This is a genomic window from Pedobacter sp. MC2016-24, assembly GCF_015223055.1.
Classification (GTDB): Bacteria; Bacteroidota; Bacteroidia; order Sphingobacteriales; family Sphingobacteriaceae; genus Pedobacter.
On sequence record NZ_JADFBX010000009.1, the window covers coordinates 57,672 to 173,014 of the forward strand.

Here is a 115,343-nt window from a genome sequence, read left to right on the forward strand (position 1 = left end):
TGTTGATGATATTGACTTCGGAAACACCCTGGGAATCTCCGCCCATGATATAAGCGTCACCTGTCCAGCCATAGTTCATCTCATCTCCCAATCGATTGCCATTTCCCCAATTGTAAACGACATTGTTTACAAATTCATTAACGCCTTTAACTTTCGGATTCCTGGTTTTGTTGCTGATGTACAGGTTTTTGAGCAGACTCACGCGACCGCCATCCGGGGTCTGGATCAAACCTCCTGCTGAGTGGTTCTGGCGGTGTAAGCCCTGTCCGATGATGGAATTCTGGATGGTGATGTTGTCTGGCATAGGACCTTTATTGTCCCAGTTGATAGAAAATACCTCATCCATGCCCCAGGTTACCGATAGGTGGTCGAGGATGATATTGGCTCCGCTGGCTATGCCTGAAGCATCCTTACCTGCATTGTCCGTCGCCCCCAATCGAATCCGCAAATAGCGCGCTATGGTATTGGAGGAATTGGAAAAGGATACGGTTTTGTTAAACAATACGATCCCGTCACCTGGTGCAGTTTGTGCTGCGATGGTGGTGTTTTTAGCGACAGCGACTACCGATTTGAGGTTAATGATTCCGCCAACGGCGAAGACTACAAAACGGCCGGGTTGGCTGACTGCATCCCTAAAGGAGCCTGTGCCGCTGTCGTTCAGGTTGGTTACGATATAGACCATTGGATTGCTGACTCCGCGGGCGCCGGTTGCAAAGCGTCCAAAACCACCCGCATCAGGAAAAGCGGGAGTTTGAGCGGAACCAGGTTGACTGCAGAGGGATAAGAGGATGGAAATTGCAATTCCATACAATAGGGTGAAAGATTTTCTCATCTGATGATTGGAGATTAGTTCGTTAGGTTTTAGATTATATTGGTTAACTCTAACTTATCAGTTGAAATTAATTCCGGCAACCTGTGGCAACCTGCTGTTTATATTTTGTAATTGGATTGTTACAGATTGATTTACTGATAAATATTCTTGTTAAAGGCCTTAAAGAAGTCTGTGGGCAAATCCTGACCTTAAGCGCTGCAAATGGCAGGATGCTATAGGTTGCCGATTTGAAAAATCATGCTTAAGATCGCATAGTCATTCATTTTTGACAACCAGATATGAACAGGAGAGTATTTATAAGCCAGATGCCTTTTCTATTTGCCATACCTCAAATTGCAGGGGCAGCATTCGGAGATTTAAGTGCCGATGAATTTGCACATAAGCTAAGTCCGGTAGGGCGGGCACTGGAAATGGAGGGCTGGTATGTTTGGTGCAACAGTCCGATTCAAGCACCTGATGGTAAGATTCATGTGTTTTTTTCGCGCTGGCCTGCTGCGAAAGGAATGGGTGGCTGGATCAATTGTTCGGAAATTGCACATGCAGTGGCTGAAAGTCCGGAGCAACCTTTTGTTTTTCTGGAGACTGTCCTGGCGCCGCGAGGTCCGGGCCATTGGGATGCAACTACCTGTCATAATCCGCACATTAAATTTGTAGATGGTAAATACTGTCTTTTTTATATGGGCAATTCAAATGGTAAAACCGATACCAAACGGATTGGTCTGGCCACGGCCGATTCATTGGATGGCCCCTGGACACGGCCTGAGCATCCTTTACTGGAAGCTGGCCCTGCAGGTGCGTGGGATGACCATTGTACGACCAATCCTGCATTTTTGAAACATCCCAATGGGCAATACTGGTTGTATTATAAGTCCTGGAATAGCAACGATTATTACAATTCTCCGGATCCTTTAATTCGTGGAAACCGAAAATACGGATTGGCGATTGCAGATCGCCTGGAAGGACCTTATAAAAGATATTCAGCGAACCCGGTTATCGATTATTCTACCAAAGGTGGTAACAAGCAATTTGAGGATGCCTTTGTGTGGTATGCAGACCGGGAGTTTAAAATGCTTGCCCGTGATATGGGTGTGTTTAATCATGATGTAGGTTTGTACATCACTTCGAAAGATGGCATTACATGGAGGGAGCCTAAAATTGCTTACCAGAAATTATCTGCTTATGTTACCGAGCCACCTGCTCCGGCCTGGTTAAAACGTTATGGACGGTTGGAACGCCCACAATTGTTATTTATTAAAGATAAGCCTGCGTATTTATTTGGAACCGCACAGGGTGGGAAATACATGACGGCTTCTTCCTTCATTTTTAAGATAGATTAATAACCGATACTTTTTAAATATACACGTATGAAACGAACGATTCAAGCTGCCGGTATGGCGGTAATTTTTGGGATGATGCTATTGAGCAGTTGTGCAATAAAGAAGAAGGGAATGGCCTGGACCTCATCGGCACAGCCGTTGCGGGAAATGGAAATATTGAGGACAAAGATTAAAGCGCCAAAGTTTGCAGACAAAGATTTTCTGATTACAGATTTTGGGGCGGTAGGAGATGGTAAAACTAAAAATACAGCTGCTTTTAAAAAGGCAATTGAGACGTGTAACCAACAAGGCGGCGGCAGGGTTGTTGTACCACTGGGTACTTTTTTAACTGGTGCGATTCATTTGAAAAGCAATGTGAACCTGCATTTGGTAGACAGTGCTAAAATTTTGTTTAGTCAGGATGCAAACGATTATTTGCCGATGGTATTTACCCGTTGGGAAGGAATGGAATGCATGAACTATTCTCCATTTATTTATGCTTACGGGCAGGAGAATATTGCCATTACCGGTAATGGCATTCTGGATGGAAATTCTGATTACGACAATTGGTGGTACTGGTGCGGGGCTAAGAAATTTGGCTGGAAGGAAGGCTTGGGCCGTCAAAATCCTGCAAGAGATTCCCTACATACTTTGAATCATCAGAAAACAGACCCTAAAACCAGGATATTCGGGCCGGGGTACTTCCTCAGACCAAATTTTGTGCAACCTTATAACTGTAAAAATGTGTTGATCTCTGGTATCAAGATGATCAATTCTCCGATGTGGAATATCAATCCTGTACTTTGTGAGAATGTAACGGTTGACCGTGTGAAAGTGATTACCCATGGCCCAAATAATGATGGCTGTGATCCGGAATCCTGTAGAAATGTATTGATTAGCAATTGTTATTTTGATACGGGTGATGATTGCATTGCCATTAAATCTGGTCGTGATGAAGACGGACGCAGAATTGGCCGTCCGGCAGAGAACCACATCATTGAAAACTGTGAAATGCGGGACGGGCATGGTGGTGTTGTGATCGGCAGCGAAATATCTGGTGGTGCAAGGAACATTTACGCCATCAACTGTACGATGGATAGTAAAGACCTGGATCGCGTATTGCGTATTAAAACAAGCTCAAGCAGGGGTGGTACGACAGAAAATGTATTTATGAAAGACATTAAAGTGGGTACCTATGGTGAGGCTTTGGTTAAATGCAATATGTTTTACGAAAAAGCTGGTAATTTCATCCCAACCATACGTAACATCTGGGTAGAGAACGTTACTGTTGAAAAGGGTGGTAAATATGCCTTGATGGTCAATGCTTATAAAGAATCTCCGGTAGCAAACCTAAGGATGATCAATTGTGACATCAAAGGTGTAAAAACAGCCCTGAATGTAGATTATGTCAAGGGGTTGGTGTTCGAAAACGTAAAAGTAAACGGACAGATTTTATCTGTTCCAGATAGCTTAAAATAATTATTCCGGTTGGTGAACCTTCAGCTAAAATTGACATTTAACATATTTTAACATTATATTACGCCCTTGTAGTTGTGAAAAAAAGATGCTTTGTCTAATTTTCGCAACTATTAAAATTTGATTTTAAATGGAAGAAGTAAATCACATGACTGAACAATCATCGTATGGCGTTGATATCCGTGCGTTGAACGAGAAAATACAACAGGAAAGTACATTTATTGATCTCTTGTTTATGGAGATGGATAAGGTGATTGTTGGGCAGCGATACATGGTAGAGCGTTTGATGATCGGCTTATTGGCTGATGGGCACATTTTGCTGGAAGGTGTACCCGGTTTGGCAAAAACACTGGCCATCAATACGCTTTCTAAGACGATTGATGCAGGTTTCAGCAGGATTCAGTTTACACCTGACCTGTTACCTGCCGATTTATTGGGAACCATGATTTATAACCAGAAGAAAGAGGAATTCATCGTTCGGAAAGGACCATTGTTTTCTAACTTTATCCTGGCTGATGAGATTAACCGTGCGCCTGCAAAAGTACAGAGTGCGTTATTGGAAGCGATGCAGGAGCGTCAGGTAACCATTGGCGACAACACCTTTGATCTTCCTAAACCATTTTTGGTTTTGGCAACGCAAAATCCGATAGAACAAGAGGGAACTTACCCGCTTCCGGAAGCCCAGGTAGACCGTTTCATGTTGAAAGTAGTGATCGGTTATCCTAAAAAAGAGGATGAGAAAAAAATTATGCGGGCAAATATAGCGCCGCAGGGTATGCCTAAGCCGAACACCATTTTGCATCCGGATGATATTTTGAGGGCCAGAAAAGTGGTGAAAGAAGTATATATGGATGAGAAGATTGAGCAATACATCATTGACATTGTTTTCGCTACCCGTTTCCCTGATCAATATAAACTGGCTGATTATAAAAACCTGATCAGCTTTGGTGCTTCACCGAGGGCGAGTATCAATCTGGCCTTAGCTTCCAAGGCCTATGCTTTCATTAAGCGGAGGGGTTACGTTATTCCTGAAGACGTGCGTGCCGTTTGCCATGACGTACTGAGACATCGGATTGGCTTGACTTACGAAGCGGAGGCAGAAGATATTACAACTGAAACCATCATCACCGGGATCTTAAACGCGATAGAAGTTCCTTAGTTATGGATACTAAAGATCTCTTAAAAAAAGTAAGAAAGATTGAAATTAAGACCCGTGGGTTGAGCAATCAGATCTTTTCAGGAGAGTACCAATCGGCCTTTAAGGGTCGTGGTATGGCCTTTAGCGAGGTTCGGGAATATCAAATGGGAGATGAAATACGTACCATTGACTGGAACGTAACTGCACGTTTTAACCATCCGTATGTCAAAGTGTTTGACGAGGAGCGTGAAATGACGGTGATGTTGTTGGTTGATGTTAGCGGCTCGAAGAATTTTGGTACGCAGTTGCAGCAAAAGCAGGAACTGGCGACTGAGCTTTGTGCTGTACTTGCTTTTTCGGCGATTCAGAATAACGATAAAGTAGGGGTGTTGTTTTTTAGCGACCAGGTAGAGAAGTTCATCCCACCAAAAAAAGGACGCAGTCACATTCTGATGATTATCCGGGAGCTAATTAATTTTAAACCGGCACATACCGGAACCAATATTGCCGAAGCTTTACGGTATTTTACCAGTGCGATTAAGAAACGCTGCACGGCATTTCTGATCTCAGATTTTATGAGCAGTACTTTTGAAAATGAGCTCAAAATTGCCAACAGAAAGCATGATCTGATCGCATTGCGTTTATTTGACGTTCATGAAGAGGAATTTCCGGATTTAGGAATTGTACCGATGCAGGATCAGGAAACCGGAGAACTGGAATGGGTAAATACAGGTGATCCGCAAGTTCGCCATGCTTTTAAAGTTGCTGCATTGGAGCGTAACGGTAGGTTAACGGACCTTTTTAAAAGATCTGGTGTGGATTTTACCCGGATTGGGACGCATCAATCGTATGTTAAACCCTTGATGACATTGTTTAAAAAAAGAGAAGCCAGAAGATAGCATGATGAAACGTAGTTTTAAGTTTAGCTGGTGTCTGATGATCGGCCTGATTGGTTTGGCAAATCAGGGCATGGCGCAGGATGTTAAAGTGGCGGCCAAATTGGATCACACATCTATTCCTTTGGGCGATCAGACGAACCTCCGGCTGAGTGTTCATTTACCAACAAAAGCGGACGTTGTTTTTCCGGTACTTGGAGATACCATTTCTGCTAAAGTACAAATTGTGCAGGCTGGGAAAACAGATACGTTGGCTGATCCACAAAACCCAGCATTCCGAACCATTAGTCAAAGTTATGTGCTGACATCTTTTGAAGCCGGGTTACACATGGTACCTGCCTTCACTTTTAAAAGTGGGGGACAATCTTTCAGTACGAATGCACTTCCCCTGGAAATTACCGCTGTAAAAATAGATACCACCAAATCCATTTATGACATTAAAGAGCCCCTGGCTGTTTCTTATTCCTGGATGGACTGGTTACGTGACCATTGGCCATGGGTGCTCATTCCCTTAATTGTTGTTGCTGCATTGATCGCTTTATGGTATTACCTGAGCAAAAGACGTCAGCAAAAACCAGTAGTTGAAGCTCCAAAACCGATCATTCCGGCACATGTGCAGGCACTGGATAAGTTGAAAGCTTTGAAAGACCGTAAATTGTGGCAGCAGAATGCAGTTAAAGCTTACCACAGTGAATTGAGTGATATCATTCGAGAGTATCTGGAAAACAGGTATCAGGTGAATGCGATGGAACAGACCTCAGATGAGATTTTATCCGGGCTAAGGCATCTGGAAATTTCAGATCAGAGCCGCAACAGTTTACGTCAAATTCTGATTCTGGCCGATTTGGTAAAATTCGCGAAAGCAGAGCCGCTGCATACTGATAATGAGCAAAGTATGGATCATGCCATCAGCTTTATTACCCAAACGAAAGAAAATAATCCATTACCCGAAAATAAAGTGCAAAAGAACAACAATGAAACTGCTTAGTGGAATCGAATTTGCCAATCCAGGGTTTTTCTGGTTACTGATCATCATCCCCCTGGTTATTGCCTGGTACGTCTGGAAAAATAAGCAGATGCAGGGAAACCTGCGCATGTCTGCCATCAAAGGGTTTTTGCCCAATAAGAAGAGTAAATATACGCGGTTAAGACATTATGGGATTGTGTTAACTGTATTGACATTTATCTTTCTGATCATTGCGCTGGCAAGGCCACAGACTGCCTTTAGTTGGCAAAATTCAACAACCGAGGGGATTGATATTGTGATTGCCACGGATATTTCGGGAAGCATGTTGTCGGAGGATTTAAAGCCAAACCGTTTAGAGGCGGGTAAAAATATCGCTATTGATTTCATTAAAGACCGTCCGGATGACCGGATTGGTTTGGTGGTGTTTAGCGGGGAGAGTTTTACACAATGCCCATTGACTATTGACCATGATGTATTGATTAATTTGTTTAAAGGAATCAGTAACGGGATGATTGAGGATGGTACGGCGATTGGTATGGGTCTGGCTACGGCCGTAAACCGGCTGAAAGATAGTGAGGCGAAAAGCAAAGTGGTGATATTGCTGACCGATGGATCGAATACTACTGGTTCTATTCCCCCAGCTACGGCGGCCGAGATTGCCAAAAAAATGAATGTCAGGGTGTATACAGTTGGGATTGGTACCAAAGGTTTTGCGCCTTATCCGGTAAAAACGCCATTTGGAATTCAATATCAACAAGTACCGGTTACCATCGACGAATCTACCTTAAGCAATATTGCCACCATTACCGGTGGTAAATATTTTAGGGCAACCAATAACGAAAAGTTAAAACAGATTTATCAGCAAATTGATAAAATGGAAAAAGCTAAGATTGCGGTTACGCAGTACCATAAAAAAACAGAAGCCTTTTTACCTTTTGCACTGGTCGCATTGCTGCTGTTGTTGATTCAATTTTTATTAAAGAACACCCTGTTTAAAGGAGCATTAACTTAGATTATGTTACGTTTTGCACATATAGAATTTTTATGGGCCCTGGCAGGCATTCCAATCTTGATTTTTATCTTTTTTAGGGTAAGATACTGGAAGAAAAAGGCACTGCTTCGACTTGGGAATCCGGAAACGGTTAGAAAGATGATGCCAGAGGTTAGTTTTTCAAGACCAGGGATTAAGTTTAGCTGTTTTGTAGTGGCTTATGCCTTTCTGGTTATTGGTATTGCAGATCCGCAGATCGGGACTAAAATTGAAGAAGGTAAAAGAAATGGATCTGATCTGATGATCCTGCTGGATGTTTCCAACAGTATGCTGGCGGGTGACTTATCGCCCAATCGTCTGGAAAATGCCAAACGTGCCCTCTCTCAATTGATTGAAAACTCGCATAACGACAGGATTGGAATTATCATTTTTGCCGGAGAGGCCTATGTACAATTGCCCATTACTACAGATCACTCGGCCGCTAAACTTTTTCTGAACAACATTACTACAGACATTGTACCTACACAAGGTACGGCCATTGGTGCTGCGATTGATATGGGAATGAAATCTTTTAGCCTGGTAGACGGTACCAGTAAGGCCATGATTTTAATGACCGACGGGGAGAACCATGAGGACGATGCGGTAGGTGCTGCAAAAAGCGCCAGAGATAAAGGCGTAACCATTCATGTCATTGGACTGGGCTCTGAAGCAGGTGCACCTGTTCCGATTTATCAGCATGGAAAACCAATAGGTTTTCATACCGATGAAGCTGGTAAAACTGTGGTGAGTAAGTTGAATGAGCAAATGTGTAAAGAAATTGCTGTCGCCGGTAACGGGTCTTATGTGCGGGCGAGCAATGCAAACAGCGGACTGAACATTGTGATGGACCAGATCAATAACATGCAGAAAAAATCTTACGACAGTAAGATGTTTAAGAATTATGAAGACCGTTTTCAGTTTTTCCTGATTGCAGCCCTGATTTTATTACTGGCCGAGTTTTTCATCTCCGGAAAGAAGAATTTGAAATTAAGCGAGGTGAATTTGTTTGAAGTAAAATAACCATGAAGCGATTAATCATTATCATCAGCCTGTTGACCCCTGCCACATTACTTTTCGGGCAAAAGGAGAAAAGGTATATACACCAGGGCAATAAACTTTACGAGCAACAGAAATATGCCGAAGCCGAAGCAAGCTATAAAAAATCAGTGGCGCAGGCAAAAACTTCTGAGCCTGGTAATTTTAACCTGGGTGATGCCCTTTACAAGCAAAAAAAGTTTGATTTAAGCGCCCAGAAATTTACAGAAATAGCAGGATCTGCAAAAGATAAATCGGTAAAAGCACAGGCTTATCATAATCTTGGAAATTCTTTATTTCAGTCTAAAAAGCTGGAGGAAAGCATTGATGCCTATAAAAAAGCATTGCTGAATAATCCTAAGGATGATCAGACCCGATATAACCTGGCCTATGCCCAGGAAAAGCTGAAACAACAGCAGCAACAGGATCAGAAGGACAAGAATAAAGATAAAAACAAGAAAGATCAGGATAAAAAGGATCAGAATAAAGACCAGGACAAAAAAGATCAGGATAAGAAGGACCAGGACAAGAAGGATCAAAACAAAGATCAGAAGAATCAGGATAAGAAAGACCAGGATAAAAATAAGCAGGATCAAAAAGATCAACAGCAGGGGCAGCAGCCGAATCAGTTGTCGAAAGCCGATGCAGAAAGGATGTTGGAAGCTTTGAACCAGCAGGAAAAAAATACTCAGGACAAGTTGAAGAACAAAAAAGCTACTGGGGTAAAGGGACGCATTGTTAAAGATTGGTAAAGGTAAAATGAACATCAAACACTATATACTCTCGATATTGTTGCTATGGACAACCGCACTGTCTGCACAGGATATTAAGTTTACGGCATCGGTTAGCAAGAACCAGGTGGGTACCGGAGAAGCATTTGAGATCAGTTTTTCGGTAAACGGTAACATTGAAAAGTTTAGTCCACCGCAGTTTAATGGCTTCCAGGTTTATTCAGGACCTAATCAATCGTCGAGTATGACCTCTATCAATGGCAATACGACCATGAGTTTGTCGTTGAGCTACGATTTATTGGCCGTTAAGGAAGGTGAGTATACGATCGGTCCGGCCACGGTTGTGGTCAATGGTAAACAGATCCGTTCCAATTCGGTAAAGGTTAAAGTGGTTAAGGGGCAGGCGGTTACTCAACAACACAATCAGGGTGGTGGTAACAACCAGCAGCAGGTTCAGGACAGGCAACCAGAGGGAAAACCTGCTGACATTTCCAAGCGCCTCTTTATACGTGCCGTTCCGAATAAAACCAACCCGTTCCAGGGAGAGCAGGTTACGGTCACTTATAAGCTGTATACCAATATTGAACTGGTAGACAATGCGCTTGATAAATTGCCTGATTTTAACGGTTTCTGGAGTCAGGAGATAAAAAATAACGATCCCAATGTACGTTGGGAAACCGAGAACTATCAGGGTAGCCGATACAATGTGGCGGTATTGAAACAGATTATTCTTTTCCCGACACGTTCCGGGAAACTGGTATTGGATCCGTTGGGCATGACCTTCCTGGTTAGACAGGCCGTGCAATCAAACGATCCTTTTGATATGTTTTTTGGCTCTTATAAAGATGCGAAGTATAAAATTAAGAGTGCAGTAGTACCGATACAGGTAAAGCCATTGCCAGAAGCGGGTAAACCTGCAGATTTTGGTGGTGCTGTTGGAAATTTCACGCTGAAGGCCAGTCTGGATAAACCTGCGGTGAAGGCGAATGAGGCGATCAATTATTCTCTGAAGATTTCGGGTTCTGGAAACCTGAATCTGATGAATGCGCCTGCGGTGAATTTTCCGGCCGATGTGGAAAAGTACGATCCTAAAATCACCGATAAAATTACGGAGAGTTTGAGTGGGCTGTCTGGAAGCCGGCAATATGATTACTTATTGATACCCAGACACGAAGGGAATTTTACGATTAGCGGAGTCAATTTCTCTTATTTTAATCCTGCAACACAGCGTTATGTAACATTAACTGCTGAGCCATTTGCTGTAAAAGTTGCCAAAGGCGATCCAGGTTCAAATGTTACAGCTTTTACTTCAGGTAATCAGCAGGATGTTAAATTGCTTTCTAAAGACATTCAATACATCAGAACCTCAGATTCGGGACTGATCAAATCGGATTCCGAATTTCATGGCTCAATCGGCTATTACTTCTTGCTGTTAATCGGACCGATTGCTTTCGCTGCCGCCATGGTATGGCGTAACCGTAACCGCGAAAATAACAAAGACCAGGTTAAAGTAAGGGAAAGAAATGCCAATAAGATGGCATCCAAGCATTTGGCCAATGCCCGGAATCAATTGTCGGGTGGAAATGAGAAAGCATTTTACGAAGCTATTTATAAAGGACTTTATGGCTATTTGAGCCATAAATTTAACATCGATGCTGCCGATTTAAGTCTGGAGAATATTAAAGAGCGATTGGAGGAGTCGGGTGTTGGCGAAGCCCGGATTGCACAGTTAACGGAAACCTTGAACCTTTGTGAAATGGCGCGTTATGCACCTGTTTCAGGTATATCACAACAAGAAGTATTTGATAAAGCTAAAAACATCATCAATGACATCGAAAATGCTTAACCGTATGAAATACAATCTGTTTACCTTCATCCTGCTTTTTGCATTGCCATTGTTTACGCAGGCGAATAAGCCGCAAGACCTGTTGAAGCAGGGAAATGAATTTTATGCCAAAGGAAAATATAAAGAAGCTGCAGATCAGTACCAAAAAGTACTGGATGCAGGTTACCAGTCTGCCACACTTTATTTTAACCTGGGGAATGCCTGCTACAAGCTTGAAGAGATACCTCAGGCCATATTGAATTATGAAAAAGCTTTAAAAATGTCGCCGGGGGATGTAGATGCCAAGTTGAATCTGCAGCTGGCTAATTTAAAAATTACGGATAAGATAGATCGGGTACCTGAGTTTTTTTTAACGGAGTGGTGGCGCAGTGTTGTGTTTTTATTTTCGAAACAGACGCTGGCAATCAGTACTGTCATTTTGGGTTTGATTGGCTTTGCACTATTGATCGCTTACCTGTTCCTGATTCCGGTATTACCAAAGAAGGGCGCTTTCTTTTCGGGTTTGGTACTGCTATTTGCAGGTCTGGTTACTTTTATACTTGCCGCGGTACAATCTCATTACCTGACTACGCAACAGCAGGCAATTGTCATGAATGCTTCTGTAGATGCCAAGGGAAGTCCGAATGCAGGTTCAAAAACGCTGTTTGTCATTCATTCGGGTTTAAAAGTAAACATCAGACAAAGTGAGGAAGATTGGATCAAGGTGGAATTGCCTAATGGAAACCTGGGTTGGATCAGGCAGTCGGATGTTTCCGGGATTTAGGTCCTAAGGGATAAAATCATTGAATATATAGCCAAATGTGCGTAGTTAACTCTGGGTAATATTTTGTTATTTGGATATTGTAAATCCAGGTCACATATGATTCCAAAGCGTACTACATTTCGTTATATTTTCAGTGTTTTATTTGGTTTGCTAATCGGATCTTTTCAGGTGGGAAATGCACTGAAAGCCCAGCAACCTGGAAGTACCCACCAGGAGTTGTTGAAATCTGAAGATTACATCGGTCGTTATGGCAATTTGAGTAATACTTTGTACCGCATCAAAAAAGAACGAAATATCAATGTCGTTTTTTATGGAGGTTCCATTACACATAATCCGGGTTGGCGTGATCAGGTGATGGACTATCTGCAAAAACAATTTCCTGAAACCAGGTTTAATTTTTTAAATGCGGGTATCCCTTCACTGGGTAGTTTACCACATGCTTTCCGGATTCATCATGATGTGTTGTCGAAGGGGAGGGCTGACCTGGTGTTCCTGGAGTCGGCGGTAAATGATAGTGGAAACGGAACACCGCCGCTTACACAAAGAAGGGCATTGGAGGGGATCATCCGGCAGTTGACTGCCCATAATCCATATACTGATATTGTGATGATGGCATTTGTAGATCCTGATAAGATTAAAGCGTACAACGCAGGGCAGGTACCTGCTGAAGTCGGCCTGCATGAAGCGCTGGCAAAGAAATTTATGTTGCCCTTTATCAATTTGGCCAGGGAGGTCAGGGATCGGATCAATGCCGGAGAATTTACCTGGGAAAGGGATTTTAAAAATTTGCATCCTTCACCATTCGGACAAAACATTTATTTTCGAAGTATACAGCAGTTGTTGAGCCGGGCTTTTGATCAGTCCGTACCTGAAAAACTGCTTGCTCATGACCTGCCGAAAAAAACTGATCCTTTGGTGTATGCGAAGGGAACGTATCTGGACATCAGCAAGGCTGCAAACCTAAAGGGATTTGAATTGATCAGCAATTGGAAACCAACAGACAGTGCGCACGGTCGCGCGGGTTTTGTGAACATTCCTGTTTTGTCGGCCAGGGAGCCAGGAGCTTCCTTTACCCTGGATTTTACCGGTAATGCCATTGGTTTTGCTGTACTGGCCGGGCCTGATGTGGGGATTGTAAGTTATACCATTGATGGAAAGGCGTACCCAGAAATGGATTTGTATACCCCATGGAGCAAAAAATTACATTTGCCCTGGTACCTCTTATTTGCTGATGACCTTAAATTGGGGCCGCATCAATTGAAGTTGACATTAAACGGAACGCAAAATAAATCCTCAGCAGGTACGGCATGCCGGATCGCTTATTTTCTGTTAAACGATCCGGCAAACTGAGTTTAGTTGATTTGCATGCGTTTTACAAAGTCTGGATTTAACTGTTTCCTTAGATCAGCATAAGGAATATAAACCAGGATTTGACCTTGTGCATAACTGGCAACTTCATAAGGGTTATAAAGAAAGGAAAGTCCATGGCTACCCACAATGAAGTTTTTACTTGCTGCCAGATGGTCATCAAAAAGCTGGGTTGAAAGGCCTTCGCCCTCAGGTATCTGATATTGTTTCCTGAAGTTTTTTTCTATGATGCCTTGTAAAGGCAAAGAGTCTATTTTAACGATGTCGTTCAGTTTAAGCAGTTTTTGGTTCTGCACATCAAAGTTATAGATGCTGCTGCCGTAATTGCCATGTGCACCGCCGGAGTAGTCGTCAGACAGCTCATTAATGACTACATAGCCGTTTTCATTGTATTCCAGGGTTACGTTCTGTCCGTGGGAATAGTTTAACGTTGCAGAAAAAGCATCTTCTTTGGGGATTTCTGCCATATCGGCTTTATAGCCTTCGAGGTATTCTTTAGCTAATTTTTGAATGCCTGTAGTCCAGGCAATATCCGGGTTTTTAAATCCCACTATTTTTTTTAATTGCTTATCCAGCCAGACTTCCTGACTGGTTTTGCCCTTGGCACTTAGATACTGAAAGTTAATCGTCGCCATTGGGCTATTCTTTCTTTTCGGATATGCCTGGAGTGAATCCTCGTAGGCGGCCAATTCAAATGGGTAGGTTCCCTGAGGGTAGCGTTCTTCCAGATGGATGCTTTGTTTGTTTTTGCCGTCCATCCTGAATCCTTCAAATGCGCTGCCCGTCCATTTTAAATGTAATTTAGCTCCTTTTGGTGCTTTTTCAGTGTAGGATTGCAGACTTTCTTCTTTTAGCACAAGGCTATCTGTCCCGATAACTGTATCTGTTACCAAATCCAATCGTTTACCGTTAAAATCGTAATTTCCGGAAAAGGAGTTTCCGGTTCTGCTCAATTGGACGATTACATTCTGGTCGCCAATGATTCCCTGAAGTCTTTTGTAAAAAATCGAGGGAAGGTGCTCTTGTACGGTTGCAACATGCGTTGCAGTACTATCTACGCTATTTGTAGCTGTTGTTTTTTGTTTGTCTGTACCATGACAAGCGCTGAGCGCAATGGAAATACAGAAAGGGATGATGTAATTTGACTTCATAAGATTTTGATGTAGGACGAATTTAGCGAAATAAAGAACTTGTTGGCATGATTTTGGCAAAAATAACTACATGAAGAAAGATCCGGTATGACAGCAAAGAATTTTGTAATAGCAGACGATGAGATTGTCATCTATCCTAGTATGTTTACCCGATACATTTTCTATCTGCTGTTCTTTTTCTTTATCGCCTGTCTGACTGGTGGTTCTTATATTCTGGCTGAATCAGCCAATAGCAATAGCTTATCTCCAGGTTCATATTTACTTTTTTTAAATGGATTGTTCTTTCTCGTTCTTTCTTTATTTGCCTACGCAAGAATGAGGAGAAGGATTATCATTGACCGGAGTAAACAGCTCATTTTGAGAAAGTCGGTATTTGGCGTCAGATTACTTGCCCGGTTTTCGGAACTTAGCACGGTCAAGAAGAGTTATCTTGTTGCTCATGGATCTGCTCATGTGAACTACTATTATGCCATTCAGTTCAAGGATCCATCAGCTGCAAAGGAAATTATCTTAACCAATTCTTATACCAAATCTAACCATCCTAAGTTGCATGGTTTTGAAGCACAGGTACTTCCTGTTTTAAATCAATGGTTGTTGGAGCGCTGATTTCTACAGTGTTTTTGGATTATTTTGATTTGGGTTTCTGTGGATAGAGCAATCTGAAGGCATTGAATATAGCGGGATGTGTTACAGTGGCATGATCTTCTTCCGGTAAATAATCAAAATGAACTTTAATGTTTTTAGAAGGCGATTTCTGTATTTTTTCTGCCAGCAGTTTGGCGTCCTCTTCCATGATGTGTTTTTTAGTACCGTCCATAGATCCTTCTTTTCCAACACCTATGTAAATATCGGTGGGGCTAGGATAACTGGCTTGCAGTATGCTCGGGTTTTGGCTAAGCAATTTGCCGTCGTTCCACCATAAGCTTGGACTGACAATAATATATTTATTGAAAAGCTGAGGTTTTGTAAATAAAATTTCAGTTGCGAGCAGGCCAGCTAAGGACTGTCCGATAATGGTTTTTGAATGATTGGTTGAGTATTCTTTTTCAATGAAGGGTTGCAATTCTTTTTGAAGAAAATCGATGAATTTTGCAGAGCCGCCACTATTGGGTACCCATTCTTTATCTTTTTCTACATGGGTAGGACTTGTAAAATCTCTTTTTCTGTTGGTATTGGCAATTCCAACAACAATTGATTTCGGGATTCGGTTGATCCATGAAAATGTATTGTATTGAACCAGTCCTACGATGTGAATAAAATCTTCGTCTGCAGAACCATCCAATAGATAAATGACCGGATACTTATTCTCTTTTTGGTAATCATCGGGAAGATAAATGTTTAAAGTCCGTTCTTCATTGAGTATCTGAGAGTGTAATTTTATGATCTTGCCAAGTACAAAATCTGTGGTTTGTTGTTTTGTTTCGACTTGCGCATGCGCATTGAAAAAGGTAAAGGCACAGATTAAAAAAGGTATGAAATTCATTCTATTCATAGGGGCAATCAATAAGGAGATTGGCCAAAGTTAAATAGAACTGAGCATAGTTTGCAGATTTGTATGTAGAAAAGCTTCTTTAACAAATCTATTGAGCACTGCTACAGGTAGTGCGAGACTACTGGTTCTACTTAGCCTGGCAATGTTGATGCCGTAGAATTTCCCTTCCATATCAAATAAAGGTCCTCCGCAGGCAGCAGGTTTGAGTCGGGCATCATGAACCAATACCTGATTAAAACCATCCCTTCTTTCGCTTCTGCCATCTGTAAATTGATAGGCAATATGGCGTTCATTCAATCTTCGGGCTTTGAGTACCACCTGCTTTTTGTAGGCTACACCTGATCTGTTCAATTGTAGATTTAGCGTATCATTTATTCTATAATGTGCCATTTCTCTGGCGAGGTCTTCTGCTTTGACTAGTTTTTTTCCGTTGAAACTCACAATTTCATCACCTGTTTCTAGGGCAGCTATATTTGCCGGGCTTCTTGGTTGTACCATAGAAATGATGATTTTACCATCTTTTTCATTCGTAGTGATACCTATAAATGCTGGATTTGGTCCTTTTGCAATGGCGACTTGCGTATTACCCAATACACTGATCACACCCGTTTGCTGCGGCTGGGGAGAAATCAGGAATTTTCCCAATTGTGTAAGCTGGGTGGAATCAGTAGCAAAAACTGCTAAGGCTATGCCTCCTTTAAGTTTAACGTCTATTTCAAGCAAGACCAGATCGTTGTTTTCATCTCTGCTGATAACTTTTGCCGGAACCATTTTTCCGGGCTTTAATTGCACCAGTGGCGCTTCGCCAATCATAGAGCTTTTGCTCAGCAAAAAGCTTTTGTTTTTGAGCTGGTTTTCAGTACCGAGACCTTGAAGGTTTACCAAAGTTCCATTGATGGAGGTTTCGACACGTTTAATTTTGCTTTTTATCGTTAAGGTGTTCTGATTAAGCCTGGCTTCCAGTTTTTTCAAAACAGCCGACATGTCTGTCATTTCTGGTACAGGTTTTAATTCCAAAGCCTGGGGATCAGCGGCAAATTGCTCAGGAACCGGAAGTTCGGTATAACTTGAAGCTGTGGTTAAAGCCGTCCAATATTTGCGATATAGATCTACAGGGATTTCAAAATTATCATCCAGGGAGAGGTTAATTTTACTGTGCAATCCAATGACACGTCCTTTCAGGTCAAAAACCGGTCCGCCTGAATCTCCAGGCTCCATCAAACAGGTAGACCGAATAAAGCCTTCATTTGTTTTTACTTCAGCAACGTAACCGAGTCTGATTGTTGGTGTTTTTGCACCTAAACTACCGGGATAGGCAATGCTGACACAAGGCATGTTGACCAGGAGTGAGGAAGACCAACCCATTTCGGCATGAGGCCAGCTACCTGGCTCAATGATTTTTAGCATGGCCGCATCGTTTGAAGGAATCCGTCCTAAGCCTGTTGCTTTACATTTACGGCCATCCGGGAAAGTAATTTCATACAAATTATTTGGTTTCACTGCGTGGGCGGCAGATAGTATATGTCCGGCTGAATCAATCACTACGCCACTAAAAGAACCACCAACAGCTTTCTTTACGATTGAATCAAACGGCGTGATGTACACAGACGCCTGATACGCTTGCTGCACTACCTGTTGTATGTTTTTTTCAAGTGCCTCGGCGGTGAAACCGGAGTTTTGAGCCAACACCTGCAGGCTGACTTGCAAGGAGATCAAGAGAAGGAAAAGCTTTTTCATAGGAACGCTAAAGTTTTTGATGGATACTGAGCTTGGTTGATTAAAAGACCATTGAAAAATTGTTTGGTTTAAAATGCCGTTCGTAATATTTTAATTACGTGTTGCGGACACTCCTATGCTTATTCCAAATTTTGGCTGTCAGTTGTTGAATATCATAAACTTTTTAAAATGATGCGGAAGATTTAAATCCCAGATTATAGAAATTACTGTATAGCTCTGGGAGCATTATCGAGGATCATTGTTGCCAACTTATTGTTCTTAAAATACATTGTAATGAATTGCTTCTTTTCATCTATGAGTAATAAATCCTTTTCAGGGACATTTTGTCTGGTAATTTGTGCGCCTGCAGGATTCCAATAATATTTCTCAAAACCCTCCACTGTTTTTATGCTGTCTGGTTTACCGTACCGCTTAATGGCTTTTGCTTTCAAATCACCTATTTTAAATCCCATGTTTGAAGTGAAGAACTTATCATCTATTTTTTTTGCGCTCACGAAAAACTCCTTAAAATAAAGCAGACGATCTTCTTTGCTGGCTGGATAATTATTGTTGTCACTTAAATCCATATTTGAAAATACTTCACTTGGGGCATTGCCATTGTCAAAACAGGCCGTGACGATTCTTGAATTATCAGAAAACAGAACAAACATCAGGGTTTGCTTTAAACTGTCATTAGTAAACCAGGCCGTGTTTTCGGAACGTAAATGAGCGGTGGTGACAGGTCTGTTCGAAGTTGGTTTTCCAAACATTTTTTCTGTAACGGGATAGTTATCGGCGAAAAATGGTTTTACCAATTCTTCTGGACTCTTTATATCTTCATCGTTTATAGCTACATCATCATCCTTTTTTTGCTGCTGGCAAGAAAAAAATAATATGGGGAGTAATATTAATGTGATCGAAATTTTTCTCATAATGGATGTTATTAATAAGGGCTGAAAAATGATTTATCTTTTATCAGAAGTTATAACACAAATATTATGCAATTCTGCTTAAATCTGTAGATTTGGTTCTGTAAAAATGAAAATCGATAGTAAATATAACGGAATTGTCTTAGCAGTATTTGTGCTTTTGATAATTGTTGTGGTCGTAGTGGTACGAGGTGCAAAGACTAACTATTACACGATTATTATGGACGCGCAGATAAGAGGTAAAAATGACGACCATTTTAAAGATTGTTATTTAAAATGGAATGGAAATAACTACCTCATAACTGATTATTACAGGTATAAGAATGACGACTTAATTGAATACAAATCAGCAACATCGTCTGGGTTTGCAGTTTTTAATCTTACTGACAGCAATTCTTTTTACAACGGAAGCCGCGATCGCTATAAAAAACTTTGGTATAAGCAAAAAAGCGATAACTTCGAATTGGACAACGAAAAATTTAAAATAGATTATATCAACAAGGATACTGTAGTTTCCAACATAGATGGTACTTTTATAAAAGTAGTGATACAAAAGTTTGTTGACTAGAGAACAGAATAGTCGGATTAACCTGGGCGCTTTTCTGCTACTGATTAGCCTAATTCCTTTTACGCTAACTTGATTTTAAACAAGAAAATTGGATTTGTGTTTTTGTTAAACTCCATTTTGGTTATGGCTTTTGCTATACTCCAGGGATTGCGCGCTGCTTCTTCCATCTGATTTATGAAAAAAAAGGGGAATCTTAAGTGATTCCCCTCTGGGTGGAGCCGAAGGGGGTACAGTCAAAAATTTGTTGCCAATTTTAACATATTTTGAAAGTCTAAATTTATAGAGTTAATTATTTGGTTATTAATAGTTTAGTCTTTTTTGGTTTTAACTTTGATAACATTCGTTGATGCTTTTAATTATATAGTGTTTTTAAGTTTTTCAAAAATGAAAGTTTGAGAGTAAACGAAAGTCAGAACTTTTTAAGCTATTGTTTTGAGGATTGTCGAACACCTTATTTATAATTGGAAGTGAAAATCAATTTGTCATCTAAAATTGTATGTTGAGATCTCCTCACGTAAGTAATTATTGCTGAATCAGTAGTCCTCTTAATTATTAGGAATCACCAGTACTTCATCCTGGTTGGCACTTGGAACATTGATGGCTAAAGATAGAGCAAATGGCTATTTATGGATAAGAAGCTTACTGGCTCTGAGGGCAGGACTTTCCGGAGGCTGGAAGGGGGCTATGCAATTGATGCGCACCAGGTTTATTACGGTAAAGAGATGATCACTGGTGCTGTTGCCAGTCATTTTGAAATTGTGAACGAAAAATCGGGCATATCCAGGGATGGAACTTATTATTATAAACGCGCTACTAAACTACCTGTAAAAGATTATCAGACTTTTATCCATCTTAAGGGAGAGTTTTGGAAGGACAGGTATCAGGTTTACTCCGTTTCTAATCCCATTGATCCGGGCCACCTTTTCATCAGGTAAATAGGAAATAATGCTAAAAAGTTAATAGATGTTAAAGTTTCCGGTGATATCACCAACTTTGATAGATTTGGTGATATTCAATTCTAAGAACCTATTTATGCGTTATCAGAAATTAATCCTCGTTTGCTTATTATTCAATTTAATTTCATGCCACCAAAGAAGTTCAAAAGGCTCGCAACCCGTTATACAAGGGATTTGGAAAAAGCATGGATATGGGCAAATTGTTCGTATAAATAAAACAGACATTGAATTTTATGATGTCACAAAAAAAAGCTGCCTTCCAGTAAAGACCATTAGTTTAAAAAACATTAAAGAGTTTGGAGACATTGTTGGTTTAACTGCAGCCACATTACTCATCCATAGCGGAATCAACTTTTATTCATTTACTCGTTTAAAAGAACTTCCAAAGTCTTGTAAGATACAGAGTGATTTAGCACTTAAGGATCCTATATATAATTTTAATGTCTTCTGGCATACTTTCAATGAGAATTATGCATTTTTTCAGAAAAGGAACATAGATTGGGATCAGATTTACAAGGATTACAGACCTAAAATAAACAGGAAAATGAGTGATAGAGATCTGTACCTGCTATTAAATGAAATTATCACTAAATTCAAGGATGGTCACATAACGCTCGACGCACCCGAAGACATTGTAAAAGAAGCCGCATTACCAACACAAAAGATTAGTGACGGAAGTTCTATCACTAAAATTCCAGATGTAAGCCCATTGAAGCTCCGAACAGCGCTATTGAACAGATACTTGAAAAGACCGACCTTTTCGGGTAGAGATTTTTACGGAAACGGACTATTGAACTGGGGAATAACGAAGGAAAATGTGGGTTATATATAGGTAAATTGGATGCTGTTTTTTCATGATTACAAAATAGCGGATTCGGTAAGGGGGATGATTATCCTGCGGAATACTTTCAGAAAGCTGGAAACAATCCAAGACACATGAGCGAGGAAGTTGAACATGCACGGAAAATTATGGATAGGGCAATCACAGACTTAAAAGATGTTGATGGAATCATACTGGACATCAGGTTTAATGGAGGAGGATATGATGGATTCGCTCTCGAAATTTTAAGTCATTTCATCAATAAGAAAACAATGGCTTTTAGCAAAAGAACCTGGCTCGGAAAAACTTTTTCTGCTGCTACACCTACATATATGAGTCCTTCAGGCCAAAGATTTCTTGGCCCAGTTATGTTGCTGACAAGTCGTAGTACTGCCAGCGCCGCGGAGATTCTGGCAATGGCATCTATGGGGCTAAAGAATTTTGATAGAATAGGATCGTCGACCGAGGGGATATTTTCTGACAGGCTTGAAAAAAAACTACCGAACGGGTGGAGATTTAGTTTATCAAACGAAGTTTACATGAAAACTTCGAGAATTATGGCATTCCCCACACATTAAAATGGCTTATCCACCAGAGGCAAATAAATTTCGTTATTTAATTCTACAAAATATGCGTGTGGGTGATCCGGCTATAGACACTGCAATTTCTTTGATAACTATAAAGAAATGAGGTCATCTTAAAGCTTTTCTCTCCTCCTTCACATGTGACCATTGACTTATTTAACACTTCAACCTAGGTAATGGTGTCGAAACTGATATTTATCCACTTAGCTTAATTACGACTGCAGCTTCCCGGCTATCTCTAGATTCCTTGATGTTACTTGCAGGAAAGGTGATAGGGCGATGGTTAGAGAAATTGAAAATGATAAAGCTCCAAAATAGATTATTTGGAGCTTTATATTAAGTTTTTAAGACTTTTTTAACCTTTGTTTTTCTAAGATCTTTGCGGATCAAGTATGCTAATATCTCCAGCAGCTATGGCAGCCGGTATCAGATCAAGTATTCTTGGGCGCTTGTGTTCCACTTTCCAATCTTTCAGGATCGCAACACAGTTTTCAAGCTGTTTTTTGTTACCAAGATAGTAGGGGGCTGTTCGATCTCCAAAATATATGGTGCTATTTGTATGTTCAATTGTTTTTGACGGGTCGGCTGAAGAAACTACGCCCGTCTTGCTTCTAATCCATAATGGGCAGAACTCGCGATTGAAAAGTACTTGACTGCCATCTTCGCAGTCCCACATGCCATAGGGAAGGTAAAGTCTTAGCGGTTTGAAATGGCTAAGATCTATTGGGTCTTTAACCAATGTAACCTCATGTCTGCCGGCTGAAAATGTGCCGCCATCACCATATCCTTCGACGATTTTACTTTGCAAGCTGTGGCTAAATACCATCATCAGTTTTTTGCTACCTTTCATTCTGACGAAAGTCCCTGGAACCAATTTTGTTTTTTTCTGTTTGTAAAGGGGGATTTTGATGCTAGTTGGCCAGTTACATAGAGCTTTGAGTGCCAAGTCAAAGCGTGCCAAGAGCTTATTTATTGGTGAGCAGTGATGATAGCAACGTTCAATAATTGATTTTACTTTCCTGAGTTGCCTTTTCAGTTTTTCCTGTTCACGTCCCGAGGGGACTGGGCTTGTAACGACAAAGCGGCCGCCCATGTAGATCTTATTGAATTGTTGATTGGGCAGTTCCTGTTCATTGTATTCATAACCCAGCCATTCGTCTAATTTTAGGATGATGTCATTAACCGGTCTGTTTGCTCTTTTGTGATATGCTGTGACGCTGAGAATATGTTGTAGCAGCGCACCTATTTCAGTGTGATCTGCTACTGGCATGCTGGCATTGGGCCGCTCACCGATGACTGCTCCTGTAAATAGATCCTGGGATTTTAGTACTGGAATTTTCGGTGCCGAGGGGCGTGTGTTGACGGATTTTGATCGTACATTTTGAGGTGTGTTTGTCAAGTAGTCCTTCCACGATTGATATCCTGCCTGAACTGCTACTTGGTTCAATGCTATGTGGTGTGGTATCCCGAGATCCTTTTTAAGTTTCTTGGCTTGTGTCTTTAGTGTACTGGCAGTTATGCCTGTTGAGTGTTGATTCATCTATCCTCCAAACTCCCGTAAGAAAAAACGTCATTCGCCTGCCGCATTTCGAAACGAGAATAAGAGTTTCGATAATCGTTTAGTTATTTGAGCGGTGCCTTGTGAGCTTTGCTATGACGAATGGAAAGCTCCCGCTTGAAGCATTCATCAAAGCTCAGTAAAAAATGGCGTTTAAACAAATGTCTGGATCGTATATTCTAAAAAGCTTTCACTTACACCGTATGTGTCTTTTGTTTAAGTGAATAAATATGATAAATGAGCTTAAAGCTGGCAATGATGTATAGACAATCAATTTCAAAATTTGTTTATTCTTTATCATTGAAGCTTTTTAACGAATCGGCGAATGACCGAAGTAAGCGATTGTCTATAGTAATGGCCAGCGAATCATTAACATTGAAGGTCACGTTGATTACATCCCCTTCTACATGTGCGCTTGGTCTAAACGGTTCTCCGTAAGGATTATCGATAAAGAATCCGCAGGCTACAGAGTTAGTATTGAAAGAAAATTTGTAGTCTTTTTCTGGAAATGGGGATTTAACATCTAATGGAGGAACGGCATATGCATTGTCGTGACACTCTTCTGCGAAATAAACTATGGAATTTTCATTTGATTCTACTTTCACCTTGTGAATTCGGATACAGCTATAGATCAATATTTCACCATGGTATTTGTAATGGAATACCATACTTGGATAGGGTAAATGTAGTTGACCATCAGTGCCAACTTCTCCTGTGAATATTACATAAGCAAACTCTTCAAATTTGCGCCATGTATTGTTATCAAAGTATATCATCTCGAAACCTCCACCCCAAAAGTTTTTTAGATTGTTTAGGGTTAATACCTGCTCGGTAAAGATTGATGTCAGCATCGTCAGGTTTACACGCAAGGCATCTGTTAGATTTCCAATACTAGGCGAGGTTTGATAGTAATAATTTTTTTGGACAGAAGATATGAATTCACTCGCCCCCGAGCCAGTAGCTCTTATTTCTTGGAAAAGTTCAGAACTGGCTTCTTTCCATGAGTCTGCGGGATAGATAGATGTGCTAACCACAAATTCATCATTGGTTTTGGTAATTAAACAAGCGATGAACTTTGAACCAGAAAATTCATTTTCTTGAATATAAGAATTTAAAAGTGTATTCAGAATTTCAAAAGTGAGCTGGTCATAATATCGAACTTTTATTCTTAGTTCCTTTAGGATTGATTTCATCTCAATTTCGTCCCCCGCCAGACCGATGCATAGATTTGGCGTTAATACATAAATTTTTTGAAAGTAGTCATCAGGCTTAAATGCGAGATTCGTTAAATGTTCATGTATACTATTTAGTGATCCTGGATAAGGTTTCTCTATGCTTCCATTTTTTGAGGAGAAAACAATATCTCCGATTATAATCGGTACATTTCCCCGAATCGTCTGGGCTATCAAAGTCATAAGAGGTTATTTTAAGTGGAAATTCATGTAATGCTTAACAAAAGTGGCATCTTTCCGCAATATCGGTGACATTTCAAGAATTTTAACCTTTACTGTGATTTTACTCTCACCTGTATTGATTCACCACTAAACAGAGTTAAGATTGATTATCTCCATTGTTTCTTTCAAAAGATGATCTTGCTCACCATTATAAGCCTTAAGTAAGGTTCTGGTATCTCTGCCATTACCTATTTGGATTGTTTTAGCCTCGTTATTTAAAAATTCTCTTTGATACCTAGCAACCTGACTTGCTTTTTTGGTTTTTTCAGAAATGGTCATAAAAAGCTGGGTATCCTTTGGTCTGTTTTTAGAAATAAATTCAATTAACAAATCCTCGTTGAATTCGTCTAGATCTTCTTTAAATACGGCGTCCAATATGAATGGTAGTCTATGGATATCTTTAGTTTTACTTATCAATGAGTTAAATGCAAAATGGTAGGCCATGATCGTTTTATGTAATTCAACTCCTTGGAAGGGAAATGCTGAAATTTTATAAAGTGTTGTGTAGCGATCTTCGCTTAATTCCTTTACTTTCAATTGCTTGAGGTTGGCTTCAAATAGATCTTTAAAAAGGTAATTTTTCTTGCTTCTCTCCTCAGCTACTTCCTCGTCAGTTTTATAGACCTCTAACGATTTTCTTAACACAGATAAGTCTAAGGTTAATTGGCCAAGTCGACTTAATATATTTTTGTTCAATCGTAAGTTAGCCTTGTTATCTATCCATCTTTCAAGTGTAATCTCCTGGTCTGAATAACTCTTGAAAACTTCGTATTTTTCACTGATCTGCTTTTTAATTTTTTCGATTTTTGCTTTCAGCGAATTTACCTCGCTTTGTACCGAGGTAATTTTAGTCTTGATTGATTCGTATTGAGATAATGTGTCGTTTAGTTCCTGCTGATGGGTATAGTTGTGTTGCATATTGTATGGTAGGGATTGGCTACACATAGGGCAACTTCCCTGTCCTGGATCCTGTTTAATCTGACTGCTTTTGATTCTTGATACCACGGATTTCCTCTCACTAAGGAAACTCAGTTCGTTTGATTTAAATAAATATTCTTTTTCCTTTTGAGCAACATCATCTTGAAGTGTTTTGTAGTCATCCAAGTATTGCAAAGACTGAGTTGTAAAGCTTTCGTCTGTCATTTTACTCACTTGTAGGGGAATGTGATTATTTTGAATTTCCGTTAAGAAAGTCTGTTCTTTTTCTGCTTTTAATACCTCAGCTTCTAGTTTTTTCTTCTCTTCTCTATCTACAGCTGTTTCGATACCCAAATAATAATCCAAGTAATCGTCTTTGAAATTTCTAAAAAAATCAAGGCTACTAAATGACTTCCTTAAATATACCCAGCCCACGGATTGCGAAATATAATATGGTAGGAACACTGCTTCAATCGGAGCTTCTTTATATTCTTCCTTTGATTCCAGGAATAGATTGAAATTAAATAGTTCATGAAAAAAATGCTTCAATTTCACATGCTCAAATGAGTTGTTTCCATTTATTCCGTTGAACACCTTTAATGGAATATCGCCAATTTTCACATACAGCGTACCACCTTCGCGAATCAATAGGATAGCGACATCGATATTTTCCCTTTTGAAAGTGCAATCCAATCTGAAGAAAAGATCCATTGATAAAAGCTCTTCCAAATGTTCCTTCCCATCATTAATTCCAAACGTATAAATCAAAGATTGCACTAATGTGCTTTTTCCCGAAGTATTGGGGCCATATATTAAATTGATACCTTTTCCAAAATCATCATAAAAGTATTTTTTGTTTTTCTCTGAATAGATAAAAAGAGAATTAAAAGTGAGAGTGCTGTTCATAATGATTCTCTGGTTTCTATATATGCCGCCACTATTGCAGCTTTTAAATGTTTGTTTGATAATGGTGTAGAATATGTTTTTAAGAACATTTTGTAAAGTTCTTCTATACAATCCACTTCATCGATAGCTAAATGAAACAAGTCTTTGTTATCTTGGGTAAATTTAAGTACTTTTCTGTGCTCTGCTTGCTTTAGATCCTTAAAAAAATCAAAGCTATCCTGTATGCTTTGTTGCATTGACTGTTGTTCAAATATCGGAATTGAGAGTTTTTTTGATATTTCTTTACCTTCTACCCTCCAGAAGTTGTAAGCTTTCTGATTATTATTGATTATAGATATCGCATTCTCAATTTCTACACTCGTTACCCTTTTGGACTCGTCCATCAATTTCGATATGTTCCCGTTATTTAGAGTTGTTTCCACTTTTCGGAATAAATCAATTAAGAGATTAACAGCAGCCGATGCATCTGCTATATCTTTATTTACACTGTTTTTAAAAAAACCTACTAGTTGGTTTAATTGAGATGAATGTTTTTTGGGTAGATCTATAAATGCTAATGATATGTGATTAATATGAGCTAGGGGCTTAGTTTCTGGGGCCACTTTATCCTTAATTCTATCGTTTAGCTCGTCTTGAATTTCTTGGGGAAGATGTATGAATTTAACATTGCAGTTTGCTTCATTTATTAAAACGTTAATAGATGGTTTTGGCTTAGCTTGCTTCAGATTTAAATTAATTGCATGGTTTGTAAGGAATTCAAGTGAATGCGAATACGTAGGCGATTTACTAACTGGGTCTTCCTCAAGTTCCAACCCAACCTTTGCCATTTTTGTTAAAATATCAAAAAAAGTGTCGCTCATTCCCCATTTATCAGATGACTTTTTTGCTTGATAGCTTTCTACTAAAGTAAGCTCGTCCATTGGGCCTTGATGGCAGAACATTACATCATCGTGATGTTCTATGCAGATAAAATACTTCTTTCCCGCTAGCTTCCCGTAGTTTTCAAACAATATATATAGCGCACAATGTTTCTGAAATTCGATCCCGGTAGCTGTACTAACTCCGGCATTTACCGCTTTGCTAGCAACTGCCATAAGAAGAATTATAGATGACTGATGTCATTTTGAAAGTTTTAATCGTTAATTTATAAAAGCATGTGATGCACTAATATATAAATTTTCGCTGTATGCGTTAAATTATATAAGGTTCTTTTACGAATATCGGGTCAATGACGGTAATGTAGTTATGATGATTAGGCTTTGCCTGTTTTTATGTTTGTGCTCTTATTTATATCGAAAGCTACTTTTTGATGGGACATGTTAAGATCACGCTTGGCCTAAAACGTGCATAAATGAACATTGTGACATGAATTATTATTGTGTATTTTTAATACCAAGGTTGTTGCTTCCCCGGTGCTTCTGTGAAAAGAATGGAATTACATCACAAAACTCCTGATCACTCCAACAATGTTTACCTACCTGCCGGCACAGGGTCGTATCCTCAAATCACTGCGCGGTACTTGCGATGCACCGCAATTTCAGGATCTCCACCTTGACCTGATTCCTGACTTCATCAAGTTAGCGTGATATAATTAAATGTTTCACCAAATCCATTTCTCATGAGATTTCCATTCGAAAACCTTTCAAACGTTTACAAATTCGTCAAACACAATGCACTGAAAATTTATTTGAATGTAGATGACCGGGGACCGGGTTCCAGTTACCGTTCAAACAGCCCGGCAGTGGTGCAACGATTGCAACAACAATTACAAGGTCTATTCGAAAATCTATTATTGACGCGGGGCACAGAAACAGGGCGGCTTATGATCAATTGATCATCGGTGCCCTTGAACCGGGAAAGCGACTTCCGAAACCGCTTTGGGAGGTCATCCACTGCCTTGCTTTCTGGAACCAGGAGGGGGTAGCCTGCCATCAAATGAATGCTGACCCTAGAGAAAGTTGCCAGGACTCTATCCTGAAGTGCATGGCTTGTGATTGCGGGGTAATTGCTGAGCCTTACAGCGACAAGTTTATTACCCGGAAAGGTTGTAATCACGTCTGGATTGCAGACAAACTCACAGGTGAGCGAATTCTGATTTTTCATCTGTATCAGCGTTAAAGTGACCTGATCCGGTTGGGTTCCATAAGCCCCAACTTTTATGTCATAGTAATAATCATCATAACGAAAGGCTGGTTGCAATTCGATCATCCATGCAACCATGTAGATGGTTCCAGATTGCAGTATTGCACCATAGGTTCAAATTGTACCTATTCAGTTCATTGTTTACTATCATAATTTTTTTTAACATCATGCCGCCTGTAACTTAAATGCTCTGTCCGTTGATCTATTTCCCTTCTTCGGTGCAGAGAAAAGCAACTGCACCACCGATTTCATCTGGTAGCTAACTCTTCCCAGAGCAGTTGATCAATTGGTTTTTAGGAAAACCCAAAATCAGACTATACTAATGGAATCAATTCAGCTTGACGATATTGGGACTAGGCAAATCGTTGCGGGCTTCCTTACTATGGTCTTGTATATATTATAGGTGGAGATCTAATTGATGTCGTTATTGCATATTTTATACAATGTTTGTCTGTATTGCATGAAATATACAATAATTGAGTTAATTGCATGTTTCATGCAACAAATGATTAAATTGCCATTCAAACACAAAATGATGGAAAAGAAACCCAATTTCATTCTTATGGCGGACGTAATAGACAGCCGCAAAAAGAATCAGGAAATGCTGATGAAAGAGTTCAAAGAGATAGTGAACAAGGTAAACAAAATAGCCAAGAACGAAATCATCTCACCAATGACAATCACTTTGGGAGATGAGTTTCAGGGAGTGGTAGATGACCTGAAGTCAGCAATTGTAGTCGTTACACTAATAGAAGAAGAGATAATTCAGCAACAAGCAAATTTCAAATTGAGGTATGTAATTGTAGAAGGTGAAATTGATACACCTATCAACAAAAAAAGTGCCCACGAAATGCTAGGAAGCGGACTAACATCAGCAAGGAATCTCTTAGGCACATCTAAGCAATCAAATAGCCGGTTTTTTATTGAGCTGAACGAAAATAATAAGTCAAAAGTTTTGGCTGATATCTTTTCAATATATCAGCGTATTATTGACGATTGGAAAATTGCAAAAGATTATCAGATCATAAGTGCCTTTATACAACTAAAAGATTATAAATTAGTCGCCGAAAAGTTAGATAAAGACAAATCTCTGATGTGGAGGAGAGAAAAGACAATGAGAATCAAAGATTATATGTCAGTTAAAAATATTATGAAATATATAGGGGAAAACAAAAATGTGTAAATTTATTCTACTTACAATAGGCTTTATCGTCACAGAAGCATTACTTGCACTTATTTTTTCAATCATTGCTCAAGTGTACTATAAAAAAGCTACCGGATTTGATTTCAAATCCATTTTTAAAGGAATAATTGAGAGAATATTTCTTAGCATATCTCTGATTAATGACCTGCCTCATGCGTTAACATTTTTCAGTGCTTTGAAACTCGCGACAAGGTTAAAACATACTGAAGCGAAAGACGAACATAACGACTTCAACGATTACTATCTGTTGGGAAATTTATCTTCCGTTCTTGTTGCAATTAGCTATGCTCACATCTATCGAAATTTTGAAACCATTGAGATATTCAATAAAATCTGCAATTAGGGATTGAAATAAGTGCAATATGGAATTGAATAATAGAGTACATAAGTTTTCATTAAACAGTAAAGAAATTTGTTTATAAAACTCTCATTGTTTAGAGTTAAAAAACGATTTGTTGCTCTGATAGGTCAGCATAATTAGTGTGCGAAATCAGCGCACGATGTTTGATATGATTTCAGACCAAACAGGAGGAGAGATTCGAAGAGCAGCCGCTCTGCAATCCATTAGCAGCGCAATACCTTCAATGTAATTTTCAACGCTACCGAAAGATTTTGAATTAGGTTTCACAAAGTGTTCTGGTACTCCAAAACTTTTAAAAATAGTATCAAGAATTCGTTTATTGAAAGAGAGTTTCATTCCCGGCATCATGTTATCCCAAGACTTTTCTGGTTTGATTTCATTTACCTCTTTCAATAGAGCTGATTTCTTGGTGGATTTGCCAGTTAACTTAACCAGAGAGTCTATGATAAGAGGTGCACTTTGCTTTCCGGAATGCTTAGGGAACAGTGGGAAAACTTCCAGATAGTCTGGAACCAGTGCGTTATTGATCCGCTCAACTTTGTCCCCTATAGCATTTTGACCGTAACTAATAGCAACCTCTTTTCTTCGATACCTGATCAAAAAGCTTAACAAAAGAAGGCGTATTCCGGCCCCTTCTGGCGTGTTACTTGATTTCACTGATTGATTTACCCACGAAATAGCATCACTTAAAATAGGATGTTTGGAGGCAAATTCTTTAAGATGTCTGCTCATCAAAAGCAATATATCTTCAGAATGATACATCCCCGCCTGTAAGATAAATACCTCTCTCCATTTTTTATCGAAACAGTGCTTTGCGATTAGTTTTGGCATCAGCAACGGTGAGCAGTAGTGAAATGCAACCAGGTATTCTTGAATAGTCAAATGCGAAAAAGAATAGACGTCTAAAGTTCGTTGAACAAGGAGGCCCTGTTGGACTTCAATAGCATCCAGGATCGCCGATACATGAGGCAATTTCACACCCAGAGTATTTTCAAGGAACACACTTATTCTAGATTTTAGCTCCTCAGTATGAAACAAAGTTTTATCTTTCTCGTAGAAGTAGGCCGCGATTTCAGCGAGCATTTTGGTTTCTATATCCGTGTTGAGATTTTGATAAATTTCTTCTTGATGTATTCGTTTTTCAGCGGACCAGCGCTCTAGGAGTATCTCCAAAGCGCGACGGTAGAGGCTGCTTCTATTTGCCGGGAATTGTTGACCTGCATCGAAAACAATGCATAAAAACGTTAATAATAAAGGTGTTCTTGCCAATTCCAATGTTGCCTTATGAGCAGTATCAAATAATAGTTCGCATAGACGGTCCGAAGTACTGGAGTGTGCATCTCGTTCTGCATTGAACCAATTTGAAACGAATGCACGAATTTGTCTATCATCAAAACTGGAAACTTCAATATCATTGAACCCTATTAAGTAATTTTTATAATAGGCGGTCCTACAGGAAGTGATGTAACGATTTGTCGGGTACCGATCCACAAAATTTTTAATGGCTGAGATCGCTTCGTCCAGCAGTGCTTTAGGAACCTCATCAAGACCATCCAATAAGATCAGAAGTTTTCCTTCCCCTAAAGCATCTTTCAGAAAGTCTTCACTCTCAGGGAAGCCAGCTATTTCGAATTCGTTTTGTATCGCTTTGGCAATGTCAACTGGATTACCAACTTTAAATTGCTTAAGCTCAATTAACACCGGAATGTGCTGATTGTCTAACTGAAACTCGTTACTTTGATCTTCAGCTAGAAGATAAAGTCCTACTCTCTTTAAAAGGGTTGACTTTCCAGCTCCTGGTCCGCCCAATACATTCAATCTTTGATGTTCATTAATCACCGTTGATACGTCGAGAGAATTGCGGTATCTCTCTTTTCTTTCACGAAAAGCTCTCTCAAGGTCTTCAATGTTTTCGTCAAAATATTCTTTGTGCGTATGAACAAGCCTCACTTTGGTATAGATTTCTTTCAACGGTATCGGGGAAGACATGTTCAGTACTTTAATTTCGCCATGTCTACGGGTATAGTTCTCGGCATATCGCTCAAGAGCAGCAATGGCCTTCGTACGATCAACAGCTTTCTTTCCGTATTTTGTTATCAAAGACCAGGTTAGTTGAAATAGTGATTTGCCCCCTTCTTCGGCAAGTGTCTCTATAAATTTATTTGAATCTTCAGGAAGAATTGATGATGCTTTAGCCATTTTGTATTCTTAGGTGCTTAGACGAAATTTTAAGACAATAAATGCCCAAAATCACGTAAGGTGGCGAATTTGTTGAGATATTTAAAAGTCTGTGGCGGAGTAAAATTCGGTTGAATGGTTTTGATTGCGCTTAACAATATCTCCGCGTTCAAGGCTGAAATCTCCGTCATTTCTATACCTATTGCCTTATTCACTCCGCCATAGTAATTATCGAACGATGCTTTGTCAATACCTAGTTTCGCATTATATTTCTCCCACATTTCTGCTGGAGGACAGGTGATGATGTTTTTTACAAGAGCAACAGCAGTAATTGCTTTTCGTGGTTGAGTAGTATAAATAATCAAGGTGTCCCCAGGATATGCTTTTGGTTTTGCTTTTCGAAGTTCGATAGTCTTCCTTCCAGTAAGCATTTCTGCGACATACTTTTCTTTAACCGAAATCAATATTAGATTGCTCATAGTGTACCCCCAGTTCCAAGTTTATAAATTTCCATAAAAGTAGCGTTTTTAATTCGGAGAGGCGACTGAAAGTTATTGTCTGATTCAGCATGCTTTGATAATATAGACTTCACCTTCCTCAACGAAATTGTATTTGAGAAAGATTCTGAGTCACTAAATCGAAGGGCCTTGATCTTTTGAAAAGCATCACCTTTTACCAGTTTGGCAATGTCCCGGCTCCACTCGTAGATTCCAAACTTTTGATGTTTTCTATAAAGCTCTTTGGCTGGGCCAATATTAATTTCGTTCAAAAAAGATGACGCGACTATAGCTTTTTGCCTAGGTGACTTAGGATCTGCGCTAGCATACCAAAGAATCCGGGCTGGCGCATCTTCAACGTTAGGTGCGACGTGGCGGTAGTAAACATTTTCTTTACTCCATATCAGTTGTGGTGTTACTCCAAATAATTCCGTCTTAGCAGTATTTGTGTCGAACAGCTGTTTTGCGAAATTAGGCTTAATTGGAATGATAAAGCATGGTATATTCGCATCAGCAACCTTCATAGGCCAGAGTACCTTTTCCAATTGTAACGCATACAAGTGTTGTGCTGTTTCGGTATCAGACACTGCATCCACTAATGCACTGATCTCCGAGATGCGACTTGTAATTGATGAAAGCGAGAATTTTAAATCTTTGGTTTGATATATTCCGTCACAAGTTCCTCTTATAAATCCATTTGTAGTATTAAAAAAACCATGACTCAACAAAAATTGCTGTTCGAGATCAGTAAGGTAGGGGTCACTTATAATTATGAAATGTTTTTTATGTGAAATTGCTTCTTTTATTAAATCCGTAACATTCTGAATAAATAGTGTTTTTCTGAGCGGATACTGTTTTGTACGCAACAGCGGCACTCCAAGGGTATCCTCATACAAATCGTAGCCAAATGCCGCAACTATTGAATCGTTTTCCTTTACAATCTTAATGGAGGCTGTCGGGCGTACGATCAATTCCTGTATCAACTCATTAAAGGTGCTTTTCTTCTCACCTTTACCATTATCAAGAAAAAGTTCAGGCAACAAAGATTTCTCCATCGCCGTCAGCTTGGAAACAAAAAAACTATTACCAGACAGCTTACTTGGGTTATAGTCTGCCGCATTTACAGACATATCAATTTCTGTTATTAATGTGGATGGTCTTACTACCTTTAATTGATATTTGTGCCTTATTTTCAAACCCTGTTTTAGGATGCCCTCATCTAATGTTACAAAGTAAGGAAATCCCGATATAATCGTTTCCGCGAGCTGTCGCCGGTCAGAAATGGCGTTATCTGTTAAACCGGGGAGGATTTCGAGTAGTTCTAGTTCAACAGCTTTGACACTGAATTTGTCTACATTTAGCTCTGGGTAATTTTTGATAAATGTTCGGCTTTGGATGCGTCGCTTTGGATCTCCATCGCGATGAATTTCGTTTACTGTTTCCGAGGTATGGTAATATTCGACTTCAGTTACCAGCCAGTCACTTTGCAACTGAGCAATTTCTTCCTTTGCACTGTCTGTAATTTCGATATGCATCATTTTTGCAATGATGTTGAAATCAATAACTGCCTTTGTCTTATCGTTATGTTGTATAGAAAATAAATCTTGACGACCAAAGTTGTACCACCATACGACAAGATGGATAGCTGGGTTCGTGCCACGGCTTGGTAGCTGGCCCTTAGGCTGAAAGCCATACTTTGCCCAAAACTTATTTGCCTCAGCGTAATCACTGCGACAATTAAGCTTGATACCTCTTGATTTGCTATGAAATTTGTTTGTTAAATGATCAATCAGTCTCTCTGCCACTTTCTGCCCCCGGTTAGCCTGATCGACACATAGATGCACGATAGAGAGTGTTTGGGTACGTGCTGTGTGACGAAATTGGAGGTAGCCGATTAAATTGGAATCTTTATGTGCAACCAATATCCATCCCTTCTTGATATGATCAATAAACGCATCTTTAGGCATAAGTCCTAACGTTGATCGGTTTAAACCCCAAAGATGAATTATTAGATCGAGGTCTTTAGGCTTAGCAAAATTTATTTCAAGAGGCATTTGGCAAGTTTCTGCGAATTTTATCGCGTTTAATTTAAATTATGATATGTAGCTAAATATGAGTAATTAATAGATTGTATCAAAATTATATAGGTAAATATCTACACTACTAAAAATATTAGTATTTTTGCGGTAGAACATTCATTAGTTATTAAAACATTCATGTCAAAACAATCCACCTCCGCTAACGAAATTCCGGTAATCTATTGCTTATCTATCAGTAAGAATTATGTAGCTGCCTTAAGTACTAATGCAACTGGCCTTGGATTGAGGAAAGGTATGTCGGTGGATTTAGTGATGTATTTTTGCTGGGACCCAAGACTTGTCTTAGTGGACGATATCAATGATATCCCAAAAGAATTTTTAATCTTAAATGGCTAATTCGCCTCTAAATTAATGGGGCTCATGTTTAGCTAATTTTAATAGTATTAAAAGTTCTAGGTAAAAAACTTTAGCGAAATTAAAAAACCGATATATTTTGCCTTAACCTTAGGAGTATTTGGCATTTCTCCAGCACAAGAATTGATGACCTTCACAAAGGATTCTTTTTTATGTTTCGTTAGACTTTCATTTAATCCTACATAATCCCAAAAAAAAATACGGCCTTAATTAGTTTATGGATACATTTTATTTTAATGTCATAAGCTATTAATAAACAAACACTGTCTGTGAAAGTGATATGCAGGAGGAAAATTTTTTCAAAAAATAATTACGCAGTTAGGTTGCGCACGTTGAAATGTATCTTTGTAGTAAGCAGCATTTGTCATGGATTACAGAAAATTCCTTAAAATAACCAGAAAGAAAAATATAGAAGTATTGGATACTGTAAAGGGGGAAGCGGAGTTCTACTTTAATGATCCCGAAAAGGGAGCGTCTAAGATCGATGATCTGTTACAATTATTCCACAGTTGCTACAGCATAGACAAAACCATATTCCTTACCGAAATATTTTATGAAAACCAGCGTGTATTAAGAAACACCTATGACCATCGCGACCTGATCCTTGAAGATATGGACAAACTTCTCAAGGATTCAGAAGAAGCAAAAGATAAAAGGTGGCAAATAAGGGTGATTAATGTATATCGCAGCATAGTATCGGAACTTTATGATCCGGCCCTTGCCATCATTGTTGGCTGTCTGAAGATGCGCGAAGGTAGCTTTACAAATTTTACCAATGCAAACCTGTCGATGTCAGAGTCTCAAAAATGGAATTTTGCAAAGTCTAAATTAAAGAAACCGTCAATTTTAGAAGGTTATTTACCGCTGATCAGAAATGCGGTATCACATGCCGGTACGCATAGTATAGTTTATGAAGAAGAGCAGGTTGTCTTCCGGAAAATTCAACGAAGTGAAAATCCTGAAATAGTAAAGGTTGTAAAAATCTCCAATGGCGAGCTTTGGGGCAAATTGCGTTCGATGCTCGACTTTATTGTAGCGATGAACGCCGCTATCGAAATATTTGCATTAGACACAAGTGATGATATTTTCAGCGATGAGCGAATTAAAAGTGCGTTCATGCGAATTCTCCAACCGACAAAACTGTATGAGAGATGGAAGAAAGAAGAGGAAGCAAAATACTTGGTGGTATGGGAAAGCACTAAATTGAAGGATCAGGATAAAATTGATTATTTCCTTAAGAAGTTTGTTGATGCAGGCGCAGGTAAGCTAAAGGAAGGGAGCGTTATTTTGAATAATAAAGAGGGTATTTTCATTATCCGTGTGCCGGTAATAACAAAAAATAAGACTACCGAAGACGAGTTGCTGGAGCAGTTGAAAGCTTTGATCATGATATGTGTACTGGCTCATCCCTTCTTTTCTCACAGATACAGATCTTTCCTGCTTGAAGAGGTGACGCAAGAAGGCGGCAACGCTTATCAGGTATGGATCCAGGGTGATGATATCAGAGACTTTCTTGTAGGCAAAGCCAGCATAGAGGATCTTTTACATGATGGGAAAATATATCGAAATAGGCAAGACGCCAACGTTTGGGTTGATTTTAGTGCATTGGAGGAGAGGGAACTGAAATCGTTAGCACCGGTCCTCGCGCGGAAAAAACGCAAACAGATGAGCAACAATTAGCAAGATAGGCGGCTTAGTATCTCATGCATGAAGTGCTGCCGGCAGCAAGGTCGGATCCTAAAGCAAGTATCCCTTTTCTCTGCTCGCAAGGCAATTGCAGGATCATAACCCATACCTTTATCTTGCGCATTCAAGAAAGCAAGAATGTTTCAGTTTTTTGGCAAACGGGAATCGATTTACCTTAGTTTGTCATATTTTAGCAAAGGACGAGTATAATCACATTAGGGTTCGAAGCAAATCAATGTACCCACTGAACTCGTCGAAAAATTCCGAAAGCTCATGCTCGATTTTCTTCACTTGGACTTATTTAGATCCCGATTCGAGTTTTTCCAGCATTGAGCTTCAATTCAGGAATGACTTTATTCGGATAATTAAGCCATTAAGCTAGATGCAGACACAGCTCCTCGACATCCTTGAATCAAAAATATCCTGACTGTGCATTATGGTATGGTTTGCATTACTGTCATCGAAAATAGTTTATTATTTTTTAGGCACCATGCGATTTCGTAGCTATCAGAACCATCTGCACCAGTAGCGGTAATGAACTTTTCCTTTTTTTTGCCTCGATAAACCTTTACCTGCTCAATATGGATATCTCTCAATCCAGCCATCGCTTCCATTGGTAAATTATAAGTCCCAGATGAATTTTTAATGCTAATTAAATATAAGTCAGCATAACCCTCATTCGATTGTTGAGCCGGCCTCACTTCAAACGTAATAGCTGATTGCTCATCTTTAAAAATCAATTTATTAGCGTTTGCGTGAACCGGTGTTACTTCCGGTAGTTCACTCAGATAGCTGATTCGACTCTTGTGTATATAGCCGCTGGCGGTAACCCTTTCCGATTTTAAATAGTGGAGGTGCTTATCTAATGGTTTTTCCTGAAACCAAACATTGCTCCATCCGAGATTGCCATTTTCATCGTCACTTGGACTAATACTGAGAACTTGTCCCTCAATCACTTTTCCAATGATAGTCGATTCGATGGAGGGCTTTTTACGAACATTTGTATAGCCGTCATTATCATAGATAGTGATCAATTGCGCATATGACGTACTGTAAATCCAAGAAAGGGTTAATATCAAAATGTATATTTTCATAAAATAATTTCAATCCGAGTGCAAAATTATTAAGTTTCCATAGCGCATAGCTATATCCATAACCATTTTCACTTCATTTGGTTTGAACATCAGAATAGGAGAGAAGTAGTTATGTTTGAATTTACACAAACCACAGTTTACATGGATCTTTTTATAAGGCTTGCTTTTATAACCAGGATGTAAAAAGGAATCAATCACCAGATATACAAGAAGCCATTGGTTGAGGTGACTATTTCTCTTCGTTTATTTTAGCATTGTTACTACAGCGGACTGTCAGCTTGACGCTCGACTTTTGAATGGACGAACAATCTATATCATATGTATGAGGTTAGCGGAATTTTATTCACAACTTACCTTACCGCTTTCGTCCATAATTTTCAATATCCGGTCATAGCTGAGGCCGAAAGGCCCCTTGCGAACCTGAAGCACCAGAGTTGAACCTGCTGGCGCATCGGGAGAGGTTGAGCAGGTATGTGACTGCACTGGTTGTGTTTTTGCAGCGGAATAGACCCAGAATTGTTCGTTGGATCTGTCCAGCTCGATTGTCCAATAGCGGTGGTAGAAATATTTACCTCGAATACTGCCACTGCCTGTTATCTTAGCTGTTATGGTCTGGTTATCCTTTGCCATCAGGTAACCAGTACACACCAATACCTGGTAGGGCACGTACATAGTTATTAAGGATAAGCCAACAATTCCAATCAGTAGCCATGCTTTGTTCCATCCGCTCAAAGCCTTCCACTCATAGGCGGCATTCCTGGGATTTGGGTTTTTCTTGTTCTTAAAAAGCCAGGTGAAGTTCCGATCGGTTATGTATACAACCCAAAATATCGCCGCCAGGTATATTACCAAGCAGGAGGCGATCAGCAGGTGGTTTTTGTTCCATACCAACTGGGATGCCCAGAGTGCATCGTTTGCAGTGAAGAAGGTGAAAAAATGGATGGCTGGTGCGACAAACAGGCTGAGTTTTTTTTGAAAGAGGATGTCATAAACAATTAGCAGCAAAAAAAGCCACCAGACGCTGAGTACGATTTCGGAGAGCGGCAACCCGGATTCTGAGATTAAACGTAATCTTGCAGGTTCAAAAATATCGCTGTGGAACTTGAAGCTTCCCGCTATGACGAATAGCATGATTATAGCGGATTTGATAAGCGTGTTAAATCTGGCGTTTTTCAAAGCTGAAGTGGTTTTTCAGAACAGTAACAATCCTGGAGCAGGGGAAGTTTTTGGAAAAAATCAGTCATCTGGAAAATCGGATCTGACAATGCTAATCAGATAAGTGCATTTTCGTAAACACAAAAATGTGAAATTATATAGATGACAATATTTTGGAACTTATGGAAGGATATAACAGCATGTTTGGAGGTGCTTTTTTTTCAATATCCAATATGCTATTTATACTCTCAGAGAAGTTTAAATCAATTGATTCAAATGGCTTTAAACCTTTTTAATTATCTGCCAATGTATAAGATCAGCTCTATTGTCATCCTTCTATAGTTTCTGTATTTATTCCGATTTTCATGTCATATAGGTTTTAGGTTTTTATCGGTTAATCCTACGTTTGAATCTGAATGCTGGCTTCATTTACGATTTTGCGAATGGTCTGATCAAGTTCTCCCACAGCAAGCTCAAGTATGTGGACTTCTTCCATTTCCTTCGTATAGGTATGTTCCTTCAATAATTCAGTAATGCCTATGATTGAAGAAACAGGTCTTCGGATTTCATGAGACTGGACCAAGGCAATATGATCCAGAGCGCGATCGCGTTCCTGAGTCAACTGTTGAGACTTTTTTAATGATGTAATATCTGTCGCATTGTAGGAGATTCCTATGATATTTCCACCGTTATCATAAGCAGGGTTATAATTGAACTGCCACCAAATCTGCTGATCGCCATGACTAAGCTCCTGTTCAAGCATGATGCTCTTTCCCTCAAGTGCTGCTGTGAAGTTACTTAAGAAATGCTCCATGTAAGGTTCGCCAATGAAGTCCACTACCGGGCTTCCGATCTGGATCTCCAATCCGTGGTTTGCACGCATGAAATCTGCTAGATATTTGTTGCAGAAAAGGATATTCAGTTCCTTGCTGATTAATAACTGGCAGGATTGGGCACTTTCGAAAAGTGATCTTAGCGTGATCTCGTTCTTCTTTGCCTCCAGGTACTGATTTTTGAGGACGTCCAAGCTGTAATCGAATTCCAGAATGTGGCTACCGGCGTCTGGCAGATTTCAGCGGCGAAACTTGCAATATTTTTTAAGTCATTTTCTTTACTGATTTTAAGTTTTAGAAACCGGTCAACTGCCTGTAATCGTTCTAGTTCCCTGTAATGCATATCTTGATTCCTCCCGATTTAATATAGTCAATTTTTTATCATGTAATGCTATCTACGTAATTTTTTGATAAAATAACTTAAATTTGGTGTTCAAAAGTAGCTGGCAAATTAACTCATTTACGTAGAACTTACCTTTTTCAAGTATAAATCCTCGACTGATAATCTAAGAGGCCTTTTTTTAACACTTAAATGCCGCGATTTTAATTCAATGTTATCCATGCCTACCAAATTTTCGCATTGGAACAAAAATTTTATACCATGCATGAAAAAGAAAATCTTAGAGAGTCATCCGTACGAGGTAACATCTGTTTACTGGAGGATGACAAGGATATTGCCGATATTCTTCAGTACTTTTTAGCTGAAGAGGGTTATCATTTGGATAGTTACAATAGTATCCTAGACTTTAACACTCGTTTGCTTAATTCACAAACCGATCTGTTTTTATTGGATATGCGGCTCCCTGATGGTTACGGTTTAGATGTATGTAAAATGCTGAAAGCCGACTTGGTTACGTACAATGTGCCTGTGCTTATCATGAGTGCTGGGATTTACACTGATGATTTCTTTGAAATTGCAGACGGGTTTATTGCCAAACCTTTTGATCTTGAGGAGTTACTTTTAAAAGTAGAATCACATATACAGCCACATTAGTCTGCTAGAAAGCAATCTTCTTAAAGGTTAATGGATCATCTACCATGCTTTTCGAAGTATAATGTTTTGAAATGATTGGGGATGTTATAAAAATGCCCGTCATTTTCACGTAATAAATAGTCTGTTTTGCCCGTCTCGATGCAGTATGCCTTTAATTTCGTTGAATCTTCAACCGTGTAAATGTAACTATTGCTTTCAAATCTAAATTCGTCTGTGTTAAATCTGGCCACTTTTATAACCCGGTCAGTTAGATCATCAGCCAAATGTGGAATGGACTTCGTGGATGGGCTAAAGGGCAGGTCTACAAATTCGCAGCCATCAAGTTCGCTCAATCGGTGTTTGTATTCGTTATACCAGTTTCCTGCTTTATTTTTGGATATCATGATATGTTTTGAAGGATCGTCAGGAGAATCCAGGCTGACGTCAATTAGATGCCAATTTTCTGTAAATGTCAATTTGTATCTAATTGCCGACTTAACGTTTTTACGGTAAGTAACCAGTCCGCCCATGAACACGCGTGTACTTGTTCTTTCAAAATTGAATGCTTCTAAGGTGTCGAATCCCCTCCACACCGAACATTCGCAACAGAATGCTTTCATATGTATCGTTTACTGCATCTAAAACGTTTGATCTTTAATCTTTGTTTAACAGTTTTGTGATTTCTTTAAACGTTTTGTCTTATCGGGTAAATTTCTTTTCAATGGTATATTGAGGCTTTCTTAGTTTTTTATTTGCTTAAATACTGTAAAATGTAAGTTTATTGAATTAGATCATTCGTGTTGATAGAAAATAAATTCAACTCTTGCTGGGTAACCTTTCTGATACAAAGTCGATTGTGAGACGACTTGAGGCTTTGCGTAAAAAGACTCTACAAGTTTTGGGCACCCCATTCGTCTTCATCGTGTTGTATTATATTGATCTAAGGACTTCCAGAAGATCAAATTTGAGGATTTCTGCTATTTTATAGAGTCGCGCAACGGTCAGGTCCGATTTGCCGAGTTCGATTTTGCTGAAAGCATTCTGTGCAATGCCGAGTTTCTCAGCTATGGTTGCCTGGGAGATTCTGTGTTGCTTTCTGAGTATTTTAATCTTCAAGACTAATGCCTGACTCTTGATACGATGATCCGCTAAGCAAACATGGCCATGCAGCGGACTCAAATAGTTGAGTTCGTTTTGTAACATAATTTAAATATTACATTGGTGATAGCTATTTTGATGCGCTGTATTACACACTTTCGTAGTTCTTTGTAGAGAATAAGGGGTGTATAGTGAAAGCAAAGTTGAAGTCCTCCTGGCTTGTCTTTTAAAATTCAATCAATTGAATGTCTTTGTTCTTGTTGATTTGTTATTTCCTAAAGTTAAACAACTTTAAGAATGTCAGCGTTGCACTAATACTCGAAAAGGTTGTATAATTTTAAAATTTCAACATCCGGCGATGTCGCCTATGCTTGTTAATTTGTTTTAAGAACACGGTTTGATACCAAAGCGGATGAGCGTGAATAACATCGACCATAAATTAATCTCTTAGTTTATTTGTTAACCAACTGGTTAGTTAGTATGTTTGTTGTATGATCACAACCGAAGAAAATATATTGCAACAAGCCGGTACAGTCTTTTACCGAAAAGGCTTGGCGGGTGCAAGGATGCAGGAAATTGCCGATTTAGCTGGTATCAATAAAGCGATGCTTCATTATTACTTCAAGACAAAGGAACAGTTATTCGATCGGGTGTTTTTGCAGGCATTTGAACATTTTGTAGAGAATATAACGACAGTATTGAATGGGAACGCGAGCCTGGAAGATAAGATTGTGAGCTATGTGAACCAGACGGTTGATGCTTTAGCTCAAAATCCGGGTATACCGGTTTTTGTACTCAATGAACTTAGTCACAATCCGCAAAGAATTACTGAAATTTTCGCAGGCGAGGAAAAGATCAATTTGAAACTTTTCAGGGAGCAGGTTGACAAGTATAGCGGGGGAAAGATAGATTATGAAAATTTATTTATAGATATGGTAGCATTGTGTGTTTATCCCTTTGTAGTAGCGCCGGTGTTCAAGCAACTACTGCATAAATCGGATGAGCAATATACCGCGCTCTTACAATCCAGAAAGGACCATGTGGTAAGGGAAATACTGGGTCGGTTATCAGTGTAGCATCAAATATAATTTAAATCATTAAAAATGGAAACTTCAAAACGTATGCAATACGTGAGCATGGCTGCCGCCGCATTGTTTGTGCTATTTGCCTGTAGCCAAGGTTACCGCAACATTGGTTTGCCTCCTGTCATTATCGTCGGGGGATCGGGTATCATCGGATTTGTGATGTGGCATTATACGTACCTGAAGCGACCGGTTGATCCTAAGATTATCCTGCCCTTATTCCTGCTGACGGTAGCTGCTTTGGAAGTTCACATGTGCGAAGAGTACCTGACTGGTTTCGGACCAGCCATGAGCAGGTTATTCGATATAAGCTGGAGTGAAAAAAGTTTTCTGATGATTTTTGCATTCATCGGACCTGTGATCTATACGCTGACGGCGCTCGGGCTGTATTATAGAGTGCCAATTGCTGGATTTATCGCTTGCTTTATTTTTATAGGACCGGGCGTAGCAGAATTTACTCATTTTATTTTTCCTTTGATCAAGCCGTCGATTATGCCGGATTTGGATGGGGCTATATCTCAGGAGATTCATGGAACTTTTGTTTCAGGTATGCACAATTATTGGTGGAAGACAACCGGTAGTTATTATTTCTCCGGCATGTATACAGCTATTCTTCCGATGATTCCGGGTATTTGGGCGATATTGAGGTTGATTCGCAATGTCTCGGTCGCTCAAAAGGACTGATGAAAAGCAAGTGTCCTGATAGATTTTAGTCGTTTCAGACACTTTATTTGTGTTGAATTGTGTATATTAGATCATGCTCCATCGCCGCTCACCATCTGTAACGACAGGCCATCCTATCAAAAAAAGCTTCTGGCAAGAAAACGGACGAAGACAGAAACGTCGTCAACTGTTGAAGAAAAACCGACGCTTTATAGTCTATTCGATCCATCTATTTTTTTTCTTGTCATATTGGTGGTAGTCGTATTGGGCGGTCTGTTGTGTATTTTAAGGATTTTTTAAAAAATAAATCTGCCGTGATAAGTCATCTCGCCGATTATTTAAGTCAATGGAAATTCATTGCAAGCTGTTGATCCATAGTTTAAGGTCAATATGCTTTAGTGATCACAAATATTTACATTTGTGCGTTTAAAAGTTGCATATGGACAAAGAACGCTTGATCACATTTTTTCACCAGACCAATCTGATCACTCCGTCAGTTGCCAGGACAATCGCAGAACAGTTTGACTATAAGTCCATCGCTAAAAATCAGTTTCATTTGGTGGAAGGAACTCTTTGCGACCAGTACCTGTTTTTGGAAAGGGGATACATGCGTGCTTTTGCTCATGATACACTTGGCAACGAAGTCACCACGAGTTTTTATGCTCCTGGTCAGGTGGTCTTTGAGGTTTCCTCTTTCTTCGAGCGGACAAAGTCATTGGAGAATATTCAAGCGTTGAGTGACTGTGAAGGTTGGTTTATCACCTATGCACAATTGAATACCCTTTTCCACAGCTTACCAGAATTCAGGGAATTCGGAAGATCAATGCTGGTTAAGGGGTTCTCTCCAATATGAAAAGTCATATATACTATTTAAGAAGATCAAGCGTGGGAAAAATCCAACTGTCGATGAAGTTCTTAAAGTAAGTAACGGCGAACTTATGGAATATATTTAATCGCTTATGGACTTCACCCAATGTGTCGATGTTGCGATTAATATTTTTGGAATAGATGTCAATGGTTTGATAATAAATACCCCGAAACTTGCACAGGCGTTCTATGAAAAGATGTTCACCGCAGATAGCCACGCGAAATACAGAGAGATTAGGAATTCAGAATATAGGGGAATTTGGTCAGACCAAAAAATGACCGTCAGAGATAAACATGAGTACTTTGCAAAGTTATTTGCACAAGTTTCTAAAAAATATAAGATGCCGGCTAAAACACTTCGATTTATCGAAGATAAGAAGATTGCTGTAATATGCGTTCCCAATAAGGCAGTTGACCTTAATAATATCCACATGGTAATAGATAGGATTAGCGAATTAATTCGCTATTGCTTACTAGCTTACCACTATTTTCATTTTCAATTCGATTCTTTTTTGATTGAAGAGGATGAGGTTGAAAATGAAGATGCATTACAAATCTGGATTAAAAAAGAAGAACTAAAATTGCTCAGTGAAGGACAGTCTAGTTATCTAGACTTAATACACGATGGGAACATCTACAAAAATAAAACTAATCGGCCAATTACTGTCGATTTTGATGCGCTTAATGAATTAGATATTAGGTCTTTAAGTGATGTTATAAAACGAAAGTCTCCATGAGCCTATGGTGAGCTCACAGAAAGTTAGTGCTTTTAGAATAGTTCATAATTCTCTAAAATTCAAATTTATACCCATTTATACTTGCTTGTAGAGAAAACCCGTAAAGCTTTCAATTTCAATCATATTAAGGCTCACTAGGAGTACATTCGATCAAAAGTGATTAATGTTGCTAAAAATGGAATTTTTGATAGTAGTAAATCAATCAGCGAAATTGCTTACAAGTTAGCTTTTAGATATCCTCAACATTTTACAATGATGTTTAAACAAAAAACAAGTATGAGGCAAAATGAATATCGGAGTTTAAATTAGTGTTAGGTGTATATTTCGCAGATATGAGTGGGGAAGAACCAGTTTAAACGAAATGACGTGTCAGTTTAAATGCGGAATCACTGGCCATTTTGCGGTTTTTCCCCACTTTTGTTGAAATACACATATACGTAACAGAATACTTCTTGAAGCAAAAGGATTATTAATTAATGATCAGAAAAACATCGCTGAAATTGCTTATCATCTTGGATTTGCGGACAACTCCTACTTCGGAAAATTTTTTAAAAAACATGAAGGTCTAACTCCGAATGGCTTCAAAAAGCTATATTACAAAACATAAGCTAATAGGATTTACTTTATCTCTATCATGCAGATAATCCACTTGAAGAATTGACTTATCAGTAAAGAATAATGTATAACTATCATTAAGCTCTGAATTACTTAAAATGAAATATCCAATGATAGCTGAATTTATTGACCTTTATTTCCCGCAGTTCGAACCCGCGTTGAAGGAAGTTCTTCTTCAAAATGCAGTAATGAAAACTTTTGATATTGGTGAAATGCTTATGCAGACAGGTCAGAATATGCGTTCCACTGTGCTTATTGTCGAGGGAATGGTCAAGTTATACAGAGAAGGCGACGATGGTGAAGAATTTTTTATGTACTATCTGCAGCCTGGAAACGCTTGCGCACTGTCTATGATCTGTGCAACCAAACAGGAAACAAGCCAGGTCATGGCGAAAGCCATAGAACCGACCACTGTAATGATGATCCCTATTTCATTAATGGATGAGCTTATGCGGGAATATAAAAGCTGGTATTATTTTGTAATAGAAACTTACAGAATGCGATTTGAGGAACTTCTTATTGTAATAGACAACGTAGCCTTCAAAGCAATGGATGATAGACTTGGTTTTTACCTTGAAAAACAGTATTCTGATCTTAAAACCACAGAACTTCATATTACCCATAATGAGATTGCTATTGACCTGAATACATCTAGGGAGGTTATCTCCAGACTGCTAAAAAAAATGGAACAGGCAGGGCAGATTATAATGCATCGGAATTATATTGAATTCATTAAATAAGGTATATCGGTTCTATAACTAAAAAATAAAGGAATCGCAAACCGTGAGAAAAATTATCTAAGAATATTCCACATTCATTTTTCATTTACTATTGTAGCGGTTGATAACATGTACGATGCCTTTGACAAGGTAAGTTTATTTAGTTCTGTGTGACAAAAGTCACCTTATAAGGATTTTTAATCTACGATTTTTGTTTAAAATTAATATAAATGGAAATAATTGCCTACGTAGCCTCTGCCTTAATTGGAATCTCTCTTGGTTTAATTGGAGGTGGTGGGTCTATTCTTACCATGCCTGTTTTAGTCTATTTTTTTGGCGTAAGTCCGTTGCTTGCTACCTCATACTCTTTATTTATAGTAGGCTCTACAAGCCTTGCTGGTACAATCGGGAATTTTAGAAGAGGTTTGGTCAATATCAAGACAGCATTACTTTTTGGAAGCGCATCGATTACGACGGTTTTTTTAACCAGGAAGTTTATCATACCACTTGTTCCCAAAACTATTTTATTAATTGGAAACTTTGAGTTAACCGAAAATATATTGATGATGGTGCTCTTCGCTATTCTTATGGTGGCAGCCTCAGTAGCGATGATACGCGGAGGTAAAGAAGAAGTTTCTCCCCTGATAAAAAAACGGAAATTACATGTAGGTAAATTATTTTATTACGGCATCTCCATAGGTCTTGCTACTGGATTTCTAGGCGCGGGAGGCGGTTTTCTGCTGATTCCTACACTCGTGATCCTTGTGGGACTACCCATGAAGGAGGCAGTTGGTACTTCTCTTTTCATAATTGCGCTCAATTCACTTATTGGTTTTACAGGAGACATTGGGCACTTTGACATTGAGTGGCTGTTTTTATTTAAGATTACGGGGGTGGCCATAGCGGGTATTTTTTTAGGCGGAATGCTAAATAAAAAAATAGAGGGTGACAAGCTTAAAAAAGGTTTCGGATGGTTTGTGTTGGTTATGGGATTTTATATCCTGTTTAAAGAGATCGTCTTAAAATAAAGTGGCTACAGAGACTTGCTATGTGACTCAAGTCACTGTACTCCAAAACCGTAATCTTTAATTTTATAAAATAAAATATTATCATGATCATTGAACAGATTTATACAGGATGCCTCGCACAGGGAGCATACTATCTTGAAAGTAACGCGGAGATTGCAATAATAGATCCTTTACGTGAAGTACAGCCTTACCTGGATTACGCAGAAAAAAATGGTGCTAAAATAAAATATGTACTGGAGACCCATTTTCATGCGGACTTCGTCTCGGGACATCTTGATTTGGCTAAAGAAAGCGGCGCTGTAATTGTTTATGGCCCAAATGCTAAACCGGATTTCCATTATTATGGTGCAAAGGATGGAGAAGTACTCACGCTCGGCGGAGCAAAGATCAAAGTATTACATACCCCTGGGCATACTATGGAAAGCACCTGTTTTTTGGTAAGCGATGAGTCAGGCAACGAAGTTGCACTATTCTCAGGAGATACACTTTTTATAGGAGACGTTGGAAGGCCAGACCTCGCTCAGAAAATAGCTGGTGAGCTGACCAGCGAAATGCTTGCAGGATTTTTATATGATTCCCTCAGGAAGAAGATAATGCCTCTCGCGGATAATATTATAGTCTATCCTGCCCATGGGGCGGGCAGTGCCTGTGGTAAGAACATGAGTAAGGAAACAACAGATCTTCTGGGGAACCAGAAGAAGACAAATTACGCCTTGAGAGCCGATATGACTAAAGATGAGTTTATTAAAGAGGTTACCTTCGGACTGCTTCCACCACCATCTTATTTCCCAGCAAACGTGATGATGAACATTCACGGATATGAGCGTTTTGAAAAGGTACTAAAAAGGGGGATGCATGCGATGAGTCCGGATGAATTTGAGAAAGTCGCTAATGACTTTGGTGCTATTATTCTTGATACAAGATATTCTCAGGCCTTTGCCAGGGGCTTTATCCCGAATTCGATAAACATTGGAATAGACGGGAACTTTGCGCCCTGGGTAGGAACGCTTATTCCGGATATCAAACAGCCCATTTTGCTCGTCACCGAAAACGGGAGGAACGAAGAAGTTCTTGTCAGATTGTCAAGAGTTGGCTTTGACGGCACTATAGGTTTTCTTGAAGGCGGCCTACAGGCATGGAAGGATGCTGGAAAAGAAAGTGATGAAATAGAATCGATCTCGGTAGAGACTTTGTCTGGAATTATTAAATCTGAGCAGATATCAATTGTCGATGTTAGAAAGGTGAACGAATACAAAAGTGAGCACGTTGAGGGTGCTGTTAACTTTCCGCTGGATTATATCAACGAAAACTTCAAAGGTATTGATTGTAATAAAACTCATTATGTTCATTGTGCAGGCGGTTATAGGTCCATGATATTCAATTCAATAATGAGGGCCAGAGGATATAACAACCTAATAGATATCGCAGGAGGATTTAAGGGTATACAGGAAGACGGAACTATTGGTACAACAGCATTTATTTGTCCAAGTACAATCAAATAAATGCATGCAAAAATCATTACTAACCTTTCATTTAAGACATCATGATTAATTTCATCATACAGCCTTGGCCATGGTATTTTTCTGGGACGATGATCGTACTCATCATGCTCATTTTACTTTTCTTCGGAAAATCATTCGGATTCTCGTCCAACCTACGAACAATCTGTAGCATAGCCGGTGCAGGAAAAAGGGTTAAGTTTTTCGACTTCAGATGGAAAGAACAAGTCTGGAACCTTATGTTTCTTCTAGGATCTATCCTGGGTGGCTTCATTGCCAGTTCTTATCTGAGCGATGACAAACCGTTAAACCTTTCGGTAGCCACCATATCCGATCTAAAAAAGTTGGGCATTAACTTCGATGGGGGACTAAACCCCCAATCTCTTTTCTCGGCTCAGGCAATGACAGATCCGGGCAATCTGGCAATACTTCTTATCGGCGGACTTTTAGTTGGTTTCGGCTCGCGTTATGCTGGCGGATGTACCTCAGGACATGCCATTTCAGGGCTTTCAAACCTACAGGTGCCATCCCTTATCGCGGTCGTTGGATTCTTCTTAGGAGGAATGGTAATGACATACTTTATTATTCCTCTAATTTTTTAATATAAAAAATCATTATGAAATTTATAAAATACATTCTGGCCGGAACACTTTTTGGAATAGTAATGACTAAGTCAGAAGCAGTTTCATGGTATAGAATCCAGGAAATGTTCCGTTTCCAGTCGTTCCATATGTATGGAATCATCGGGACAGCTGTTTTACTTGGAATTCTTGCTGTATACCTAATAAAAAAGACCGGCGCCAGAGATATTTCTGGAAGTCCAATAGTTTTTCAGGCCAAGGATAAGTCCTATCCAAGATACCTCATTGGAGGTACAATTTTCGGGCTGGGATGGGCGCTTACAGGTGCATGCCCTGGTCCAATGTTTGTCAATCTGGGGAGTGGATATCCAGCTATGATAATAGTGATATTGGGCGCCTTACTGGGAACCTATCTTTATGGAATTATTAAGGATAGGCTACCCCATTAAAGTTTATAATATCGTCATATGACAGAGTTAGCAGCAATACTGGAACATAGGTGCCCCAGATGCAGAAAGGGAAAAATGTACAAATATTCTATGTTCCACTGGAAATACGACCAGATGTATAGCAATTGCTCCTGCTGTAACCTTAAGTATGAGATTGAACCAGGATTTTTCATTGGTGCAATGTATGTTAGTTATGTATTTATCGTAGCGGAACTTGTTAATGCAGGAATATTTGCTTTCATCTTATTTAATGACAAGGATGAATGGGCTATCATCGGGACAACGATTGCCCCTGTGCTATTGCTTTTTACCTTCAATTACAGATATGCCAGAACGCTTTTATTACACTTACTCTCCCACATCAAGTACAACAAGGAGGCAGGAAATAAATGCTAGCCAAAAAATGATTTGAAGTTGTGTGACAAAAGTCACAAGGAGGAAAATGGTGAATGATTAAATTTGGTTAGATCAATATATAAAGTTATGAAGAAAAATATGGGTAACCTTGATAGAGGTGTAAGGATAGTGATCGCCATAGTTGTTGGAATACTTTACTTTACCGGAGTAATCAGCGGAACGGCAGCGTTTATTTTATTGGTAATTTCGGTCATATTGATTGCCACAAGCTTTATTAGCTTTTGCCACATTTATCTTCCATTCGGTATTACAACTCGTAGAAAAAACACAGAATGACTATGAAAAATCATTATCAAATCCTTATTATAGGCGGAGGCAATGCAGGCATTTCTGTGGCCGCGCAGTTATTAATAAAGAATAGCACTCTTGAAATAGGAATTATTGACCCATCAGAAAACCATTATTACCAACCAGCTTGGACACTGGTTGGAGGAGGTGTTTTCGATATAAAAAAGACAATAAGAAAGGAAGCAGATTGTATTCCAGAAAGGGCACATTGGATACAGGATGAGGTTCTGTCTTTTTCACCTGAACAAAACACTTTAAAATGCAAATTGAGCGGAGGAATCAGCTATGATTACCTCGTAGTTGCGCCCGGTATACAACTGGATTGGCACAAGATTATAGGACTGAAGGAAAATCTTGGGACAAGAGGGATTTGTAGCAATTATACGTTCGAATCTGCACCCTATACCTGGGAAACTTTAAGAAGCCTTGGGTCTGGAAAAGCAATCTTTACCAACCCTAACACTCCGATTAAGTGCGGTGGTGCCCCACAAAAAATCATGTATCTGGCGGCCGATTACATAAAAAAGCAAGGATTACTTCAAAAATCTGAAGTTCATTTCTATAGCGGAGGAGGTGTTATTTTTGGAGTGAAAAAATATGCAGAAGTTTTAAATCAAGTAATTGTTAGATACGGTATTCAAACACATTTTAATTATAACCTGATTGAAATAGATCCAGTTTCAAAAACAGCTGTTTTTGAAACTAAGGGAGATGACAATCAGCTGCTTAGAACTGAGCAACAATTTGATATGATTCATGTTACTCCTCCTCAATCTGCCCCAGACTTTATTAAGAATAGTCCTCTTGCTATTAAGGACAATCCATTAGGTTGGGTTGATTTAAATAGGGACACGATGCAACACAATAGATTTCTAAATATTTTTGGCTGTGGCGATGCAGGTATTACCCCTAATTCAAAAACGGGTGCCGCTATTAGAAAGCAAGCGCCCGTGTTGGTAGATAACTTACTAGAATACATGAAGGGTAAGCCATTGAGTAACTCTTATAATGGTTATAGTTCTTGTCCACTTGTTACCGGTTACGGTAAACTAGTACTTGCGGAATTTGATTACAATAATGAGCCGATGGAAACCTTTCCATTTAATCAGGCTAAAGAACGCTATAGCATGTGGCTGCTTAAGACCAAAGTATTGCCCTGGCTGTATTGGAACAAAATTTTAAAAGGAACAGCATAGATAAGATTTCAATATCATGAAGATAAAACAATTTGAAGACAAATTTCTGTCTCACTATAGTTACGCCATTTTAAGCGAATGTGAAAATAAAGTAGTGTTGATCGATCCTGCCCGCAATCCTCAGCCATATTATAATTATGCCAAAGAAAATCATGCAGAGATTATCGGGGTGATAGAAACGCACCCGCATGCAGACTTTGTCAGCTCACATCTAGAGATCCACCATCACAGCGACGCTCCCATCTATGCAAGTAAGCTCACAGAACCGGGATACCCATTTCTGCCTTTTGATTCAGGAGATGTGCTGGAAATTGGAAAAATAAAATTGAAGGCATTAAACACTCCCGGGCATTCACCAGATAGTATTTGCGTAGTCCTGGAACATGAAGGGAAAGATAAAGCTTTGTTTTCTGGGGATACCCTGTTTATTGGCGACTGCGGCAGGCCTGACCTTCGAGAAAGCGGAGGGGATGCAAATGCCGAGCGGATGCATTTGGCCAGGAAGATGTATTATTCATTGCGCGACCAGCTGATGACCTTAGAGGACGATGTCATTCTTTATCCAGCCCATGGTGCCGGGACGCTTTGCGGTAAAGCGCTTAGTGAGGCCAGCAGCAGTACTATAGGAGCAGAAAAAGCGACCAACTGGTCGCTCAAGGAAATGACTGAATCTGAATTTGTTGAGGAACTTACTTCAAATCAGCCTTTTATCCCGGTCTATTTTTCCTATGATGTGGAATTAAACAAGAAAGGCGCACCAGACTTTCAACAAGCTATAGATCTGGTTGAGATTACCAAAGCCCAGTATCCTATAGATGAAACAGTATGGATCATTGACAGCCGTGACGATCAGCTGTTTAAGGCAAGCCATCAACAACACTCCATTAATATTATGGAAGGCACTAAGTTTGAGACCTGGTTGGGCAGCATTATAAGCCCAGGCGAAGGATTTTATTTGAAGGCTAAGGATGAGTCAACTTTAAAAGAATTAGTTACCAGGACTGCTTCTATTGGTTATGAAGGTCAGATAAGAGGTAGCTTTTTTGGTAATAGTGGAGAGCTTACTATGGAAAATCTGGATTTAGCGGACTTTAAAGCGCATACTGAGCATTATACAATTGTAGATGTAAGAAATGAATCAGAAGTAAAAGAACACAAAATATTTCCCGGCAGCGTTGCTATTCCCCTTGGTGAGTTAAGAGGGAGAATAGAAGAAATCCCGACAGATAAACCCATTGCAGTGCACTGTGCAGGAGGATATCGAAGTGCGGCCGCCAGCTCAATGATCAGTGCTAAATTGCAAGGAAAGGTAATGGTGTTTGATATTGGTAATGCAATCAAACAATTCAGTTAGACCTCAAATGAAGAAGGATCCAGAGGAAATATTTGAAGTGAAAACTGTTGTGACTCTTTTAAGGACGGTATTATATTTAGTTATTGGAGTGGTCGTTCTTGGAGGGATAGCCCTTTTGATAATTAGCAAGAATAGTATTCAAAAAGTAAAGGCCACACACAGTACCGCCGTTTCAAGTGTCGCTCATAAAGGAAAGCCTGATTCAGCTTTGGATCAGAATAGAACACTATGGCAGGCACCCGATACCAGTAGTATGCCTTCTGACGAAAAAGGAAAATTAATTCGTTACGGTAAAAATCTTGTTGCCTATACTTCAGAATATCTTGGTCCGATGGGTAGCGTTGCCAGGCTATCAAACGGGATGAATTGTCAGAATTGTCACCTTGAAGCGGGTACTAAGCCCTTTGCATTAGATTTTTCGGTTTTTATTAGTCAATATCCAAAGTTAAATGGCAGAAGTGGTAAGGTTGAGCCTGCCCACGAGCGCATTAACGAGTGCATGGAGCGGAGTATGAATGGTAAACGCTTAAAACCTGATGGTAAGGAAATGAAAGCAATTTTGGCTTACATGGCTTGGGTCGGTGCTGATCACGCAGATCATAAAGCTGGCGGACAATCGGTGGAAAAGTTACCTTACATGTCTCGGGCAGCTGATCCATTAAAGGGACGAATGGTCTATCGTTCCCAATGCCAAAACTGCCATGGTGAAAACGGTCAGGGTCTGTTAGCTGTAAATAAGAAATCCTATGTTTATCCACCTTTATGGGGGAATAAAAGTTATAATGACGCAGCTGGCATGTACCGTTTAAGTAACTTTGCAGGGTTTGTCAAGAATAATATGCCATTGGGAGTTACTTATAAAAGCCCAAAGCTTAGTGATCAGGAGGCCTGGGATGTAGCAGCATATGTGAACTCGAAACCTCGAGGGCACCGCGATCAGCATAACGATTATAAAGAAAAGGATAAAAAGCCAATAGATTTTCCTTTTGGCCCGTACCAGGATGCTTTCAGCGAGCAGCAACACAAATTTGGTCCGTTCGCAGTTATCAAGTCAGCCAATAAAAGTCATAAAAAAAATTAAAATGAAACATTATAAATTACTATTGATCGCTTTCGCCCTAATGGCTTTAACAAAGCCGGTTGTAGGGCAAACCAATTCTTTGTCTGGTTTTGCCGGAGCAAAGGCAACCAAAAGACATTATAAAGCGTTATATGTACTGAATAGTTCCGAAGAAAAGAAAATATCCGGGACGCTCAGGAATATAAAGAACGCGCTGGATGACCCGCGCCTGAAAGGAAAACTAGAAATTGAGCTTATCGCCTTTGGCGAAGGAGTTGCAGTCTACTATAAAACCGGCAAATACGAGGAATCATTAAAGGCACTTGTGGCTAAAGGGGTGATCCTGGCGCAGTGCGAAAATACAATCAGGGAAAGAAAGATTCAAAAATCAGAATTATTCGACTTTATCCATTACGTGCCTAGTGGAAATGGAGAAATTATCATTCGCTCAGCCCAGGGCTGGGCAATTGTGCATCCCTAAACTAAATCAAATGAAGTTATCAATTGCTTATCTAAATGATGTTCACGGTTACCTGGAGCCGCATAGCGAATTATTTTTTGAGGGTATGGAGAAAAAGGTCAGTAGCGCAGGTGGCTACGCCAGGATCATGACTCTTGTTAAAAAAATCCGAGAAGAAAATCCAAATACGCTTGTCTTTGATGGGGGTGATACTTTTCATGGTACGCTGCCACTGGTTGAAAGCAAGGGAGAAGCAATTTTACCTGTACTCAAGCAGTTTGGATTCAGCGCCATGGTCGGCCACTGGGACTTTGCCTACGGAGCTGATCAGCTACTTAAACTTCAGCAGGCGTTGGGATACCCTGTTCTTGGTATTAATGTTTTTAAGTCTGACGGTAGCTTGCTATTGGATCCTTACCTCCTTTTAGAAGCAGGTAGCATAAAGATCGGCGTAATTGGTATTTGCTCCAATATTATTGATAAGACCATGCCAAAGAACTTTAGCGAGGGCCTGACCGTCACTGACGGCATGAAGGAGCTCTCTGGGGTGATTCGTGCAATCAAAGATAAAGGAGCTGATCTGGTGTTTCTACTCTCGCACAATGGTTACCCTCAGGATATAAAAATGCTGAATGAAATCCCGGGAATTGATGTTTGCCTCAGTGCCCATACCCACAACAGGCTCTTTGAACCAACCGTTATCTATGGATGTATTGTCGTCCAGTGTGGCTGCCATGGTGCTTTTCTTGGAAAGCTTGACTTACTCATAGATCATGCAAAAATACAAGGGTATGAATATGAATTAATTCCAATAACTGATTCAATTGATGAAGACCCGCAAATCAGTGAGATTGTGGAGCAGATCATGGAGCCCTATAAATATTTGCAAACCCAATATATTGGGGAAACAACGGGGCTGCTACACAGGTACAATACAATGGGTTCCTCTATGGATGATCTTTTATTGCGAGCTGTATGCTTAGCTGCAAAGACTGCTCTTGCTTTCTCGAATGGTTGGAGGTATAGTGCGCCGATACCTGCAGGAAAAATTAGTAAGTGGGATCTTTATAATATGATTCCAATGAACCCGCCTGTATCTGTAGTTGAATTGACGGGTGAGGAGATTATTGAAATGCTGGAACAGAATCTGGAAAGGACTTTCTCTGCAGATCCGATGATGCAAATGGGCGGATACGTAAAACGTGCCGTTGGCTTGCATGTATATCTTAGAATTGAGAACCCTAAAGGGAGCCGCATTCAGCAGACGTTTGTTGGTGATAAGCCGCTTGATAAAACTCAAACTTACCAGTTAGCGTTTGTTACCAGCCAGGGAGTTTCTGAAAAACTAGGTACTGGCAGGAAAGACCTGGACATCGATGTCGTGGAAGCCATTACTAATTTCTTACATAAGCACAACCCTTATGATCCCTTAAAGGAGTCCTCTTATATGCTCATTTAAAATAAAAACCTTACTTTTACAAAAAATGAAGAAAACTAATCGGCAACATTTCAACAGTTTCAAACTTAATGGCTATAAGCTGTTGGGGATTTGCATGTTGATTTTTTTGATTACGATTTCCTCATGTGGTGTACGGAAAAGTTTAGCACATTTGTTTTCACAGGAGTCCTCCTTTGTCATTCAGGGGACGATTCCCGGCAAAGTTCGCCTGTTTCCAGATCAAACTATAGCTGTCTGGAATACTAGCTGTACTCAATTTGAAGAGGGTAAAAGCAGTTTAATCTCCGGTATAGATGTGCAGCGCTCAACAGCAGCAACGCTATTGTTGTATTTTACCCTGGTACCTGCTTTTTTAATTTCTGTTCTTCTATTTTACAAAGATCACAACCATCTGCCGGTTCCGTATTCTCTACAAAACTGGCCCCAGCTTCCCCTTTTCCTTCGGAACAGGCTTCTGTTAATATAGAATTTCTGCAACTATCATCCTGGATGTACCTGCTTTTGGCGGGTATCCTTATCTTATTGCACATTTCTATCATTAATACTTAAAAGAGAATGAAGTATATCCTTCAACTGACCTTACTGGTTTTTATAGCATTTTCGAATTCTGTAAAAGCCCAGCAGCTACCTATAATAACCCTTAAAGATGCCTTTGCAGAGGCAGACAGAACCTACCCCGGACTGGCAGAACGTACTGCGGGTGTAGAGGAATTTGAAATCCGTAAAAAGGAAGTTCAAAGTAAATCCCTTCCGCAGGTACAACTACAGGCACAACAGTCTTACGGAACCTATCAGGGTAGCAGCGGAGCTTTCTTCCCCGTTCCTGGCGTTTTTAATGTGACAGGTAACAGCCTGGGCTTAGATGCCGGAGCACAGGCTACCGGAAATGCATTTGGCTCTGTCTTAATGGATTGGAAAGTTTTTGAATTTGGCAGGCAAAGGAAGTCTGTCGCTGCTGCTGAATACCAGGTTCAAGGAGCCAAAAGCAGCTACGACGCTTCAAGATTGTCTTTGCATTCCAAGATCAGCCGCTTATATCTGGATATTTTTTATAGTAAGGCCAACTTGCAATGGGCGGAAAGAAATGTGGAACGTGTGAATCAGGTTCTTGAAATTGCTAAAAGCCTTTCCTCTGCCGGGTTAAAGCCCGGTGCTGACACGGCGATTGTCTCTTCTGCCTACTCCCAGGCGCTGGCCATCCGCTATGAGTGGCTTGGAAGATACCAGGCCAGTCAAGCAAATTTTACCGAAGTGGTACCAAACATCAGCTGGTCGGTTGCTGATCACTCTTCTTCAGAAATGGAAATAGCTAAAGCTGATCAGGATACTATTAATTCTACCCATCCATACTTACAGGTGATTGAGAAACAACTGGCTTACGAAAAAACACTGGAGCAGGTGGTTGCAAGAAAAATACTGCCTTCCTTCTCAATTTTGGGAGGGGTATCTACAAGGGGCAGTGGTATCGGGCAAAACGGTATCATTAACCGGGCATCGGCTCAGGCTATCAAAACCTTGCCAATAACTATTTGGTTGGGGTAGGCCTTACTTGGAACATCGGTAATGCTTATACCAGCTCACTAGAAAGAAAGCGGAGCCAAAAGACCATTAAAGGGGTACAGGAAAAATATAATCTGCAGCAGGTGCAGATGAACAGCGCCTTATCGGCCGTGTCTTTAAGAATTCTTCAGCAGCGGACATTGCTTGGCCAAACTCAAAAGGCATTTGCAAAAGCATCAGAGGCCTACGAACTTTACCTTGCCAGATATCTGGGTGGGCTAATCAACCTGACAGAGCTCTTACAGATCCAGGCTTTGCTGCAGTCTTCGGAACGTGACAACCTGCAATCCGGACAGAACTATTGGAACCTGATCACTACCCAGGCCGAACTATCCAGTGACTTCTCTTTATTACTTAACCATTTTAATTAAGCGCCATGAATATGATCAGGTTTGCACTAAAAAAGCCACTCACCATAATGGTAGCTGTCATTGCTATCGCCTACTTTTCTTTTACAGCTATTCGGAACATTAATGTTGACATTTTTCCCAAGGTGGAGCTGCCGGTAATTTATATTGCCATGCCCTACGGAGGGCTGACCCCAGCCTACATGGATGGCTTTATGGCTAATGAATTCCAAAAGGTACTTATTTTTGTAAGCGGTGTTAAGGATATTGATTTTAAAAGTGTTCAGGGCTTTACGCTGATGAAACTCACCTTTTATCCGGGTACAGATATGGCGCAGGCTTCGGCCGAAGTATCTACCCAGGTTTCCCGGGCTATGGGCTTTCTGCCGCCCGGAGCCGTTCCGCCTCAGGTAGTCAGGTTTGACGGAAGCTCACTTCCCATTGGTCAGCTGGTATTTGAAAGCCCCAAACGCTCTATTACCGAGTTGCAGACACTTGCACTGACCAAGATCAGACCCATGTTTGTATCTATTCCCGGAGTGACAGCTCCAGCACCTTTTGGCGGAAACATCCGTACCATGGTAGTCAAAGTAAACCCTGAACTGATGCAGTCCTATGGCTTATCTGCTCAGGAAGTTACCATGGCCATTGCTAAGAATAATTTCCCTTCTCCGGCCGGTAACATCAGGATCGGGGACCAAAACCTGATGAGTCCTTTAAACTCTATAGCCAAAGACCCTGAGGAGTTTTTGAATATACCCGTGAAATTAACTAAGGGAAATACGATCTTTATTAGAGATATAGCCTCAGTTGAGGATGCAGCAGATGCAACTACCGGTTATGCAATTATTAATGGAAAGCGGTCGGTTTACCTTCCTGTAATCAAGAAGGCTGATGCCTCAACCCTTAAAGTTGTAGAAAATCTAAAGGCTGCAATCCCCATGCTTAAAGCGGCAATGCCCGAGGATGTGGACATCAAATATGTATTTGATCAATCCAGCTATATAGAACGTTCTTTGGAAAACCTGATCCATGAAGGCATCCTTGGTGCGGTGCTGACAGGGATCATGGTTTTTCTTTTTCTTGGAGATGCCAGGGGTTCACTGATTGTGGTATTAACCATACCTATTGCCATACTTTCTGCTGTAATTATGTTGTATTTGTTTGGTCAGACGATCAATGTAATGACTTTGAGCGGGCTAGCCCTGGCCATTGGTATTCTTGTAGACGAGGCTACTGTAACCATTGAAAACATCCATCAGCATTTTGAGATGCAAAAACCCAAACAACGGGCTATTCTGGATGCCTTGATTGAAATCTCTATCCCTAAGATCCTGATCCTATTCTGTATTCTGGCGGTATTGATTCCCTCGTTTATGATGACCGGGATTCCTAAAGATATGTTCATGCCCCTTTCTATGGCTGTTGCATTTGCCATGATCGCCTCTTTCATTGCTTCACAGACATTTGTACCCATACTTGCGAATTGGTTAATGAAGCCCGAGTTGATCATCCATCACAAGCCAAATAACAAGGCTAAAAAATTGACTAGATTTGAAAAATTTAAACGCCGGTACCTCATCTTAACCAGATATGGGCAGACTCGGGTTGCTGGAGTACTAGGTATTTATGTGATTCTCGTTCTTGTACTTATTGCAACAGGGGCGACCTTAATTGGTACAGATATCCTTCCGGCAAGCAACAGCGGAGATATTCAGCTAAGAATTGTGGCCCCAGAAGGAAGCAGGCTTGAAAAGTCAGAAGGCTATCTGAAAAAGGTTACCGAGATCATTCAAAGCCAACTGCCTCCGGATGCCATAAAAATTACTTCAGCCTTTGTCGGCCTACAGCCATCGGCCACAGCTATTAATCCCGTTTTCTTATTTACCAGTGGAACACATGAATCAGTCTTGCAGGTTTCAATTGATCAGCATGTTTTTTCCGGATCTATTGCCTCTCTCAAGGAATCCATTCGTAAAGATATTAAAGCGCAGCTACCCGAACTGGCAGTAAATTTTGAACCCATTGAGCTTGTCGAAAAAATCATGAGCCAGGGCGCAATGACGCCTATTCAAATCAAAGTGGCTGCTGGTCAACTAAAAGGGGCAGAGAAATTAGCTAAAAAGATTGAAGCTGGATTACATGATATTCCTGCACTAAGGGATATCCGTATTGCCGAACCTGTAAACTCACCTGGTGTACAGATCAATGTCAACAGGGAGCTTGCAGCCCAGTTTGGCCTGACCATGGAAGATGTTGCACGCACGCTCACCATTGCCACTTCATCCACCAGATTTACCAATAAAAACCTTTGGGTTGACCCAAAATCAGGAATAGTCTTTCAGGTACAGGTTCAAATTCCAGAGGGAGATATGCATTCTCTTGACAGGCTGAGATCGCTGCCACTGAAATCAGGGGCTTCAAGACCTGTTTTGGAGGATGTTGCCACTTTATCTATCATAAAAATGCCTGCACAGGTAAACAGGCAAGGGCCTAACAGGTATGTAAGCATCCTGGCGAACACCTATCAGTCAGATCTTGGTGCGGCATCAAAGGCCGTCAAACAGGTCATCGAAGATGCGGGAACACCGCCCAGAGGAATCATCGTTTCCACTGAAGGACTTATGCAGTTGCTTGAGGATACCCTTTCTGGTTTACAGATCGGACTGGTGGTGGCAATAGTAGTGATATTTCTAATGCTTACCGCCTATTATCAATCATTTGCGGTTTCAGGGTTGATTTTATCTGTTGTTCCTGCTGTAATAGGCGGAAGTCTGATTATGCTTATTCTTTGTGGCAGTACCTTAAATCTGCAAAGCTATATGGGCATTATTATGTCTGTTGGCGTTTCTGTATCCAATGCAGTACTAATGATCAATCAGGCAGAGCTTAACCGGTTGAAACATGGGCTTGCTGCAAGGCAAGCCGCATTTTTAGCCGCATCCTCCAGGCTAAGACCGATCATCATGACCACACTTGCAATGATTGCCGGTATGATTCCTATGTCTTTGGGCATGGGAGAAGGTGGTGAGCAGGTTGCTCCCCTGGGACAAGCCGTAATCGGAGGATTGCTCCTATCAACCCTTTCCGCACTATTGGTGCTTCCACATCTGTATGCTTTAGTGATGAAAAATAAAAGCAGAAATAGTTCTACGCTTGATCCTGACGATCCTGAAAATTCAAACCTTAAAAATATATTAATCCCAACAACTTAATAAACTAATTATGAAACAAATCAATTTCACACACTATACGAAGGTGTTCTTTTTTTTGCCGTTTATGCTCCTTATTTTTTCATGCGGGCAGGAAAAACCCAATACTAAAGCTGTTGTAGCCAAAAAATCAACTGCCGTAGAGGTTATAAATCCGGTGATGGATCAGCCGGGCTATTCACTTGAACTACCCGGTGAGCTCAAGGCTTTTGAGGAAGTGGTGCTATACCCGAAGGTTAAGGGCTTTGTCAAACAAATTTTGGTAGACAGGGGTAGCCGGGTAAGGCGTGGCCAATTACTCGCGGTGTTAGAGGCTCCGGAGATTAGCCAGCAATATCTTGCTGCTAAGGCGGATGAAAATAAATTCCATGAAGACTACCTCTACAGCCGTCAGGCCTACGACCGCTTAAACAAGGCAGCCGCCAGGTCCGGTGCAGTTGCAGAGATTGAACTGGACAGGGCAAGAAGTAAGTTTATAAGTGACAGCGCCGCATATGCGTCCGTCAAAGCAAAAACCGGAGCTTCAGCACAATTGCAACAGTACTTAAGGATAACCGCCCCTTTTGATGGAATGGTAACTGATAAGAATGTTTCTGTTGGGGCATTAGTTGGCGAAGGCACGCAGACACCACTATTTTCTATCTCTCAAACCAGAAATTTGAGACTGACAGTTGCTATTCCAGAAAAGCATGGGCAATCAATCAATAAACAAACTAAAGTTTCCTTTACAGTTGCGGATCATCCTGGAAAAATCTACCAATCTGTACTTTCAAGAAAAAGTGGTGTGCTGGATCAGCAATCCAGGTCAGTCACCGCTGAGTTTGATGTGAATAACACAAATGGCGAACTTGGAGGAGGCGAGTACGCACAGGTTAAACTTTCCTTAAAAAGACCTGGACCTACCGCCTGGCTGCCTGTGACCAGTGTTGTTAATGCACAATCGGGCATTTTTGTTATTAAAGTAGTTGGAGATGTAGTTTCCAGGATTCCTGTTTCACTGGGGATCAGAAAAGCAGAAATTCAGGAAGTTTTTGGAGAACTATCTTCTAAAGATCAAATTGTAAAATCGGGAACTGAAGAGTTGACCGAAGGAATAAAAATTGTAATTAAATAAATCGAATCATGATACCGACAACAGAAAATTATAATGATACTATCAAACGATATAAAAAATGGTTTACTTTCTCAAACATCAGCACAGCATTATTGGCAATCTTTATGCTGGCAATACTTTTCAGTCCGGATGTTAAAGGACTGGTCATACAGGGGTTAATGAAAGTTGGACTATTTCAACCAGATATTTCTGAAAAAGCTCAGGAGAATTCAGTACCAATTCAGCAAGCTTCTGCAAAGCAAGTCTCTTTTACTGATGTGAAAGGAAAGACCATTAATTTGTCTGATCAGAAAGGCAAAGTTGTATTTATGAATTTTTGGGCGACCTGGTGCCCGCCCTGTATTGCCGAAATGCCCGCAATCAATAGTTTATATTCAAAGTATAAGGATAATAAAAATGTGGTTTTTATTATGGTAGATGTGGATAGTAAAATCGACGCCTCTACCGAATTTATGAAGAAGCGACACTTTAGCCTGCCGGTATATATTCCCGCAAGCGAAATGCCAGAAGATTACTTCTCAGGATCTATGCCAACCACTGTCATCCTGGATAAGGCAGGAAACATTGCCTTCCATCATTTAGGAGGAGCCGATTATGCAAATCCGGAAGTTTCTGCATTTATTGATAAGCTCGCTAAATAATTTAATTGAAACCTGGACTCAGGCTGTATATTTCAACAAAAGTGGTTCTTCCCCAATTTTGGTGGTAATTATGATAATTGAAGGCTAGTGTTCGTTAGAAATTAATGAACGTTATGAATCTAATTTTCTCTTCTGTTGATGTATTTAAAGTTATTTCTGTAGATAATCAGGCTGATTATATAAATATATACGTGCAAAGTCGACAGAGAATCTGTTTATGCCTAAATTGCTGTGAACCCTCCACCAAATTACATAGTTATTACACACGGAAATTTAATGACTTGCCGACCTTTGGAAAAGCTTGCAAGATCTTTCTAAGATCTCGTAAATTTTATTGTCTCACTGATGAGTGTCCGCTTAAAATTTTTACAGAACGCTATGAAGATCATTTCAAACCATGCAGGCGGACAACAAAGCGTCTGGAAGAAAAGCTATTAGATACTGTTTTGGAATTGGGCGGCAAACCAGGGGAAAGAATATGTCGTCATTTTTCAATAACTGTCAGCGACACTACTTTGCTGAGACTTGTCAATAGGGCTCCTTTACCTGAACCTGGCAATTTTACAGCTATAGGGGTTGATGATTGGGCTTACAAAAAGCGGGAAAGGTATGGCAGCATTCTGGTAGATTTAACAACAAGAAGAGTAGTAGATCTGCTGCCCGACAGAGAAGAAAAGAGTTTAATTATTTGGTTACGGAAACAGCCAAAACTTGAAGTAATAACCAGGGATCGTTATGGCAAGTACAGGCGTGCGGCAACTAAGGGAGCTCCACAGGCTATACAAGTGACCGATCGCTGGCATTTGTTAAAGAACCTCGGAGAAGCCCTTACTAAAATGATGACCCGTGAATATACCAGATTAACTAGATCATTAGCCCCCAAGATTGAAGAAAGCCCAGTGGAAATACCTGACGAATTGCCTGTTAGAGAAAAAGAAGTGGCTACTACCGGAATTATAAGGTGACGGTTTGATGAGATGAAGAAATTACAGGCAGAAGGCTTATCGATAAAAGGAATTGCAAGACAATTGGGTATGCACAGGGAAACGGTTAGAAAATACATGTTGACAGAAAACCTGGTCCGTAAATCCTACAAGGACAGGGGCATGATCGAGAACTACTTCAATTATATTAAAAAGCGAATGGAAGAGGATGATAGCCTTTATTTGAAAACATTATGGAGTGAGTTGCGGAATATGGGATATCCGGGAGGATACAGTACGCTTTCTGAAGCCCTGGCTTACTACGGCATTCGTATCGGAAAGAAAGCAAGAAATCCAAAGTCGACTCAACAATCAGGCTCATTTCTTTAAGCCTTCTAATGCTGCAATATTGTTTCTGACACCGGAAAACAAGCTTAATACAACACAGAAAGAGCTAATAAACAATTTATGTAAATCATCATCTGGCTTAGAACGCGCCTTATTACTGGCGAGAGAATTCCGCAATCTTATGGAAAACAAGTTGGGGAAACAACTCCGTGGCTGGATAGAAAATGTGCTGCGCTCAGGGATTAGCGAGATTGCAACTTTTGCAAATGGTTTGTTAAGGGATTACCAGTCCATCGAAAATGCAATCAGCTTGCCTTGGAGCAATGGCCCGGTAGAAGGCAATGTAAATAAGTTAAAGACCATCAAACGGCAAATGTATGGCAGGGCCAGTTTCGAATTACTTAGAAAAAGATTAGTACTCAAACCAACTTAACCACCAAATGTGGGGAAGAACCACTTTCCCTGAAATACCCAAGCTTGGTCTAGGTTATGAAAATGTGTCGTTAAACCTTCAGAAGCAAGCTGTGTCATTTTTAAATGAGCAACTTTTTAATAAGGCTGGTTTGGTTAATAGATCATGCAATGTCTGGCAAGGTAGGTTATGATCCGTCCAAGGTGCGCAGAAATTGAGTTTATACAAATATTAGTATATCACCATACCGATGAAATCTTTGTGTCAAAGTCGGATAAATTTTGCACTTGTTTAAATAATCGTCAGTTGGACGATAATAATTTCAATTATTAAATGTCAAATTGACGTTGGCAAGCGTTTTTTGTGTTGCGTTTTTTTTATAAAAAACCTTGTAATTTTTTAAATAACATTTTTTTTAATGTTTTTTTGTATCAATTTTTTATTTATAATGTTGTTTTTTTATTAAATGATTAAAAGTTTTTTGTCACTTGCTAAACAGGTTTAGCTTTTGTAGGTTTGAATAAACCAAATATTTAATTATGTCTGAATTCTGCCAAGTGGTTAAAAAAATAGTCGATTTTTTAAACCGTTCAAAAGGCTCAATTGCCTTACCAGCATCAGGAAATGAAAACAATAATTGGTTAATATTAACAAGCTAGCCGAAATAAAAACTAAACCTGATTGTATGGACAAAGTTTATGAATTGACGGAGTTGTGGGATAACTCAATAAAAGGAGAAGAGCAGTCTTTTGCCTTACTTCACAAATCCTTGTACCCTTGTTTATTTAATTATGCGGTTAAGATGATCAAAGACGAGGACCTCGCGGATGATATGCTTCAGGATTTATTTATTAAATTCTGGCAAAATAAATCTCGGATCGGGAGCATTGTTAATGTTAAGGCTTATTTCTACCGCTCAGTCCGGTCAATGACTCTAAATCATATTAAAAGCCAGCAACTAAGAGACGCGAAGCTTGAGGCCATGCCTGTACCAGACATGGAATTTTCAAAAGAAGAAATTATGCTTTCGCATGAAATAGATGCTGGGCTTAAATCATCCATGACCCAAGCGTTGAATAGACTTCCCGCAAAACAGCGTGAAGTGATATATATGCACTTTTATGATAAACTGGACTATACGCAGATTGCTGAGATCACAGGAACAAAATATCAATCTGTGGTCAATAGTGTTTATCGGGCGGTGCAGGTTTTAAGAGAAGTTCCGCTACTTAAAGATATCTACGCGCTTTAAATGGCAAATTAATTAATAGCGTTCATAATTAAAATGTAACCTACAAATAAATATTTATAGGATTATTAAATAAAATGGAATAAATTTGATCTGACATGAGTATGTAACTCAATTTGCTCTGTCATATTAATATGAAGAGAAATAATCCTTCCGAAGAAGAAGCTGAAGATAAACTGCCATTCTCTTTTAGAAAGAAAGAAGTTTCATCTGAAAAGATAGAAAAGCATTGGCAAAGGATCGTGGCACAAATTGCCGGCAAAAATGATTACACTGAATCAGATAAGATAGAAACGCTCAAAACCAGAAGCGTTAAGCTCCGTTAACGCAAATATTTCCTTATTTCTCTTTTACGTTTAGGCCGAATTTCTCTAGGCGAACCGTTCATTATATAAAAATATGATGATGAGTATGTATGTAAAATTTTCTTGTCATATGGGTATGAAAATGGATTATCCTGATATAAAAGAAGTAGAAGAAGAATTGCCATTCAATTTTAAACGGAAAGAAATTTCAGTTGCGAAAATAGAAGCACACTGGCAAAATATACGAGATAGATTGATGATTGCGAATGCTAAGGATTTCCAGGTAAAAACTGAACGGAATAAAAATTAAATTGAATATGATACGAAAAGTTAGCTTTATATGTTGCTTATTGAGTTTTTTTGTGCCGATAATGTCACCAGCTCAGTCTCACTATCCCGGTCAGCACAAAGGAAAATTTGCCATTGAAGATAAATTAAAGCCTGCAGTTTACAGTTTTGACCTGGATGCCGTTCGATTGCTGGACAGTCGCTTCAGGCAAAACATGGAACGCGAGCAAAAATGGCTGGCAACTATTGATACAAAACGTTTGTTACATAGTTTTAGAACCAATGCCGGCATCTATGACGCGAATGAGGGGGGATATTTTGAGATTAAAAAACTCGCAGGCTGGGAATCGCTGGACTGTGAACTGCGCGGCCATTCCACGGGACACATATTATCGGGTCTGGCTTTACTATACGCCTCAACAGGGGATAATCAGTACAAAATCAAAGCAGATAGTTTGGTAGGTGGTCTGGCAGAGGTGCAGCAGGTGTTAAACCAAAGCGGCTATCTAAGTGCTTTTCCGCAGGAACTGATCAACAGGAATATGCAGGGAAAACGAGTTTGGGCTCCCTGGTATACTTTGCATAAAATCTATAGTGGTTTGATTGATCAGTATTTGTATTGCGATAATCAACTCGCGCTCGAAGTGGTAAAAAAAATGGCTTCATGGGCTTATCATAAACTACAGGTGGTAACGCCTCAACAACGTAGCCTCATGTTACGAAATGAGTTTGGCGGGATCAATGAATCATTTTATAATCTTTACGCTATTACTGGTAATCCTGAGGATAAATGGCTGGCAGAGTTTTTTTATCATAACGAAATGCTGGACCCACTGAAAGAGGGTAAAGACATTCTCGAAAAAAAGCATGCCAACACCTATATTCCTAAATTGATAGGCCTGAGCCGCGATTATGAAATAGAAGGGAAGGGTGATGGCGATAAAATTGCCAGTTTCTTTTGGGAAACGGTTAATAGTCACCATTCCTTTGCTACCGGTAGCAATAGTGATAAAGAAAAATTCTTTAAGCCGGACCATCAGTCGGCCCATTTAACCGGGTATACGGGTGAAAGCTGTAACGTTTACAATATGCTCAAATTGAGCAGACACTTATTTTCGCATACTGCCGATGTTAAATACGCAGATTATTACGAAAAGGCGCTATACAATCACATTTTAGGGCAGCAGGATCCAGAAACGGGAATGATTGCCTACTTTTTACCTATGCTTCCTGGGGCACATAAAGTTTACAGCACGCCTGATAGTTCATTCTGGTGTTGCGTAGGTAGTGGCTTTGAAAATCAAGCGAAATATGGTGAAGCTATTTATTACCATGCTAAAAATGATGTATATGTAAATCTTTTTATATCCTCAGAACTGGACTGGAAAGACAAAGGTTTTAAATTGAGGCAGGAAACCAATTTTCCTGAAACAGGAAGAATTAAATTTAGTGTTTTGCAAAGTCCCTCCATACCAATGGGACTGCAGATCAGGTATCCCTACTGGGCCGTTAATGGAGCCTTGCTGAAAGTAAATGGAAAAGTAGTGCCGGTAAAGCAAAAACCTGGCAGCTATTTGCTGATCAATAGAAAATGGAAAGCTGGTGACCATATAGAATTAGATTTTCCGATGTCCTTGCGTACGGTGGCCACCAATGATGATCCTGATGTGGCTGCAATAGCCTATGGCCCTATTGTTTTGGCAGGAGAGATGGGAACCGCTGGTATGAAATCCCCCGTACCGTTTTCAGATCCTAAGTTATACAATGATTATTACACTTATGATTATAAGGTACCCTCAGGCATTATCAGCTCATTGACATTGAAAAAGGATAATTTAAACATAGCAGTTCAACCTGTAGCTGGAAAGCCGCTTACCTTTAGAACATTAAAAGAAGGGATTATTCTACGTCCGCTTTACGATATTCATCAGCAAAGATATGTGGTTTACTGGAAGTTGAATTAGCGCAGATACTTGTGTATTTCTAAGAAAAAAAGCAGTAAATATGAGTATGTGATTGTTTTTCTGTTGTCATTAGGTTAAAACGTATTGACCGATCATGACTATTTTTCGAAACTTATTATTTACTGCTATATTCTTGTTTGTTTATGTTGTTGCAAACGCGCAGTTAAATACTTCAAGAGCTATCGCTTATTGTGCAGTTCAAGCAGATAAAACCCTTAAATCAATTCCTGCAGATAGTATAAATATTCCCCGTAGTATTGCCTATGGAAAAAAGGACTGGAAGTTCGTGGATTTTAAAGATTGGTGTAGTGGCTTCTGGCCAGGAATTTTATGGTATGCTTATGAAGGGACACATGATGTGAAATATAAACAGGAGGCGGATAAATTTTCGCGCGAACTTACGCCACTTTCAATGATGAAAGCATTTGACCATGATCTGGGCTTTCAGATCTTCAACAGCTTTGGTAACGGTTACCGCTTGACAAAGAATCCTGAGTATAAAAAAATTATCCTTTCTTCCGCTGATACGCTGGCAACCCTGTTCAATCCTAGAGCAGGGACCATTTTATCCTGGCCGCGGCCAGTACCAAATATGGAATGGCCGCAACATAATACGATTATTGATAATATGATCAATCTGGAAATGCTGTTCTGGGCATCAAAAAATGGAGGAAGCAAAAAGCTTTATGACATTGCGGTATCACATGCAAAGACAACTATGAAAAATCATTTCAGGGCAGACTATACTTCCTATCATGCAGTGGTTTATAATAGAGAAACCGGAGCTAAAATAAAAGCAGTGACCCACCAGGGCTATGCTGACAATTCGATGTGGGCAAGAGGCCAATCATGGGCTATTTATGGTTATACCATGTGCTATAGAGAAACTAAAGATCCTGTGTTTTTAGACTTTGCTCAAAAGGTTAGTGATGTGTATTTAAAAGATCTGCCTGCAGATTTGATCCCTTACTGGGATTTTAATGACCCAGCGATTCCGAAAGCACCACGTGATGCTTCTGCCGCAGCTGTTGTTGCTTCCGCGTTACTGGAACTGTCTACGCTTACCAAGGACAAGGCAAAATCTAAAATATATCGGAAAAAAGCAGAGCAGATGTTGAGGTCTCTATCGGCTGCGCAATATCAGAGCAGGGAAAAGAACAGTGCTTTTTTGTTGCACTCAACAGGACATAAGCCTAATGGATCGGAGATAGATGCTGCTATTATTTATGCTGATTATTATTACATTGAGGCTTTATTGCGTCTTAAAAAACTTCAGAGAGGTGTCAGTATTTATGCTAATCTTAAATCGTAAACAGCGAAATTACTTGCCAAATTGCCCCTTTTTCTTCATATAAACTAATTAGAAATGATGATCCGACTATTGAAATGCCTTTTTCTTGTGTTAACCTGCTATAATCTGTCGTTTGCCCAAGATATTGTAAGGGGTACAGAAACAACATTACTGTCTCCAGATAAAAATACAATCCTTAAGTTTTATCAGAAAAGTGATCCTGCCGGCAAAAAAACTTTTTATTACCAGGTCAGCTATAAAAGTAAAATAGTAATAGCTGAATCCATAATGGAGCTTCAATTGGACAACCATTTATCTGAAAGCGCAATGGCCCTTCCGGTAGATAAACATGCACGATGGTTTGAAAATCTGAAGGTGAAAAAGATCAGCGTTTCTACCAAAGATACATTATGGAAGCCTGTATATGGGGAAAAGGAATTGATTCGGGACCATTTTAATGCCACTACAATAGAGGCGGTAAAGGATGATAACCCAATTTATTTAATGAACATTGAGCTAAGGGCTTACAATGAAGGGATCGCTTTCCGTTTCTTTTTTCCAGAGAATGAAAAAGGCACCTATTACCGTATCATGGCTGAAAATACCGAGTTTAGTTTACCAGATGGAACAAATGCCTGGGTAGCTGATTGGGCACAGGCACCTTACAAAAAACTACCCTTAAAGAATTGGGAAAGGGAAGCGGAACGTCCATTGACATTGGAATTGTCAAATGGACTGCATGCTGTATTGGCTGAAGCTCAAATGGTAGATTATGCACGTACTAAGTTTAAGCTGAGTACAACAAAGTCAAATACGATTCAGACCGCTATGTTTACGCCAGCGGATCTGATCTCTCCCTTTGCTACACCCTGGCGGGCAATTATGGTAGCCGAAAGTCCAGCTCAACTTGCGGAAAATAATCACTTCATTCTGAATCTTAATGAACCTACGAAAATAAAAGACGAAAGTTGGATCAAACCAGGGAAAATAATGCGGGTAATGTCGCAAACGACTAAAGATGCCTTGGAGAATATTGATTTTGTAGTTGCTCGCAACCTGCAATATATCCTGTTCGACTGGAAGTGGTATGGACCTGCTTTCAGCTTCAGTTCAGATGCGTCTAAGGTGGCCATTAAAGATTTTGACCTCCCTGCGATCATAAAATATGGGAAAGAGAAAGGAGTTGGTGTATGGTTGTATGTGAACCAGCAAGCTTTATTGATGCAAAGCGATAGTCTGTTTTCTATTTATAAGAAATGGGGTGTAGCAGGTGTAAAGTTCGGTTTTGTACAGTCGGGCTCGCATCGTTGGACTACCTGGGTGGAGAAAGCAATACAGCAGGCGGCTGAAAATCAGATTATGGTCAATATTCATGATGACTGGCGGCCGACTGGGGAGCAAAGAACTTGGCCTAATCTGATGACTTCAGAAGGCATCAGGGGTAATGAAGAAATGCCTGATGCTACCAATAATACAGTGATGCCTTTCACACGTTACATAGCAGGGGCTGCAGATTATACCATTTGTTATTTTGATAAACGAATCAAGACGACTCATGGTCATCAGCTAGCGTTGGCCGCCATTTATTTTAGTCCGCTGCAAACCCTTTATTGGTACGATAAACCATCTTATTACCATAATGAGCCGGAATTGGAGTTTTGGGATAAAATTCCTGCCAGCTGGGATGAAACAAAAGTATTACAAGGGGCGCCGGGCGAATTTGTCAGTGTGGCACGGCGGAGTGGAAACCAGTGGTTTATGGGAACCATTACCAATACAGAAGCGCGAACAGTAAAAATAAAATTTGATTTTTTGCCTAAGGGAAAAACTTATGTGGCTAAAATCTACAGCGATAACGACAAAATAACTACAGCCACTAAGGTCGGTATAGAAACCAAACAAGTGGATGCTAAGACTGTACTTGAAATTAAATTAAAAGCTTCAGGTGGACAGTCCATTTGGCTGCAACCGAAATAATAGATCAAACAAATAACCTATTTAACCAATAACATGAGCGAATCAACAACTAAAGCCAAATTTACCGACAAGAAATTTGTGGTTACCCTCGTCTTTGTCACCTCTCTTTTTATGTTCTGGGGTATTGCCATTACCATGGCCGACGTTCTGAACAAGCACTTTCAGCATACCATGAATCTTTCCAAGTCGCAATCTGCATTTGTACAGTTCGCTGTCTTCGGAGCATACGCCGTCATGGGAATTCCTGCGGGTCTATTTATGAAGCGTTTCGGTTATAAAAAAGGGGTGCTTTTGGGACTTTCACTTTTTGCTGTCGGGGCATTTCTTTTTGTGCCAGCAGCGAATATCTCATCTTTTGCCTTTTTTGGTATTGCGCTTTTTATCGTCGGTTGTGGTCTTTCTACTCTGGAAACTGTTGCGCATCCTTTCGTAGCCTCATTGGGCGATCAACGTACCAGTGATCAACGTATTAATTTTGCTCAATCTTTTAATGCTGTCGGTGCAATGTTAGGTCCTGCAATTGGCAGTTACTTTTTATTGCGCAATAACGTAGAAGGGAGTACAGACTTAACCTCAGTAAAAGTGTTGTATGCTGTAATTGGTGTGGTGATTTTGCTGGTAGCATTGTCTTTCTCTTTTGTTAAAGTACCGCCAACAACAGATCCACATGCGGTTTCGGCAGCAGATGCCGATGCGGTAAATGTTGATGTGGCACCGGATAAAAAGCTGTTTGACCATAAGCATTTTGTATGGGCTGTTGCTGCCCAGTTCTTTAATGTAGCTGCTCAGGCTGGGACATGGGCATTTTTTATTAATTATGGCCATGAAAAAATGGGCTTTTCCGATGCGGAGGCTGCGAATTATATGGTGGCCTTTATGGGCATGATGCTGGCCGGACGTTTTATCGGAACATTTTTAATGCGTATTATTCCCCCAAATAAATTGCTGGCCGCCTTCGCCTTTGGGAATATTCTGATGTGCATCATTGTAGCGCAAAGCTTTGGGATGGTCTCGTTTGTCGCGTTATTAATGATTAATTTCTTTTTTAGCATCATGTTCCCTACAATATTTAGTTTAGGATTGAAAAATCTTGGCGCACGTACACAGCAGGCAGCCTCATTTTTATCGATGGGTGTCGTAGGTGGTGCATTTTTCCCATTTATCATGGGTGCTGTGGCCGACAGTTATGGCATTGCACATGCCTATTATGCACCAATCATATGTTATATCGTGATCTTTTTGTTTGGGTATAAATTTTATAAAGTAAAACACTAAATGAGCGATAAGAAAAGTCCGACTTTGTTGATTCGTATATTCGTCCTTTTAAGTCTGCTTCAGATGTCATTAATGGTCTCTGCGCAAAGAATTCGATCCCCTAAATACGATTTTTCTTACCTCGATCGTAAAATACAAGGCTGGGTAGATAGCGGCTATTACAAAGGATCATCCATCATTGTTGTTAAGGATAATCAGCTCATCCATCAAAAATATTATGGTAATTACAATACAGGAACAGTAGCTTACATCGCTTCTGCAGGTAAGTGGCTTGCGGCTGCAACTATCGCTGCTGTTGTGGATGAAGGAAAACTTTCCTGGGATGATCCGGTAAATAAATGGTTACCCGAATTTAAGGATGTAAAGGGGCAGGCTACTTTGCGTCAATTATTTTCACATACAGCGGGCTATCCGGATTACCAACCGAAGGGAAATAGAAGCGATAATTACCAGACCTTATCTGAATCTGTTGCTGCATTGTTAAATCTCCCTGCAGATACACTACCTGGCACTAAGTTTAAATATGGTGGTTTGGCCATGCAGGTTGCGGGTCGTATGGCAGAACTGTCTACCAGAAAGGATTGGGAAATGATCTTTCAGGAAAAAATAGCCAGACCTTTACAAATGAAGGCCACTCATTTTACGCCTGTAGATGCTACGCCTGGACATAGCCCTATGCTGGGAGGTGGGGCAAGAACGACTTTACAGGATTATGCTAATTTTTTAAATATGATCAGTAACAATGGTCTGTTTAAAGGAAAACGGATTTTATCTGTTGAAGCGATTCGGGAAATGCAGACTGATCAGGTCGGTAAAGCCTATGTTGCTCCGGCTGAGTATGTGGCCAACGCAAGAGCAAGTACAAGGAATGATATTTATGGTTTGGGTGAATGGCGGGAAGAAGTGGATGGTCAGGGAAATGCAGAGTTGATCAGTAGTCCAAGCTGGGCAGGTGCTTATCCCTGGATTGATAAAAAGCATAGCGTCTATGGATTTTTTCTGGCCAGGGTTGACCAAATGAAAAATGGTTTCAACTCTTTTCTGGGTAGCCCCGTCTTACCTTATTTGGTTAGAGATGTGTTAGTGCAGGCTGGGAATCCTGAACTGAAACATGGATATATAAGCACTCATGATCGGGCACGTTTGTATTATGAGGAATTAGGGAAAGGAGAACCCTTGGTATTCATTCATGGGCATTCCTTTGATCGGAGTGAATGGGATCCACAGTTTTTTGAACTGTCAAAAAAATATCGGGTAATCCGTTACGATCTTCGGGGTTATGGCTGGTCATCTATGCCTTCAGAATCACAAAAAGCTTTGCATGCCGATGATCTTGCCACTTTGCTGGATGCATTAAAAATTAATAAAGCACATATTGTCGGACTTTCACTGGGCGGATTTATTGTTTCTGACTTCATCGCTCTTTATCAATCGCGGATTTTAACGGCCACGGCGGCAAGTGGTGATTTTTTTAATGTAAAAGGACCCTCTCAAGCCTGGACTAAGGAGGACTGGGATCAACAAAGTGCGAAGATTAAAGCATGGCAGCTTAAGGGGGCAGATGCCATGAAGCGTGAGTGGTTTAATGCTTTTACGGTACGCAATGGGAAGGTTATTGAAAATTTGAGAAAACCGATTTGGACGATGATATACAAATGGGATGCCTGGCAGCCTCAACATCATGAACCCAGGTTTTTATTGGGCAATGACCTTTCTGCAAAGCTTAAGGGACTAAATGTAACTGTTCCTGTATTGGTCTTAACTGGAGATGCCGATGCCGGACATCAAAATAAATTGCTTGCAGCTATTCCCTCAGCAAAACAGGTTTTTATCAGGAATGCCGGCCATGTGAGTAATCTGGAGAATCCCGAACGGTTTAATCAGGCATTGTTAAACTTTTTAAGTCAGTATAAAAAAGAATAAAATAAGCTACACAATAAATATGAAAAAGATTGTTAATCCCCTGTTTATTTATTTAATGTTTTTTGGCACTGGATTGCCCGTCTTTTCACAAGACATCAGCAAAGTTTGGATAGCTGATCAGGGTAATGGTACGTATAAAAATCCGATACTTCATGCAGATTATTCTGATCCGGATGCCATCAGGGTAGGGGATGATTATTACATGACCGCTTCCAGCTTTAACTGTATTCCAGGCCTGCCTGTCTTGCATTCTAAAGATCTTGTAAACTGGAAGTTGATCAATTATGCTTTAAAAACGCAGGAACCCGAAGCATTGTACAATACTCCCCAACACGGTAAGGGCGTGTGGGCACCAAGTATTATTTTTCATAAGGGAGAATATCGGATTTATTATCCTGACCCTGATTACGGGATTTTTATGGTGAGGACCAAAAATCCTGCCGGGAATTGGAGTAAACCAGAACTTATCATGGCTGGAAAGGGATTGATCGATCCGAGTGCTTTTTGGGATGATGACGGTAAATCTTATCTGGCGCTTGCCTGGGCAGGCAGTCGGGCCGGAGTCAACAGCTTATTGACAATCTACCCTATGAACAGCACAGGTACACAAGTTGTGGGAAAGGGTAAACATGTTTTTGATGGGCATGATCATCACCATACCGTAGAAGGACCGAAGTTTTATAAACGCAATGGTTACTATTACCTGTTTGCCCCGGCTGGCGGTGTGGCTACAGGCTGGCAACTCGTATTGCGATCCAAAAATATTTATGGCCCTTATGAACAAAAGGTAGTGATGGACCAGGGCAAAACAGCTATTAATGGACCACATCAAGGGGCATTGGTTGGCACACCGAAGGGACAAGACTGGTTCCTTCATTTTCAAGACAAGTTTGCTTACGGTCGCATTTTGCATCTTCAGCCAGTAAAATGGGTAAACAATTGGCCGGTTATTGGAGCTGATCCTGATGGAGACGGTAAAGGAGAACCCGTGCCTTCCTTTACAAAGCCTGATGTGGGCAGGCAATATCCGGTGGTTACCCCTGGGGAAAGTGATGAATTTAATCATGAGGAGCCGGGGCTGCAGTGGCAATGGCATGCTAATGAACAGATCCAGTGGAGTGCGCAGATACGGAATTCTGGCTACCTGCGCCTTTTTGCCTATCCCACACCGAAGGATGCGCTGAACTTATGGCTAGTACCTAACCTGCTATTGCAAAAATTACCTGCTCCGGATTTTACGGCCACCACTAAAGTTAAGTTTAGTACGGAATGGGATGTTTGGCAAAGTAAAAAAGCCGGTTTATTGGTCATGGGGAATGATTATGCTTACCTCTCCATATCAAAAGATGAAAAAGGGTATAAAGTAAGTCAGGTACTTTGCAAAGATGCTTTAAACGGCTCTTCCGAAAGCTTGATCGAAGAAAAATCAATAGCTGGGGCTGAAGTATATTTAAGAGTCCAGTTATGTGCTCCTGATGCCGTATGTAAATTTAGCTACAGTGAAGATGGAATCAATTTCAAACCTATAGGTATTGCTTTTAAGGCGCAGCCAGATAAATGGATTGGTGCGAAGGTCGGATTGTTTTGCATCAGCAAACCAGACATCCGCACTGGCGGTTATGCAGATTTTGACTGGTTCAGGATAGATAAATAAGATTGGATAGCATGATGAGAATTTTTAAGGGAATAGCCACCTGTTTTGTTTTGCTCCTTTTTGTGAGTGATTCGATTTTTGCGCAGATCAAAACAGATGCCGTCTGGCAATGGTCAACTACAGTAAATGCATTAACTTCTAAGGAAACCAATGACCATCCTACAGCTTTTTTATGGATTCCACCTAATTGTAAGCAGGTTAGGGGAGTTGTAATTGGTCAGCACAATATGCTGGAAGAGGGTATTTTGGAGCACCCTGCTTTTCGTGAGAATTTAGCGAAACTCGGTTTTGCAGAAATATGGGTGACACCGGCTTTGGATATGGTATATGATTTTAACGCTCCAACCAGCCTGACTGCTTTTAATGAGATGATCAATAGTTTTGCAGACATTTCAGGTTACTCTGAACTACAGTTTGCGCCAATCGTCCCTATCGGACATTCGGCTGCAGCTAGTTACCCATGGAATTTTGCAGCATCAAATCCTTCCCGCACATTGGCGATAATATCTGTACATGGGGATGCACCTCTCACAAATATGACGGGAAGTGGTAAGCCAAACCCAGATTGGGAAAATAGGAATATCGACGGCATACCTGGACTTTTTGTAATGGGTGAATATGAATGGCTGGAAGGACGTATTGTTCCCGCTATAGACTATCGTAAGGCACATCCAAAGGCGCCAATCGCCTATTTGTGTGATGCAGGCTTTGGTCATTTTGATTATTCAGATGAGTTGGTCGGATTTTTAAATATGTTTATCACGAAGACTGCAAAAGCGAGGCTCCCAGTCTCATTTGCTATGAATAGTCCTGTAACTTTGAAAGCAATAGATCCGGAAGAAGGCTGGCTCGTTGATCGATGGCGGGACAATAAGGCTCCAACGGCATTGTCGGCCGCTTTCGCAAATTACCAGGGAAACAAGGAAGAAGCCGGATGGGCATTTGACCGGGAAATGGCCTTGGCCACCGAAAGTTATTATGCCAGGGCGAGAGGGAAGATACCCCAATATATTGGGTATGTGCAGGCCGGCAAGTTACTGCCGCCATCAGGGTTTTCCGGTTTCAACCCTAAGTTTATGCCACTGGCTGACGGACTGACATTTCATCTCCAAGCCAAATACCTGGACTCCGCCGTTGGCAAACCTGCTGTGAAAGCTAATTCAGCTGTTAAGATTAATATTACGAGAATATGTGGTCCTGTTGTTAAAATAGATGATTCTACTTTTAAAATCTCCTTCAACAGGCTAGGCTTTAACAATACAAAACGTTCAGGGGATGTATGGTTCATGGCTAGAAGTGATGGCGATGCCATTTATAAGTCGGCTGTTCAGCAAGCCAATATGAAAATACCGATAGTCAATAAAGAAGGAAAGGCACAAAAGATTAATTTTCCTACAATCGGATTAGCCAAGGGGCAGGGAAGAATAAGGCTGAAGGCAAGTTCAGATTCAGGGGAACCTGTTCAATATTACATCAAAGCTGGGCCTGCAGAAATCAAAAATGATAAGTTATATCTGACCAAGATTCCGCCAAGAGCGAAATATCCTGTAAAAGTAACTGTTGTTGCTTGGCAATACGGAAGGCGTTTTTCACCGCAACTTCAATCCGCATCACCTGTTGAACAGGTGTTTTACATTGGCAAATAATAATTTTAGAAATTCTATCAAAAAAAATCAGCGGTATGAGTATGCCTGAAATATTTGGTTGTCTTTAGATTATAGTATCAGAAGGTAGTTTAAAACCGCTGATAGATAAACTAAAATTAACCAAATATACATGGAAAAGAGTTTTACGAATTTATGCACGAAAAAATTTCGTGCTTCTGAAGGCTTGAGGAAGATAAAATACTATACTTCCTACGGTTTTCTGCTGCTTTTATTGCAGTTTTTTTCACTTTTTGCCTCTGCTCAGGAAAAGACACTGTCGGGAACAGTTATTGATGCTGAAGGTGGAGCGTTGCCTGGTGTCAGTGTTCAGGTAAAAAATACAAAATCCGGTACGACAACCTCGGCTGAAGGAAAGTTTAGCATTAGTGTTCCTTCAGGCACGAGTAATCCGGTATTGGTTTTCTCCTTTATCGGTTATACTAAAAAAGAAGTTGAAGTGGGTAGCCAGACCACTTTTAATATTACCTTGCAAGTGTCTGATAATGAATTGTCTGAAGTAGTGGTGGTGGGGTACGGTACCCAGAAAAAGGAAACATTAACTGGTTCTGTTGCAGTAGTGAGTGCAAAATCATTTGAAAATAAGGGTGCATTGGCTAGTCCCTTGCAAGCCTTGCAGGGTCAGGTTCCCGGGGCTATCATCACGCGGGGCTCTGGAGCACCAGGTGATGAATCATGGGGCATCAAATTGAGGAGTGCCGTCTCTGTTAAATCAGTAGAACCTTTAGTCATCATTGATGGTATTGCTTATGATAGCTTTAGGGAACTGAGACTAATTAATCCATCCGATATCGATAATATCTCATTCTTAAAAGATGCTGCGGCATCAATTTATGGGTCCAGAGCTGCAGGTGGGGTGATGTTAGTGACCACAAAAAAAGGGAAATCCGGTAAAGCCGCAGTGGAATTCAGTTCTCTATACAGTTATAAAAAGCCGGGGTTGCAGCCTCGTTTGATGAGTATGGACGAGTGGGCCAATGGTGTGATAACGGCTAGGACAAATGACGGTTTAGGTGAAAATGATGTGTGGATTCGTTATGCAAAGCTTGCGCTTCAAAATAAGGGGGGCTATATTGATGCCAGAGATCCTGCGACAGCTCCTATACCATCTGCTTTTACAGACGTAAAAGATTTTGTATTCCTGGATAACAATTGGACAGATATTTTATGGGGAGGAGCGGGCACAACGCAAAATGATTTAAGCATTTCAGGAAGGACAGAAAAAGCAGGTTATCGCTTGTCGGCAGGCTATTTATTTGATGAAGGAACTTTACGTTGGGGTAATAATACTAACAAGCGCTATAATTTTCGTTTGAACAATGACTTTCAGATTTCGGACCGTTTTACGATTGAGTCAGTCATAAGTTATAGCAACCAAAATCAAGTTATCCCTACGATGATCGGCAATACTTTGGGACAAGGATATCCCCAGCCAGGTTTTCCATCAGCAACGTTAAATGGTAAACCCTATGCCTGGGGTGGCCAATACACACCAAATTGGTTTGCTGAGCTTGGAGGAGATAATCAACTTAAGGTAAAGTCAACCAATATCAGTGAGAACTTTAAGTTCAAGGTAACCAATGAGCTGCAATGGGTCACTACATTGGGAATGAATTTCAGTACAGCAATACGCGATGTTCAGCAAAACACAATTGATTGGTATAATTATGAGGGCGATTTACTTATACAGAGTAATCCTAATCAGGCCAATAGCTCTTATGCAAAATCTACCGCATCTACGGATTTCTATTCTGCCTCTACTTACCTAAATTATGTGAAAACATTTAAAGGTGAGCATAACGTTTCCGCTACCTTGGGAGGTCAGTATGAATTTAATGATTACGATAGTTACAATACAAAGATATTAGACATCAACAGTTCCTTATCTACTATTAATGGTGCTGGTGTAGTTACTTCTGGTGCTACCCGTAATCAATACGCAATAGGCTCTTATTATTCAAGGTTGAACTACAATTATAAAAATAGATATCTCTTTGAGGTGAACGGGCGATATGATGGTTCATCCAAATTCGCACGTCAAAACAGATGGAATCTATTTTATGGCTTCTCCGGAGGATGGAGAGTTGGTGAAGAAAGTTTTATGAAGGATCTTAAAATTTTTGACGAATTAAAATTAAGAGCTTCTTATGGCATTGTCGGTAACCAAACTGGTATAGATTTATATGATGGTGTACAGTTGTACAATCAGTCTTCCGGCACTGGTGCTTACCTTGGTACAGGAAAAGTAACTTATGTGACGACTAATGGAAAACTGGTTTCCTACGACCGTACCTGGGAACGTAATCATAACTATAATGTGGCTTTGGATTTTGCTTTACTGAAAAGCAGGCTTTCTGGTACCTTGGAATACTTCCTTAAAAAGAACAATAACATGTTCTTATCGGCGCAGTATTCTGCTGTTTTAGGTGCCAATGCTCCTGAGGCCAATATTGGTAAATTGAGTGGGAAGGGTTATGAAGCCACTTTGAACTGGAGTGATAGAAAGGGTGACTTTTCTTATAACATTGGTGGTGTATTCACTTATGCTGAAAATAAAATCGTTGATTATGGAGGTGTAAGTGTACTTTCTTCGGGGGGACGCATTGGCGCTTTGCAAGGATTTCCACTCAATTCCATTGTGGGATTGGAGTATGATGGTAAAATACAAAATGAAGAACAGCGTACCGCTTATTTTGATAAGTATTTAGTAGGTAATACAATTGGACTTACCAATGCCATCCGGGTTGGGGATAATATGTATAAGGACTCAAATGGTGATGGCAAGTTAACTTATGATGACCTGGTTTATCTGGGGACTGATGATCCTAAAATTTCTTACTCGTTCAATCTGGGGGGCTCATATAAAGGATTTGATTGTTCGATCATTTTCCAAGGCGCTACTGCAAGAACCATATTCAGGGATGACGTGAACTGGAGGCAGCCATTCAGATCGGTGTATTTGAATACCACCAATCAATCTGTTAATAACAACTGGACTCCTGAGAATACGACTGCTTTCTTTCCTAGATATTCAACCGATGGCGTAGTTAATACCTATAATTACCAGGCTTCTTCCTGGTCTGTCGAAAATGGTTCCTACTTGCGTTTAAAGAATATTGTACTTGGTTATACCTTGCCAGAATCGGTAATCAAGAAAACAAAAGCATTTTCTAAACTGAGGATATATGTAGCGGGGCAGGATCTATGGGAGACGACTAAAATCAATGATGGTTGGGATCCCGAGGCTACCAGGACAGTAAGTTCCGGCATACAGCGCTATCCTTTCAGTCGCGCGGTAACCGTGGGTCTTAATGCAGCATTTTAATTTAATCATCATGAAAACAAATTTCAAAAAATATACAATAGCGCTATTTCTGGCCACATCTCTTTTTGGAGGACTTGTGGGCTGCAATAAAATAACCGATCTTGATCCACTGGACCAGATCGCTGATGGAAATTACTGGAAAACGGCTAACCAATTTAAGTTGTTTGCCAACCAGTTTTATGGCTGGCGAGCTGATTTTAGAAGTGTGATCAACGATAATCCACACAGTGATTACCGTTCTGATTTGATTAGTAACCTGACGCCGAATCAATATAGTAATGGAACCAATTCCAATTCAGGTACAGACGGCAATTTCTCAGGTGCATTTTCTAAAATAAGGTTAACCAATACTTTATTGTTAAATGCATCCCAGTATGCCGCAGCTGGGGAAATTACCCAGTATGTTGCCGAAGCAAAATTTTTCAGAGCCTATATTTATTTCGATTTACTACAGTTATTTGGTGATGTACCCATTGTGGAAGGGGTACTTGATGTTAATGATCCAATCTTAAAAGGGAAACGGAACGACAGGTCTGAAGTAGCTGACTTTATCATTCAGGATTTGCAGGCAGCCATTCCCAACTTACCTTTAGAGAATTCGATTCCTGCTGGTGATAAAGGCAGAGTGAGTCGAGGTGCTGCGCAAGCTTTTTTATCGAGGGTTGCCTTGTTCGAAGGTACCTGGCAAAAGTTCCGCAACAACACGGCCCGCGCTACAGGACTTCTGGATATTGCGGTTAATGCGGCAAAAGGTGTAATGAACAGCACACAGTACGAATTATTTAAACCTGCTATTTTGGGAGATTCTGCTCAGAAATATATGTTTGTACTGGAAGATGCAAAATCAAATCCTGCCGGGATTACTAAAAGTGCCAATAAGGAATATATTTTTAGCAACAGACACGATGAGACCTTAAATCCTATTGGAACGAATATCAGTCACGGACAATTCGCTAACGTTGTACTGGTGGCACGTAAGTTTGCAAATCTTTACCTAAGCCAAAACGGGCTGCCGATAAACAATGCCAACAATATCCAATTTCAGGGGTATAATACGATCACCTCGGAATACCAAAATAGGGATAACCGCATGAAACATACGTTAATGCCACCCCGTAAGGCGTACTGGTCTAACGACAATGGACGGGTAACCTGGTTGGGAGATGCTGCAGACTTAACTACTGCAGTATTCAAATCCTACATTCCTTCCAATTCCGGTACTGGTTATAACAATCAAAAATGGAATGCTGAGCGGAAGGTAACAGATAACTTTGAGGGCTATGATTTTCCTATTATACGTTATGCGGAGGTTTTATTGAATTATGCTGAGGCAGTTTTTGAAAGAGATGGTGCAATCTCTGATGCGGATTTAGATATTTCGCTAAATCTGGTTAGAAATCGCGTGAATACCACCATGCCCAAATTGAGTAACGCTTTTGCTACTGCTAATAATTTGGATATCCGCACAGAAATAAGGAGGGAGAGAACGGTAGAACTTTATAACGAAGGATTTAGGATAGATGATTTAAAGCGTTGGAAAACTGCCGAATTAGAGATGCCGCAAGACTTTTTAGGTATCAAGTACACAGGTACTGAATATGCAACTGCGGCAGTTTGGGGCACTACGCTTAACCGACCTAAAAACGCTGAAGGTGCGATCATTTTCGAATCGGGACGAACCTGGTCTGACAAAAATTATTTATATCCTATTCCCGCTGATCAGTTAAAACTTAATCCTAACCTAGGGCAAAACCCAAATTGGTAGACCTTAATATTTAAATACATGAAACGAATTAAATCTATATATACCTTTAGCGTTTGCCTTTCGCTTATGGTAAGTCTCGCCTTTATTTGCGGCATTTCTGGATGTAAAGAAAGTGGTTGGGTTGATGAAATTGCTAAAGAAAATACGTTAGTGAATGTGCTGGCCATGAACCAAGATCTAAATGTTCCTTTGCTCTTGGGAAAGGACACAACGCTAACCATATCATCCAGTCCCCAGTCCGCTACCAATGGTAAGTTGCTTTGGAGTAGCTCGGATGAAAGCGTAGCGAAAGTTAGTCAGAATGGTGTCGTAAAAGCCATCGGATTAGGAACTGCGACAGTTACAGCACAATCCACTGACGGAGGTTTGCGTAAAGCGAGCGTAGAGATTACCGTGATAGATAAGGTAATTTATGCCACCAGTATTGTAACAGCTCCTGCGACCTTGAACACTTATCCAAAAGTAAAGACGACGATCACCGCTACGGTATCTCCAGCGAACACCACTTACAAACGATTAACATGGGCGAGTAGTAATCCTGGCGTTGCAACAGTGGACCAGAGTGGAGTTTTGACGGGTTTAGCACCGGGTACAACCAACATTACCGCAAAGCCTGCAGACGGAAGCAGCGTGTTGGCAACAGTTGTTGTTACCGTTATTGATGTAGTCCCTATTCAGTCAATTAACATCAATACTGTATTAAACGATGGAATAGCTGTTGATGAAAGATTGGTAATAGATTATGGAGTATCTCCGGCAGCAGCAACCAAACAGCTCGTTAACTGGACCAGTAACAATACTAACATCGCAACTGTAACTTCAACCGGTATTGTTACTGGTGTAGCCGTAGGACAGGCTGTGATTACCGGAACCAGTACAGATGGTGGCAATGTAACTACTACTTTAACAATTAACGTGATGGAAGGCAAAATCAACGATACCTTTACTGATGGCGTAACTCCAAGATGGGTTGCTTCTTCAACCGGATCTACGGCTGCAGTTCAAAATAACGTGCTTTGGATGACAATGAATAATCCTACCGGACCAAGTCGAAGAGGGGATTTTAGGCGGACAAATACTACCTTAAATATTGGCAAATATCCAGTTATTGCCTTTAAATTCACACGTCCTTTGCCTGTAAATGGTAACGTGTTTTTTGATACTAACCAGGGAAGATGGAAACAGACTACGGGAGGAGGAAACAATGTGATGCCTGCTTTAATAGGTAAAGACGGCCTGACGGTTTATTATGCAGATATGGGCGCAAGTAATACTTTCGGCACAAGTGGCTTTACCCTGCCAACGACAGCAGCCTACACGTTTAGTCAAATTAGTGTAGGTGTCGCTGATATGCCCATAGCACAAAACCCTCTGTCGCCTTATCCTGTGTATTGGATAAAAACATTTAAATCAGTAGCTGAGCTGCAAGCATATATCAATTAATAAGAAAACTAAAATATTTGTTATGATTAAAAATATTATTAAAGTCGCTATTCCTGTTGTGTTTTTGGTTATGGTGGCAATGTCCTGTAAGAAGGACTTTTACAAGCTGGTGAATCCTCAAGCTGAACAAACTAATGAACCGGTTATTACAGGGAAATTAGCGATTGCACATCCGGGAATGCTGCATACGGCAGCAGATTTTACTTTTGTAAAATCAAAGGTTGATGCTGGTCTGGCACCTTGGAAGGATGGCTATGATAAATTGAACAGTAGTACTTTACTAAGTCTAAGCTACACAGCAAGCCCCACGGTAAAACTGATTCGCGGGGGAGGTTCCTTGGAGGAGCCTGAGGCAGATAATTACTCAAATGCTATGCGTGATTCGCATGCGGCGTACCAGATGGGATTAAAATGGAAATTATCTGGTGATGACCGGTACGCAGCTAAAGCAGTAGAAATTTTAAATGCCTGGGCGCGTGTATGCAAGTCGATAAGCGGAGACAGCAATAAGGCGCTTGCCTCGGGTATATATGGTTTGAGTTTTGCCAATGCGGCAGAACTTGTTAGAGGCTATAGTGGCTGGGCAGCTGCTGATTTTAATATCTATAAACAATGGATGCTAGATGTTTTTTATCCTGTAGCCTCAGATTTTCTGCAACGTCATAATGGTACCTGTCCATCCCATTACTGGACAAACTGGGATGCGGCAAATATGTGCGCGTTAATGGCTATAGGAATTTTGACCGATGATAAGACTAAGGTAGAATTTGCCATCACTTATTTTAAAAGGGGCGTAGGCAATGGAAATATTGATAATGCCATAACAGCTACTCACAATGTAAATGGAGAGATACTCGGTCAGGGACAGGAAAGTGGTAGAGATCAGGGCCACGGTGTTTTAGTGATTTCATTGTTGGGTTCATTTTGTCAAATGGCGTACAATGTGGGTGAAGATCTTTTCTCATATAAAAACAATAAATTTTTATCCTTATGTGAGTATACGGCTAAATATAATTATACAGACGCAGGGGGGGCTTTCCCTTATACGGTTCCATTTAGCCCCTATGTAAGATATTTCAATGCAAATTGCGCGAGTTCTGAAACTCTTACCGAGGTTTCTGCAGTATCGCGTGGAGATATCAGACCTTCTTGGGAGCTTGTATATAACCACTATGCGAAGGTAAAAGGGGTCGGTGCTAAATACAGTCAGCTTTTTGCTGAGAAAGTTCGTCCAGAAGGTGGAGGTAGTCAATATGGCCCCAACAGTGGGGGATATGATCAGCTTGGCTTCGGAACTTTAATGTATTCTAAATAAAAGTTTATAAATTCTGCGTATTCGAATGTAGCCATCTGTTGTAAAACAGTATGGCTACATTTATATCCTATACATACTCCCATCTCATGATAAATAAACTATAGCAATGGCAAAAAGATTATCGATACGTGATATTGCTAATGAACTGCAGATATCTAAGACCACCATTTCCTTTATCTTGAACGGTAAGGCAAAAGAGAAGCGGATCAGTGATGAGCTTGCTGAAAAGGTGATGAAACATGTAGCCCAAAGGGCCTATAAGCCCAATCAGCTGGCCAAGAGTTTAAGTACAGGGAAAACCATGATGATCGGTCTGATGGTTGAGAACATCTCCGATTATTTCTTTGCGCAGGTCGCTTATCATATAGAAGAACTGGCCTATCAGCATGGATACCGCATTATTTATTGTAGTACAGATAATGATTTACATAAAACCCAGGAGCTGATCAGTATGTTCAGGGAGCGGCATGTCGATGGTTATATCATTACAGCCCCTGCCGGTCTCGAGAAGGATGTGCAAGGGTTGCTGGACGATGGCCTGCCGGTTGTACTGTTCGACAGGTATTTGAAAGGAGTAGATACCAGTTATGTTATCCTTGATAACTATAAGGCAAGTTATGATGCTACCAAGTATCTGACTGACCAAGGGTTTGAAAATATTGCTTTTGTTGAACTGGATTCTGATCAGAGCCAGATGCATGATCGCAGGGAAGGCTATTTGCAAGCAGTTGCGGATGCTCATCTTGCGCCTCTAATTAAAAAGATCCCCTTCACCAGTGATTTTGACCAAAAAGTAAAAGAGCTGGTAAAGTTTATCAGGAAGAGCGAAGATGTGGATGCTATTTTCTTTGCCACAAATTACCTGGCCTTCAGCGGTATTAAGGCGCTGAACCAGTTGAAAATGCATACCCCGCAGGACGTAGCGATTGTTGCTTTTGACGATCACGAGGTTTTTAATATTTATTCTCCAACGGTAACGGCTGTGGCCCAGCCGATCAAGAAATTGGCACAGCAGTCTATCAATGCTTTATTAAAAATGCTGGATGCTAAAGACGGCACGCAAACTTTAGAAAAAATTGAGGTGGCTGCCGAATTGATCATCAGGGACTCCACAAAAGTGTAAAGGATGAATAAATTATTCGTTTTTTTGAGTATAACTTTCCAATTAAAGTGTCTTAAAAGAAAATAAATAATTACAGATGCTTCTTTTTGAAAAACGATTAATAGTTGGGATAGATATAGGCGGTTCACACATAACCGCAGCTTTAATTGACCTGGAAAAACAATGTGTGCTGGAAGAATCAAGAGTCCGGAGCCGTGTGAATTCTAACGGGCCTGCGGAAGAAATTATCAGTACCTGGGTTGAGGTATTAAGAAAGGTGATATCAGGTGCTCCTAAAGGAGTTTCAGACTTAAGGCTGGCAATGCCTGGTCCGTTTGATTATGAAAGTGGTATTTCATTGATTAAAGGAATGAATAAATATGAATCTCTTTATGGTTTGGACATCAGATCATGCCTGGCCACGCATCTCGCTATTGTCCCTGAAAACATTTTATTTCGTAATGACGCTGAAGCTTTTCTTCATGGAGAGGTTTTTTGCGGAGCGGCCAGGACAAACAATTTGGCAATAGGAATCACACTTGGTACAGGGTTGGGTTCAGCGGTTAGCATAGATGGGATCACAAAAGATGCCTGCCTTGGTGTTTCTGCTTTTAAAGATGGTATAGCGGAAGATTATATCTCTACACGATGGTTTGTGAAACGCTACCATGAGCTGACCGGTAAAAAAATAGATGGAACGGAAGCGCTGGTCAGTTTATATCAGCTTGAACCGGCGGTTAAAACGATATTTGCAGAATTTTCATCCAATTTATCGGTATTTTTAGCGTCATTTATACAGTCCGAACAACCTGAAGTGGTGGTCATCGGAGGGAACATCGCTAAAACACATCCACTGTTTCTGGATGAAGTAAAATATAAGCTTAGCCAGTATGGGTTGACAACTCCGCTTAAAATTGCTGAGCTTTGGGAGTCCGGCGCCCTGCTTGGAGCTGCCTATTATTCCCCGGCTGAAAAAACAATAAGTTGACATGAGGAAATATATATATACCCTTATCATTGCTGCACTGCTCACGAATGTGACTAGCGCACAACTCATCCCTTTGCCCGCTAATTTGCCTAAAACCCATCCCAGGCTGATGACTACTGCGGGTGGTAAACATATCGTGCAGGAACAGATTAAGCACGAAAAATGGGCGCAGGAGGTTTTGAATGGCATAAAAAGCCGAATTGATAAATATGTTGATCAGCACGTTACCGATCCAACCTGGATGCCTTCCAGGTTGATGATGTATTGGAAAAGCAAAGCTACAAATGTCTATATTAAAGGGGGGGTATATTCTCATGCAGATGGAACGGCACCTGTACCAACTGTTCGTTTTGGTAGTAGCAGGGGGCAGGCTAGTGTATACAGCAGACCAAAGCTGGAAGACATCATCCCTTACATGGATGACACCAAAGGCGTTTATTTTCATAACACAAAAAAGGCTGGTATGCCTTTGGAATGGGGTGAACAAGCCAATGCCTCAGGTATAGAAAGCATTAACGAACAGATTATGGGATTGGGGAAAGATGCTGCTTTTATATACTGGCTTTACGGTGATGAAAAGTACGCAAAGTTTGCCTACGCTATTTTTGATACCTATATGATGGGGATGTATTACCGAAATGAGCCTGTTGATTTAAACAACAGCCATGCTCAAACATTGGTTGGTCTATCAACATTTGAAGTCATACAGGAGCGCATTTTAAATGAGCTTGCCTATCTGTATGATTTCCTGTATCCATATGTAAGCTCAAAATATAAGAACAAAACAGATAAATATGAGGTTACATTAAAGAAGTGGATAGACATCACTATTAAAAATGGTGTTCCGCAGAATAACTGGAATTTGCATCAGGCCAAATTTATCCTGAAAGTAGCGATGGTACTGGAGGAAAACAAAAAATATGCAGATGGAAAAGGGCGTGAGTATTATATTGATTATATCCTGAACAAGAACTCCGCTCGTCAATGGTCACTGACCAAATTTATGCAATATGGGTATGATGAAAATACTGGTGTCTGGGCCGAATCACCTGGTTATTCGCAGGGGGTGACCAAAGATCTGACAAATTTTATCCGTGATTATGACAATACCTTTAACCAAAATCTGTTGCCTTACACGCCTGTCATGGTTAAAGCGGTCGAAATGCTGCCGCAATACTTGTTCCCCAACGGACACATTACTGCCTTTGGCGATACCCATTATGGACCGATTTATACAGAAGCTTTTAGCGATATGATCAGGATGGCTCAAAAGTATAAACAAAAAGAAAATGAAACGACGTTTACCAGAATGTATCGTTTGTTCGATCCTAATGCTGCTGAAGGAAAGTTGGTTACGGGTAATCTTGCACCTCAGGTAGCTTCTTTTTTTACCAGCAAGCCGCTGAAGCTGGATAAACAAGTAACATCAGGAAAAATCCGGGATTTCGTTACGCAGACATTTTATGCGCCTAACGTAAGCTGGTTTGTGCAGCGAAGCGGGTATGACGACAAAAAGAACGGCATGATGATTTCCCAGAATGCATCATTCGGGAACCATATGCATGCGAACGGGGTGTCCATAGAATTATATGGAAAAGGCATTGTACAGGGGGCGGAATCGGGTATCGGATCTACCTATTTTCAACCGGATTATAAGGAATACTATTCTCAGTTTCCTGCACACAATACCGTAATGGTAGATGGCATATCCGCTTATCCGGAAATGCTCAGTAATCATGCTTTTGATCTGTTAAGCTGTTACCCGAGGCCGATGCAAAAAGAAGGTTATTATGGAGATATTACATTTTCTGATGTCTACTTTTTAGAACCGGAGAGTAGGAGCGATCAAAATCGTTTCTTAAGTATCGTACGGACTAGTGGATCAACTGGCTATTACGTGGATATTTTTCGTTCAAAGAAACAACGTCAGGGTGATAAATTTCATGATTATTTTTACCACAACCTTGGGCAGGAAATGAAAATAACCGATGTTATCAATCATCCCCTAGCGCTAGAGCCGAGTGAAGAAATGGCTTTTGCAGGTGGACATCTGTTCGCATTAGATTACATGTGGGATAAAAAGTCGATAACTACCGATAAAGATTACAGGGCCGAATGGAAAATAGTCATGCCTGACAGCAACCACGTTTATATGAATCTCTGGATGAAAGGTTACCCGGGAAGGGAAGTGTTTTCCATCAAATCGCCCCCTACCAAGGCCTTCCGGAAAGAAGGAAACGGACTTCCTTATGATGTTGAAAAGGCTCCGTTTTTAACGATCGCCGCACGTCAGCATGGTGAGGCATGGAATCACCCTTTTGTTTCTGTTTTTGAGCCAACCACTGAAAAAGAGGGTAGATCTATTGAATCGATTTCTTCGTTTACACCAGATCATATATCCGCTGATTTTGTAGGCCTCATCGTCAAAAGTAAAACTGGCAGAACGGATTATATTTTCTCATCGCTAAAGGATGAAGTAGTATCATATAAGGACATGTCGGCCAATGCTACTTACGCCTTAGTAACTGAGCAAAATAAAGATTATACGCTTTTCCTCGGAAATGGTATCGAATTGAGGGGAAAGGGCATTTCAATAATTGCCAAAGAAAAGACTTCGGCGGTACTGAGCTATAAAAATGGCGAATATTATTTCACTTGCGAAGCTCCAGTATTGATTACAAATAGTAAAGGGAGAGAATTTAAGTTTGATAAGTTGTCTTACCAAAAAATTGACTTTTGAGAAGAATTTTATTTGAAATAAGTTTGTTAGCTGTTGATGTGAAAAACCGGACTTTTAACAATTCAAAGTCCGGTTTTTTATCAAAAATCTTTTTTTGCTATCTCAGCCTCGTCAAAGTACTTTGTCGATGTAAGCTTCCCTTTACCAATATGGTCATCCTGTCGCGGCAGGCTTGTAACCTTTAAAGAAATTCATATTTAACCTAAAAACCTACTACACATTTTTTAAGTTTAAGAACCAATTGGTAATTCCTGCCTCGAGGCTTCCGGCGCTACATTGCAGTAGAGTTGGAAGATTGGGGAAATTCAAAAGATCGGTGAAAAAAGGATAATAATATAATTTGCAAGTGTTTTGATAAAAACTAAAAGAGGTTGGCAAGTCTTAACTCGCAAGGCTACAGAATAAGATGCTCATTAGTTATATTTTATTTATCATTCTTTATTCCTCTCCAGTGCATTGGATTTTGAATTATGATTTCAATAAATAAATTTCTAAAATTGGTTTAGATCATTTTTTAAATTGATGAAGGATATGTTTTTTATCGATTTCATCTAATTTAGCACTAACTAAATAGAATTATTAATTGGTCGAAAAAAAATGATTTAAAAGCCCGGAAAAATTTGTTGTCATCGCCTTGGAGTTAAGCTAGGTACAATTTTCCCAGGTATGTTTATTCGTCAAGGATGGATACAACGTACAGAACCTGCAGGGAAACATTATTTTACTACTAAAAAAGGTCAGGGAATAATTTACACTACTTAGCCTTGACCTGTCACAAATAAAGTCAGAAGTATTATGAGTTTTATAAAATATTATGGCAACTTTTTTTGCGTATTCCTAATTTTAATTTTGTAAAAGAATTTAACCAGAATCAACTTGGTATGGAAATAAATTTTGACTTCTTCGAAAAAGTATTTTGATTTCAAAGATGTAGATGTTAAAGCGGCAATTATTATGCGTAAATAAGATCATGTACAGCTTGCGATATGGCTGACGGTTGATGATGTGCAGAAAGCTTAGGACGACTCGAATATTAAAGGAATTGAGTTCTTAAGCAAGTCAGTTGAAATCATGAAAGGTTTTTCGGTAGAATTTACTGAGCCATTTCGGTAACAAAATTGTACTTAATGACTATTCATAAATGCCAGATTTGATTTTAAAAAGATAATGTACCCTTTTTTTATCTCATAGTGTTCAAATATGTTTTAAACATATTTGAACACCTTTTATAAAGTTTAGCCAAAGTATGGTATCTAATCTTACTGTTTTTTATTTTTGTATTTAGCTAAAATACCTTCTAGGTAGGTAGTTGTAACTGCCGATACCTTGTTTTTCTTTGCCTCGGAAAGAGATTTATTTGCATATAATACTGCCTGTCTTAAATCTCCCGCATTATAAAAACAACGTCCGGTAAGGTCATAAATGATGAGGAAATTTTCATCAGCAGGAGCTTTCTCACTAACTTTAATTAATACTTCTGCTCCGTAAACATAACTAGATTTAGAACGCTCCTTTGATTGTGCGATTAAACTTCCCAGGTTGGAGATGAACTGGTAATTATAATGATTTTCCATGCATCTTTTTTTGCTTAGCTCGATAGCCTTATTTTGGTCCAAATAAAGTAGTGACTCAATCTGAGTATAAACAAGATCATTTTTTTCTGATTCGTTATTGGTGACTATAGAATGACTTTTTTGGTATGCTTCAGCATATTTTCCATTCCGATTATCATTGATCACGTCCTGAATGCTTAGACTTTGCTTTTCTTGCGATTTTATATCTTGGATGCATGCTTTTATCTCTTCATGATTGAAACAATAGCCTGCAACAAAACCACCTCTATCTATAACCATCGTTGTCGGAAAACCATTTATGCCGTAAAGGGTTCTGAAATCCGACGTGGAAGGCTTCAGTCCGGTAGGATCGAAAAGAAATTTAAAATCAAACTTATTGGCATTATCTTTTACAAACCTTGTGAAATTTTCTTTTTTATCAGCACTGCAAATGGCCAGCATAACGACATCATCTTTGTTTTCTTTATAAAGTGAATTTATCATAGGCATTCCAGCAATACATGGTGAGCACCATGTTGCCCAGACATCAAGCACAATTATTTTGCCCTTATAGTCCGCTAGGTTTATTTTTTTATCTTGCCCATCCTGAAATGAAACGTTGGGAGCAATTTGCCCTATTTTTATATTTCTTGTATCTACTAATGGAAAATTCGATTTTTTTTGTGCTGTTGCAATCGAATAGCCTGAAACAATAAGTATTAAAAGTAATAATGTGATTTTTTTTATTTTTTTCATGGATATTTGATTTTTTTAGTTGACTTTTTGTAGTTTTTTAAATGTAGAACGAGTTATTGCAAACCTTAATTGTGGTCTATTTCAGTTGCTGTTAGCTCACTAATTTTTCTGTCAAGAAGTTCTCCAAATAAATTTTTAGACACGACCTTGCCTTCTTTGTCAATAAGAAGATTTGCGGGGATGCCAAGGATGTCGTATAATTTAGCGGCTTCGTTTTTTTGTTTCAAATCACATAATTGTGTCCAGGGTAGGTTATCCTGATGGACGGCTCTTAACCAGTTGTTTTTATTTGTGTCCAAAGAGATACTTAAAATTGTAAATCCCTTGTCTTTGTACTTATGATACACCTTCAGCATGTTAGGGTTTTCTTCACGACAGGGTTTACACCAACTTGCCCAGAAATCAATTAAAATATACTTTCCCCGGTAAGATGACAATGAGATCAGACGTCCGATACTGTCCGGTTGGCTGAAATTTGGTGCAATTTGTCCTATTGCAGTTTTTAAGGCAATAGATAACCTTGATTTAAATTCAAGTCCCGGGCTGCTGTTTTTTATGCTGTCTGAAAGTAACTTATAGACAAAGCTCGCCTGCTCTGGATCGTCAAAATTATCACCACTGATCCTCTGTAATAACTTCATTGCTATTGGTGACGATGGATTTTTTTTAATGTAAGCGATGTATACTTCAGTGTACATCTTAATCTGAGTCGTCTTGAGTTGTATTTCAATATCGCTTTTTCTTACAGGGTCACTCTGCATTACCGCTGCTGTATGCAGCCTAACCAGGCTATCTAGCTTCTTTCTGTATTTGATTGAACGTTGATCGACTTTTGCATATTCAATTTTTTTAAACAAATCCTGTCCTGCACTTGAAGCTTTAAGTGTACTTGACAATTTCTCGAAAAGAGGGAGAGCCTTATAAATATTTGTTTGACCGTTATATAGGAGATAAGCATTTTTGATACTGAGAGGGACGTTATCATAATTGACCGTACCCGTAGTGTCACTTTTTCTCTTCTGAACATATTTTTTTAGCGCATATACAGCGATCCGGGAAGATGGGTTTTTTCTTACAAATTCTCCATTAAGTTCATTAACTACACTATCTGGATAACCGGATAATGTCTTCTGGGTGATCATAGAATTCAGCGATTCGTAATCTTTTTGAGCAGCCGATCCGCTTACCTTTAAATTGCTGAACTTATCTTTATGAATGATGCGGAAGTTCCCCTTCTCTAGAAAGATGAACAAAACTTCATTTGCATCATCTGGTTTTGCTTTTATTCCTGTGTATATTGGTAAGATGTTAAATTGGGTAGGCCCATTTAGTTTCCCCCTAATGGTATAGCTTCCGTTAACAACAGCAACCTTATAAAAGGTATTGTTATCTTCCATATCCTTCAGGTAGACCGCAGATGGTTTGTTTTTTAAGGTGTTTAAAGAGCCTTGTAATACAAAATCTTGTTGTGCAATAGTGATGGCCGGGAAGGCCATCACTAGTAGATAAATTAAGCTTTTAAGTTTCATGTTTTTCATTGGTATCCTAAATTTTGTCCAAGATTTGTATTCAACTTGATGTCAGCGGCTGGAATCGGATACAGTTGGTCATTTGATTGCCAGTTGCTGCCCTTTAGACTTCCTAGGATATCGTCAGCTCTTGTCTTATCGCTACTGGTTAAGCTAAGAGTTCTTTTCAAATCAAGCCAGCGATGGCCCCATTCTCCAAAAAGTTCAACTCTTCTTTCTTTTTCTACAGCTGCCAGGCACTGGTTCATGTTCATCCCTGCCGAAATTAAACCGGAAAGGCCGGCTCTGATACGCACAACATTCAAATCGCTGACTGCTCCGTCAATGTTATTCTGATGAGCTCTGGCTTCTGCTCTGATCAAATATTGTTCTGCCAGGCGCAATGGTGTGTGGTACTCCATGGGAGTAGTTTGTGTATAGGAGTTCGACTGATATTTAAAGGGGTAATAATATGTCTTACCACCTATAACAGTCTGTGACAGCCATGTGGTTTTTCTGAGATCTGAGTTCTCAAAAGCACTGAAGAGTTGATCTGATACGAAATAATACAGTTGACCAAATGAGTATATTAGGATGAGCTCCTGTGGATTTTTGTAATAGGATACAGGTTCAATTTGCCATATCGATTCTTTACTATTTATTAGAAAAACACTGTTTAGCGTTTCTAATGGTTTATTGTATAGCTGTGAGTTACTGATTACCAGCGTTGCTTTGGTCTCAGCATCTGTCCAATTTTGTTGATACAAATTTACCCTTGCCATCAGCGCTGAGGCCGCCCATTTGTTCGCTCTTTTATTTCCGGATGAATAGCTTGGAGGTAGCAAACTTTGTGCGTCAGTTAAATCTTGTATAATTTGTTGATAAACTGCTGCCTGTGCAGTCCTTCCAATTGTAGCGTATTGTTGCCAATTGTTAACAGTAAGCATAGGTACTTCTCCAAAAAGGTTCGTTAAGTAGAAATAAGCGTAAGCCCTTAGGAATTTAGACTCACCGAGGAATTGGTTTTTGCTGGACGGAGTCAAGCTTGTTGAAGCCGATAATCCGTCAATACAGGCATTTGCTGCGGCAACTACACTATAGGCGGAATTCCAAATTGATTGTGTATATGTATTATCCGTTGCTATGTTGTTATTCATCAACTGCGTATATGCGTCAGTAGGGTTGTATCTGTTAAGCTCATCGGCGCTTAAGCCTGCATATGCAGACAGATTCCCGGTCAATAGAGATCCTGAATTTAACGAGGAATAGATACCTAGTACTGCTGAGTTAGCACTTGCATCATCTTTGTAAACGAGGCTGGATTCGACTTTGTTTATTGGTCCGGGTATTTCCGTGAATTTGTTACATCCGGTGTTAAAAAAGATAAATATAGCACTTAACACCAAGACCATCAGGTGTGATTTTTTAGATTTCATATAAATTTTTTTATAAGTTTAATTGAAAACCTGCGGTGTAAATACTTGGTGCAGGAAAATTATTATTAGATAGGTATGGATTTGTAGGATCGTAGCCTTTAAATGGCGAAACTGTAAATAGGTTTTGGCAATTGATGTATATGCGCATTCCTTTAAGATGAGTTTTTTCCAACAACTGTTTTTTTAAGGCATAGGACAGCGACACATTCTGGAGTCTTATATAGGAGGCATCATTAATCTGTGCATCAGATTGCTGATAGTTAAATACGTCAGCACCAGAGGATGTAGTGAATTTGCGTACATTGGTAATGTCTCCTGCTTTTTGCCACCTACTCAAAACTGTTACGGGTTGGTTTCTTGCATCTCCGGCTAATCCATTAGTAAGTGAATAGGTGCCTTTTTGTTTCGCATAAGAGAATATCATACTCAGGTGCCAGTTTTTAAGGGTTAGATTCTGTGTCATTCCTCCCGAAAATTTAGGGGTTAGATCCAGATTATACTGGTCATCTATATTCAGAATGCCATCTCCTGTTTTGTCTTCAAATGTATACAAGCCTGTTTTAGCATCTACACCAGTATAATGGTAAACCTTTTTAATGTTTAGTGGAAGGCCGACAACATATTGACTGTTGTAAGAGGTGAGCGCTATGCCTGGGAAGGACAAAAGTTTATTTTTGTTTATTCCCATATTTATGTTCATAACCCATTGAAAATCTTTCTTTTTAAGAATGTTTGTTTGCAAAGTAAATTCCCATCCTTTATTTTCAATAACTGCAGGTAAGTTTTGTATAATCGGGAAAAGTCCAATATAGCCTGGGAATGGATAACTAACCAGCTGGTTACCACCTCGCTCTTCATACCAGTCGACCGTTAGAAATAGTCGGTCCTTAAATAAACCTAATTCTACTCCAGCAGCAGATTTTTTGTTTATCTGCCATTTGAAACCTGGATTGTAGGCTTGATTTTGCGAAAGCGTAGTTGTATTGTCGTAGATACTTGATGTTGAGTATAAAGAAAGGTATTGATAATCGTTGGAAGTAGGGCTACCAGTAGATCCATAACTAGCTCTTAATTTACCAAAACTTATAAATGGCATCGTATTTTTAATAAAGTTCTCTTCAGAAAACAGCCATGCTGCACCCAATGATCCGAAATTTCCCCATTGGTCTCCGGCGGCGAAACGGGATGATGCATCCCTACGTCCTGCAATGTTCAGTACGTATTTTCTGTTCCAGTTGTAGTTAATCCTGGCGAAATATCCTTGAAAACGATATTGAGAATAATTTGTAGTCGTGAACAGGGAACTTGCTGCACCCTGATTTTCCAAAAGGTTTTCATTGACGTAGCCAGATCCTGTAAGTGATGAGCCGTTTACGGTGCTCTCTGTAAGGGTTCCTCCGGCCGTAACTTCCATCTCTCCTTTTGCTATGCTACGTCTGTATTCCAGCCTTGGCTCGATGATCCAGTTTTTTACGGTGTTGTTGCCATACTGAGCCTGAGAGGCTGTTGCCGGTGCCCCAGAATATTGTGTAGAACCTGGGTATGCGCCAAATTGTGTCATAGCGGTATTGGAATAACCCATACTTGCTGTCGCATTTAGTCCTTTTATAATATTATAATTCAGTACAACGTTTGAAGAGAAGTTGTTGGTATTGGCATTATATTTTTGAAATAGTGTGGTGAAACTATAAGGAAAACTAGATCCCCATTGACTAAAGTTAAGCTTACCATTTGAGTCCAAAATATCCGGACCATTTGGCGGTAGATAGTATTGGTAAAAGCTTCCTGAAGGAGTTGTTTCGTTCGTGTTAGAATAATTGAGTATGATGTTTGAGGTAAATCTTTTGTCCGCAGAGCTGTGATTCAGGGCAAGAGAGCCGGAGATCCTTTGGCTGTTATAGTTGTTAGGCATTCCCGATGGAACTGGAATTCCATCACGGTGGTAAGCTCCATTGAAGCGGAAATTGGTTAGCGCATTTCCGCCCTGATAACCGATTTCAGCATCTGAACTTACCGATCTTGCACCAAGCACTTTCTGCCAGTTTACATTGCGTGTAGTATCATAATTAAATAGGTCAGGGGCATTAGATGCTGAGGGGGGGATGCCACTATTTTTGAACGCCTCTCTGCGCATTTCCATATATTGTTTTGTACTGAGCAGCTCAATTGTCTTTGGACGCGCGGTTATGCCTGTGTATGCATTAATAGTTAGACCGCTCTGAGAAGATTTCCCTTTCTTTGTTGTAATCAGGATAACTCCATTTCCGCCTCTTGATCCATAAATTGCCGTACCGTCTGCATCTTTTAGCACGTCAATGCTTTGAATATCATTTGGATTGATACCAAAAAATGGATTTTGTCCACTATTTGCACCGAAAATATTATTTTGATTCAATCCAACACGATTGATGTCACCATAGCTGGTAGGAAGTGGAACACCGTCTACAATCACCAAAGGATTACTAGGGGTTGTAGAACTTCCGAAAAAGTCTTTTTTACCCCGTATGTTGATATCAAACCTGCCACTTGCATATCCGTTATTCTGAACTACTGATAGTCCAGGTACTAAGCCCTGCAGTGCTTGGATCACATTTGTAACCGGTTGCTGCGCGATTTGCTCCGCGGAAACACTTGTCATTTGTCCAGTATTGAAACGTTTGGTTGTAGTTCCGTATCCAATAATTACAGTTTCATCTAGCTTTGTGATGTCTTGTTCCAGTTGAACGTTTAAAATGTTTCTACCATTTATGGCAATTTCTTTTGTTTTGTAGCCGACAGAGAAGAAAGTTATTTTATTATTGGGTTCTGTTACAAGTTCGTATGTTCCTTCACTGGTTGTTATTGTCGCCTGTTTTGTTCCCTTAACCATAACGGTTACACCAGGCATGCCTTGTCCATTTTGATCTGTTACTTTCCCCCTGACTGAGATAAGTTGCTGATTTTGTTTTGTACGCGCAATAACGATTAGATTGTCATCAACAACTTTGAAAGAGAACCCGGTATTTCTCAGTATTTCGTCTAAAACTACTGATATTTTAGTTTCCTTGAACTGTGCATCTACTAGCATCGAAGCAGGAAATATATTTGGACTGTAAACAAATTTATAAGGTGATTTGTGTTCTATCTGTGCAAGCACGCGGCTTAATGGGAACTTTTTTACACTCACGTCAATTCGTTCATCCTGGGAATAAACTTTCGCCGAAAGCTGCATACATGTGATAACTAAAATCGCGAATGATAGCTTCATTATGAATAATGTGTTACTTAGGGCCGCAAGACAAAGTCGTACGCACCGTTTGGTTTTTTTTTGCATATTTACAAAGGGTTTAATAAGTTGATATTAAGCAGGCAGCAACGCCAATTGAACACCTGCTTGATTGGATTAAATCTGATAGGGGGAGTACACTGTATTCCTCCTTTCTTTGTTCGGGTTAGTAAATTATAATCGAGTTTCCCTCCTTTCTGTAGTTAAAATCATTGGACAATTTTAGTATATTTAATACTTCAATAAGATTTTGATTGTTAAATGTGCCAACAAATCGGTAGGTCTTTATTGCGTTATTTTCAAAGATGATTTTAACACCATACCATCTTTCCAAACGTTTTGATATGCTGTCAAAGTTTTCGTCGTTGAAAGTCAATCTACTGCTGACCCAGTCTATTTCTGTTATGGTTTTCACCAAAGGATTTTCTGTCGTGGTGGTTATTTTATATGCTTCGGGCGTGTTTGTCTTTGAGTTCTTGTGTTCATTCGCTGATGTGGTAGATTGATTATCTACTAGTATTTTTTCTTTTGGTTTCAATATGACTCTCGCTGAAGGGCTGTTTATTACTTTGAGTTCGATTGAGCCTTCGATAAGTGATGCTTCAGTATATTTATCGTTAGGATATGCTTTTACGTTGAAAATTGTGCCCAAATCTTTGATTTCTAGCATTTTTGTGTGCACCCTGAAAACTTTGTATTTGTCGTGAACGACCTCGAAATATGCTTCGCCACTAAGTTTTACTATTCTATCTTTTTGATTGAAACTTTTTTGATAACTAAGTTCACTATCATTATTCAGTATTACAATAGTACCGTCGGGTAGTGTAAAAGTTCTTTTTTCTCCTGCTTTATTGCTAAGTACAGTTAGATTCTGGTTCTGTAGTTTGCCAGGTAAATAAAAGCAGTATAACAAACCTGCAAATAAAATAATCATAACCACAGCGGCAGAAGCTATAGTGGATTTCGATTTGCTTAACTGAAGCGAAAACCAATTTTTTTGTCGATGGTTATGGTTCGCTAGTTTTAACGAAAAAGTATCGTAATGTATTTTATAGGATCTTGAGGTAAGATTTCCATTAAGCAAAAAGTACATGTCTCGCGCTTTGTCCGCGACCACTTTTTTTTCAGGGTTTTCATTTAACCAATTCCTCCAAAATTTAGTACTCTCTGGATTTGAGCCAAGACAATATTGCTGAAATGTATCATCAATTAAAAAATCTTCAATTTCAAAATCCAAATATTCCATACCTTGTTTTTTGTTAAGAGGAAATAGAATGTCGGATTTACTATGAGAATTTTGTTTTTTTTAAAAAAAATCTTATAAATACAGAAAAATGAGACTTTTTATGAGATTGAGGCCTAGTTTCTGCTGTGGTTTATGACCTCTTCAAGAGCAAGAAAAACGCAAATTAGCGTAAATGTTATGTCGAGAGAAGATGGATTAATCTTATTTGCTATCAGATATACCTTCAAAATTTTTAAAGAATCATGTATGATATTATATGCAGTTCTTTTTGTAATACCACAGATTTCTGCAATCTCATCATAGTTAAGGTTGTCAAAGAATTTTAACCGTAGCAAATGCTTTTGACGGTCGGTCAGTTTATCAAGGCCTTTCAGGATGATGTTTGTTACATTAACATTTGTCTGTAATGAGGTTAAATAGTCTTCATACGGAGCCTCAAATAGCTGATTTTCAAGTGCAATATCAGGATGTTTTGAGTTTTGCCATTTTATGTGCTTATATTTACCGGTAATGGTTCTGCGTAAGCAAGTTGTAAGGTAAGCCCTAATATTATCTACAGTAGGTAGGCTTTCCCGCCTATCCCACAAATCTATCAGCATATCCATCAAACAGTCATTTGTGAAATCCCTGTTATTAGTCATCTTGGCCCCATAGTTCATTAAATTCACATAATAAAGCTGGTAAAGCTTTAATAAGGCTTGTTGATCACCTTTCAAAAATTCGTTCCATGTTTTCCTGCTTTCATCGGGAGACCCCATAAATCAAATATAACAATTTATTTACATTGTGTTATTGACCTCAACATGTAATGGAAAATTTCTTCGAAAAAATTGTATTTGATTTTTTTGTATAGTACATGGTATGTCAATCGTTTGCTGAGGGATTATTCAACCATGTCTTAAGCATCGTAGATTTTTCTCTGCTCATCAGTATTGCCTCAGTTGTTGCAGGATTCAGTTCAAGTTTGAGTTGTCCGTTAAATGACTGAGATATTTTTTGAATTGATTTTATAGAGATGATGTACTGGCGGCTGATCCTGAAAAATGATTTCGGATCAAGTTCTTTTTCAAGCAGTTCTAACGGCTGATCTATGATAAGGCGTTTCGCATTCAGCATCACAAGGAAGGTCGATCTGTTTTCAGAAGTAAAATACGCGATCTCTTGTGTTAAAATAAGTTGAAATGTGTCTCTATAGGGTATTAGAAATCGCGAACGATAAATTGGCTTTTTGAGCTGTATGTTTTGCATCATTTGAATTATCCGTTCATTACTTTCAAATCCGTAAAAAGATCTTGCTTTTCGGATGCTTTTTTCGAGTTTTTCCGCTTCAAGAGGTTTTAGTAAATAGTCTATTCCATTAACCTCAAAAGCTTTCAACGCATACTCGTCATAAGCAGTTATGAATATGACTGGAACAGTTATGCTGATGTGATTGAAGATTTCAAAACTCAAGCCATCTGTTAGCCTGATGTCCATAAAGATAATATCGGGTTGTTGATTTGATTGCAACCATTTGATACTGGACTGAACAGTTTGAAGGGTTGCGATTATATTGATTGTGCTGTCTATTGTGTTCAGCATTTTTTGAAGTCTTTTGACATTTGGAAGTTCATCTTCTATGATTAACACGCTCTGCATAGCTTTTTCATTTTAATTATTATCAGGATTTATCAAAGTAATTTTTACTCGGAAAAAGTGATCATCAACCGTTATAAAAGGAGTAGGCTGATTCATTAGTAGGTACCTCTCGAAGATATTGTTAAGACCCATATTTGTACTTGTTTTCGCTCGAGGATTAGGTTGCCTGTTATTTTCTACGACGATCGATTTCTCGTCGGGAAAATAGATATGTATGTTCAGTGGCGCCTCGTTGCTAAATACATTGTGTTTGATTGCATTTTCAATCAGCAACTGTAATGTAAGCGGTGGGAGGCTTATTTCTGGTGCCGACATAGTCTCTCCAATGTGTACTTGAATACCCGCACCATATCTGATTTGGTATAGAAATAAATAAGTTTTGATGAAGGCTATTTCGTCTTGCAATGAGATCACATTCCTGGCTCTATTTGTCAGCATATAACGGTAAATTGAGGAGAGCTTAGTAATGTATGCAATTGCTGTGGAAGGTTCATCTTCTATTAAAGCAGTTACAGTACTTAAATTGTTAAACAGAAAATGCGGATCAAGTTGTAATTTTAGTGCCTCCAGCTGTGCCTGAGTTGTGTGCTGTTCCATTTCCATGGCTTTTAATTTTGCGTCGTTCCACCTGTAAAAAAAATATTCGGTAGCAAATACAGCTGTGATCAGCAAGGAAAATATAATACCTATGATGATGACTTGCCTGAACATAAGGTCATCATATCCAAAGTAAACTGGGAATTTTAAGTTGAAAAATAAACTTACGATAAGGTAAATTGCTATAATCTGCATGCACAACTGTATGGAAAATCTACTTTTGATTCTATTTTCCCAGGAATACCATTTATTAAGTAAGCTGGTAAGCTGGATGCCTGTTTCAAATAATGCGGTGGCATAAGCAATGCTGAAAGTAATTTCTAAAGCAAAATCTCGAAGTAAATAAAATCTCCAGCTGTTATAAGTTCGCTCATAGGGATTAATTAGCACAATGATCAGATATAACAGTAACCCAAAGCTAGGATAGCCGTAAATGCGAAATGATCTGTAGCTGTGTTTATTCATATGCTAAAATAGAGATATCTTTACTACGAATAGGTAAATTTTCTTTTATTTTTACGCGACAATTAGCCAACTCTATACTATCTTTGCGCTGTTTGACTTTCGAGCTCTGCTAAAGCTATAGCACTGGACAATTTTGCTGTGTACCAATCTGCTTCCGCCTGTGCTAATCTTAACTGGATCTCTAAAAATGTAGTTTTAATCCCAAGCCCTGAAAAATGTTTATCCTGCTGTTCTTTTAATGCTTCCTTACAATAGTCTACAAATTTCTTAGCTGCGGCTATCAGAGCATCAGATTGCTTTACCTTACGCCAGGCTTTTTCGATTTCGCCATTCACCTTTTGTCTCGTATACTCAATGTTTTCTATAGCTTGTCTGAATTGAGATAATCTCTGGTTTTTGATCTGTTTATAAGTGAAAAGGTCTTGTATATTCCATTTGAGAGTAACACCCAAATAAGGACTGTTTGCTGGTAATATTGGGCTTCCTTGCTGTAGGTAGTATCCAGCTGTTAATCCAAAGTCAGGTAAATTATTTTGCTTTGCTGTTCTTATTCCTAAATTGGCTTTTTCCTGATTCATTAACGCAATTTGCATATCCGGATTGTTGTTCAATGCAGTTTTATAAGATTCTATAGGTTTTATCCAAATGTTACCCTCTTCATATTCTTTCAGGTTTAATTTTTCCACATTTAGATTAGTCAGCATACTTATTTCAGTTAAATAGTCCTGTATCTGATTATTGATTTTGAGTAGATACTGTTCCTCCTCAGCTACGTTTGCCATTAAGCCGGAGCGGTTTGATTCGGTAGTTTTTCCTACTGCTAAGGTCCCTTCCAAATCATATAACTTTGCTCTGGCTAGTTTTATTTTTGCTATAGCTATTTCAGCTTGTTTTTTAGCGATAAGCGTACTGTAATACAATTGCTCTATAGCAAGTTTAATTTGGATAGCTGTTTTAGCTTTTTCTTTTTGAGAAATTTGTATGTCAGTTTTATCAATATCAAGGTTTGTGTTTATCTTGAACTGTTGGGTTATGGGCTGATAGATTGTCAGTCCTATATTGTAGTTTCCTTTCTCACCAAGCGTAAATCTGCTAGCTTGAGCAGGTAGTAGTTGGCTTTCGCCCGCCAGGTTAGTTATACTGCCAATTGTACCTGCTGGTATGGTGATATCTGGCAGCTTAAAGTTGTACTGGTAGCTTCCATCAATTGCTGCAACGGGATATTTTTTTATTTCATCTTCATTCAATTTGCTAATTTTTTCTTGAACCTGGTACTCTTTTATTTTAAGCAGGTGATTGTTTTTTTTTGCTGCTGCGATGAGTTGATGTAGAGAATAGTACTCCTGAGCTGACAACCTAGAGGCACTGATGAAAGAAAAAAGTAATAGCAATAGGATGGTTTTGATATTATACTTCATGTGGAATTGCGATTTTATTGTTTGGCAAAATCTCTTTTTTGTCATTGTTATTGATTAAACGGATATACATTACTGGTACAGTTAGTAGCGCCATTACCATACTCCATATTACTCCAAAAGCCAAGACGCTTGCTAATGGGGCCCACATAGCTGACTGGGAAATGATCATGGGAAAGACACCAACTGCCGCCGCCATAGCAGTAAGGAAAATCGGGCGTAATCTTCTTTTAGCGGACTCTATCGCGGCTGTTTTGATATCCATGCCTTTTCTAAGTAGGACATTGGTGTAATCCACAAGGATAATTGCATTTCTAACTACTATTCCTGATAGAGCGATGAGTCCTATAAAGGCGGTGAAACTGAAATTATTTCCAGTAATGGCTAGTCCAAGTATAGCTCCAAATAGGCTTAATGGAATCGTTGCCATGATAATCATTGCCTCTTTGATATTCTTGAATTGGAACAAAAGAATAAAAAATATCAAAATCAGGCTTATTAATAGTGCCGTAATCATGTCATTTTCTACTTCTGCCTTACCACCCTCTTCTCCACCGTATTCGATATGGTATCCACTTGGCAACTCAAGTTTGCCAATGGCTGGCTTAATAGCTTCAAGCAGTTCGGCAGGTAAGACATTTGGCTGGGTTTCACTTTGCACAGTCAAGGTCTTCATGCCATTGCGGTGCATTATTTTGCCAGTTTTCCACTGCGGCGTTAGATAAGCTATTTGCCGCAGGGGAATTGCGTTATTGCTACGTGGTGGGGTGAGGTATATGTCCTGCAGATCGGTTGTATTTCTTCGGGCATCTGGATTTAGCCTCAATTTGATGTTTATAGCATTGCTGCTTTCGTATATTTTTGATATTGTTGTCCCTGTAAAGGCAGTATAGACAGATTGCGAAATGCTTTCTGTGGTAAAACCTAAGCGTTTAGCTTGTTCATTAGGATTAATCTGTAAGGAATAGTAATCTTCTGCAAAATCACTTCTAACCAGTCGGGCACCTCTTGATTCTTTTATGATATTAGCAATTTTCATACCGATGCTCTTTAAATGCTTAATATCTTCTCCAATTATACGCACTTCTACAGGTGCTTTTAAATCTGTGCCTTGTTGCAGTAGTTTGATAAAGAAAGTTCCATCAGGTGCCAGTACTTTTACTTTCTCTGCCAGCTCTTTGGCCATTTCCTCAGTAGTTTTATTTGTCGTAGTGTTCACGAGTATCATTGCGTAATTACTTGTAGGCACTTCGGGAGAAAAATTATAGTAAAATCTTGGCGCTGATGTACCTGTGAAGGTTGCGTAAGACAACACTCTTTTGTCTCCTTTGACCAACTTCTCTGCCTTCAGAATTGCGGCATTTGTTTTCTCGAGCTTGGTCCCTGTAGGCATCCATAGCTCTATCACAAATTGATTGCGTTCTGCGGGTGGGAAGAATAATTCACTTACACACAGTCTGAAAACTAAACCTGTTAGTAGTATGAATGTGATGCTGCCAAGGATAGTAATTGCAGCATGATTGACACACCAATCCAATACTACATTGTAGCCATCCTGCATATAGGAAAGTATTGATTTTTTTCCATTTCTTCCCTTACTCGTTTCAGCATTATCGACTTGGTGCAGGCCTTTTTTAATAAAGGTATGACAAAGTAAGGGAGTAAGGAACAGTGCGACAAAATAAGAGGAAATGAGCGCAATAGCTACTGTAATAGGTAGGGTTAATATGAATTCTCCAGTTGATCCTTTAATAAGTATCATAGGGATGAATGATGCAATGATAGTAACAGTAGCTGCCAGTACCGGTATGAGTAAATCGTTAGCGCTTCGCCATGCAGCTGTCCAGCTGTCTATCCCTTCATCTAGTAATTCTACATAGTTGTCGGCAATTACGATGGCGTCGTCAACCACCATACCTAGTACCAGTATCAGCGCGGCGAGGGATACCTGTTGTAATTCAATTCCAATTGTGTTTAAAATAGCAAAAGTTAAGGCAATAGTCATGGGGATTGCCATTGCCGCTACTGATGCGATACGTAAAGGCAGCAATAGGATCACAACAATTATTACTGAGATAATCGCCAGGAAAAATTCTTTAATAAAATGAGAGATGTTTTTGTCTACCAAGTTAGGTTGTGATATCAGTGTCGAAATTTTGATGTCAGATGGAATGAGCTTTTTTGCTGCAGTGATCTTCTCTTCAATTCCTTTTCCAAAATGGACGATGTTATAACCCTCGTGCATTTGTACAGCGATTAGAATTGCTTTATTACCATTCACGGTGATGACGCTTTCCGGTTCGGCATAGGTTCTTTTCAGCGTTGCTATGTCACCTAGTTTGATCATTGATCCATTTACGGATGTGCCTACAAACTGATTACTAAGGTCGGTTTCAGTTTGAAAGTAACCATTCGTATAAAGAGGAGTTTTGCTATTTGCTGTTTTTAAGTCACCAGTTGCAATAATATTATTTTGTGTTTGAACGGCGCGTATTACTTCCATAACGTTAACACCGTATTGGGCTAATCTCCCTGATGTTGATGTTACTAATATTTCTTCTTGCTGTTCACCAATTTGCTTAACTTTTGATACCTCTTTCATGCTTCGGATCTGTTCTTCAATTTTTTGAGCATATCCTTTTAGTTGCTCATAACTGGCGCTGTTGCTTTCTAAAGCAATGACTACAGCCTCGGTATCGCCAAAATCTGAGTCAACTATTGGCCCCTGGACGCCGTCCGGTAAATCCACTTGCTTGGATACGATCAATTGATGCCTTAATTTGCTCCAGAAGATATCTGGCTGTTTTACATTTTCGGATAGTTCCACATTGATAACCGCTACACCATCTTTTGAGGCAGAGTAAGTTTTTGTTTTGTCAACTTCTTCGTATTGAAAAAGATATTTTTCCAGTTTTTTTGTAACCTGATCCTCTACTTGTGTAGATGAGGCTCCTGGAAATGTTGCGATCACAAGTCCGGTTCTGATCGTGATTTTTGGATCTTCCCGACGCGGCATGTTCAGTAGCGAATTAGCACCTACTACAAAAAGCACTAATAAAATGGCGATAGTCAGGTGTTTATATTTTAAAGCTGCTTCTATAAAATTCATAAGCTTGATTACTTGACGATTGAGATTAAAGAACCATCAGAGAGTTTAGTCTGACCTGAGGTAATTACGGTTTCACCAATTGATAGGCCTGTTAGGATTTCGATTTTGTTTTGCGTTATTTTACCAATGCCTACATTACGTCTGAAGGCCTTCCTGCCGTTTTTATCAGCGACATAAACATAGCTCTGGTTTCCTACATCATGCATAATGCATTCTGAAGCTAATTGAATGATGTTTTTTTTGCTGCCAGTACTAATTTGGGCTTCAGCTATCATACCTGGTCTTATGATAAGATCATTGTTTTTTATTTCTATTTTTATTGTGAAAGCTCTTGACGTGGCATCTGCAACCGCACCTATTTCAGTTATTTTTCCTTTAAAAGTCTTTCTTAATGCTGATACGATTACATCGGCTGACTGACCAATGTAAAGACCATTTAGCTCGCCTTCGGGTATAAAAGCTTCCATGGTTACTTTTTTAATAGCTGATACAACAAATAAGGGTGTACCTGGACTGATAATTTCACCTACTTCTGTTTGTTTGGTTAACAGGATTCCATCAATGGGAGAATACAGTTTGGTATCCATAAAGCTTTTCAGTTCTATTTTTTGTTGAGTTTGTGCTCTTTGTAGTGAAAACCCAGCTTTTTTAAAATCACTTTCACTAACGCTGCCTCTTTCATGCATTAATTTTAAGCGTTTAAATTCATCGTTTGCTTCCATTAGTTGCACATCTGCAAGTTGTTTGGAAAGTGCATAACTTGTGGCGTCCAGACTGGTAATCAGTTGACCTTTTGTAACAAGCTGCCCCGCTTTGAAGTTGATCAAATTGATTTTTCCAGGTACCATATATCCAAGTTTTACGGTAGTATTTCCTTCAATATTGCCGCTGACATTGATTGCGGTAGATTCGGATTTCAAACTTACGGTCTCGGTGTTTACAGTTATTGTATTTTCATTTTGTTTTTCGTTTTTCTGATTACTGCATGCGTAAAAAAATGTTGTAATTAAAATTAGCAGTCTTAAATTTCTAATATTGTTTTTTGTTTTTCTGTACTCCATTTTGCAAGTATTTACATGCAAAAATGTGTCTATAAATGCTTCTAATTACAAAAGATTTAATGAACTGACAAAATTGAATACTGAAATTACAATAGGCTTAACTCAGTGTAATGGAGTTAACCAAAATGGGCGTTACTGAGCTTCATTCAACAACGCGGCTATTAGAAATGCCAGCATAATGTCTGAATTTTTGCTGAAGTATTGTTTCAGGAACTTGTTTGCAAGTAGCAGGTGATTGTTGATGGTTTTTGGACTGATACCCATAATAATTTCTATTTCTTTATAGGATTTGCCCTCTAGTTTGAAAAGCGTAAATACGCGCTGCCGCTGAGTTGGCATTCTTGTTATGGCATCTTTTAGGAGATTTGAATGCTCTTTTATAACTAGGTTCTCTTCAATGTAAGAATAGATCTCGGTACTAGACTGCATGATTCTCATTTGCATCTTCGCATTACGGGTAGCCTTTCTGTAGTGATCATACACCATATTTTCGGCTATTCGAAAAATATAAGCTCTAAAAGATTTTTCAGTGTTTATTTGCTCACGTTTTTCCCATATTTTGAGGAACAAGTCCTGTAGAATATCAAAAGTTAGCTCTTCGGATTTTAATAATTTAAGTAGCTTGGCAGTAATGTGATGTTTATGACGTTCATAAATTGTTTCGAAGGCATTTTTGTCTCCATTCTTTAATAAAAGAATAAGTTCTTCCTCTGAAAGATTGATGTATGTCATTTTATTTTGTATTAGATGCCTGTTCGGGTGTGAATCACGGTATTTTGATCAATTTTTGTCCAATTATATGGATTAAATATTTAAGTGTCATTTTTTTTTTTTTTCGGTTAGGTAGTTTTTGTTTTTTGAACGTATCTGAATAAAAGAGCAGCTTGGAAAATTCAAAATACATAACGGAGATTTACCAGAAATACCTCGATAATAAATGCGACAAGATGGAGTTGCAGGAATTGTTAGGCTATTTTGACGTTGACGAACTTGATGCTGGCCTTGTAGACATGGTAAAAAATGAGCTTTTGATTGCTGATGAAATATACGAGTCTCTGCCTCAGACCAAGCTGGTGTTAAATAGATTGGATAAATCTATCCATGATAATATACTGAGAAGTGAGCCTAAGCCGGTTCTGGTTAAATGGAGTTCTGTTTTTCATTATTGGTCCGCCGCCGCTCTGTTTTTAATTCTCTCATGTGGAATATATTTCTATACTTATCATTCTTCAAGCCGATCAGAAAGGGAAAATTCAAATTATAAGAACGATGTGCCTGCGGGGTCAAGTAAAGCATATTTGACACTTGCTAATGGAAAGAGAATTGAACTGAACGGAGCCCTGAAAGGCGAGATTGCACGTGAATCAAATGTATCCATTAGCAAAACACAAAATGGACATTTGCGCTACGAGATTTCTGATGCAGCAAGTAAAGGCGGTAGGCCGACTTATAATACGATATCTACGCCAAAAGGAGGTAAGTATGAGATTATGCTTTCTGATGGGACATTAGTGTACTTAAATTCAGGGTCTTCTATTAGATTCCCTTCTAGTTTTGTGGGAGTTTCAGAACGTAGAGTAGAGTTTCAAGGCGAAGGTTATTTTGAGGTTTCTCATCGTGAAAAACAGCCTTTTTATGTACAAAGTGGTCAACAGTTACTCAAAGTTTTAGGGACGCGCTTCAACCTGAACGCTTATGCGGATGAGAAGTCAATTAAAACTACGCTATTAGAGGGATCTGTTGAATTGGCTTACTCATCCGGGGAAAAGGCAGTCCTGAAACCGGGTCAGCAGTCGCGCATTGAACGAGAAAAACTTATTGTCAAGTATGTCGATGCTGAGTCAGTGTTAGATTGGAAGCGGGGAGAAATTAATCTTAGGGATGATGACTTCCAGGCTACTATGAGAAAAATTGCCAGATGGTATGACGTAGATATTGTTTTTGCTGAAGATGCTCCTATCGATCTGGATCTTCGCGGCTTGGTCTCCAGGGAAAAAAACATCTCATCTGTTTTGAAAGTAATCGAACTGACTGGTAAAGTTCATTTTAAAGTGGAAGGAAGGAGGGTGACTGTGATGAAATAATTTTACTCAAACAATTAAGGCTAAAAAACCAGAAGTGCGCTAACACTCCTGGCTTATTCATATGGCCTGTTAATACTAATAACTTGTAATTTATATCAACTGAACAAACCACAAACAAATGTATAAATTTTATACCAGACGAACCGGTATGCATTCCGGTTGGCCCAATAAATTTCTGCTGATTATGCGCATCACCACCGTATTATTAATCACTGCAATAATGCAGGTTAACGCAGCCTCTTACGGACAAAGGATTACCCTTAACCAAAATCACGCTTCAATAGAACGTATTTTTCTGGAGATACGTAAGCAAAGTGGATATGACTTTGTGTTCGATAATAAAATGATGAAGAGAGCAAACCCGGTTAATATCCGGGTGAAAAATGCTTCTATAGAAGAGACGTTAAAACTCTGCTTTGAAAACCAGCCTTTTGAATATACGCTTGATGACAAAACTATTGTCGTTAAGGAAAAAGAAAAGTCAGTATTGAGCAGAATCAGTGAATTTTTTAGTAGAATAACCGTGGCAGGTAAGGTAGTCGATACGCAAGGTAGAATCCTTTCTGGTATTACTGTTACTGTAAAAGGTACTGATAAGGTGACCCTTACGAACCTCACGGGCACATTTATCCTTGCAGAAGTTGACGAAGATGCTACACTGGTTTTTACAAGCGTGAGCAAGGAAACCTTAGAACTGAAGCTTAAGGGTAAACGGACCGTTGAGGTGATCCTCAAGGATAAAACGATGGAACTACAGGAAGTGGTCGTTAACACAGGCTATCAGGTGCTTAAGAAGACTGATGTTGTAGGCTCAACAGCAACGATAAATGCAAAAGAGCTTTATCTTAACGGAGTAAATACGATCGAACAGGCTCTGCAGGGTAAACTAACAGGTGTAGTAGTGACTAATACCAGTGGACTAACAGGTACCAGGCAAACCGTGAGGGTAAGGGGAACTTCAACTTTGGCCGGTAACCAGGAACCTATTTGGGTAGTTGACGGAGTAATTCAAGAAGATCCACTTCCTTTCAAAGCACAGACACTGAATAATGTTGGGCAAATCAATTCCGATAATTTTGATTTCATCAGAAATTTTGTTGGGAATTCAATCCGCTGGCTGAACCCAAATGATATCGAAGATATTACCGTTCTAAAAGACGCCTCTGCTACGGCTATTTATGGTATTAGGGCAGGAAATGGTGTGATCGTGATCACGACCAAAAAAGGGCAGGTGGGCCCCCCTGTTGTGAGTTATTCAACAAATTTAAGCACAACAGAACGGGTAAATTATGATAGGTTAAACCTCATGAACTCCAAGGAGCGTGTTGCGGTGTCCAGGGAGATATTTGCCAGAGGGCTAACTGCACCTTTTGTCAATAGTACTATTGGGTATGCAGGTGCACTGAATGAATACCTATACAAAAAGACGATCTCGGCCGATGAGTTTAATGCCAGGGTTACAGCGATGGAAACTGTGAATACAGATTGGTTTGACCTGCTGTTCAGAACGCCATTCAGTATGAGCCATAATCTCGGAATCTCTGGTGGAAATACAAATACAAGATATTACTCTTCCTTTGGTTATTCGGCGAACAATGGAACTGCAATAGGTAATGATACGCGTGGAATTACGGGTAATGTGTCAGTTAGTTCACAGCTATCAAAGAGAATAAATATGAACCTGAGACTTTCTGGGGCACAGAATACGACAAATGGATTTTATATCATTAATCCTTATTCCTATACCACTAAGACGAACAGGGCTATTCCTGCATACCAGGGTAATGGTGATCTAAATTATTATCTGAATAGCTCATCTTTTATGTTTAATTTCATTAATGAGCGTGATGAGACTGGAAACAAAAATAAGACGCTCTCTGCAAATGGAAGTATTGATGTCAATTACCAGGTTATAGAAGGACTTAGGTTACAAACCTTGTTCAGTTATAATGCAATTGCGACCAACGCAGAAGCTTATGCTACAGAAAGAACCGAATACATGACAAGGCTTCGCGGCTTTGAGTTAGGACTTAAACCTAATGATCCTTTATATATAGCTTCCAGAATACCTGTTGGTGGAGAATACAATGGCAGTTCAAGCAACAGTTCTACTTGGAACTGGAGAAATAGCCTTTCTTACAACAGGATTTTTGAAAAAAAGCACACCATAGCACTGATGTTTGGTCATGAGATGAGCAGTGTTCGCTATGACGGATCACAATCTACTGTTTACGGATATTTGAGGGATAGGGGTAAATCTTTTGCTACACTTCCACTGACCTATGGTACTTCAAAGTTTGTAAACACACTACTAAATGTCATTCCTACAATCACTGACCGCAGATCGAATAATATGGGTCTCTACTTCACTTCAAGTTATTCTTATGACAATCGCTATGTGCTGAATATGAGTATACGGAATGATCGTTCTAATCGCTTTGGACAGTTTACCAATGAGAAATTCAATCCGGTTTGGGCTGGGGGATTGCGTTGGAATGTTGCTAATGAGGCTTGGTTCAACAGGAGCAACTGGTTAAATAACTTAAGTATGCGTGCCTCATTTGGATATCAGCGAAACATTGCAGCAAATGCAAGTCCTGACCTGATTATAAAAATTCCTACCGGATCTTCCTCTAATTCGACAGACCCGGTCACTGGTGATGCATTATTGGCAATTGGATCTCTTCCTTATGCTGATTTACGTTGGGAACAGAATGCAAGTTTAAATCTTGGAATCGACTGGAGTTTGTTCGAAAATAAAATTCATGTTTCAGTCGAATATTACAATAAACGTGGTAGACAGCTAATCACAACTTTAAACGTTCCTTTGGAATATGGAGTAACTTCGATGTTGGTTAATGGTGGATCTCTGAACAACACCGGATATGAAGTGAGTGCTGGATTTGTACCAGTGAGGACCAAGAATTTCACTTGGTCTGTCAATTTAAACACCTCTAAGAACAACAATAAGGTGATTAAAGTAGGGCCTCAAGTGGTAAGCTGGCAAACAGCTGCCTCTGGTAATTTATATGTACAGGGAAAACCAGTGTCTGGTTTTTATGCTTTTCGGTCTGAAGGCGTTAATCCTACCAACGGAGAGCCTATTATCAATTTAGGTACAGAAGAAGGAGATGATTTAAAGAACCCAACTTCTTTTATGCAATATATGGGGAAATTGGATCCTGATTTTACCTCCGGATTGGGCTTGAACTTTAGATATAAAATGTTAAGCCTGAGTAGTTCATTTTATTTACAGGTAGGGGGAAAGAAATTTCTGGCACCTTTATACAATTATGAGGTTGGAAAAGCGGGCTTACCTACCGAGTATGAGAATTTATCGAGGTTGATTCTCGATCGCTGGACAGCGACCAATACTACATCAAATATACCGGCCTTACCGAATGGAAGGCTGCCAAATGTTACACTACCTAATGGAGACCCCACTAACAATAATCTATGGACATTGTACAACTATAGTACCGCAAGGGTAGTTAGTGCATCAAGTTTGCGCTGTAATAATGTAAATCTCAGCTATTCTTTGCCAGCAAATGTTGTCAAGCGCCTAAAGTGTAAAAATATTCATTTGGGCGCTGGTGTTAGTAATCCTTTTTCCATAAATAGCTCCGGTTTTAGGGGGATAGATGCGGAAGTGGCTACAGGAGGGCAGCCAAGGACCAGAACTTATACTTTTAATTTAAATCTAAGTTTATAATACAAGATATGAAAAAGCTTTTTTTATATGGACTAATTGGAATGACCTTTTTTTTAGGGTCCTGCAAAAAATTCT

The 115,343-nt window shown here is 39.7% G+C and carries 95 protein-coding genes (2 of these 95 cut by a window edge); 65 read left to right on the top strand and 30 right to left on the bottom strand.

Going from position 1 to position 115,343, the window contains the following annotated elements; translation table 11 throughout:
* On the bottom strand, positions 1 to 832 hold the beginning of the coding sequence (locus IM797_RS19200; protein WP_194128797.1) for a LamG-like jellyroll fold domain-containing protein. 3,962 nt of this gene lie to the left of the window's left edge; only the first 832 of its 4,794 coding nucleotides appear in the window; its start codon is at positions 830 to 832; its stop codon lies off the left edge, out of view.
* Positions 833 to 1,110: 278 nt separating this feature from the next.
* On the opposite strand from IM797_RS19200, the gene IM797_RS19205 reads away from it, so the two are divergent.
* The 11 genes from IM797_RS19205 to IM797_RS19255 all read left to right on the top strand — a co-directional run bounded on the left by IM797_RS19205 (position 1,111) and on the right by IM797_RS19255 (position 13,380).
* A complete protein-coding gene (locus IM797_RS19205) occupies positions 1,111 to 2,169 on the top strand; it encodes a glycoside hydrolase family protein (RefSeq protein ID WP_194128798.1) in 1,059 nt (352 codons plus the stop codon).
* A 27-nt stretch (positions 2,170 to 2,196) separates the two neighbouring features.
* The gene (locus IM797_RS19210; RefSeq protein WP_194128799.1) at positions 2,197 to 3,627 is read left to right on the top strand and encodes a glycoside hydrolase family 28 protein; all 1,431 of its coding nucleotides are present in this window, start codon (positions 2,197 to 2,199) and stop codon (positions 3,625 to 3,627) included.
* A 127-nt stretch (positions 3,628 to 3,754) separates the two neighbouring features.
* Complete coding sequence (locus tag IM797_RS19215) at positions 3,755 to 4,783, top strand: MoxR family ATPase (RefSeq protein ID WP_194128800.1); 1,029 nt, start codon at positions 3,755 to 3,757, stop codon at positions 4,781 to 4,783.
* A gap of 2 nt (positions 4,784 to 4,785) precedes the next feature.
* Complete coding sequence (locus IM797_RS19220; protein ID WP_194128801.1) at positions 4,786 to 5,661, top strand: DUF58 domain-containing protein; 876 nt, start codon at positions 4,786 to 4,788, stop codon at positions 5,659 to 5,661.
* Between the two features lies 1 nt (position 5,662).
* Positions 5,663 to 6,646 carry a hypothetical protein gene (locus IM797_RS19225; RefSeq protein ID WP_228098960.1) on the top strand — a complete coding sequence of 328 codons (984 nt, stop codon included), beginning with the start codon at positions 5,663 to 5,665 and terminating at the stop codon, positions 6,644 to 6,646.
* The gene (locus IM797_RS19230) at positions 6,633 to 7,637 is read left to right on the top strand and encodes a VWA domain-containing protein (RefSeq protein ID WP_228098961.1); all 1,005 of its coding nucleotides are present in this window, start codon (positions 6,633 to 6,635) and stop codon (positions 7,635 to 7,637) included. Before IM797_RS19225 ends, IM797_RS19230 begins: the two co-directional genes overlap by 14 nt.
* 3 nt (positions 7,638 to 7,640) lie before the next feature.
* Positions 7,641 to 8,675, top strand: coding sequence for a VWA domain-containing protein (locus IM797_RS19235; protein ID WP_194128802.1), 1,035 nt, complete (start codon positions 7,641 to 7,643; stop codon positions 8,673 to 8,675).
* A gap of 2 nt (positions 8,676 to 8,677) precedes the next feature.
* Entirely contained in the window at positions 8,678 to 9,442 is a 765-nt protein-coding gene (locus IM797_RS19240) for a tetratricopeptide repeat protein (RefSeq protein ID WP_194128803.1), read from the top strand.
* 7 nt (positions 9,443 to 9,449) lie between these two features.
* Positions 9,450 to 11,267, top strand: coding sequence for a BatD family protein (locus IM797_RS19245; RefSeq protein WP_194128804.1), 1,818 nt, complete (start codon positions 9,450 to 9,452; stop codon positions 11,265 to 11,267).
* A gap of 4 nt (positions 11,268 to 11,271) precedes the next feature.
* Entirely contained in the window at positions 11,272 to 12,030 is a 759-nt protein-coding gene (locus IM797_RS19250) for a tetratricopeptide repeat protein (protein ID WP_228098962.1), read from the top strand.
* 96 nt (positions 12,031 to 12,126) lie between these two features.
* Positions 12,127 to 13,380, top strand: coding sequence for an SGNH/GDSL hydrolase family protein (locus IM797_RS19255; RefSeq protein WP_194128805.1), 1,254 nt, complete (start codon positions 12,127 to 12,129; stop codon positions 13,378 to 13,380).
* Positions 13,381 to 13,382: 2 nt separating this feature from the next.
* Here IM797_RS19255 and IM797_RS19260 read toward each other — a convergent pair whose 3' ends face one another.
* A complete protein-coding gene (locus IM797_RS19260) occupies positions 13,383 to 14,549 on the bottom strand; it encodes a DUF3298 and DUF4163 domain-containing protein (RefSeq protein WP_194128806.1) in 1,167 nt (388 codons plus the stop codon).
* Between the two features lie 87 nt (positions 14,550 to 14,636).
* On the opposite strand from IM797_RS19260, the gene IM797_RS19265 reads away from it, so the two are divergent.
* Positions 14,637 to 15,155, top strand: coding sequence for a hypothetical protein (locus IM797_RS19265; RefSeq protein WP_194128807.1), 519 nt, complete (start codon positions 14,637 to 14,639; stop codon positions 15,153 to 15,155).
* Between the two features lie 19 nt (positions 15,156 to 15,174).
* Here IM797_RS19265 and IM797_RS19270 read toward each other — a convergent pair whose 3' ends face one another.
* The 3 genes from IM797_RS19270 to IM797_RS19280 all read right to left on the bottom strand — a co-directional run bounded on the left by IM797_RS19270 (position 15,175) and on the right by IM797_RS19280 (position 18,689).
* A complete protein-coding gene (locus tag IM797_RS19270; protein ID WP_194128808.1) occupies positions 15,175 to 16,041 on the bottom strand; it encodes an alpha/beta hydrolase in 867 nt (288 codons plus the stop codon).
* 30 nt (positions 16,042 to 16,071) lie between these two features.
* A complete protein-coding gene (locus tag IM797_RS19275) occupies positions 16,072 to 17,778 on the bottom strand; it encodes a trypsin-like peptidase domain-containing protein (RefSeq protein ID WP_194128809.1) in 1,707 nt (568 codons plus the stop codon).
* A 203-nt stretch (positions 17,779 to 17,981) separates the two neighbouring features.
* Positions 17,982 to 18,689 carry a hypothetical protein gene (locus IM797_RS19280; RefSeq protein WP_194128810.1) on the bottom strand — a complete coding sequence of 236 codons (708 nt, stop codon included), beginning with the start codon at positions 18,687 to 18,689 and terminating at the stop codon, positions 17,982 to 17,984.
* A 106-nt stretch (positions 18,690 to 18,795) separates the two neighbouring features.
* Here IM797_RS19280 and IM797_RS19285 point away from each other — a divergent pair, with 106 nt between their 5' ends.
* From IM797_RS19285 to IM797_RS19300, 4 genes are all read left to right on the top strand, one after another.
* On the top strand, positions 18,796 to 19,254 hold the full coding sequence (locus IM797_RS19285; RefSeq protein WP_194128811.1) for a hypothetical protein: 459 nt from the start codon (positions 18,796 to 18,798) through the stop codon (positions 19,252 to 19,254).
* 626 nt (positions 19,255 to 19,880) lie between these two features.
* Positions 19,881 to 20,189, top strand: coding sequence for a DKNYY domain-containing protein (locus tag IM797_RS19290; RefSeq protein WP_194128812.1), 309 nt, complete (start codon positions 19,881 to 19,883; stop codon positions 20,187 to 20,189).
* 28 nt (positions 20,190 to 20,217) lie between these two features.
* A complete protein-coding gene (locus tag IM797_RS19295) occupies positions 20,218 to 21,042 on the top strand; it encodes a hypothetical protein (protein WP_194128813.1) in 825 nt (274 codons plus the stop codon).
* 104 nt (positions 21,043 to 21,146) lie between these two features.
* The gene (locus tag IM797_RS19300) at positions 21,147 to 21,608 is read left to right on the top strand and encodes a S41 family peptidase (RefSeq protein ID WP_194128814.1); all 462 of its coding nucleotides are present in this window, start codon (positions 21,147 to 21,149) and stop codon (positions 21,606 to 21,608) included.
* A gap of 376 nt (positions 21,609 to 21,984) precedes the next feature.
* Here IM797_RS19300 and IM797_RS19305 read toward each other — a convergent pair whose 3' ends face one another.
* The 4 genes from IM797_RS19305 to IM797_RS19320 all read right to left on the bottom strand — a co-directional run bounded on the left by IM797_RS19305 (position 21,985) and on the right by IM797_RS19320 (position 27,544).
* A complete protein-coding gene (locus tag IM797_RS19305; RefSeq protein ID WP_194128815.1) occupies positions 21,985 to 23,154 on the bottom strand; it encodes a DUF5623 domain-containing protein in 1,170 nt (389 codons plus the stop codon).
* A gap of 305 nt (positions 23,155 to 23,459) precedes the next feature.
* Complete coding sequence (locus IM797_RS19310) at positions 23,460 to 24,587, bottom strand: hypothetical protein (RefSeq protein WP_194128816.1); 1,128 nt, start codon at positions 24,585 to 24,587, stop codon at positions 23,460 to 23,462.
* A gap of 126 nt (positions 24,588 to 24,713) precedes the next feature.
* Positions 24,714 to 26,450, bottom strand: coding sequence for a hypothetical protein (locus IM797_RS19315; protein ID WP_194128817.1), 1,737 nt, complete (start codon positions 26,448 to 26,450; stop codon positions 24,714 to 24,716).
* A complete protein-coding gene (locus IM797_RS19320; RefSeq protein ID WP_194128818.1) occupies positions 26,447 to 27,544 on the bottom strand; it encodes a dsDNA nuclease domain-containing protein in 1,098 nt (365 codons plus the stop codon). The genes IM797_RS19315 and IM797_RS19320 overlap by 4 nt, the downstream gene beginning before the upstream one ends.
* 524 nt (positions 27,545 to 28,068) lie before the next feature.
* Between IM797_RS19320 and IM797_RS19325 the strand changes: the two genes are divergently transcribed.
* Together IM797_RS19325 and IM797_RS19330 are read left to right on the top strand one after the other, a co-directional pair.
* A complete protein-coding gene (locus IM797_RS19325) occupies positions 28,069 to 28,284 on the top strand; it encodes a hypothetical protein (protein ID WP_194128819.1) in 216 nt (71 codons plus the stop codon).
* An 804-nt stretch (positions 28,285 to 29,088) separates the two neighbouring features.
* Positions 29,089 to 29,775, top strand: a complete 687-nt coding sequence (locus IM797_RS19330; RefSeq protein WP_194128820.1) for a SatD family protein — start codon at positions 29,089 to 29,091, stop codon at positions 29,773 to 29,775.
* A gap of 511 nt (positions 29,776 to 30,286) precedes the next feature.
* Here IM797_RS19330 and IM797_RS19335 read toward each other — a convergent pair.
* Genes IM797_RS19335 through IM797_RS19345 form a run of 3 tightly spaced genes read right to left on the bottom strand, consistent with a single transcriptional unit; the run spans position 30,287 to position 34,886 of the window.
* Positions 30,287 to 32,356 (bottom strand): NACHT domain-containing NTPase, encoded by a 2,070-nt coding sequence (locus tag IM797_RS19335; protein WP_194128821.1) that lies wholly within the window; start codon positions 32,354 to 32,356, stop codon positions 30,287 to 30,289.
* A gap of 29 nt (positions 32,357 to 32,385) precedes the next feature.
* Positions 32,386 to 32,814: an ASCH domain-containing protein gene (locus IM797_RS19340; protein ID WP_194128822.1), complete on the bottom strand. Its 429-nt coding sequence runs from the start codon at positions 32,812 to 32,814 to the stop codon at positions 32,386 to 32,388.
* Entirely contained in the window at positions 32,811 to 34,886 is a 2,076-nt protein-coding gene (locus tag IM797_RS19345) for a GNAT family N-acetyltransferase (RefSeq protein WP_194128823.1), read from the bottom strand. The genes IM797_RS19340 and IM797_RS19345 overlap by 4 nt, the downstream gene beginning before the upstream one ends.
* Before the next feature lie 765 nt (positions 34,887 to 35,651).
* Between IM797_RS19345 and IM797_RS19350 the strand changes: the two genes are divergently transcribed.
* Positions 35,652 to 36,965, top strand: a complete 1,314-nt coding sequence (locus tag IM797_RS19350) for a hypothetical protein (protein ID WP_194128824.1) — start codon at positions 35,652 to 35,654, stop codon at positions 36,963 to 36,965.
* Positions 36,966 to 37,405: 440 nt separating this feature from the next.
* Here the strand turns inward: IM797_RS19350 and IM797_RS19355 are convergent, their stop codons facing one another.
* The 3 genes from IM797_RS19355 to IM797_RS19365 all read right to left on the bottom strand — a co-directional run bounded on the left by IM797_RS19355 (position 37,406) and on the right by IM797_RS19365 (position 40,247).
* Positions 37,406 to 38,065: a hypothetical protein gene (locus IM797_RS19355; RefSeq protein ID WP_194128825.1), complete on the bottom strand. Its 660-nt coding sequence runs from the start codon at positions 38,063 to 38,065 to the stop codon at positions 37,406 to 37,408.
* 339 nt (positions 38,066 to 38,404) lie between these two features.
* On the bottom strand, positions 38,405 to 39,241 hold the full coding sequence (locus IM797_RS19360) for a hypothetical protein (protein WP_194128826.1): 837 nt from the start codon (positions 39,239 to 39,241) through the stop codon (positions 38,405 to 38,407).
* 379 nt (positions 39,242 to 39,620) lie between these two features.
* Entirely contained in the window at positions 39,621 to 40,247 is a 627-nt protein-coding gene (locus tag IM797_RS19365) for a PAS domain-containing protein (protein WP_194128827.1), read from the bottom strand.
* A gap of 407 nt (positions 40,248 to 40,654) precedes the next feature.
* On the opposite strand from IM797_RS19365, the gene IM797_RS19370 reads away from it, so the two are divergent.
* Positions 40,655 to 41,047 (top strand): response regulator transcription factor, encoded by a 393-nt coding sequence (locus IM797_RS19370; protein WP_194128828.1) that lies wholly within the window; start codon positions 40,655 to 40,657, stop codon positions 41,045 to 41,047.
* 35 nt (positions 41,048 to 41,082) lie between these two features.
* On the opposite strand, the gene IM797_RS19375 is transcribed toward IM797_RS19370, so the two are convergent.
* Positions 41,083 to 41,646: a putative glycolipid-binding domain-containing protein gene (locus IM797_RS19375; RefSeq protein ID WP_194128829.1), complete on the bottom strand. Its 564-nt coding sequence runs from the start codon at positions 41,644 to 41,646 to the stop codon at positions 41,083 to 41,085.
* Between the two features lie 310 nt (positions 41,647 to 41,956).
* The gene (locus IM797_RS19380) at positions 41,957 to 42,229 is read right to left on the bottom strand and encodes a helix-turn-helix domain-containing protein (RefSeq protein ID WP_228098963.1); all 273 of its coding nucleotides are present in this window, start codon (positions 42,227 to 42,229) and stop codon (positions 41,957 to 41,959) included.
* Positions 42,230 to 42,615: 386 nt separating this feature from the next.
* Between IM797_RS19380 and IM797_RS19385 the strand changes: the two genes are divergently transcribed.
* From IM797_RS19385 to IM797_RS19465, 17 genes are all read left to right on the top strand, one after another.
* Positions 42,616 to 43,200 carry a TetR/AcrR family transcriptional regulator gene (locus IM797_RS19385; RefSeq protein WP_194128830.1) on the top strand — a complete coding sequence of 195 codons (585 nt, stop codon included), beginning with the start codon at positions 42,616 to 42,618 and terminating at the stop codon, positions 43,198 to 43,200.
* Between the two features lie 27 nt (positions 43,201 to 43,227).
* Positions 43,228 to 43,890: a hypothetical protein gene (locus IM797_RS19390; RefSeq protein ID WP_194128831.1), complete on the top strand. Its 663-nt coding sequence runs from the start codon at positions 43,228 to 43,230 to the stop codon at positions 43,888 to 43,890.
* A 418-nt stretch (positions 43,891 to 44,308) separates the two neighbouring features.
* Positions 44,309 to 44,722, top strand: a complete 414-nt coding sequence (locus tag IM797_RS19395) for a Crp/Fnr family transcriptional regulator (protein ID WP_194128832.1) — start codon at positions 44,309 to 44,311, stop codon at positions 44,720 to 44,722.
* Between the two features lie 106 nt (positions 44,723 to 44,828).
* Positions 44,829 to 45,473 (top strand): hypothetical protein, encoded by a 645-nt coding sequence (locus tag IM797_RS19400; protein ID WP_194128833.1) that lies wholly within the window; start codon positions 44,829 to 44,831, stop codon positions 45,471 to 45,473.
* Positions 45,474 to 45,906: 433 nt separating this feature from the next.
* A complete protein-coding gene (locus IM797_RS19405; protein WP_194128945.1) occupies positions 45,907 to 46,080 on the top strand; it encodes a helix-turn-helix domain-containing protein in 174 nt (57 codons plus the stop codon).
* Positions 46,081 to 46,186: 106 nt separating this feature from the next.
* Positions 46,187 to 46,828: a Crp/Fnr family transcriptional regulator gene (locus IM797_RS19410; protein WP_228098964.1), complete on the top strand. Its 642-nt coding sequence runs from the start codon at positions 46,187 to 46,189 to the stop codon at positions 46,826 to 46,828.
* Between the two features lie 209 nt (positions 46,829 to 47,037).
* On the top strand, positions 47,038 to 47,835 hold the full coding sequence (locus IM797_RS19415) for a sulfite exporter TauE/SafE family protein (protein ID WP_194128834.1): 798 nt from the start codon (positions 47,038 to 47,040) through the stop codon (positions 47,833 to 47,835).
* Positions 47,836 to 47,918: 83 nt separating this feature from the next.
* A complete protein-coding gene (locus IM797_RS19420; protein WP_194128835.1) occupies positions 47,919 to 49,337 on the top strand; it encodes a rhodanese-like domain-containing protein in 1,419 nt (472 codons plus the stop codon).
* A 41-nt stretch (positions 49,338 to 49,378) separates the two neighbouring features.
* On the top strand, positions 49,379 to 49,936 hold the full coding sequence (locus IM797_RS19425; protein ID WP_228098965.1) for a YeeE/YedE family protein: 558 nt from the start codon (positions 49,379 to 49,381) through the stop codon (positions 49,934 to 49,936).
* 14 nt (positions 49,937 to 49,950) lie between these two features.
* The gene (locus IM797_RS19430) at positions 49,951 to 50,364 is read left to right on the top strand and encodes a DUF6691 family protein (RefSeq protein ID WP_194128836.1); all 414 of its coding nucleotides are present in this window, start codon (positions 49,951 to 49,953) and stop codon (positions 50,362 to 50,364) included.
* A gap of 75 nt (positions 50,365 to 50,439) precedes the next feature.
* A complete protein-coding gene (locus tag IM797_RS19435; protein ID WP_194128837.1) occupies positions 50,440 to 50,760 on the top strand; it encodes a DUF983 domain-containing protein in 321 nt (106 codons plus the stop codon).
* A 99-nt stretch (positions 50,761 to 50,859) separates the two neighbouring features.
* Positions 50,860 to 51,057 carry a DUF2892 domain-containing protein gene (locus IM797_RS19440; protein WP_228098978.1) on the top strand — a complete coding sequence of 66 codons (198 nt, stop codon included), beginning with the start codon at positions 50,860 to 50,862 and terminating at the stop codon, positions 51,055 to 51,057.
* 2 nt (positions 51,058 to 51,059) lie between these two features.
* Positions 51,060 to 52,265 carry an FAD/NAD(P)-binding oxidoreductase gene (locus IM797_RS19445; protein WP_194128839.1) on the top strand — a complete coding sequence of 402 codons (1,206 nt, stop codon included), beginning with the start codon at positions 51,060 to 51,062 and terminating at the stop codon, positions 52,263 to 52,265.
* 16 nt (positions 52,266 to 52,281) lie between these two features.
* Complete coding sequence (locus tag IM797_RS19450; protein ID WP_194128840.1) at positions 52,282 to 53,619, top strand: MBL fold metallo-hydrolase; 1,338 nt, start codon at positions 52,282 to 52,284, stop codon at positions 53,617 to 53,619.
* Between the two features lie 361 nt (positions 53,620 to 53,980).
* Complete coding sequence (locus IM797_RS19455; RefSeq protein ID WP_370583100.1) at positions 53,981 to 54,700, top strand: c-type cytochrome; 720 nt, start codon at positions 53,981 to 53,983, stop codon at positions 54,698 to 54,700.
* 1 nt (position 54,701) lies between these two features.
* A complete protein-coding gene (locus IM797_RS19460) occupies positions 54,702 to 55,160 on the top strand; it encodes a DsrE family protein (protein ID WP_194128842.1) in 459 nt (152 codons plus the stop codon).
* Between the two features lie 10 nt (positions 55,161 to 55,170).
* Positions 55,171 to 56,598 carry a bifunctional UDP-sugar hydrolase/5'-nucleotidase gene (locus tag IM797_RS19465; RefSeq protein ID WP_194128843.1) on the top strand — a complete coding sequence of 476 codons (1,428 nt, stop codon included), beginning with the start codon at positions 55,171 to 55,173 and terminating at the stop codon, positions 56,596 to 56,598.
* Between the two features lie 332 nt (positions 56,599 to 56,930).
* On the opposite strand, the gene IM797_RS19470 is transcribed toward IM797_RS19465, so the two are convergent.
* A complete protein-coding gene (locus IM797_RS19470; protein ID WP_194128844.1) occupies positions 56,931 to 57,128 on the bottom strand; it encodes a hypothetical protein in 198 nt (65 codons plus the stop codon).
* Between the two features lie 25 nt (positions 57,129 to 57,153).
* Here IM797_RS19470 and IM797_RS19475 point away from each other — a divergent pair, with 25 nt between their 5' ends.
* The 25 genes from IM797_RS19475 to IM797_RS19590 all read left to right on the top strand — a co-directional run bounded on the left by IM797_RS19475 (position 57,154) and on the right by IM797_RS19590 (position 91,423).
* Positions 57,154 to 58,140, top strand: a complete 987-nt coding sequence (locus tag IM797_RS19475) for a TolC family protein (RefSeq protein WP_194128845.1) — start codon at positions 57,154 to 57,156, stop codon at positions 58,138 to 58,140.
* Positions 58,128 to 58,529 carry a TolC family protein gene (locus IM797_RS19480; RefSeq protein ID WP_194128846.1) on the top strand — a complete coding sequence of 134 codons (402 nt, stop codon included), beginning with the start codon at positions 58,128 to 58,130 and terminating at the stop codon, positions 58,527 to 58,529. The genes IM797_RS19475 and IM797_RS19480 overlap by 13 nt, the downstream gene beginning before the upstream one ends.
* Positions 58,530 to 58,534: 5 nt before the next feature.
* Positions 58,535 to 61,720, top strand: coding sequence for an efflux RND transporter permease subunit (locus tag IM797_RS19485; protein ID WP_194128847.1), 3,186 nt, complete (start codon positions 58,535 to 58,537; stop codon positions 61,718 to 61,720).
* 10 nt (positions 61,721 to 61,730) lie between these two features.
* Entirely contained in the window at positions 61,731 to 62,831 is a 1,101-nt protein-coding gene (locus IM797_RS19490) for an efflux RND transporter periplasmic adaptor subunit (RefSeq protein ID WP_194128848.1), read from the top strand.
* Positions 62,832 to 62,839: 8 nt separating this feature from the next.
* Positions 62,840 to 63,472: a TlpA disulfide reductase family protein gene (locus IM797_RS19495; protein ID WP_194128849.1), complete on the top strand. Its 633-nt coding sequence runs from the start codon at positions 62,840 to 62,842 to the stop codon at positions 63,470 to 63,472.
* Positions 63,473 to 63,585: 113 nt separating this feature from the next.
* On the top strand, positions 63,586 to 64,437 hold the full coding sequence (locus IM797_RS19500) for an ISL3 family transposase (protein WP_194128850.1): 852 nt from the start codon (positions 63,586 to 63,588) through the stop codon (positions 64,435 to 64,437).
* A gap of 12 nt (positions 64,438 to 64,449) precedes the next feature.
* A complete protein-coding gene (locus IM797_RS28435; RefSeq protein WP_228098966.1) occupies positions 64,450 to 64,785 on the top strand; it encodes a hypothetical protein in 336 nt (111 codons plus the stop codon).
* Positions 64,748 to 65,176, top strand: a complete 429-nt coding sequence (locus IM797_RS19505; protein WP_370583101.1) for a transposase — start codon at positions 64,748 to 64,750, stop codon at positions 65,174 to 65,176. Before IM797_RS28435 ends, IM797_RS19505 begins: the two co-directional genes overlap by 38 nt.
* Before the next feature lie 664 nt (positions 65,177 to 65,840).
* The gene (locus tag IM797_RS19510) at positions 65,841 to 66,407 is read left to right on the top strand and encodes an RNA polymerase sigma factor (RefSeq protein ID WP_194128852.1); all 567 of its coding nucleotides are present in this window, start codon (positions 65,841 to 65,843) and stop codon (positions 66,405 to 66,407) included.
* Positions 66,408 to 66,538: 131 nt separating this feature from the next.
* The gene (locus IM797_RS19515) at positions 66,539 to 66,730 is read left to right on the top strand and encodes a hypothetical protein (protein WP_194128853.1); all 192 of its coding nucleotides are present in this window, start codon (positions 66,539 to 66,541) and stop codon (positions 66,728 to 66,730) included.
* A 73-nt stretch (positions 66,731 to 66,803) separates the two neighbouring features.
* Positions 66,804 to 67,019 carry a hypothetical protein gene (locus IM797_RS19520; RefSeq protein ID WP_194128854.1) on the top strand — a complete coding sequence of 72 codons (216 nt, stop codon included), beginning with the start codon at positions 66,804 to 66,806 and terminating at the stop codon, positions 67,017 to 67,019.
* A 61-nt stretch (positions 67,020 to 67,080) separates the two neighbouring features.
* Positions 67,081 to 68,961 (top strand): glycoside hydrolase family 127 protein, encoded by a 1,881-nt coding sequence (locus IM797_RS19525; RefSeq protein WP_228098967.1) that lies wholly within the window; start codon positions 67,081 to 67,083, stop codon positions 68,959 to 68,961.
* Positions 68,962 to 69,055: 94 nt separating this feature from the next.
* The gene (locus IM797_RS19530) at positions 69,056 to 70,273 is read left to right on the top strand and encodes a glycoside hydrolase family 88 protein (RefSeq protein ID WP_194128856.1); all 1,218 of its coding nucleotides are present in this window, start codon (positions 69,056 to 69,058) and stop codon (positions 70,271 to 70,273) included.
* A 54-nt stretch (positions 70,274 to 70,327) separates the two neighbouring features.
* Positions 70,328 to 72,229: a glycoside hydrolase family 97 protein gene (locus IM797_RS19535; RefSeq protein WP_228098968.1), complete on the top strand. Its 1,902-nt coding sequence runs from the start codon at positions 70,328 to 70,330 to the stop codon at positions 72,227 to 72,229.
* A 33-nt stretch (positions 72,230 to 72,262) separates the two neighbouring features.
* Entirely contained in the window at positions 72,263 to 73,504 is a 1,242-nt protein-coding gene (gene fucP / locus IM797_RS19540; RefSeq protein WP_194128857.1) for an L-fucose:H+ symporter permease, read from the top strand.
* Complete coding sequence (locus tag IM797_RS19545) at positions 73,505 to 75,427, top strand: alpha/beta fold hydrolase (protein ID WP_228098969.1); 1,923 nt, start codon at positions 73,505 to 73,507, stop codon at positions 75,425 to 75,427. It begins immediately after the preceding gene.
* Between the two features lie 19 nt (positions 75,428 to 75,446).
* The gene (locus IM797_RS19550) at positions 75,447 to 77,081 is read left to right on the top strand and encodes a glycoside hydrolase 43 family protein (protein WP_194128858.1); all 1,635 of its coding nucleotides are present in this window, start codon (positions 75,447 to 75,449) and stop codon (positions 77,079 to 77,081) included.
* A gap of 11 nt (positions 77,082 to 77,092) precedes the next feature.
* Positions 77,093 to 78,727 (top strand): hypothetical protein, encoded by a 1,635-nt coding sequence (locus tag IM797_RS19555; RefSeq protein ID WP_228098970.1) that lies wholly within the window; start codon positions 77,093 to 77,095, stop codon positions 78,725 to 78,727.
* A 130-nt stretch (positions 78,728 to 78,857) separates the two neighbouring features.
* Complete coding sequence (locus tag IM797_RS19560; RefSeq protein ID WP_194128859.1) at positions 78,858 to 82,070, top strand: TonB-dependent receptor; 3,213 nt, start codon at positions 78,858 to 78,860, stop codon at positions 82,068 to 82,070.
* A 10-nt stretch (positions 82,071 to 82,080) separates the two neighbouring features.
* On the top strand, positions 82,081 to 83,835 hold the full coding sequence (locus tag IM797_RS19565) for a RagB/SusD family nutrient uptake outer membrane protein (protein WP_194128860.1): 1,755 nt from the start codon (positions 82,081 to 82,083) through the stop codon (positions 83,833 to 83,835).
* A gap of 18 nt (positions 83,836 to 83,853) precedes the next feature.
* Positions 83,854 to 85,278, top strand: a complete 1,425-nt coding sequence (locus tag IM797_RS19570; protein ID WP_194128861.1) for a DUF4979 domain-containing protein — start codon at positions 83,854 to 83,856, stop codon at positions 85,276 to 85,278.
* 22 nt (positions 85,279 to 85,300) lie between these two features.
* Positions 85,301 to 86,593, top strand: a complete 1,293-nt coding sequence (locus IM797_RS19575; RefSeq protein ID WP_228098971.1) for an alginate lyase family protein — start codon at positions 85,301 to 85,303, stop codon at positions 86,591 to 86,593.
* A gap of 106 nt (positions 86,594 to 86,699) precedes the next feature.
* Positions 86,700 to 87,716: a LacI family DNA-binding transcriptional regulator gene (locus tag IM797_RS19580; protein ID WP_194128862.1), complete on the top strand. Its 1,017-nt coding sequence runs from the start codon at positions 86,700 to 86,702 to the stop codon at positions 87,714 to 87,716.
* 76 nt (positions 87,717 to 87,792) lie between these two features.
* A complete protein-coding gene (locus IM797_RS19585; RefSeq protein WP_194128863.1) occupies positions 87,793 to 88,683 on the top strand; it encodes an ROK family protein in 891 nt (296 codons plus the stop codon).
* Between the two features lies 1 nt (position 88,684).
* Positions 88,685 to 91,423, top strand: a complete 2,739-nt coding sequence (locus IM797_RS19590) for a heparinase II/III family protein (RefSeq protein ID WP_194128864.1) — start codon at positions 88,685 to 88,687, stop codon at positions 91,421 to 91,423.
* 1,259 nt (positions 91,424 to 92,682) lie between these two features.
* On the opposite strand, the gene IM797_RS19595 is transcribed toward IM797_RS19590, so the two are convergent.
* The 12 genes from IM797_RS19595 to IM797_RS19650 form a co-directional block, all read right to left on the bottom strand.
* Positions 92,683 to 93,732: a TlpA disulfide reductase family protein gene (locus IM797_RS19595; protein ID WP_194128865.1), complete on the bottom strand. Its 1,050-nt coding sequence runs from the start codon at positions 93,730 to 93,732 to the stop codon at positions 92,683 to 92,685.
* 65 nt (positions 93,733 to 93,797) lie between these two features.
* On the bottom strand, positions 93,798 to 95,261 hold the full coding sequence (locus IM797_RS19600; RefSeq protein ID WP_194128866.1) for a TlpA disulfide reductase family protein: 1,464 nt from the start codon (positions 95,259 to 95,261) through the stop codon (positions 93,798 to 93,800).
* 5 nt (positions 95,262 to 95,266) lie between these two features.
* Positions 95,267 to 96,676, bottom strand: coding sequence for a RagB/SusD family nutrient uptake outer membrane protein (locus IM797_RS19605; protein WP_194128867.1), 1,410 nt, complete (start codon positions 96,674 to 96,676; stop codon positions 95,267 to 95,269).
* 10 nt (positions 96,677 to 96,686) lie between these two features.
* Positions 96,687 to 99,923, bottom strand: coding sequence for a SusC/RagA family TonB-linked outer membrane protein (locus tag IM797_RS19610; RefSeq protein ID WP_194128868.1), 3,237 nt, complete (start codon positions 99,921 to 99,923; stop codon positions 96,687 to 96,689).
* Between the two features lie 184 nt (positions 99,924 to 100,107).
* A complete protein-coding gene (locus IM797_RS19615; RefSeq protein ID WP_194128869.1) occupies positions 100,108 to 101,187 on the bottom strand; it encodes a FecR family protein in 1,080 nt (359 codons plus the stop codon).
* Between the two features lie 113 nt (positions 101,188 to 101,300).
* The gene (locus IM797_RS19620) at positions 101,301 to 101,945 is read right to left on the bottom strand and encodes an RNA polymerase sigma factor (RefSeq protein ID WP_194128870.1); all 645 of its coding nucleotides are present in this window, start codon (positions 101,943 to 101,945) and stop codon (positions 101,301 to 101,303) included.
* 106 nt (positions 101,946 to 102,051) lie between these two features.
* Positions 102,052 to 102,825, bottom strand: a complete 774-nt coding sequence (locus tag IM797_RS19625; protein ID WP_194128871.1) for a LytTR family DNA-binding domain-containing protein — start codon at positions 102,823 to 102,825, stop codon at positions 102,052 to 102,054.
* Positions 102,826 to 102,837: 12 nt separating this feature from the next.
* On the bottom strand, positions 102,838 to 103,617 hold the full coding sequence (locus IM797_RS19630; protein WP_194128872.1) for a sensor histidine kinase: 780 nt from the start codon (positions 103,615 to 103,617) through the stop codon (positions 102,838 to 102,840).
* Between the two features lie 347 nt (positions 103,618 to 103,964).
* Positions 103,965 to 105,305: a TolC family protein gene (locus IM797_RS19635; RefSeq protein ID WP_194128873.1), complete on the bottom strand. Its 1,341-nt coding sequence runs from the start codon at positions 105,303 to 105,305 to the stop codon at positions 103,965 to 103,967.
* Entirely contained in the window at positions 105,295 to 108,411 is a 3,117-nt protein-coding gene (locus IM797_RS19640; protein ID WP_194128874.1) for an efflux RND transporter permease subunit, read from the bottom strand. Before IM797_RS19640 ends, IM797_RS19635 begins: the two co-directional genes overlap by 11 nt.
* Positions 108,412 to 108,419: 8 nt before the next feature.
* Positions 108,420 to 109,472, bottom strand: a complete 1,053-nt coding sequence (locus tag IM797_RS19645) for an efflux RND transporter periplasmic adaptor subunit (protein WP_194128875.1) — start codon at positions 109,470 to 109,472, stop codon at positions 108,420 to 108,422.
* Between the two features lie 132 nt (positions 109,473 to 109,604).
* A complete protein-coding gene (locus IM797_RS19650; RefSeq protein ID WP_194128876.1) occupies positions 109,605 to 110,204 on the bottom strand; it encodes an RNA polymerase sigma factor in 600 nt (199 codons plus the stop codon).
* A 152-nt stretch (positions 110,205 to 110,356) separates the two neighbouring features.
* On the opposite strand from IM797_RS19650, the gene IM797_RS19655 reads away from it, so the two are divergent.
* The 3 genes from IM797_RS19655 to IM797_RS19665 form a co-directional block, all read left to right on the top strand.
* Positions 110,357 to 111,556, top strand: coding sequence for a FecR family protein (locus IM797_RS19655; RefSeq protein WP_194128877.1), 1,200 nt, complete (start codon positions 110,357 to 110,359; stop codon positions 111,554 to 111,556).
* A 118-nt stretch (positions 111,557 to 111,674) separates the two neighbouring features.
* Complete coding sequence (locus tag IM797_RS19660; protein ID WP_194128878.1) at positions 111,675 to 115,268, top strand: SusC/RagA family TonB-linked outer membrane protein; 3,594 nt, start codon at positions 111,675 to 111,677, stop codon at positions 115,266 to 115,268.
* Positions 115,269 to 115,276: 8 nt separating this feature from the next.
* Positions 115,277 to 115,343 carry the beginning of a RagB/SusD family nutrient uptake outer membrane protein gene (locus IM797_RS19665; RefSeq protein WP_194128879.1) on the top strand. 1,445 nt of this gene lie beyond the right edge of the window, so 67 of the gene's 1,512 nt are visible here — the first part of the coding sequence; it begins with the start codon at positions 115,277 to 115,279; its stop codon lies beyond the right edge, outside the window.

Coding starts and splice junctions, on each gene's coding strand:
- IM797_RS19205 (WP_194128798.1), top strand. CDS start 1,111: ATGAACAGGAGAGTATTTATAAGCCAGATGCCTTTTCTATTTGCCATA.
- IM797_RS19210 (WP_194128799.1), top strand. CDS start 2,197: ATGAAACGAACGATTCAAGCTGCCGGTATGGCGGTAATTTTTGGGATG.
- IM797_RS19215 (WP_194128800.1), top strand. CDS start 3,755: ATGGAAGAAGTAAATCACATGACTGAACAATCATCGTATGGCGTTGAT.
- IM797_RS19220 (WP_194128801.1), top strand. CDS start 4,786: ATGGATACTAAAGATCTCTTAAAAAAAGTAAGAAAGATTGAAATTAAG.
- IM797_RS19225 (WP_228098960.1), top strand. CDS start 5,663: ATGATGAAACGTAGTTTTAAGTTTAGCTGGTGTCTGATGATCGGCCTG.
- IM797_RS19230 (WP_228098961.1), top strand. CDS start 6,633: ATGAAACTGCTTAGTGGAATCGAATTTGCCAATCCAGGGTTTTTCTGG.
- IM797_RS19235 (WP_194128802.1), top strand. CDS start 7,641: ATGTTACGTTTTGCACATATAGAATTTTTATGGGCCCTGGCAGGCATT.
- IM797_RS19240 (WP_194128803.1), top strand. CDS start 8,678: ATGAAGCGATTAATCATTATCATCAGCCTGTTGACCCCTGCCACATTA.
- IM797_RS19245 (WP_194128804.1), top strand. CDS start 9,450: ATGAACATCAAACACTATATACTCTCGATATTGTTGCTATGGACAACC.
- IM797_RS19250 (WP_228098962.1), top strand. CDS start 11,272: ATGAAATACAATCTGTTTACCTTCATCCTGCTTTTTGCATTGCCATTG.
- IM797_RS19255 (WP_194128805.1), top strand. CDS start 12,127: ATGATTCCAAAGCGTACTACATTTCGTTATATTTTCAGTGTTTTATTT.
- IM797_RS19260 (WP_194128806.1), bottom strand. CDS start 14,549: ATGAAGTCAAATTACATCATCCCTTTCTGTATTTCCATTGCGCTCAGC.
- IM797_RS19265 (WP_194128807.1), top strand. CDS start 14,637: ATGACAGCAAAGAATTTTGTAATAGCAGACGATGAGATTGTCATCTAT.
- IM797_RS19270 (WP_194128808.1), bottom strand. CDS start 16,041: ATGAATAGAATGAATTTCATACCTTTTTTAATCTGTGCCTTTACCTTT.
- IM797_RS19275 (WP_194128809.1), bottom strand. CDS start 17,778: ATGAAAAAGCTTTTCCTTCTCTTGATCTCCTTGCAAGTCAGCCTGCAG.
- IM797_RS19280 (WP_194128810.1), bottom strand. CDS start 18,689: ATGAGAAAAATTTCGATCACATTAATATTACTCCCCATATTATTTTTT.
- IM797_RS19285 (WP_194128811.1), top strand. CDS start 18,796: ATGAAAATCGATAGTAAATATAACGGAATTGTCTTAGCAGTATTTGTG.
- IM797_RS19290 (WP_194128812.1), top strand. CDS start 19,881: ATGGATAAGAAGCTTACTGGCTCTGAGGGCAGGACTTTCCGGAGGCTG.
- IM797_RS19295 (WP_194128813.1), top strand. CDS start 20,218: ATGTTAAAGTTTCCGGTGATATCACCAACTTTGATAGATTTGGTGATA.
- IM797_RS19300 (WP_194128814.1), top strand. CDS start 21,147: ATGAGCGAGGAAGTTGAACATGCACGGAAAATTATGGATAGGGCAATC.
- IM797_RS19305 (WP_194128815.1), bottom strand. CDS start 23,154: ATGAATCAACACTCAACAGGCATAACTGCCAGTACACTAAAGACACAA.
- IM797_RS19310 (WP_194128816.1), bottom strand. CDS start 24,587: ATGACTTTGATAGCCCAGACGATTCGGGGAAATGTACCGATTATAATC.
- IM797_RS19315 (WP_194128817.1), bottom strand. CDS start 26,450: ATGAACAGCACTCTCACTTTTAATTCTCTTTTTATCTATTCAGAGAAA.
- IM797_RS19320 (WP_194128818.1), bottom strand. CDS start 27,544: ATGGCAGTTGCTAGCAAAGCGGTAAATGCCGGAGTTAGTACAGCTACC.
- IM797_RS19325 (WP_194128819.1), top strand. CDS start 28,069: ATGAGATTTCCATTCGAAAACCTTTCAAACGTTTACAAATTCGTCAAA.
- IM797_RS19330 (WP_194128820.1), top strand. CDS start 29,089: ATGCAACAAATGATTAAATTGCCATTCAAACACAAAATGATGGAAAAG.
- IM797_RS19335 (WP_194128821.1), bottom strand. CDS start 32,356: ATGGCTAAAGCATCATCAATTCTTCCTGAAGATTCAAATAAATTTATA.
- IM797_RS19340 (WP_194128822.1), bottom strand. CDS start 32,814: ATGAGCAATCTAATATTGATTTCGGTTAAAGAAAAGTATGTCGCAGAA.
- IM797_RS19345 (WP_194128823.1), bottom strand. CDS start 34,886: ATGCCTCTTGAAATAAATTTTGCTAAGCCTAAAGACCTCGATCTAATA.
- IM797_RS19350 (WP_194128824.1), top strand. CDS start 35,652: ATGGATTACAGAAAATTCCTTAAAATAACCAGAAAGAAAAATATAGAA.
- IM797_RS19355 (WP_194128825.1), bottom strand. CDS start 38,065: ATGAAAATATACATTTTGATATTAACCCTTTCTTGGATTTACAGTACG.
- IM797_RS19370 (WP_194128828.1), top strand. CDS start 40,655: ATGCATGAAAAAGAAAATCTTAGAGAGTCATCCGTACGAGGTAACATC.
- IM797_RS19375 (WP_194128829.1), bottom strand. CDS start 41,646: ATGAAAGCATTCTGTTGCGAATGTTCGGTGTGGAGGGGATTCGACACC.
- IM797_RS19380 (WP_228098963.1), bottom strand. CDS start 42,229: ATGTTACAAAACGAACTCAACTATTTGAGTCCGCTGCATGGCCATGTT.
- IM797_RS19385 (WP_194128830.1), top strand. CDS start 42,616: ATGATCACAACCGAAGAAAATATATTGCAACAAGCCGGTACAGTCTTT.
- IM797_RS19390 (WP_194128831.1), top strand. CDS start 43,228: ATGGAAACTTCAAAACGTATGCAATACGTGAGCATGGCTGCCGCCGCA.
- IM797_RS19395 (WP_194128832.1), top strand. CDS start 44,309: ATGGACAAAGAACGCTTGATCACATTTTTTCACCAGACCAATCTGATC.
- IM797_RS19400 (WP_194128833.1), top strand. CDS start 44,829: ATGGACTTCACCCAATGTGTCGATGTTGCGATTAATATTTTTGGAATA.
- IM797_RS19410 (WP_228098964.1), top strand. CDS start 46,187: ATGAAATATCCAATGATAGCTGAATTTATTGACCTTTATTTCCCGCAG.
- IM797_RS19415 (WP_194128834.1), top strand. CDS start 47,038: ATGGAAATAATTGCCTACGTAGCCTCTGCCTTAATTGGAATCTCTCTT.
- IM797_RS19420 (WP_194128835.1), top strand. CDS start 47,919: ATGATCATTGAACAGATTTATACAGGATGCCTCGCACAGGGAGCATAC.
- IM797_RS19425 (WP_228098965.1), top strand. CDS start 49,379: ATGATTAATTTCATCATACAGCCTTGGCCATGGTATTTTTCTGGGACG.
- IM797_RS19430 (WP_194128836.1), top strand. CDS start 49,951: ATGAAATTTATAAAATACATTCTGGCCGGAACACTTTTTGGAATAGTA.
- IM797_RS19435 (WP_194128837.1), top strand. CDS start 50,440: ATGTACAAATATTCTATGTTCCACTGGAAATACGACCAGATGTATAGC.
- IM797_RS19440 (WP_228098978.1), top strand. CDS start 50,860: ATGGGTAACCTTGATAGAGGTGTAAGGATAGTGATCGCCATAGTTGTT.
- IM797_RS19445 (WP_194128839.1), top strand. CDS start 51,060: ATGAAAAATCATTATCAAATCCTTATTATAGGCGGAGGCAATGCAGGC.
- IM797_RS19450 (WP_194128840.1), top strand. CDS start 52,282: ATGAAGATAAAACAATTTGAAGACAAATTTCTGTCTCACTATAGTTAC.
- IM797_RS19455 (WP_370583100.1), top strand. CDS start 53,981: ATGAATTGTCAGAATTGTCACCTTGAAGCGGGTACTAAGCCCTTTGCA.
- IM797_RS19460 (WP_194128842.1), top strand. CDS start 54,702: ATGAAACATTATAAATTACTATTGATCGCTTTCGCCCTAATGGCTTTA.
- IM797_RS19465 (WP_194128843.1), top strand. CDS start 55,171: ATGAAGTTATCAATTGCTTATCTAAATGATGTTCACGGTTACCTGGAG.
- IM797_RS19470 (WP_194128844.1), bottom strand. CDS start 57,128: ATGTGCAATAAGATAAGGATACCCGCCAAAAGCAGGTACATCCAGGAT.
- IM797_RS19475 (WP_194128845.1), top strand. CDS start 57,154: ATGAAGTATATCCTTCAACTGACCTTACTGGTTTTTATAGCATTTTCG.
- IM797_RS19485 (WP_194128847.1), top strand. CDS start 58,535: ATGAATATGATCAGGTTTGCACTAAAAAAGCCACTCACCATAATGGTA.
- IM797_RS19490 (WP_194128848.1), top strand. CDS start 61,731: ATGAAACAAATCAATTTCACACACTATACGAAGGTGTTCTTTTTTTTG.
- IM797_RS19495 (WP_194128849.1), top strand. CDS start 62,840: ATGATACCGACAACAGAAAATTATAATGATACTATCAAACGATATAAA.
- IM797_RS19500 (WP_194128850.1), top strand. CDS start 63,586: ATGAATCTAATTTTCTCTTCTGTTGATGTATTTAAAGTTATTTCTGTA.
- IM797_RS28435 (WP_228098966.1), top strand. CDS start 64,450: ATGAAGAAATTACAGGCAGAAGGCTTATCGATAAAAGGAATTGCAAGA.
- IM797_RS19510 (WP_194128852.1), top strand. CDS start 65,841: ATGGACAAAGTTTATGAATTGACGGAGTTGTGGGATAACTCAATAAAA.
- IM797_RS19515 (WP_194128853.1), top strand. CDS start 66,539: ATGAAGAGAAATAATCCTTCCGAAGAAGAAGCTGAAGATAAACTGCCA.
- IM797_RS19520 (WP_194128854.1), top strand. CDS start 66,804: ATGATGATGAGTATGTATGTAAAATTTTCTTGTCATATGGGTATGAAA.
- IM797_RS19525 (WP_228098967.1), top strand. CDS start 67,081: ATGTCACCAGCTCAGTCTCACTATCCCGGTCAGCACAAAGGAAAATTT.
- IM797_RS19530 (WP_194128856.1), top strand. CDS start 69,056: ATGACTATTTTTCGAAACTTATTATTTACTGCTATATTCTTGTTTGTT.
- IM797_RS19535 (WP_228098968.1), top strand. CDS start 70,328: ATGATGATCCGACTATTGAAATGCCTTTTTCTTGTGTTAACCTGCTAT.
- fucP (WP_194128857.1), top strand. CDS start 72,263: ATGAGCGAATCAACAACTAAAGCCAAATTTACCGACAAGAAATTTGTG.
- IM797_RS19545 (WP_228098969.1), top strand. CDS start 73,505: ATGAGCGATAAGAAAAGTCCGACTTTGTTGATTCGTATATTCGTCCTT.
- IM797_RS19550 (WP_194128858.1), top strand. CDS start 75,447: ATGAAAAAGATTGTTAATCCCCTGTTTATTTATTTAATGTTTTTTGGC.
- IM797_RS19555 (WP_228098970.1), top strand. CDS start 77,093: ATGATGAGAATTTTTAAGGGAATAGCCACCTGTTTTGTTTTGCTCCTT.
- IM797_RS19560 (WP_194128859.1), top strand. CDS start 78,858: ATGGAAAAGAGTTTTACGAATTTATGCACGAAAAAATTTCGTGCTTCT.
- IM797_RS19565 (WP_194128860.1), top strand. CDS start 82,081: ATGAAAACAAATTTCAAAAAATATACAATAGCGCTATTTCTGGCCACA.
- IM797_RS19570 (WP_194128861.1), top strand. CDS start 83,854: ATGAAACGAATTAAATCTATATATACCTTTAGCGTTTGCCTTTCGCTT.
- IM797_RS19575 (WP_228098971.1), top strand. CDS start 85,301: ATGATTAAAAATATTATTAAAGTCGCTATTCCTGTTGTGTTTTTGGTT.
- IM797_RS19580 (WP_194128862.1), top strand. CDS start 86,700: ATGGCAAAAAGATTATCGATACGTGATATTGCTAATGAACTGCAGATA.
- IM797_RS19585 (WP_194128863.1), top strand. CDS start 87,793: ATGCTTCTTTTTGAAAAACGATTAATAGTTGGGATAGATATAGGCGGT.
- IM797_RS19590 (WP_194128864.1), top strand. CDS start 88,685: ATGAGGAAATATATATATACCCTTATCATTGCTGCACTGCTCACGAAT.
- IM797_RS19595 (WP_194128865.1), bottom strand. CDS start 93,732: ATGAAAAAAATAAAAAAAATCACATTATTACTTTTAATACTTATTGTT.
- IM797_RS19600 (WP_194128866.1), bottom strand. CDS start 95,261: ATGAAACTTAAAAGCTTAATTTATCTACTAGTGATGGCCTTCCCGGCC.
- IM797_RS19605 (WP_194128867.1), bottom strand. CDS start 96,676: ATGAAATCTAAAAAATCACACCTGATGGTCTTGGTGTTAAGTGCTATA.
- IM797_RS19610 (WP_194128868.1), bottom strand. CDS start 99,923: ATGAAGCTATCATTCGCGATTTTAGTTATCACATGTATGCAGCTTTCG.
- IM797_RS19615 (WP_194128869.1), bottom strand. CDS start 101,187: ATGGAATATTTGGATTTTGAAATTGAAGATTTTTTAATTGATGATACA.
- IM797_RS19620 (WP_194128870.1), bottom strand. CDS start 101,945: ATGGGGTCTCCCGATGAAAGCAGGAAAACATGGAACGAATTTTTGAAA.
- IM797_RS19625 (WP_194128871.1), bottom strand. CDS start 102,825: ATGCAGAGCGTGTTAATCATAGAAGATGAACTTCCAAATGTCAAAAGA.
- IM797_RS19630 (WP_194128872.1), bottom strand. CDS start 103,617: ATGCAGATTATAGCAATTTACCTTATCGTAAGTTTATTTTTCAACTTA.
- IM797_RS19635 (WP_194128873.1), bottom strand. CDS start 105,305: ATGAAGTATAATATCAAAACCATCCTATTGCTATTACTTTTTTCTTTC.
- IM797_RS19640 (WP_194128874.1), bottom strand. CDS start 108,411: ATGAATTTTATAGAAGCAGCTTTAAAATATAAACACCTGACTATCGCC.
- IM797_RS19645 (WP_194128875.1), bottom strand. CDS start 109,472: ATGGAGTACAGAAAAACAAAAAACAATATTAGAAATTTAAGACTGCTA.
- IM797_RS19650 (WP_194128876.1), bottom strand. CDS start 110,204: ATGACATACATCAATCTTTCAGAGGAAGAACTTATTCTTTTATTAAAG.
- IM797_RS19660 (WP_194128878.1), top strand. CDS start 111,675: ATGTATAAATTTTATACCAGACGAACCGGTATGCATTCCGGTTGGCCC.